At 73.4% G+C, this 114,201-nt stretch carries 103 protein-coding genes, 1 tRNA gene and 1 pseudogene (2 of these 105 cut by a window edge); 73 read left to right on the top strand and 32 right to left on the bottom strand.

What is annotated here, in order from left to right; all coding sequences use genetic code 11:
- A protein-coding gene (gene ligD, locus ACPZVR_RS06195; protein ID WP_436698695.1) for a non-homologous end-joining DNA ligase crosses the window boundary here: on the top strand, positions 1-303 show its final stretch. The gene continues 618 nt to the left of window position 1, outside the view; the window shows 303 of its 921 coding nt (coding positions 619-921); its start codon lies beyond the left edge, outside the window; its stop codon occupies positions 301-303.
- Positions 304-323: 20 nt separating this feature from the next.
- On the opposite strand, the gene ACPZVR_RS06190 is transcribed toward ligD, so the two are convergent.
- From ACPZVR_RS06190 to ACPZVR_RS06175, 4 genes are all read right to left on the bottom strand, one after another.
- Positions 324-695 carry a hypothetical protein gene (locus ACPZVR_RS06190; RefSeq protein ID WP_436698694.1) on the bottom strand — a complete coding sequence of 124 codons (372 nt, stop codon included), beginning with the start codon at positions 693-695 and terminating at the stop codon, positions 324-326.
- Between the two features lie 25 nt (positions 696-720).
- Entirely contained in the window at positions 721-1,530 is an 810-nt protein-coding gene (locus tag ACPZVR_RS06185) for a PP2C family protein-serine/threonine phosphatase (RefSeq protein WP_436698693.1), read from the bottom strand.
- Positions 1,531-1,606: 76 nt separating this feature from the next.
- The gene (locus ACPZVR_RS06180) at positions 1,607-1,837 is read right to left on the bottom strand and encodes a DUF3107 domain-containing protein (protein WP_436698692.1); all 231 of its coding nucleotides are present in this window, start codon (positions 1,835-1,837) and stop codon (positions 1,607-1,609) included.
- A 49-nt stretch (positions 1,838-1,886) separates the two neighbouring features.
- Positions 1,887-2,546, bottom strand: coding sequence for a TetR/AcrR family transcriptional regulator (locus ACPZVR_RS06175; RefSeq protein WP_282400406.1), 660 nt, complete (start codon positions 2,544-2,546; stop codon positions 1,887-1,889).
- A 164-nt stretch (positions 2,547-2,710) separates the two neighbouring features.
- On the opposite strand from ACPZVR_RS06175, the gene moeZ reads away from it, so the two are divergent.
- Together moeZ and ACPZVR_RS06165 are read left to right on the top strand one after the other, a co-directional pair.
- Complete coding sequence (gene moeZ / locus ACPZVR_RS06170) at positions 2,711-3,919, top strand: adenylyltransferase/sulfurtransferase MoeZ (protein ID WP_436698691.1); 1,209 nt, start codon at positions 2,711-2,713, stop codon at positions 3,917-3,919.
- Between the two features lie 207 nt (positions 3,920-4,126).
- Positions 4,127-4,429, top strand: coding sequence for an MGMT family protein (locus tag ACPZVR_RS06165; RefSeq protein ID WP_436698690.1), 303 nt, complete (start codon positions 4,127-4,129; stop codon positions 4,427-4,429).
- A gap of 11 nt (positions 4,430-4,440) precedes the next feature.
- Here ACPZVR_RS06165 and tpx read toward each other — a convergent pair whose 3' ends face one another.
- Together tpx and ACPZVR_RS06155 are read right to left on the bottom strand one after the other, a co-directional pair.
- On the bottom strand, positions 4,441-4,932 hold the full coding sequence (gene tpx / locus ACPZVR_RS06160) for a thiol peroxidase (RefSeq protein ID WP_436698689.1): 492 nt from the start codon (positions 4,930-4,932) through the stop codon (positions 4,441-4,443).
- A gap of 34 nt (positions 4,933-4,966) precedes the next feature.
- Positions 4,967-7,528, bottom strand: coding sequence for an SCO7613 C-terminal domain-containing membrane protein (locus ACPZVR_RS06155; protein WP_436698688.1), 2,562 nt, complete (start codon positions 7,526-7,528; stop codon positions 4,967-4,969).
- Between the two features lie 520 nt (positions 7,529-8,048).
- On the opposite strand from ACPZVR_RS06155, the gene ACPZVR_RS06150 reads away from it, so the two are divergent.
- Together ACPZVR_RS06150 and ACPZVR_RS06145 are read left to right on the top strand one after the other, a co-directional pair.
- Positions 8,049-11,309, top strand: coding sequence for an ATP-dependent helicase (locus ACPZVR_RS06150; RefSeq protein ID WP_436698687.1), 3,261 nt, complete (start codon positions 8,049-8,051; stop codon positions 11,307-11,309).
- A 23-nt stretch (positions 11,310-11,332) separates the two neighbouring features.
- Positions 11,333-14,548, top strand: coding sequence for an ATP-dependent helicase (locus tag ACPZVR_RS06145; protein WP_436698686.1), 3,216 nt, complete (start codon positions 11,333-11,335; stop codon positions 14,546-14,548).
- A gap of 10 nt (positions 14,549-14,558) precedes the next feature.
- On the opposite strand, the gene ACPZVR_RS06140 is transcribed toward ACPZVR_RS06145, so the two are convergent.
- Positions 14,559-15,062, bottom strand: coding sequence for an OsmC family protein (locus tag ACPZVR_RS06140; protein WP_436698685.1), 504 nt, complete (start codon positions 15,060-15,062; stop codon positions 14,559-14,561).
- Positions 15,063-15,093: 31 nt separating this feature from the next.
- On the opposite strand from ACPZVR_RS06140, the gene nudC reads away from it, so the two are divergent.
- On the top strand, positions 15,094-16,014 hold the full coding sequence (gene nudC / locus ACPZVR_RS06135; protein ID WP_436698684.1) for an NAD(+) diphosphatase: 921 nt from the start codon (positions 15,094-15,096) through the stop codon (positions 16,012-16,014).
- A gap of 2 nt (positions 16,015-16,016) precedes the next feature.
- Here nudC and ACPZVR_RS06130 read toward each other — a convergent pair whose 3' ends face one another.
- Complete coding sequence (locus tag ACPZVR_RS06130) at positions 16,017-16,274, bottom strand: mycoredoxin (protein WP_436698683.1); 258 nt, start codon at positions 16,272-16,274, stop codon at positions 16,017-16,019.
- 73 nt (positions 16,275-16,347) lie between these two features.
- On the opposite strand from ACPZVR_RS06130, the gene ACPZVR_RS06125 reads away from it, so the two are divergent.
- From ACPZVR_RS06125 to ACPZVR_RS06105, 5 genes are all read left to right on the top strand, one after another.
- On the top strand, positions 16,348-18,423 hold the full coding sequence (locus tag ACPZVR_RS06125; RefSeq protein ID WP_436698682.1) for an ATP-dependent helicase: 2,076 nt from the start codon (positions 16,348-16,350) through the stop codon (positions 18,421-18,423).
- A 158-nt stretch (positions 18,424-18,581) separates the two neighbouring features.
- Positions 18,582-18,869: a hypothetical protein gene (locus ACPZVR_RS06120; RefSeq protein WP_436698681.1), complete on the top strand. Its 288-nt coding sequence runs from the start codon at positions 18,582-18,584 to the stop codon at positions 18,867-18,869.
- A 154-nt stretch (positions 18,870-19,023) separates the two neighbouring features.
- Positions 19,024-19,290, top strand: a complete 267-nt coding sequence (locus tag ACPZVR_RS06115; protein WP_436698738.1) for a WhiB family transcriptional regulator — start codon at positions 19,024-19,026, stop codon at positions 19,288-19,290.
- A 37-nt stretch (positions 19,291-19,327) separates the two neighbouring features.
- Positions 19,328-19,507 (top strand): putative WhiB-interacting protein, encoded by a 180-nt coding sequence (locus ACPZVR_RS06110; protein ID WP_495542739.1) that lies wholly within the window; start codon positions 19,328-19,330, stop codon positions 19,505-19,507.
- Between the two features lie 146 nt (positions 19,508-19,653).
- Positions 19,654-19,818 carry a hypothetical protein gene (locus tag ACPZVR_RS06105; RefSeq protein WP_436698680.1) on the top strand — a complete coding sequence of 55 codons (165 nt, stop codon included), beginning with the start codon at positions 19,654-19,656 and terminating at the stop codon, positions 19,816-19,818.
- 39 nt (positions 19,819-19,857) lie between these two features.
- Here ACPZVR_RS06105 and ACPZVR_RS06100 read toward each other — a convergent pair whose 3' ends face one another.
- Both ACPZVR_RS06100 and ACPZVR_RS06095 read right to left on the bottom strand, forming a co-directional pair.
- Positions 19,858-20,733 (bottom strand): hypothetical protein, encoded by an 876-nt coding sequence (locus tag ACPZVR_RS06100; protein ID WP_436698679.1) that lies wholly within the window; start codon positions 20,731-20,733, stop codon positions 19,858-19,860.
- 204 nt (positions 20,734-20,937) lie between these two features.
- Positions 20,938-21,096, bottom strand: coding sequence for a DUF5679 domain-containing protein (locus ACPZVR_RS06095; protein ID WP_238408271.1), 159 nt, complete (start codon positions 21,094-21,096; stop codon positions 20,938-20,940).
- Between the two features lie 138 nt (positions 21,097-21,234).
- Here ACPZVR_RS06095 and ACPZVR_RS06090 point away from each other — a divergent pair, with 138 nt between their 5' ends.
- The 3 genes from ACPZVR_RS06090 to ACPZVR_RS06080 all read left to right on the top strand — a co-directional run bounded on the left by ACPZVR_RS06090 (position 21,235) and on the right by ACPZVR_RS06080 (position 24,054).
- Complete coding sequence (locus ACPZVR_RS06090; RefSeq protein ID WP_436698678.1) at positions 21,235-22,056, top strand: enoyl-CoA hydratase/isomerase family protein; 822 nt, start codon at positions 21,235-21,237, stop codon at positions 22,054-22,056.
- A 349-nt stretch (positions 22,057-22,405) separates the two neighbouring features.
- Positions 22,406-23,449, top strand: coding sequence for a PHP domain-containing protein (locus ACPZVR_RS06085; protein ID WP_436698677.1), 1,044 nt, complete (start codon positions 22,406-22,408; stop codon positions 23,447-23,449).
- Positions 23,450-23,496: 47 nt separating this feature from the next.
- Positions 23,497-24,054, top strand: a complete 558-nt coding sequence (locus tag ACPZVR_RS06080) for a M48 metallopeptidase family protein (protein ID WP_436698676.1) — start codon at positions 23,497-23,499, stop codon at positions 24,052-24,054.
- 75 nt (positions 24,055-24,129) lie between these two features.
- Here the strand turns inward: ACPZVR_RS06080 and ACPZVR_RS06075 are convergent, their stop codons facing one another.
- Both ACPZVR_RS06075 and ACPZVR_RS06070 read right to left on the bottom strand, forming a co-directional pair.
- Positions 24,130-24,672 (bottom strand): NUDIX hydrolase, encoded by a 543-nt coding sequence (locus tag ACPZVR_RS06075; protein ID WP_436698675.1) that lies wholly within the window; start codon positions 24,670-24,672, stop codon positions 24,130-24,132.
- Positions 24,669-26,078 (bottom strand): zinc-dependent metalloprotease, encoded by a 1,410-nt coding sequence (locus tag ACPZVR_RS06070; RefSeq protein ID WP_436698674.1) that lies wholly within the window; start codon positions 26,076-26,078, stop codon positions 24,669-24,671. The genes ACPZVR_RS06075 and ACPZVR_RS06070 overlap by 4 nt, the downstream gene beginning before the upstream one ends.
- Positions 26,079-26,161: 83 nt before the next feature.
- Here ACPZVR_RS06070 and ACPZVR_RS06065 point away from each other — a divergent pair, with 83 nt between their 5' ends.
- From ACPZVR_RS06065 to ACPZVR_RS06030, 8 genes are all read left to right on the top strand, one after another.
- Positions 26,162-26,590 (top strand): molybdenum cofactor biosynthesis protein MoaE, encoded by a 429-nt coding sequence (locus ACPZVR_RS06065; RefSeq protein ID WP_436698673.1) that lies wholly within the window; start codon positions 26,162-26,164, stop codon positions 26,588-26,590.
- 68 nt (positions 26,591-26,658) lie between these two features.
- Entirely contained in the window at positions 26,659-26,967 is a 309-nt protein-coding gene (locus ACPZVR_RS06060) for a hypothetical protein (protein WP_436698672.1), read from the top strand.
- 96 nt (positions 26,968-27,063) lie between these two features.
- On the top strand, positions 27,064-28,101 hold the full coding sequence (locus ACPZVR_RS06055; protein ID WP_436698671.1) for a YlbL family protein: 1,038 nt from the start codon (positions 27,064-27,066) through the stop codon (positions 28,099-28,101).
- A gap of 16 nt (positions 28,102-28,117) precedes the next feature.
- The gene (locus tag ACPZVR_RS06050) at positions 28,118-28,669 is read left to right on the top strand and encodes a PPA1309 family protein (RefSeq protein WP_436698670.1); all 552 of its coding nucleotides are present in this window, start codon (positions 28,118-28,120) and stop codon (positions 28,667-28,669) included.
- Entirely contained in the window at positions 28,662-31,625 is a 2,964-nt protein-coding gene (locus ACPZVR_RS06045; RefSeq protein ID WP_436698669.1) for a UPF0182 family membrane protein, read from the top strand. Before ACPZVR_RS06050 ends, ACPZVR_RS06045 begins: the two co-directional genes overlap by 8 nt.
- A gap of 45 nt (positions 31,626-31,670) precedes the next feature.
- A complete protein-coding gene (locus tag ACPZVR_RS06040) occupies positions 31,671-32,294 on the top strand; it encodes a trimeric intracellular cation channel family protein (RefSeq protein ID WP_436698668.1) in 624 nt (207 codons plus the stop codon).
- 52 nt (positions 32,295-32,346) lie between these two features.
- Positions 32,347-32,423, top strand: a tRNA-Met gene (locus ACPZVR_RS06035).
- A gap of 207 nt (positions 32,424-32,630) precedes the next feature.
- Entirely contained in the window at positions 32,631-33,623 is a 993-nt protein-coding gene (locus tag ACPZVR_RS06030; protein WP_436698667.1) for an AbrB family transcriptional regulator, read from the top strand.
- Here ACPZVR_RS06030 and ACPZVR_RS06025 read toward each other — a convergent pair.
- From ACPZVR_RS06025 to ACPZVR_RS06015, 3 genes are all read right to left on the bottom strand, one after another.
- Positions 33,620-33,847 (bottom strand): hypothetical protein, encoded by a 228-nt coding sequence (locus ACPZVR_RS06025; RefSeq protein ID WP_436698666.1) that lies wholly within the window; start codon positions 33,845-33,847, stop codon positions 33,620-33,622. The two genes, ACPZVR_RS06030 and ACPZVR_RS06025, sit on opposite strands and share 4 nt — an antisense overlap.
- Before the next feature lie 124 nt (positions 33,848-33,971).
- Positions 33,972-34,310: a ferredoxin family protein gene (locus tag ACPZVR_RS06020; protein ID WP_436698665.1), complete on the bottom strand. Its 339-nt coding sequence runs from the start codon at positions 34,308-34,310 to the stop codon at positions 33,972-33,974.
- 15 nt (positions 34,311-34,325) lie between these two features.
- Positions 34,326-35,318: an NAD(P)/FAD-dependent oxidoreductase gene (locus tag ACPZVR_RS06015; RefSeq protein WP_436698664.1), complete on the bottom strand. Its 993-nt coding sequence runs from the start codon at positions 35,316-35,318 to the stop codon at positions 34,326-34,328.
- A gap of 131 nt (positions 35,319-35,449) precedes the next feature.
- Between ACPZVR_RS06015 and ACPZVR_RS06010 the strand changes: the two genes are divergently transcribed.
- From ACPZVR_RS06010 to ACPZVR_RS05975, 8 genes are all read left to right on the top strand, one after another.
- Positions 35,450-36,691 carry a Rieske 2Fe-2S domain-containing protein gene (locus tag ACPZVR_RS06010; protein WP_436698663.1) on the top strand — a complete coding sequence of 414 codons (1,242 nt, stop codon included), beginning with the start codon at positions 35,450-35,452 and terminating at the stop codon, positions 36,689-36,691.
- Entirely contained in the window at positions 36,691-37,629 is a 939-nt protein-coding gene (locus tag ACPZVR_RS06005) for a DODA-type extradiol aromatic ring-opening family dioxygenase (RefSeq protein ID WP_436698662.1), read from the top strand. The genes ACPZVR_RS06010 and ACPZVR_RS06005 overlap by 1 nt, the downstream gene beginning before the upstream one ends.
- On the top strand, positions 37,626-38,504 hold the full coding sequence (locus ACPZVR_RS06000) for an alpha/beta fold hydrolase (RefSeq protein ID WP_436698661.1): 879 nt from the start codon (positions 37,626-37,628) through the stop codon (positions 38,502-38,504). The genes ACPZVR_RS06005 and ACPZVR_RS06000 overlap by 4 nt, the downstream gene beginning before the upstream one ends.
- Positions 38,505-38,520: 16 nt before the next feature.
- Entirely contained in the window at positions 38,521-38,667 is a 147-nt protein-coding gene (locus ACPZVR_RS05995) for a hypothetical protein (RefSeq protein WP_436698660.1), read from the top strand.
- Positions 38,668-38,689: 22 nt separating this feature from the next.
- Complete coding sequence (locus ACPZVR_RS05990; RefSeq protein WP_436698659.1) at positions 38,690-39,565, top strand: alpha/beta fold hydrolase; 876 nt, start codon at positions 38,690-38,692, stop codon at positions 39,563-39,565.
- Complete coding sequence (locus tag ACPZVR_RS05985; RefSeq protein WP_436698658.1) at positions 39,562-40,848, top strand: hypothetical protein; 1,287 nt, start codon at positions 39,562-39,564, stop codon at positions 40,846-40,848. The genes ACPZVR_RS05990 and ACPZVR_RS05985 overlap by 4 nt, the downstream gene beginning before the upstream one ends.
- A gap of 4 nt (positions 40,849-40,852) precedes the next feature.
- Positions 40,853-41,599, top strand: coding sequence for an IclR family transcriptional regulator (locus ACPZVR_RS05980; RefSeq protein ID WP_436698657.1), 747 nt, complete (start codon positions 40,853-40,855; stop codon positions 41,597-41,599).
- A 192-nt stretch (positions 41,600-41,791) separates the two neighbouring features.
- Positions 41,792-42,991 carry an acyl-CoA dehydrogenase family protein gene (locus ACPZVR_RS05975; protein WP_436698656.1) on the top strand — a complete coding sequence of 400 codons (1,200 nt, stop codon included), beginning with the start codon at positions 41,792-41,794 and terminating at the stop codon, positions 42,989-42,991.
- On the opposite strand, the gene ACPZVR_RS05970 is transcribed toward ACPZVR_RS05975, so the two are convergent.
- A complete protein-coding gene (locus ACPZVR_RS05970) occupies positions 42,915-44,183 on the bottom strand; it encodes a benzoate/H(+) symporter BenE family transporter (protein WP_436698655.1) in 1,269 nt (422 codons plus the stop codon). The two genes, ACPZVR_RS05975 and ACPZVR_RS05970, sit on opposite strands and share 77 nt — an antisense overlap.
- Before the next feature lie 49 nt (positions 44,184-44,232).
- On the opposite strand from ACPZVR_RS05970, the gene ACPZVR_RS05965 reads away from it, so the two are divergent.
- Positions 44,233-45,633: an aminotransferase-like domain-containing protein gene (locus tag ACPZVR_RS05965; protein WP_436698654.1), complete on the top strand. Its 1,401-nt coding sequence runs from the start codon at positions 44,233-44,235 to the stop codon at positions 45,631-45,633.
- On the opposite strand, the gene ACPZVR_RS05960 is transcribed toward ACPZVR_RS05965, so the two are convergent.
- The gene (locus tag ACPZVR_RS05960; RefSeq protein WP_436698653.1) at positions 45,546-47,039 is read right to left on the bottom strand and encodes an aminotransferase-like domain-containing protein; all 1,494 of its coding nucleotides are present in this window, start codon (positions 47,037-47,039) and stop codon (positions 45,546-45,548) included. The genes ACPZVR_RS05965 and ACPZVR_RS05960 overlap by 88 nt on opposite strands.
- A gap of 99 nt (positions 47,040-47,138) precedes the next feature.
- Here ACPZVR_RS05960 and ACPZVR_RS05955 point away from each other — a divergent pair, with 99 nt between their 5' ends.
- From ACPZVR_RS05955 to ACPZVR_RS05915, 9 genes are all read left to right on the top strand, one after another.
- Positions 47,139-47,888: a type 1 glutamine amidotransferase gene (locus ACPZVR_RS05955; protein ID WP_436698652.1), complete on the top strand. Its 750-nt coding sequence runs from the start codon at positions 47,139-47,141 to the stop codon at positions 47,886-47,888.
- A complete protein-coding gene (locus tag ACPZVR_RS05950; RefSeq protein ID WP_436698651.1) occupies positions 47,885-48,511 on the top strand; it encodes an AmiS/UreI family transporter in 627 nt (208 codons plus the stop codon). Before ACPZVR_RS05955 ends, ACPZVR_RS05950 begins: the two co-directional genes overlap by 4 nt.
- Positions 48,508-49,971: an amidase gene (locus tag ACPZVR_RS05945; RefSeq protein ID WP_436698650.1), complete on the top strand. Its 1,464-nt coding sequence runs from the start codon at positions 48,508-48,510 to the stop codon at positions 49,969-49,971. Before ACPZVR_RS05950 ends, ACPZVR_RS05945 begins: the two co-directional genes overlap by 4 nt.
- The gene (locus ACPZVR_RS05940) at positions 49,968-51,500 is read left to right on the top strand and encodes a glutamine synthetase family protein (protein ID WP_436698649.1); all 1,533 of its coding nucleotides are present in this window, start codon (positions 49,968-49,970) and stop codon (positions 51,498-51,500) included. The genes ACPZVR_RS05945 and ACPZVR_RS05940 overlap by 4 nt, the downstream gene beginning before the upstream one ends.
- A 164-nt stretch (positions 51,501-51,664) precedes the next feature.
- A complete protein-coding gene (locus ACPZVR_RS05935; protein WP_436698648.1) occupies positions 51,665-52,399 on the top strand; it encodes a type 1 glutamine amidotransferase in 735 nt (244 codons plus the stop codon).
- A 108-nt stretch (positions 52,400-52,507) separates the two neighbouring features.
- Positions 52,508-52,834, top strand: coding sequence for an ArsR/SmtB family transcription factor (locus tag ACPZVR_RS05930; RefSeq protein WP_436698647.1), 327 nt, complete (start codon positions 52,508-52,510; stop codon positions 52,832-52,834).
- Entirely contained in the window at positions 52,831-53,313 is a 483-nt protein-coding gene (locus ACPZVR_RS05925) for an SRPBCC family protein (protein WP_436698646.1), read from the top strand. The genes ACPZVR_RS05930 and ACPZVR_RS05925 overlap by 4 nt, the downstream gene beginning before the upstream one ends.
- 62 nt (positions 53,314-53,375) lie before the next feature.
- Positions 53,376-54,791, top strand: a complete 1,416-nt coding sequence (locus tag ACPZVR_RS05920; RefSeq protein ID WP_436698645.1) for a 3' terminal RNA ribose 2'-O-methyltransferase Hen1 — start codon at positions 53,376-53,378, stop codon at positions 54,789-54,791.
- Complete coding sequence (locus ACPZVR_RS05915) at positions 54,784-57,318, top strand: polynucleotide kinase-phosphatase (protein ID WP_436698644.1); 2,535 nt, start codon at positions 54,784-54,786, stop codon at positions 57,316-57,318. The genes ACPZVR_RS05920 and ACPZVR_RS05915 overlap by 8 nt, the downstream gene beginning before the upstream one ends.
- A 21-nt stretch (positions 57,319-57,339) precedes the next feature.
- Here the strand turns inward: ACPZVR_RS05915 and ACPZVR_RS05910 are convergent, their stop codons facing one another.
- The 6 genes and pseudogenes from ACPZVR_RS05910 to ACPZVR_RS05885 all read right to left on the bottom strand — a co-directional run bounded on the left by ACPZVR_RS05910 (position 57,340) and on the right by ACPZVR_RS05885 (position 63,893).
- Positions 57,340-58,905, bottom strand: a complete 1,566-nt coding sequence (locus ACPZVR_RS05910; RefSeq protein WP_436698643.1) for a DNA polymerase domain-containing protein — start codon at positions 58,903-58,905, stop codon at positions 57,340-57,342.
- 128 nt (positions 58,906-59,033) lie between these two features.
- Positions 59,034-60,656 (bottom strand): GMC oxidoreductase, encoded by a 1,623-nt coding sequence (locus tag ACPZVR_RS05905; RefSeq protein ID WP_436698642.1) that lies wholly within the window; start codon positions 60,654-60,656, stop codon positions 59,034-59,036.
- Between the two features lie 67 nt (positions 60,657-60,723).
- Positions 60,724-61,326: pseudogene (locus tag ACPZVR_RS05900) on the bottom strand (HutD/Ves family protein).
- A 95-nt stretch (positions 61,327-61,421) separates the two neighbouring features.
- Positions 61,422-62,111: a lysoplasmalogenase gene (locus tag ACPZVR_RS05895; RefSeq protein WP_436698641.1), complete on the bottom strand. Its 690-nt coding sequence runs from the start codon at positions 62,109-62,111 to the stop codon at positions 61,422-61,424.
- A gap of 17 nt (positions 62,112-62,128) precedes the next feature.
- Complete coding sequence (locus ACPZVR_RS05890; protein WP_436698640.1) at positions 62,129-62,569, bottom strand: HNH endonuclease; 441 nt, start codon at positions 62,567-62,569, stop codon at positions 62,129-62,131.
- Between the two features lie 172 nt (positions 62,570-62,741).
- A complete protein-coding gene (locus ACPZVR_RS05885) occupies positions 62,742-63,893 on the bottom strand; it encodes a PucR family transcriptional regulator (protein ID WP_436698639.1) in 1,152 nt (383 codons plus the stop codon).
- 83 nt (positions 63,894-63,976) lie between these two features.
- On the opposite strand from ACPZVR_RS05885, the gene ACPZVR_RS05880 reads away from it, so the two are divergent.
- The 9 genes from ACPZVR_RS05880 to ACPZVR_RS05840 all read left to right on the top strand — a co-directional run bounded on the left by ACPZVR_RS05880 (position 63,977) and on the right by ACPZVR_RS05840 (position 78,212).
- On the top strand, positions 63,977-64,912 hold the full coding sequence (locus tag ACPZVR_RS05880) for a proline dehydrogenase family protein (RefSeq protein WP_436698638.1): 936 nt from the start codon (positions 63,977-63,979) through the stop codon (positions 64,910-64,912).
- A 39-nt stretch (positions 64,913-64,951) separates the two neighbouring features.
- Complete coding sequence (pruA, locus tag ACPZVR_RS05875; RefSeq protein ID WP_436698637.1) at positions 64,952-66,589, top strand: L-glutamate gamma-semialdehyde dehydrogenase; 1,638 nt, start codon at positions 64,952-64,954, stop codon at positions 66,587-66,589.
- 150 nt (positions 66,590-66,739) lie between these two features.
- Entirely contained in the window at positions 66,740-68,077 is a 1,338-nt protein-coding gene (locus ACPZVR_RS05870) for a serine hydrolase domain-containing protein (RefSeq protein ID WP_436698636.1), read from the top strand.
- Positions 68,074-69,111: a dipeptidase gene (locus ACPZVR_RS05865; RefSeq protein ID WP_436698635.1), complete on the top strand. Its 1,038-nt coding sequence runs from the start codon at positions 68,074-68,076 to the stop codon at positions 69,109-69,111. The genes ACPZVR_RS05870 and ACPZVR_RS05865 overlap by 4 nt, the downstream gene beginning before the upstream one ends.
- A 100-nt stretch (positions 69,112-69,211) precedes the next feature.
- The gene (locus ACPZVR_RS05860) at positions 69,212-71,359 is read left to right on the top strand and encodes a dipeptide ABC transporter ATP-binding protein (RefSeq protein WP_436698634.1); all 2,148 of its coding nucleotides are present in this window, start codon (positions 69,212-69,214) and stop codon (positions 71,357-71,359) included.
- Position 71,360: 1 nt separating this feature from the next.
- Positions 71,361-72,311 (top strand): ABC transporter permease, encoded by a 951-nt coding sequence (locus tag ACPZVR_RS05855; RefSeq protein WP_436698633.1) that lies wholly within the window; start codon positions 71,361-71,363, stop codon positions 72,309-72,311.
- Positions 72,308-73,195 (top strand): ABC transporter permease, encoded by an 888-nt coding sequence (locus ACPZVR_RS05850; RefSeq protein WP_436698632.1) that lies wholly within the window; start codon positions 72,308-72,310, stop codon positions 73,193-73,195. The genes ACPZVR_RS05855 and ACPZVR_RS05850 overlap by 4 nt, the downstream gene beginning before the upstream one ends.
- A gap of 159 nt (positions 73,196-73,354) precedes the next feature.
- Positions 73,355-75,217: an ABC transporter substrate-binding protein gene (locus ACPZVR_RS05845; RefSeq protein WP_436698631.1), complete on the top strand. Its 1,863-nt coding sequence runs from the start codon at positions 73,355-73,357 to the stop codon at positions 75,215-75,217.
- A gap of 31 nt (positions 75,218-75,248) precedes the next feature.
- Positions 75,249-78,212: a prolyl oligopeptidase family serine peptidase gene (locus ACPZVR_RS05840; protein WP_436698630.1), complete on the top strand. Its 2,964-nt coding sequence runs from the start codon at positions 75,249-75,251 to the stop codon at positions 78,210-78,212.
- On the opposite strand, the gene ACPZVR_RS05835 is transcribed toward ACPZVR_RS05840, so the two are convergent.
- The 4 genes from ACPZVR_RS05835 to ACPZVR_RS05820 form a co-directional block, all read right to left on the bottom strand.
- Complete coding sequence (locus tag ACPZVR_RS05835; RefSeq protein ID WP_436698629.1) at positions 78,190-79,896, bottom strand: PucR family transcriptional regulator; 1,707 nt, start codon at positions 79,894-79,896, stop codon at positions 78,190-78,192. The two genes, ACPZVR_RS05840 and ACPZVR_RS05835, sit on opposite strands and share 23 nt — an antisense overlap.
- An 88-nt stretch (positions 79,897-79,984) precedes the next feature.
- Positions 79,985-81,088, bottom strand: coding sequence for an o-succinylbenzoate synthase (menC, locus tag ACPZVR_RS05830; RefSeq protein WP_436698628.1), 1,104 nt, complete (start codon positions 81,086-81,088; stop codon positions 79,985-79,987).
- A complete protein-coding gene (locus tag ACPZVR_RS05825) occupies positions 81,085-82,017 on the bottom strand; it encodes a GNAT family N-acetyltransferase (RefSeq protein ID WP_436698627.1) in 933 nt (310 codons plus the stop codon). Before ACPZVR_RS05825 ends, menC begins: the two co-directional genes overlap by 4 nt.
- Positions 82,014-83,159, bottom strand: coding sequence for a M20 family metallopeptidase (locus ACPZVR_RS05820; RefSeq protein WP_436698626.1), 1,146 nt, complete (start codon positions 83,157-83,159; stop codon positions 82,014-82,016). The genes ACPZVR_RS05825 and ACPZVR_RS05820 overlap by 4 nt, the downstream gene beginning before the upstream one ends.
- 177 nt (positions 83,160-83,336) lie before the next feature.
- Between ACPZVR_RS05820 and ACPZVR_RS05815 the strand changes: the two genes are divergently transcribed.
- On the top strand, positions 83,337-84,380 hold the full coding sequence (locus tag ACPZVR_RS05815; RefSeq protein ID WP_436698625.1) for an alpha/beta fold hydrolase: 1,044 nt from the start codon (positions 83,337-83,339) through the stop codon (positions 84,378-84,380).
- 154 nt (positions 84,381-84,534) lie between these two features.
- Complete coding sequence (locus ACPZVR_RS05810; protein ID WP_436698624.1) at positions 84,535-84,900, top strand: DsrE family protein; 366 nt, start codon at positions 84,535-84,537, stop codon at positions 84,898-84,900.
- 9 nt (positions 84,901-84,909) lie between these two features.
- Here ACPZVR_RS05810 and ACPZVR_RS05805 read toward each other — a convergent pair whose 3' ends face one another.
- Genes ACPZVR_RS05805 through ACPZVR_RS05795 form a run of 3 tightly spaced genes read right to left on the bottom strand, consistent with a single transcriptional unit; the run spans position 84,910 to position 87,984 of the window.
- Entirely contained in the window at positions 84,910-85,653 is a 744-nt protein-coding gene (locus tag ACPZVR_RS05805; RefSeq protein WP_436698623.1) for an SDR family NAD(P)-dependent oxidoreductase, read from the bottom strand.
- Positions 85,653-86,618, bottom strand: coding sequence for a 2-hydroxyacid dehydrogenase (locus ACPZVR_RS05800; RefSeq protein ID WP_436698622.1), 966 nt, complete (start codon positions 86,616-86,618; stop codon positions 85,653-85,655). The genes ACPZVR_RS05805 and ACPZVR_RS05800 overlap by 1 nt, the downstream gene beginning before the upstream one ends.
- 31 nt (positions 86,619-86,649) lie before the next feature.
- The gene (locus ACPZVR_RS05795; RefSeq protein WP_436698621.1) at positions 86,650-87,984 is read right to left on the bottom strand and encodes an FAD-dependent oxidoreductase; all 1,335 of its coding nucleotides are present in this window, start codon (positions 87,982-87,984) and stop codon (positions 86,650-86,652) included.
- A gap of 114 nt (positions 87,985-88,098) precedes the next feature.
- Between ACPZVR_RS05795 and ACPZVR_RS05790 the strand changes: the two genes are divergently transcribed.
- Entirely contained in the window at positions 88,099-89,022 is a 924-nt protein-coding gene (locus ACPZVR_RS05790) for a LysR family transcriptional regulator (RefSeq protein ID WP_436698620.1), read from the top strand.
- A gap of 39 nt (positions 89,023-89,061) precedes the next feature.
- On the opposite strand, the gene ACPZVR_RS05785 is transcribed toward ACPZVR_RS05790, so the two are convergent.
- Both ACPZVR_RS05785 and ACPZVR_RS05780 read right to left on the bottom strand, forming a co-directional pair.
- A complete protein-coding gene (locus ACPZVR_RS05785; RefSeq protein ID WP_436698619.1) occupies positions 89,062-90,084 on the bottom strand; it encodes a hypothetical protein in 1,023 nt (340 codons plus the stop codon).
- Between the two features lie 128 nt (positions 90,085-90,212).
- The gene (locus tag ACPZVR_RS05780; RefSeq protein WP_436698618.1) at positions 90,213-91,109 is read right to left on the bottom strand and encodes a phenylalanine 4-monooxygenase; all 897 of its coding nucleotides are present in this window, start codon (positions 91,107-91,109) and stop codon (positions 90,213-90,215) included.
- A gap of 90 nt (positions 91,110-91,199) precedes the next feature.
- Here ACPZVR_RS05780 and ACPZVR_RS05775 point away from each other — a divergent pair, with 90 nt between their 5' ends.
- From ACPZVR_RS05775 to ACPZVR_RS05675, 21 genes are all read left to right on the top strand, one after another.
- Complete coding sequence (locus tag ACPZVR_RS05775; RefSeq protein WP_436698617.1) at positions 91,200-91,631, top strand: Lrp/AsnC family transcriptional regulator; 432 nt, start codon at positions 91,200-91,202, stop codon at positions 91,629-91,631.
- A gap of 122 nt (positions 91,632-91,753) precedes the next feature.
- Positions 91,754-92,515: an SDR family NAD(P)-dependent oxidoreductase gene (locus tag ACPZVR_RS05770; RefSeq protein ID WP_436698616.1), complete on the top strand. Its 762-nt coding sequence runs from the start codon at positions 91,754-91,756 to the stop codon at positions 92,513-92,515.
- Complete coding sequence (locus ACPZVR_RS05765) at positions 92,431-93,333, top strand: SDR family oxidoreductase (RefSeq protein WP_436698615.1); 903 nt, start codon at positions 92,431-92,433, stop codon at positions 93,331-93,333. The genes ACPZVR_RS05770 and ACPZVR_RS05765 overlap by 85 nt, the downstream gene beginning before the upstream one ends.
- Positions 93,334-93,525: 192 nt before the next feature.
- On the top strand, positions 93,526-93,786 hold the full coding sequence (locus ACPZVR_RS05760; protein ID WP_436698614.1) for a hypothetical protein: 261 nt from the start codon (positions 93,526-93,528) through the stop codon (positions 93,784-93,786).
- Positions 93,783-94,280, top strand: coding sequence for a flavin reductase family protein (locus ACPZVR_RS05755; protein WP_436698613.1), 498 nt, complete (start codon positions 93,783-93,785; stop codon positions 94,278-94,280). Before ACPZVR_RS05760 ends, ACPZVR_RS05755 begins: the two co-directional genes overlap by 4 nt.
- Positions 94,280-97,810, top strand: coding sequence for an indolepyruvate ferredoxin oxidoreductase family protein (locus tag ACPZVR_RS05750; protein WP_436698737.1), 3,531 nt, complete (start codon positions 94,280-94,282; stop codon positions 97,808-97,810). Before ACPZVR_RS05755 ends, ACPZVR_RS05750 begins: the two co-directional genes overlap by 1 nt.
- Positions 97,811-98,056: 246 nt before the next feature.
- A complete protein-coding gene (locus ACPZVR_RS05745; protein ID WP_436698612.1) occupies positions 98,057-99,292 on the top strand; it encodes an LLM class flavin-dependent oxidoreductase in 1,236 nt (411 codons plus the stop codon).
- On the top strand, positions 99,289-100,455 hold the full coding sequence (locus tag ACPZVR_RS05740; RefSeq protein WP_436698611.1) for a sugar ABC transporter substrate-binding protein: 1,167 nt from the start codon (positions 99,289-99,291) through the stop codon (positions 100,453-100,455). The genes ACPZVR_RS05745 and ACPZVR_RS05740 overlap by 4 nt, the downstream gene beginning before the upstream one ends.
- A gap of 1 nt (position 100,456) precedes the next feature.
- Entirely contained in the window at positions 100,457-101,953 is a 1,497-nt protein-coding gene (locus tag ACPZVR_RS05735) for a sugar ABC transporter ATP-binding protein (RefSeq protein WP_436698610.1), read from the top strand.
- Positions 101,954-101,979: 26 nt separating this feature from the next.
- Positions 101,980-103,008: an ABC transporter permease gene (locus ACPZVR_RS05730; protein ID WP_436698609.1), complete on the top strand. Its 1,029-nt coding sequence runs from the start codon at positions 101,980-101,982 to the stop codon at positions 103,006-103,008.
- Between the two features lie 74 nt (positions 103,009-103,082).
- The gene (locus tag ACPZVR_RS05725) at positions 103,083-104,294 is read left to right on the top strand and encodes an LLM class flavin-dependent oxidoreductase (protein ID WP_436698608.1); all 1,212 of its coding nucleotides are present in this window, start codon (positions 103,083-103,085) and stop codon (positions 104,292-104,294) included.
- Positions 104,294-105,934: an amidohydrolase gene (locus ACPZVR_RS05720; protein ID WP_436698607.1), complete on the top strand. Its 1,641-nt coding sequence runs from the start codon at positions 104,294-104,296 to the stop codon at positions 105,932-105,934. The genes ACPZVR_RS05725 and ACPZVR_RS05720 overlap by 1 nt, the downstream gene beginning before the upstream one ends.
- 54 nt (positions 105,935-105,988) lie before the next feature.
- A complete protein-coding gene (locus ACPZVR_RS05715; RefSeq protein ID WP_436698606.1) occupies positions 105,989-107,191 on the top strand; it encodes a hypothetical protein in 1,203 nt (400 codons plus the stop codon).
- Positions 107,192-107,195: 4 nt separating this feature from the next.
- Complete coding sequence (locus ACPZVR_RS05710) at positions 107,196-107,663, top strand: Lrp/AsnC family transcriptional regulator (protein WP_436698605.1); 468 nt, start codon at positions 107,196-107,198, stop codon at positions 107,661-107,663.
- Between the two features lie 224 nt (positions 107,664-107,887).
- Positions 107,888-108,241 carry a prepilin-type N-terminal cleavage/methylation domain-containing protein gene (locus ACPZVR_RS05705; RefSeq protein ID WP_436698604.1) on the top strand — a complete coding sequence of 118 codons (354 nt, stop codon included), beginning with the start codon at positions 107,888-107,890 and terminating at the stop codon, positions 108,239-108,241.
- Between the two features lie 78 nt (positions 108,242-108,319).
- Positions 108,320-109,426: a type IV pilus twitching motility protein PilT gene (locus ACPZVR_RS05700; protein ID WP_436698603.1), complete on the top strand. Its 1,107-nt coding sequence runs from the start codon at positions 108,320-108,322 to the stop codon at positions 109,424-109,426.
- 14 nt (positions 109,427-109,440) lie between these two features.
- Positions 109,441-111,186: a GspE/PulE family protein gene (locus ACPZVR_RS05695; protein WP_436698602.1), complete on the top strand. Its 1,746-nt coding sequence runs from the start codon at positions 109,441-109,443 to the stop codon at positions 111,184-111,186.
- Between the two features lies 1 nt (position 111,187).
- Positions 111,188-112,393 carry a type II secretion system F family protein gene (locus ACPZVR_RS05690; protein ID WP_436698601.1) on the top strand — a complete coding sequence of 402 codons (1,206 nt, stop codon included), beginning with the start codon at positions 111,188-111,190 and terminating at the stop codon, positions 112,391-112,393.
- Positions 112,393-112,869 (top strand): type II secretion system protein, encoded by a 477-nt coding sequence (locus ACPZVR_RS05685; protein WP_436698600.1) that lies wholly within the window; start codon positions 112,393-112,395, stop codon positions 112,867-112,869. Before ACPZVR_RS05690 ends, ACPZVR_RS05685 begins: the two co-directional genes overlap by 1 nt.
- Positions 112,863-113,528, top strand: a complete 666-nt coding sequence (locus tag ACPZVR_RS05680) for a PulJ/GspJ family protein (RefSeq protein WP_436698599.1) — start codon at positions 112,863-112,865, stop codon at positions 113,526-113,528. Before ACPZVR_RS05685 ends, ACPZVR_RS05680 begins: the two co-directional genes overlap by 7 nt.
- Positions 113,529-113,539: 11 nt before the next feature.
- A protein-coding gene (locus tag ACPZVR_RS05675; protein ID WP_436698598.1) for a hypothetical protein crosses the window boundary here: on the top strand, positions 113,540-114,201 show its 5' end (the start). 1,552 nt of this gene lie beyond the right edge of the window; only the first 662 of its 2,214 coding nucleotides appear in the window; its start codon is at positions 113,540-113,542; the stop codon falls past the right edge of the window.

Genomic DNA, 114,201 nt, shown 5'->3' with positions numbered 1-114,201 from the left:
ACCAGCGAGCTCGCCAAGGAGATCGCCGAGGAGCTCCAGGCCGCCCATCCCCAGCTGGTCACGGCCACGATGACCAAGGCCCGGCGGCGAGGCAAGGTCTTCCTCGACTGGTCGCAGAACGCCGGCTCGAAGACCACCGTCGCGCCGTACTCCCTGCGCGGCACGCCGCGGCCGCAGGTCGCCGCCCCCGTCGGCTGGGACGAGGTGGCCGAGGGCGCCGAGGACCCCCTCGGCCTCGACCAGTTCACGCCCACCCAGGTCCTCGAGCGCGTCGACGAGTACGGAGACCTGTTTGGCGTTTGAGGCGAGCGCGTCGCGGACCGTCAGTCCACGCGCCGCCGCATGGCGTAGACGTCGAACTGCGTCACGGCCCCGGCCGGGTCGCCGCCGGAGCCCACCGCGTGGGCCACCTCGGCGGGGGAGACGGCGTGGTCGGCCTCGTCGAGCGTGGCGTCGATGAGCATCTGGAACTCCGGCGCCGGGTGCTCCACTCGCTGCGCGGTCATCTCGATGCGCCAGCCGGCGCGGCCGAGCTCGTTGAACAGCCCCATCAGCGTCGTGTTCTTCTCCGCCGCGATGCCCTCGAACCCGTCGGCCGCCTCGACCAGGTAGACCGGCCGGGTGACGGCGAGCGCTGCGGCGTCGTACAGCGGCACCCACAGGCGCGCGTACTCGTAGGACCGCTTCGCGCTCACTCGCCCAGTGTAGGCCGGACGGGACTCAGGCCGAGCGCAACGGCCGAACGGCGGCCGGGTCGACCACGTTGGCCAGGGCGGAGGCGGCGCCCAGGACCATGCCGTCGGCGGCGATGGCCGGCGCGTCGACCACGTCGGCGACGATCGCCGTCACGTTGTCGCGGCTGCCGCCGTCGAGCGCCGCGAGCACCAGGCGGTCGACGGCCATCGTGCGGCTGTCCGGCGCGAGCCCGCGGGCGATCATGGCGGGGGAGAGGACGTCGCTGAGTCCGTCGCTGCACAGCAGCAGCCGGTCGCCGGGGCGCAGGGCGAGCAGCAGGACGTCCGGGTCGGGCGGGTGCTCGCCGTCGACGGCGTGCAGCACTACGTTGCGGTACGGCGACGCGGCGGCCTCCTCGGCGCTCAGCTGACCGCTGTCGACCATCGACTGCACCAGGGTCTGGTCGTGGGAGAGCTGGCTCAGCTCGCCGTCGCGCAGCAGGTAGGCCCGGGAGTCGCCCACCTGGGCGAGCGCGGCGTGGATGCCGTCGGTGAGGACCGCGGTGAGGGTCGTCGCCATCCCGGTGCGGCGCGGATCCGCCGCGATCCCGGCCGCGAGCTGCGCGTGCGCCTCGCGGGCCGCCGCGTCGAGCAGGCGGGCCGGCTCGTGGCCGGGATGCGCGAGCGCGCGGGCGCTGACGACGTAGGCCGTCGTCGCGGCGGCCACCTCACCTGCCTCGGCACCGCCGACGCCGTCGGCGACGCAGAGGAGGTACGGCCCGGCGAACCCGGCGTCCTCGTTGTCGGTGCGCACCCGACCGGTCTCGCTGCGCGCGGCGAAGCGGAACTGCAGCATCGCGCTCACCTCCCGGGTCGTACCTGGTCAACGCCCGGGCGGCCTGCCGGAGTTCCCGGCGGGGCTCAGCCCGCATTCAGCTCCGGAAGCCGACCTGTCCGGCGGTGCTGCGGCCGATCTCGACGTAGGCGAGCTTGGCGGTCGGGACGACGGTGACCTTGCCCTTGGTGTCGGTCAGCACGATCACGCCCTCGGCGGACTCGATCGCGTCGGCGACCTGCTTCGCGACGGCGTCGTGGGACTCGTCGGTCTCGATGACGAGCTCACGGGCGGTGTTCTGGACACCGATCTTGACCTCGACGGTCATGGTCACACTCCTCGTTCGTGGGGTTGGCGCAAGCCTAGTCAGGCCCGCCTCAGGCCTCGGGGTGGTCCTCCGTGAGCGGGTAGCCCCGGATGCCCCGCCAGGCCAGGCCCGCCACCAGGGCGGTGGCGTCGTCGCGACTCAGGCCCGCCATGGCGCCGTCGGTCTCGGTGAGCCAGAACCGGGCGCTGACCTGTGCCATTCCCACCAGCGAGACGGCGAGCAGCTGCGAGGCCGCGGCCGGCAGGGCGGTGTCGTCCTCGATGACGGCGGCGATCATCGCCGCGCACTCGGTCGTGACCCGGTCGACGTGGCCACGCACGGCCGGCTCGTTGGTGAGATCGGACTCGAAGACGAGCCGGAACGCGCCCGTGTCGTGGCCGACGTACGCGTAGAACGCGTCGATCGCCGCGGCGACCCGCTGCTTGTTGTCCTGCGTCGACTCCAGCGCGCGGCGGCAGTTGGCGATGATGGAGTCGCAGGCGACGTCGAGGATCGCCAGGTAGAGCTCGAGCTTGCCGGGGAAGTGCTGGTAGAGCACGGGCTTGGACACCCCGGCGCGCTCGGCGATGTCGTCCATCGCGGCCGCGTGATAGCCCTGCGCGACGAAGACCTCCAGGGCGGCGGCGAGCAGCTGCGCGCGTCGCTCGCGCCGCGGGAGGCGTACGCCGCGCGGTCGGGGCTCGTCGAGGTTGAACTGCTCGGTCACCACAGCACGGAGCCTACTCGTTGGTAGCCGGGGTCCGGATGCCGGGACGTGGCGCGGAGCCCTTGGTGGCGGCAGGGACCATGGAAGGACCGAGGGAACAGTCGGGGCCACCGCCGCGTTGGCCCCAGACAGCCCCCCTTCCATCTGCAGTACCCGAGGAGTACGCCGTGAGCTTTCCCGCGCTGGTCGAGCCGGCCGCCGAGCTGACCATCGACGAGGTCCGCCGCTACAGCCGCCACCTGATCATCCCCGACGTCGCGATGGACGGGCAGAAGCGCCTCAAGAACGCCAAGGTCCTCGTGATCGGCGCGGGCGGTCTGGGCAGCCCGGCGCTGCTCTACCTGGCCGCGGCCGGCGTCGGCACCCTGGGCATCGCCGAGTTCGACGAGGTCGACGAGTCCAACCTGCAGCGCCAGGTCATCCACGGCATGTCCGACCTCGGCAAGTCCAAGGGCCTCTCGGCCAAGGAGTCGATCCTCGAGATCAACCCGCTGGTCAACGTGGTCCTCCACGAGACGCGCCTCGACAACGACAACGTCATGGACGTCTTCAAGGGCTACGACCTGATCGTCGACGGCACCGACAACTTCGCCACGCGCTACATGGTCAACGACGCGGCGTACTTCCTCGGGATCCCCTACGTGTGGGGCTCCATCTACCGCTTCGACGGCCAGGCCTCGGTCTTCGCGCCGACCATGGCCGACGACGCGCCCTGCTACCGCTGCCTCTACCCGGAGCCCCCGCCGCCGGGCATGGTCCCCTCCTGCGCCGAGGGCGGCGTGCTGGGCGTGCTGTGCGCCTCCATCGGCTCGATCCAGGTCAACGAGGCCATCAAGCTGCTCATCGGTGCCGGCGAGCCGGCCATCGGCAAGCTCGTCATCTACGACGCCCTCGAGCTGGAGTGGCGCAAGCTCAAGGTCCGCAAGGACCCCAACTGCGCGCTGTGCGGCGAGAACCCCACCGTCACCGGCCTGATCGACTACGACGCCTTCTGCGGCGCGATCTCCGAGGAGGCCGCCGACGCCGCCGTCGACGCGACCATCTCGGTCACCCAGCTCGCCTCGATGATCAAGGAGAAGGAGGAGGGCAGCCGCGACTTCGTCCTGATCGACGTCCGCGAGCCCGCCGAGGCCGAGATCAACCACATCCCGGGCGCGGTGCTGATCCCCAAGGGCGACTTCCTCAACGGCACCGCCCTAGCGCAGCTGCCGCCCGTCGACTCCGGGAAGCAGGTCGTCCTGCACTGCAAGAGCGGCGTCCGCTCCGCCGAGTGCCTGGCGATCGTCAAGGGTGCCGGGTACGACGACGCGGTGCACGTGGGCGGCGGCGTGGTGGCCTGGGTCAACCAGATCGACCCGAGCCAGCCGTCGTACTGACCTCGACGGCGCCTGCCGGGGGTTCGTAACCGCGACGTGGTGTCGTCGTTGGTCCTGACGTAGCGGCTCCGGCCGCCCGCACCGATCGGATCCATGCGTTCACCGCACCGAGGGAGCACCTGGGAGCCCCGTCCAGCCGGACGGGGCTCTCGGCGTCTGTCCGAGGCACCCGGCATCATCGGTGCGGGACCTACGGATCGAGGGTGAGTGGACGAGGGATACGTCGAGCGAGTGCTCGACCTGGTCGAGCAGGTGCCGGCGGGGCGCGTCACGACGTACGGCGCCGTGGCGGCGGTCGCGGGTGGAGGACCCCGTCAGGTGGGGTCGGTGATGGCGAGGTACGGCGGCCCGGTGCCGTGGTGGCGGGTCGTGCGTGCCGACGGCACGCTGCCCCCGAGCCACGACGACCGGGCCCGCGCGGCGTACCTCGCCGAGGGCACCCCGCTGCGCGACGGCAGCGGGGTCCTCGACATGCGCCGGGCCTTCTGGGACCCGGCGACCGGCGACTAGGGGGATCGCGGTCAGGACAGGGCCGCGATCGCGGCGTCGTAGTCCGGCTCGGTCGCGATCTCGGGAACCAGTTGGGAGTGCAGCACGGAGCCGTCGGCGTCGACCACGACGACCGAGCGGGCGAACAGGCCGGCGAGCTTGCCGTCGGTCATCCTCACGCCGTAGTCGTCGCCGAAGGACGAGCGGAAGCCGGAGCCGACCTGGACGTTGTCGATGCCCTCGGCGCCGCAGAAGCGGCCCAGGGCCGGCGGCAGGTCCTGCGAGACGTTGATGACCGTGGTGTTGTCGAGGCCCGCGGCGAGCTCGTTGAACTTCCGCACGCTGGCCGCGCAGACACCGGTGTCGATGCTCGGGAAGATGTTGAGGACGGCGCGCTGGCCCTCCGGGAGGGTGATGCTGCCGAAGTCCGCGCCGGCGAGCTCGAAGGACGGGGCGGAGGAGCCGACGGCGGGCAGCTCGCCGACGGTCTGGACGGGGTTCCCCCCGAGTGCAGTGGTAGCCATGGCCCCTGTCTAGCAGGTGGTCGCACGGCGCCCGTCACCGGAGGCGGCCCAGGAGGCCGACGGCTCGGCGCACGTCGAGCAGCCGCCGCTCCCAGGTGATGCCGACGACGGTCAGCAGGGCGCCGGCCAGGCCGATCCAGACCCACTTCGGGAACTCGCCGGCGTAGGGACCGAGCTCCCGCAGCACCACCACCGCGCCGACGCCGGCGCCGACGACCAGCGGAGCACTCCAGCGCATCGCCGCGCCGGCCACGGTCAGCGCCAGGCAGACGCCGCCGAGGATCAGCGCCCGCAGTGACACGGGGTCGCCGAGCACCCAGATCAGGGACGGGACGGTCGCGAGCAGCAGGCCCGGCAGCAGCGCCTCGAGGGTCCCGACCTGGGCGGAGCGCCGGAGCCGCCACAGGCCGAAGGCGAGGAGCGCGGCCGCGAGGGGCACCGTGTAGGGCTCCGGCTCGGTGACGTTGAGATCGGCCAACCGGACCCAGCTGGCCAGCAGCAGGAGGGCACCGCCCACGAACACGCAGCCGCGACGCGACGCGTGCAGCAGGGCCGTCCCCGACGCAAGGAAGCCCGCCACCGTCAGCCACAGCGCCGTGAAGCCGCCGGGGTCCGTCGTGGTGGACAGGGACACGGGCAGGGCGAGGAGGCCGACCGTGATCGCGGACAGCTCGACGTCGACACGCGGCAGGGCGAGGGCGAGAACGCCCACGACGAGCAGGACCGGGATCGACACCCAGGCGGCGTCGTCGCCGACCACGATGACGGCGGCGGCCGTGGCCAGACCCAGCGCGGCCGGGGCGCCGAGGCCTCCGACGACCCGGGTCGGCTGCTGCCGGCCGAGGACCGCGACGGCGACCAGCGCGACCGCGAGGGGCGCGACGGTGACCAGCACCAGGGCCTCGCTCGGCAGCGCGGCCATCGCGACGGCGGCGGTGAGGATCGTGGCGACGAGTGCCCACACCGTGGTCTCGGAGCCGGTCGTCGTCAGCGCGAGCACCGCGGCGCCGAGTGCCACGAGGGCGAGGACGCCGAGCGGGGCGGCCAGGGCCAGGTCGTACGACGCGAGGGTGGCGGCGAGTCCGACGCCCGCGACGAGGCCGGCGAACCGGCTCCAGGCGGGCAGCGCGCGGCGGGCGCGCTCCCGGTCGACGAGGGCGACGCAGGCCAGCACGATCAGCAGGGAGGGCACCAGCAGTGCCGGCTCCGTGGCGGGCTCGGGCGTCGTGAGCCGCACCGCCCACGGCCGCTCGAAGACGCCGGCGACCTGCGACCACCGGTCGAGCACATCGGCGACGGCCCGCAGGACGAGGCCCACGAGGACCAGGCACCCGGTGCCGGCGGGGGCGATGGCGACGATGCGGGCCCGGCGCGGCAGCACGCCGAGGGCGAGCACCCAGGCGGCGGTCGTCCCGAGGGCGACGAGGCCGACCGTGCGGGCGTCGGTGTCGACCGACGGCAGGGTCACGACGACCGTGACCAGCATCGCGGCACCGCTCGCGCCGGCGAGCAGGAGGTCGCGGTGCCGGACGAGGGCACCGGGGAGCAGGAGTGCGGCCGCGCTGACGAGGAGCGACCAGCCGGTGCCCTCGACCCAGAGCTGGCGCAGGTCCGGCGTTGCGACCGACTCGGCGAACGCGGCACCGGCGGTGCACAGCCAGGTGACCCCCGCGGCGGCGGCCGCGCTCCACAGGAGGACCGACGCGCCGGCACGCCGACCGAGCACGACCAGGCCGAGCCCGACGGCGGTGACGGCGTGGCCGGCGATCAACCAGTGGTCGGTGGCGGCGGCCGCGCCGACGTACCCGATGAACAGGCCGATGCCGGCGATCACCTGCGGTGCCGCGAGGCGCGGCTGACCGCCGACCCGGACGAGGCCGAGCCCTGCGCCCGCGAGCGCGACGACCAGACCCGCGGCGCAGACGATCGCGCTGTCGGGACCCTCGCCGAACCAGCCGGCGGCACCGGCCCCGACGACGTCGAGGGCGAGCAGGCCGAGGGCCACGACGACGAGTGACTCGCCGGCGATGCGGAGGCCGATCCGGTGCAGCAGCAGGGCCGAGGCCCCGGCGGTCAGGGTGAGACCCGCGAGGACCGCCGTGCGGCCGCCCACGCCGAGCGCCGACCAGGACACGGCCAGGAAGATCACCGCGGCCACCAGCAGGCAGAACGCCCCGAGCCCGAGCAGGATCTTCGGGACCGAGGCGGACGAGATGCCGGCGGGGGAAGGGGCGGCGGGAGCGAACGGGGCTCCTGGGCGACCCGGCGCCGCGGGCGGTGCGGGCGGCGGCGGGACCGGACCGGGGTACGCCGGCAGGCCGGTGGTCGCGCGCTTCGGCGGCACGGGCGCCGCCGGAGGAGCGAGCGGCCCGCCCAGTCCGCTGCCGCTCGACGCGGGGACCGGGGCGGGGCGCGCGGGGACGGTGTCGCTGGCGGTGCGCAGCCGGGCCAGCAGGCCGTCGGCGCGCTGGAGGGTCCCGAACAGGTCGACGGCCAGGGGATGGCGCACGAGCAGGTCGCAGGCCGGACAGACGGACACCCCGGTCGGGAGGGGGGAGCGGCAGTCGGGACAGAGCGACGGGTCGGCGTAGCGCATGGGTACATTCCCCCATCTGTCGTCCTCAGATCGCCAGCGGCACGCCACTCAGACCCGGCTGAGCATCGGTACTCAGTCCCGCCTTCTCCACAGGCTGGACGACGACCTGGGGACGGGCTGGGGATGACGTGCTCGGGTTTGTGGAGAATTACGCCCGTTCCTGTGGAGGACACGCCGAACGCCGGTGGACGACGAAAACCCCCGAAAAACCTGGCGGAAACCCCTTGCGAGCGGCGGGTGCACGGGCGTAGAACTTCTCCCACGCACTCCTCCGGGAGAGCGGGATCAGCCGGAAGGCGACGATCCAGCCGGCCGGCCGAGACCTTCGGGTCGAGGCGAGGCGGCCCCTCACGGGGACGCTGGCCGCGTGAGCCGGGTGACGAGGCTCGCGGGATCGCAGCAGCCGGGTGGTCGACCGGGAGCGTCACCAGTACCGGTCACCAGAAGGGCCCCTTGCGACTCATACTCGCGAGGGGCCCTTCGTCCATTTGTGTCGGGCGGGGGTGGTTAGGTGGCGCCCGTGGACTCCTCGACCCCGGCGACCGCCTACCGCCTCGCCCCGCCCGCGGCGGGCGCGGCGGTCCCGGTGCTCGACGAGCATCAGCGCCAGGTCGTCGACCACCCGGGCGGGCCGCTGCTGGTGCTGGCGGGCCCCGGCACCGGCAAGACCACCACCCTGGTCGAGGCGATCGTCGACCGGATCGAGCGGCGCGGCGCCCGACCCGACCAGGTGCTGGCGCTGACCTTCTCGCGCAAGGCCGCCGACCAGCTCCGCGACCGGGTGACCGCGCGTCTGGGCCGCACGACCGGCACCCAGCTCAGCTCGACCTTCCACTCCTTCGCCTACGCCCTGGTCCGGCGCTATGCGCCCGCCGGGCTCTACGAGGCGCCGCTGCGCCTGCTGTCCGCGCCCGAGCAGGACGTCATCCTCCGCGAGCTGCTCGCCGACCATCCCGAGTCGGTGCGCTGGCCGGAGCGCTTCCGACAGGCGACGGCCACCCGAGGCTTCGCGCGCGAGGTGCACGCGGTGCTCGGCCGCGCGCGGGAGAAGGGCCTCGACGGCGAGGCGCTGCGCCGGCTGGGCGAGGCGGAGGGCATCGAGGAGTACGTCGCCGCCGGCCTCTTCCTCGAGCAGTACCTCGACTCCCTCGACTCGCTCGGCGCGACCGACTACGCCGATCTGATCCGCCGCGCGCGCATCGAGGCGGAGGACCACCGCACCGAGCTGCGCCAGCAGTTCCGGCACGTGTTCGTCGACGAGTACCAGGACACCGACCCCGGTCAGGTGGCGCTGCTGCGGGCGATCGCCGGTGACGGGCGCGACCTGGTGGCGGTGGGCGACCCGCACCAGTCGATCTACGGCTTCCGGGGCGCGGAGGTGCGCGGCATCTTGGAGTTCCCCACCGAGTTCCCGCGCGCCGACGGCGCGTCCGCCGACGTCGTGGCGCTGCGGACGGTGCGCCGCTTCGGCCCCGGCATCCTGGCTCCCGCCCAGCGGGTGGCGGGCCGGATCGGGCTGCGGGGCACCATCCCCGCGGCGGCGCGTGAGCGGTTCCTCGCCCCGCGGGCCGACGGGGCGGCCTACGGTCCGGGGCGGGTCCAGGTCCGCACCTTCGACACCGAGCGGGCCGAGGCCGAGCATCTCGCCGACCTGCTCCGGCGTGCCCACCTGGAGGGCGGCATCCCCTGGGACGAGATGGCGGTGCTGGTGCGCTCGGGCCGGGCGAGCATCGCGCCGCTGCGCCGGGCGCTCGGGGCGGCCGGGGTGCCGGTGGAGGTCGCTCGCGACGAGGTGCCGCTGGTCCGCGATCCCGCGGTGCTGCCGCTGCTCGACGCGTTGCGGGCCGTGGTCAACCTCGACAACGACGATCCCGAGCACGTCGAGCACGTCGACGCCGCCCGGGCCGAGGCGCTGCTGACGGGGCCGCTCGGCGGACTCGACGCCGGCGACGTCCGCCGGCTGGCGCGGCTGCTGCGCGGTCGGGAGAAGGACCGGTGCCAGCAGACCGGCGACACGCCGCGCAGCTCGCGTGAGCTGGTCCGGCTCGCGGTCCTCGACGCCTCCCATCTCGCCGGGATCGACGCGCCGGAGGCGGAGCGGGCGCGGGCGCTCGCCACCCTCCTGGGCCGCGCCCGCACCGAGCTCGACACGGGCGCGAGCGCCGAGGAGCTGCTGTGGACGCTGTGGTCCGGGACGTCCTGGCCGCAGCGACTGCGGCGCTCGGTCGAGGCGGGCGGCGGCGCCGCGCGCCGGGCCCACCGCGACCTCGACTCGATCTGCGCGCTCTTCGACGTCGCCGTCCGGGCCGGCGAGCGCCGGGAGCATCTCGCCGTCGCGCCCTTCCTGGAGGGGCTGGTCCAACAGGAGATCCCGGCCGACACCCTGGCCGACCGGGGAGCGCGCGGCGCGGCCGTGCGGCTGCTGACCGCGCACCGGAGCAAGGGTCTCGAGTGGCGACTCGTGGTCCTCGCCCACGTCCAGGCCGAGGGCTGGCCCGACCTGCGGCGTCGCTCGACCCTGCTCCAGGCGGACCGGATCGGCCCGGCGACGGCCGGTGGCCTGGTCGGCTCGGTCGTCCCGCCGCTCACGACGCGGGAGCTGCTGATGGAGGAGCGGCGGCTCTTCTACGTCGGATGCACCCGCGCCCGCGAGCGCCTCGTCGTGACCGCGGTGCGGTCGAGCGAGGACGAGGGGGAGCAGCCGTCGCGCTTCCTCGAGGAGCTGGGCTCGACCGTGGAGCACATCGTGGGCCGTCCGCCGCGTCCGCTGTCCCTCGACGGACTCGTCGCCGAGCTGCGCCGCACGGTCGCCGACCCCGGTGCCGACCCGGCCCTGCGCGACGCCGCCGCCCGACGCCTGGCCCGACTCGCCCGCGAACGGGTAGGCCGGCGCGCCGCGGTGCCCGCGGCCGACCCGGCGACCTGGTGGGGCACCCGGGCGCCGAGTCGGTCCCCGGAGCCGATCCGCGACGAGGAGCGCCCCGTGCCGGTGTCGGCGAGCATGCTCGACGCCCTGGCCGTCTGCCCGACCCAGTGGTTCCTCACCCGCGAGGCGGGCGGCGTGGGGCGCGCGCACCAGTCGGCCAACCTCGGTGAGCTGGTGCACGCCCTCGCCGAGCGGGTGGCCGCGGGTGACGCCCCGCCCGATCCCGACGCGCTCATGGCGCACGTCGACGAGGTGTGGGACCGTCTCGACTTCCGCACCCCCTGGTCCAAGCAGCGCGAGCACGACCGGGTCCGCGCGGCGCTGGAGCGCTTCGTCGAGTGGCACGAGGCCAATCCGCGCGAGCTGATCGGGCGCGAGGAGCGGTTCGCGACGGTCGTCGAGATCGGCGGCGAGCGGGTCCAGGTGACCGGCTACGCCGACCGGGTCGAGCTCGACGCCGACGGTCGGGTCGTCGTCGTCGACCTCAAGACCGGTCGCGCGAAGCCGAGCGACACCTCGGTCAGGACCCACGTCCAGCTGGCGCTCTACCAGTACGCCGTCGACCACGGCGCGCTCGACCCGCCCCCCGGGGACGAGGGGCCGGCGCGGCAGGCGGGTGGCGCTGAGCTGGTGCAGCTCGGCCTGACCGACGGTGGTCCCGACGCGACCGTGCAGCGCCAGCCCGTCCACGCCGACGACGGGCCCGAGCGCGACGAGCTGCGCGCCCGGCTGGCGCACGCGGCCGGCCTGATCCGGGAGGAGCGGTTCCCGGCGGTCGCGGGTCAGCAGTGCCGGAGCTGCGCCTTCGTCCCGCTGTGCCCGGCGAAGAGCGCGGGTGCGGTGGTGGCCCAGTGACCGCGACACCAGCCTCGATCCCGATGGCGATCGAGACCCCGGCCGATCTGCAACGGGCGATGAAGGCACCGTTCCCGCCCAGCGAGGAGCAGTGGGCCGCGATCAGCGCGCCCCTGCGGCCCGCGGTCGTCATCGCGGGAGCCGGATCGGGCAAGACGACGCTGATGGCGGCCCGCGTGGTCTACCTCGTGCTGACCGGTCAGGTCCGGCCCGAGGAGGTCCTCGGTCTGACCTTCACGACCAAGGCCGCCGCCGAGCTCCGCCAGCGCATCCGCGTGGCACTGCGCGACGCCGGCGCCCTGGAGCCGGCCGGGCCGGTCGACGCCGACGGCGAGGTCGACGAGGTGCTGGAGCCCACCGTCGCGACCTACAACGCCTACGCGGCGGGACTGCTCACCGACCACGGCCTGCGGATCGGGCACGAGCCCGACACCCGGGTGATCACCGACGCCGCGCGCTACCAGCTCGGCGCCCGCGCCGTCGACAGGTTCACCGGCGAGATCGAGCTGCTCACCGACCATCCCGAGACCGCGATCCAGAACCTGCTGGCCCTCGACTCGGCGATGAGCGAGCACCTGGTGGCGCCCCAGCAGGTGCTCGAGCACGACGCCGTCGCCCGGCGCGGCTTCGAGCGGGCGCGCGACGAGGAGCTGGCCGGCAAGGCGCGCAAGACCTACGTCGACGCCGTCGCCAAGGCGATCAACGCGATCGACCGCCGCGCCGAGCTGCTGCAGCTCGTGGCGGCGTACCGACGGCTCAAGCACGACCTCGGGCTCATGGACTTCTCCGACCAGATCGAGCTGGGCGCCCGGCTCGCGGACGAGCGGCCCGAGGTGGGGGCCGTCGAGCGCGGACGGTTCAAGGTGGTCCTGCTCGACGAGTACCAGGACACCTCGGTCGCGCAGGCGACCATGCTCTCCCGGCTGTTCTCCGGGCCCGATCCGGGCTCCGGGCTCGGGCACGCCGTCACGGCGGTCGGCGATCCCAACCAGGCGATCTACGGCTGGCGCGGGGCGTCGGTCGCCAACATCCTCAACTTCGCACGGACCTTCCCGGCGGCCGACGGCACGCCCACGACCTACGCCCTCACCGTCAACCGGCGCTCCGATCGCCGGATCCTGGCGGTCGCGAGCCATCTCGCCGAGCCGCTCTACGACGCCCTCGAGCTCGGTGGCGCCGGCGTCGCCCGGCTGCGGGCGCCCGACGGCGCCGCCGACGGCGTCGTGGAGGCGCACACCTTCGAGACCCAGCGCGACGAGCTGGCCTGGCTGGCCGAGGCGGTGCGGGGCGCGCACGGGGGAGAGCCGGGCGACTGGGCCCGCATCGGCGTGCTCACCCGCGACAACGCACATGCCGAGCTGGTCTTCGACACGCTGACGAGCGCGGGCATCCCCGTGGAGATCGTGGGCCTGTCCGGCCTGCTGCGGCTGCCGGAGATCGCCGAGATCGTGGCCGTGCTGCGCCTGCTGCACGACGTGACCGACAACGCCGCCCTGCTGACCCTGCTCGCCGGCCCGCGCTGGGCCATCGGCCCGCGCGACCTGCGCCTGCTCGGCCAGCGGGCCGGTGAGCTCGCCGGCCGACGGGGTCGGTCCGACGGCCCGGTGTCGGTGACCGAGCAGCTCGTGGCGATCGCCGACGGCATCGACCCGGCCGAGGTCCCGTGCCTGGACGACGCGCTCGCCGATCCGGGCGAGGCGGCCTACTCCGACGAGGCCCGAGCGCGGTTCGGGTTGCTCCGCGACGAGCTGCGGCTGCTGCGCGCCGCCGTGGGGGAGCCGCTGCTGGACCTGGTCCGCCGGATCATCGACGTCACCGGCGCCGACGTGGAGCTCGCCTCGGCCGTGAGCCCGGCCGCGGCCGCACGCCGCGACAACCTCGACCTGTTCGTCAAGGCGGTCGCCGACTTCCAGGCCGTCGACGGCGACGTGTCCCTGCCGGCGCTGCTCGCCTATCTCACCGCCGAGGACGACCAGGGCAACGGCCTCGACGTCGCGACGCCCACGGAGGCCGACTCGGTCAAGCTGCTCACGGTCCATCGCTCCAAGGGACTGGAGTGGAGCACGGTGTTCTGCGTCGGCGTCTGCGAGTCCCGGTTCCCGTCGGCCCAGGGCCGCACGCTGTGGGTGTCGTCGCCGGCGGTGCTCCCGGCCCGCCTGCGCGGTGACGCGGACGACCTGCCGCAGCTCGAGGGGTTCGACAAGGCCGCACTCGACGACTACCGGCGGCGGGCCAAGGCGCACGAGGCGGACGAGGAGCTCCGCCTCGGCTACGTCGCCTTCACCCGTGCCGCCCACCGGCTGGCGGTGTCGTCCTACCAGTGGGGACCGCGCAAGACGCCCTACGGCCCGTCCGCCTTCCAGGAGTCGGTCCGCGAAGCGCTCACGTCCTGGGACCTGCCCCCCGAGCCCTGGCTCACGCGCCCCGAGAAGGGCGCCGCGAACCCCTACGACGCCGAGGACCCGTCGCGGCCGTGGCCGGTCGACGGCAGGGGCGAGGAGGCGCGCCTGCGGCTCGACGCCGCCGCCCGGGTGGCAGCGGCCGACCCGGCGGCGGCCGACCCCGGCCTCGACATCGTCACCGCGGCCCGGGTGGCCGAGTGGGATGCCGAGATCGAGCAGTTGCTCGCCGAGGCGCGGCTGGCGTCGGGTGCCTCCGGCGAGGTCGTCGTCCCGCTGCCCTCGTCGCTCTCGGCCACCTCCCTCGCCCGACTGCGCGACGACCCGGAGTCCTTCGCGCGCGACCTGGCGCGTCCGATGCCACGGCCGCCGGCGCCCGCCGCGCGGTTCGGGACCCGCTTCCATGCCTGGGTCGAGGCGCGGTTCGGGCAGCAGGGCCTCTTCGACCCCGACGAGCTCGCGGGTCGCGCCGACGCCGGGATCGACGACGAGGCGGACCTCAAGGAGCTGGTGGCCCGCTTCGAGGAGGGTCCGTTCGGCAGCCGCGAGCCCCACGCGGTCGAGGCGCCGTTCGCCCTGGTGCTCGCCGGACAGGTCGTGCGGGGCCGGATCGACGCGGTCTACCAGGACGGCGACGGCTGGCTGCTGGTCGACTGGAAGACCAGCCGGTCGCAGATCGCCGACCCCCTGCAGCTGGCGCTCTACCGGCTGGCGTGGGCCGAGCTCCAGGACATCGACCCCGATCGGGTGCGCGCCGGGTTCTTCTACGTCCGCACCGGCACGCTCGTCGAGCCCGACGCGCTGCCGGGCCGGGAGCAGGTGGAGGCACTCCTGCGCTGAGGCGGGCGGATCAGGCGCGGACGACCCGGATCCGCGGTGGCTCGGCGAGGCTGCGCCCGACCACGCAGTAGCGCTCGGTCGCGGTCGCGAGACGGGCCAGCGCGGCGTCGTCCGCGTCGGTGTCCACCACGAGCGTCACCACGATGTCCTGGACGCCGACCGGGGCCTCCCGGTCGATGCCGAGGGTGCCCCGGGCGTCCCACCAGCCGTCGGCGCGCAGCCGGGCGCCTCGGATCTCGACCCCCATGGCGGTCGCGACTGCGCGCAGGGTCACGCCGGCGCACGCCAGGACGGCCTGGAGCAGGAGGTCGGCCGAGCAGGCGTCGGTGCCGGCGCCGCCCGTGGCGGGATGGAGCCCGGCTCGGACCGGGCCGGCGAAGCCGTCGATCGTGGCGGTGACGTCCGGTGCCCGGTAGTCGCCGGTGGCGGCGGTGGTCGTGCGTGCCGTCGCGGGGTCGGCGCGGTAGCGCTCCTTCAACGGTGCCTGCGCGGCTCGGAGGGTGCTGGCGTCCATGACCCAGGTTAGCCCCGACTAGTGTCGTGTCGTGACGTTCCCGCACCTGTCCCTGGTCGCCGATCCGCACGACCGACTCGGGCTGCTCCGCACCGACGACAGGTGGCTGGAGGAGCGCTGGGCGGACCCGACCGGCCAGGTGCTCGTCATCGCCGGCACCCGGGTGCGCCCCGGTCCGGACGGGCTCGAGTGGGTCTCGACGGCGGACGCGCCCGACGGCGTACGCGTGCTCCTGGGGGTGCGTGGCGAGGTGACCTGGTGGGCGGTGATCGTGCCGGGCGAGGTCGCGAAGGAGGAGCCCGACCGGTGGCTGCCGCTGCGCGGGCTGCTGCCGTTCCTTGGCAGCGCGAAGGGCGGCGGGCCGGGGGTCGCGCCGTTGGTGTTCCACGCGATCGGGCTCGCCGAGTGGCACTGGGCGCACCGGTTCTGTCCCCGCTGCGGCGGTGCGCTGGTCCCGCGTGCGGCCGGACACGAGCTGGTGTGCGCGGACTGCGGGAAGCCGCAGTTCCCCCGCTCCGACCCCGCCGTGATCATGCTGATCGCGGCGGGGGAGCCGGGGGCACCCGACGAGCGCTGTCTGCTCGGGCGCAACCGGACCTGGCCCGCGGGCCGGTTCTCGACGCTGGCCGGGTTCTGTGAGCCCGGGGAGTCGCTCGAGGACGCCGTTCGCCGCGAGGTGCTGGAGGAGACCGGGGTCGCGGTCGGCGAGGTGACCTACTTCGGCAACCAGCCGTGGCCGCTGCCGTCGAGCCTGATGCTGGGCTTCCACGGGCGCGCGCTGTCCGAGCAGATCCGGCTCGACGACGACGAGGTCGAGGACGCGCGGTGGTTCACCCGCGAGGAGATGCGGCAGCAGGCCGCCGACGGCAGCCTGGTCCTGCCGGGCGGGGTGTCGATCAGTCGTTCGCTGGTCGAGGACTGGTACGGCGGGCCGCTGCCGGGCAGCTGGTGACCTCAGCCGCCGATCTGCGCGAGCTCCTCGAGCTTGGCCTTGACCTGGGCGACGCTGGGGTTGGTCTGCGCGGTGCCGTCGGTGTAGACGAGCGTCGGCACGGTCTGGTTGCCGTCGTTGGCCGACTCGACGATGGCCGCGGCCTCCGGCTGCTGCTCGATGTCGACGATGTCGTAGGCGATGCCCTCCCGGTCCAGCTGGCTCTTGAGCCGCTTGCAGTAGCCGCACCAGGGAGTGGTGTACATCGTGAACGAGCTCATCGTTGTGTCGCCTCCGCCGTCTAGGGTCTGTGCGTCCACCCAACCACGCCCGTGAAGGAGATGTTCCCCCGCCATGTCCGAGTCCATCGAACGGCTCCTCTCCGCGCTCGACCCGGAGCAGCGCCGGGTGGCGGAGACGCTGCGCGGCCCGGTCCGCGTGCTGGCCGGCGCGGGGACGGGCAAGACCCGGGCGATCACCCACCGGATCGCGCACGGGGTGATGGCGGGGGTCTACGCGCCGACCGAGGTGCTGGCGGTCACCTTCACCACCCGGGCCGCCGGCGAGCTGCGGCAGCGACTGCGCCAGCTCGGCGCACCGGGCGTGCAGGCGCGGACCTTCCACAGCGCGGCCCTGCGCCAGCTGCGCTACTTCTGGCCCCACGTCCACGGCACCGAGCTGCCGACGCTCACCGAGTCCAAGATCCCGATGCTGGCCGCGGCCTGCCGCACCCTGGGCCTGCGCGCGGAGCAGGCGCTGCTGCGCGACCTGGCCTCCGAGATCGAGTGGGCCAAGGTCAGCAACGTCGGCGCCGACGACTACCCGCGGATCGCGCCGGCCAAGGGCCGCTCGGTCGCCGACCAGACGCCGGAGACGATCGGCCGGGTGATCGCGGCCTACGAGCAGGTCAAGCGCGACCAGGGCCGGATGGACATGGAGGACGTCCTGCTGCTCACCGCGGGCGTGCTGGCCTCCGACGAGCGGGTCGCCGCGCAGGTGCGCCGACAGTACAAATGGTTCGTCGTCGACGAGTTCCAAGACGTCTCGCCGCTGCAGTCGGCGCTGCTCGACCTGTGGCTCGGCGGTCGCGACGAGCTGTGCGTGGTCGGTGACCCGGCCCAGACGATCTACAGCTTCGCCGGCGCCGACGCGACCTATCTGCGCGACTTCCCGAAGCGCTATCCCGGCACCACCTCGATCGAGCTGGTGCGCAACTACCGCTCGACGCCGGAGGTGGTCGCCGCGGCCAACACCCTGCTGTCGGGGACGTCGAGTGCGGGCGTGGACCTGCGCTCCCAGCAGAAGTCCGGCTCGGCGGTCCGGTTCGTGGGCGAGCCCGACGAGGTCGCCGAGGCCCGCGCCGTGGCCGACCGGATCCTGCGCCTGCAGCGGGCGGGGACGGCGTACGGCGAGATGGCGGTCCTGTTCCGGATCAACGCCCAGTCCGAGACCTTCGAGGACGCCCTGGCCGACCGCGGGATCCCCTACGTCGTCCGCGGCGCGGCGCGCTTCTTCGAGCGCCGTGAGGTGCTGGAGGCCGTCACCCGGCTGCGGGGCGCGGCCCGGTCGGGGGAGGGCGACGGCAGTCCGTGGCTGGAGGTCGTCAAGGGCGTCCTGGGCGGCATGGGCTGGACTGCCGAGCCGCCGACCTCCCGGGGCCAGGTCCGCGACCGGTGGGAGTCCTTCCAGGCGCTGGCCGACCAGGCCGAGGAGTTCGCGACCGAGCGCGGCATCGAGGCCTCGGTCGCCGCCTTCGTCGAGGAGCTCGACCGGCGCGCGACCGAGCAGCACGCGCCGAGCGCCGACGGCGTCACCCTGGCCACCTTCCACGCCGCGAAGGGCCTGGAATGGGATGCCGTCTTCTGCTGCGGTGTCCAGGACGGCACCGTTCCGATCGTCTACGCCGAGCAGGGCGGCGCCCGCCCCGACGCGGTCGAGGAGGAGCGTCGCCTGCTCTACGTCGGCGTGACCCGGGCCCGTCGCGAGCTCACCGTCTCCTGGTCGGCCGCGCGCAACCCCGGGCAGGCGCCGCGGCGCCAGCCCTCGCGGTTCATCGTGCCGATGCTCCCCGCGAGCCAGCAGCCGCAGCAGACCCGCGCCCGGACCAAGGTCGCCCGATGCCGTGACTGCCTGCAACCCCTGTCCACCGCCGCGGAGAAGAAGCGGGGACGCTGCGCCCACCATCCGGTGCGCTACGACGAGGCCCTGTTCGAGCGGCTCAAGGCCTGGCGCCTGGAGACCGCACGCGACGGCGGCGAGGACGGCAAGCCGCTGCCGGCGTACGTCGTCTTCACCGACGCGACCCTCGAGCTCATCGCCGAGCACAAGCCGGCCACGATGGCCGCCCTGGCGAAGGTCAACGGAGTGGGACCGAACAAGATCGAGCGCTACGGCGAGGCGGTGCTCGCACTCGTCGCCGAGGACGGCTGACCGGGCCCCCTTGCGACGGGGTTCGAAAAAACTTCGAAAACCTCGATAAATGATTTGCGCGTCCTGATGACGGGCCATTACGGTCGTCAGGCAAGTTCCACCGCGCATCACAGCCCTGGCACGGCTGGCGCCCGTACGCACCGAAGGAGGTGGCCCTGATGGAGAACATGACGATGAACCCGGTCTTCCCGGTGATGACGTCCGCTTGGCAGCCCACGCTGTCCGCGACCCTCGGCTGTGCCACCGCTGCCCTCGCGACCCTCGAGGTCCAGGGCACCGTCGCGCGTCCGGCCACGGCTCCGACCGCCGTTGCGCCGTTCGCCGGCGCGCCGTTTGCCGTCGTGGCCATCGATGCCAAGCGGGAGCGCGCCATCGCCGGCACGGACCACCGTGGCAGCAACGCCGCCTACGTCCCGGGTCCCCTCGCCTGGAGCCCACCGATCTGACCCACTGATCAGCTCGGCAGCCTCCAGGCCGCGGAACCCGAATGAGACCGGGATCCGCGGCCTTCGTACTTCTCCGACCGAGAACCGCGAAGTCCCCCGGATCCCACGGAAATGACAACGCGATCAGGTCAGAGTGGAGGAGGTGAGAAAGCAGATGACGACCAGTGTTCTCGAGCCGACGCTGGACGAGCTGCTCCCGTGCCGGCTGAACGACGCGGAGCTGTGGTTCGCAGAGTCCCCGTCGGACGTCGAGGCCGCGAAGGCGCTGTGCCTGGACTGCCCGGTCCAGCGGATGTGCCTCGCGGGCGCCCTGGAGCGGCGTGAGCCGTGGGGTGTCTGGGGCGGCGAGCTGTTCCTGGCCGGCGTGGTGATCCCGCGCAAGCGGCCCCGGGGACGTCCGCGCAAGGACGCGGCGGCGTAGTCCACCCGCATCCCGAACGTACTTTCCGAAACAACCATTGGAGCTTGAGATGTCCCACCTGATGAACGAAGAGTTGGCGCGTGCGCAGATGGCCATGCGCCTGGGAGAGGCGCAGCAGCTGCGCGCGGCCAGCAGGATGGCCCGCGCCCGCCGCTTGAGCCGCAAGGCCGAGCGTGCAGCGCAGCAGGCTCGTCTCGCCCTCGCTCGCGCACTCTGAGTCCGCACCGCGGACCAGCGAGACCGGATTTCTTCGAGGCCTCCTCGGAGGGCACCTGATCGCGGGTGAGTAGGAAGGGCCGGACCGACCGACCGTCGGGCCGGCCCTTCCGGCATTTCCGCAGGACCGCGACCTACCCTGGGTGCGTGGCGGTGATCTGCGACTTCTGTGGCCGGGCGGCCGAGGGCGACGAGCTCCCGCTGACCTGGAGCACGGCGGTGGAGCGCGGCCGGGTGCGGCGCTACTGCGACGAGTGCTCGCGCGCGCACCTGCGGGCCATGGAGGCGAAGCTCGACAGTGACTGGTGGTGAGCCGTCGCCCGGCCGCCGACGCCGACTCCGGGTCGCGGCTCAGGGCAGGTCCACGAATCCGTCCCAGGCGCAGCCGCAGTCGGGATGGCGGCCCCAGCGGGTGACCACGGGCGCACCCACCGGACCGAGGTCGACCGTCGAGGACCAGGTGCTGGGCTCGTCGCCCTCCACGAAGCGCGCGAGATCGCGCACCGCCCAGGCGAGAGCAAGCTGGTCGAGGACGACGTCGCGAGGCGGTGGTCGCTCGGCACACTGGGCAGCCGCCTGGGCCATGAGCAGCGGCAGGCGCGGGTCGCGCAGCGACTCGTGCGCGTCCACGCAGCGCAGGCAGGCGGTCCGACCCGGCTGCACGAACGGGCCGACCCGCACCGACCCGGCGTCGCCGGCGACGAGCAGGTGGGGCCGCGAGGCGCGCACCAGGGGGTCGAGCCGGTCGCGGGCGACGGGGCCGTCGGCGACGACGAGCACGACCTCGGCCTCCTCCGGCGGGGTCGGGCGCAGCCCCGCCGCCGTCAGCAGCGCGTCGAGGGCGGCACGCAGGCGGGCGGGACCGTCGAGGGCCACGCCCGTCGCGGCCCGCGCCGCCCGCCGGCGTACACCGTCGGGACCGGTCTGCGCGATCAGCGCGGCGAGCTCGGGGTCCGGCCGGTCCGCCGTGGCGACCACGAGCCCGGCGGCGCGCAGGCGGTCGAGCGCGTCGGCGGCGTCCGGCGCCAGAGCGGCCGGATCGACGGGAGCGGGGCCCGTGGACGCTGGCGCGGCGGGGCCGCCGAGGTCGGTCAGCAGGCGGCGGATCTCCGGGACGTCGGGCAGTCGCAGGCTCGGCGTGCCGAGCCCGACCTGGAGGACACCGGGCGAGCGGGAGAGGACGGGAGTGCCCGGCCGCAGGAGCAGGGGCGGGTGCCGGGACGCCATGGCGGCAGCGTCGCACGGGCGCCCCGCATCGCGCGTCCGTTCTCCACAGGGACGTCGACACGCACGTCGCGGCGCTGGTCGATCTCTCGGGTGCACCGATCCCGCCCGCTCCTCGCGGGGGCGGGTGAAATGAGCCACGGGCGGCTCCGCCGCAGCGGAGCCGCCCGTGACAGTCGGCTCAATGCCGGCTGAGCGTAGGGGTGCTCAGGCCTTGCCGAGGATGCGGTTGAGGTTCGTGCCGCAGACCGGGCAGACGGCCTTGGCCATCCGGGTGCCCTTCTCGTTGACCTTGACCTCGCCCTCGGCCTCGCGCTTCTCCTTGCACTTGACGCAGTAGAACTCGCCGCTCCAGGTCTCCGCCATGACGGCCTCCTTGCTCATCTTGTTCGTTCGGTCGTCGCGACGGGGACAGAGGGGGAAGCCCGTCGGGGTCCGGAGAAGCACTCCGAACCTCCCCGACCCTACGGCACACGACCGCGGAGTCGCAGTAGCGTGCCCCGCATGTCTGAAACAGCCGTCAACCCAGTCCCGCCGCCGTCGCTGACGCATCTGCGCCTCGAACGGCCCTCCGCGGGGGTCGCGCTGCTGGTCTTGGACCTCCCGGAGCTGCGCAACGCGATGAGCGACGAGATGACCGCGTCCTGGGTGCGGGCCGTCGACCACCTCGCCGGCGACCCCACCGTGCGGGTCGTGGTGGTGACCGGCGAGGGCGCCGGGTTCTGCTCGGGGGGCAACCTCTCGTGGCTGGCCTCCGAGCCGGACGCGACGGTCGACGACCTGCGCGCGCGGATGCTGCCGTTCTACCGCGCGTGGCTCTCGATCCGGCGCCTGGAGGTGCCCACCGTCGCCGCGATCAACGGTGCCGCGATCGGCGCCGGCCTGTGCCTGGCGCTGGCCTGCGACCTGCGGTACGCCGCCCGGGGGGCGCGGATGGGGGTGCCCTTCACCAAGCTGGGGATCCACCCGGGAATGGCCGGCACCCACCTGCTGCCCGGAGTGGTCGGCGCGGCCGCGGCCCGCGACCTGTTCCTGACCGGTCGGCTCGTGGACGCCGACGAGGCGCTCGGGCTCGGTCTCGTCTCGCGGGTCTGGGAGCCCGAGGACTTCCGCGCGGGGGTGCTGGACACGGCCGCGGAGATCGCGGCGGCGGCCCCCATCGCCACCCGGCTCACCAAGCGGGCCCTGCAGCACGGGCATGCCAGCATCGAGACCGCGCTGGAGTGGGAGGGACTGGCGCAGCCGGTCACGCTCGCGACCGCCGACCTGCTGGAGGGGATCCGGGCCGCCCAGGAGAAGCGGCCACCGGTGTTCACCGGCCGCTGAGGCGGAGCACGGGACGAGAGGAGACCCCCGGTGCCGCGGCGCCTCGCTTGCCTTCCCCTTGCGAGCGAGGAGCTGCGGCCCCAGGGGCCTCGTCGGTGACGACGCTAGGCACCCGGACCGGCGCGGTCAATCCAGGCGGACCGACGGCTGTGGACAGAGTTGTGGAGAAAGCTGTGGAGGAGAGGCGCGGTCCGTGGATGGCCGGGGGAGAACCGGCCTCCGCCTGTGGAGGAACTCGCACCGCGACCGACCCCGCAGGCGTCGTACCGTCGGGTGACCAGCGAGGATGTCGCCCACAGGCTCATCCACGGGCTGTGGACAGACATTTTCCGGAGGAGGACGTCAGGACGTGAGCGAGCAGGGGTACGACGGCACGCCGGTCGCGGCACTGCGCCGGATCGCGTTCCTCCTGGAGCGCGGCCGCGCCGACAGCTACAAGGTCAAGGCCTACCGCGGTGCCGCGTCGGCGGTGCTGTCGCTGGCACCGGAGGAGGTCGCCGCGCGGGCCGCGGCCGGCACGCTGACCGAGCTGCCCGGCGTCGGCGCCAGCACCGCCCGGGTGATCGCCGCGGCCGTGGCCGGCCGGATGCCGGAGAAGCTGGCCGAGGTCGAGGAGCAGTACGGCGCGCCGCTGACCACCGGCGGTGCCGGCACGGCGCTGCGGGCGCGGCTGCGCGGCGACCTGCACTCCCACTCCGACTGGTCCGACGGCGGCTCGCCCATCGAGGAGATGGCGATGACGGCGATGGAGCTGGGCCACGAGTACCTCGTGCTCACCGACCACTCGCCCCGCCTGAAGGTGGCGCGCGGGCTGTCGGCCGAGCGGCTCACCCGGCAGCTCGCGGTGGTCGAGGCCGTCAACGCCCATCTCGACGGCGGCTTCCGGCTGCTCAAGGGGATCGAGGTCGACATCCTCGATGACGGCTCGCTCGACCAGAGCGAGGAGATGCTGGGTCGCCTCGAGGTGCGGGTCGCCAGCGTGCACTCGAAGCTCGCGATGGACCCGGAGCCGCTCACCCGCCGGATGGTGGCCGCCGTGCGCAACCCCTTCACCAACGTCCTCGGGCACTGCACCGGGCGGCTGGTCACCGGCAACCGCGGGACGCGCGCCGAGTCGCGCTTCGACGCCCGGACGGTCTTCGAGGCGTGTGCCGAGGAGGGCGTCGCGGTCGAGATCAACTCCCGTCCCGAGCGGCGCGACCCGCCGACCCGACTGCTGGAGCTGGCCCGCGACGTCGGCTGTCTCTTCTCGATCGACAGCGACGCCCACGCGCCCGGTCAGCTCGACTATCCGCTGCTCGGGTGCGAGCGCGCCGAGGCGGCCGGCATCGAGGCCGACCGGATCGTCAACACGTGGCCGGTGGAGCGGCTGCTGGAGTGGGCCACCCCCTGAGCGGCGACGTCCCACCACGTGGGCCGGGGGAGCCGTAGGGTCGGGCCATGCCCACGCCCCGTGTGGAGGTACGACGCTCGCAGCGGCGCCGTCGTACGGTCACGGCCTACCGGGAGGGCGAGACGATCGTCGTGCTCGTGCCGGACAACCTGTCGGTGACCGAGGAGCGCGCCTGGGTGTCGAAGATGGTCGCCCGGGTCGAGCGCAAGGAGCGTCGGGCCGCGGCGCCGCGGCGCTGGGACGACGGCGACCTCCTGCAGCGCGCCCGCGAGCTGAGCGACGAGTACCTCGGGGGCCTCGCGGTGCCGGAGTCGATCCGGTGGGTCGGCAACCAGCGGGCGCGGTGGGGGTCGTGCACGCCCAAGGACCGTTCGATCCGGCTCTCGGAGCGGCTGCAGCGGATGCCGGAATGGGTCATCGACTACGTGATCGTGCACGAGCTGGCCCACCTGATCGAGCCGCACCACGACGAGAGGTTCTGGGGCTGGGTGGCGCACTACCCGGCTGCGGAGAAGGCGAAGGGCTACCTCGCGGGCTGGTCCGACGCCGCCCGGATCGACCGACCGCCGTCCGAGCAGGTCTTCCCCGGCGAGGACGTCGACTGACGGGTTCTGGACGGTTCAACTACCGAATTTGTCGTTTCCGGACCGTCTTGACGACGAATTCGGTAGTTGAACCTCTCAGACCAGGACCGCGCGGGCCCGGGCGATGAGCACGTGCATCGCCGGCTCGAGCTCGGGCAGGGCGTCGAGCGGCCACCAGCGCAGGGCGAGCGACTCGTCGCTGACCGCCTCCTGCGCACCCGGGCGGGCCAGGGCGGCGTACCGCACGTCGAGGTGGCTCACCCCACCCCGCGGGTCGCAGAACGGGACGACGTGGACGTCGAGCTGCAGCGGCTCGGGATGGAAGTCCAACTCGACCAGCCCGCTCTCCTCGTGCGCCTCCCGCAGTGCGACCGAGGCGAGACTCGGGTCGCCCTCCTCGGCGTGGCCGCCGAAGTGGAACCAGCGGCCGGCCTTGCGGTGCAGGTTGAGCAGCACCTGCTCGCCGGTCGCGTCGAGGACGAGGGTCCCGGCGGTCAGGTGGTCGGGGTACGACGAGCGCCACATGCCGTCCGGCGTCGACTCCAGGTGCGCGACATAGCGCCGCCGCAGGGCGTCCTCGGCCGCGTCGGGCGCGCGCCAGCCCGTCAGGACGCCCAGCGCGTCCGCGTGGAGCGTCACTCGGCGTCGGGACGGCGCTCGCCGTCGGGACCGCTGGGGTCACCGGGGCCCTCGGGGCCATCGGAGTCGTCGGCGCCCGGCGCGTCGGGGGAGTCCGGTCCGGCGAGCAGCTTGCGCAGCTCGGCGTCGAACTCGTCCTCGCTCAGCGCCTCCGGCTGGGTGGCCTCGGCGCGGAAGGACAGCGGGTCGTCGAGGTCGGCGGCGGTGGGCAGCAGGTCGGGGTGCATCCACACACCGTCGCGCGCCTCCTGGCCGGAGCGGGTGCGCAGGCCGCCCCACAGGGTGGAGGCGTCGCGCAGCCGCCGCGGGCGCAGCTCGAGGCCGACCAGTGCCGCGAAGGTCTGCTCGGCGGGTCCGCCCGCCGCCCGGCGCCGGCGCACCGCCTCGCGCAGCTTGGTCGCCGCCGGCATCCGCTCGGCCGTGGCCTGCCCGACCACCTCGTCCACCCAGCCCTCGACCAGCGCGAGCGCGATCTCCAGCCGGGAGAGGGCAGCCGTCTGCGCCTCGGTCTGCGGCGGGTCGAACAGCCCGCCCTCGAGGAGGCCCTGCATCGCCTCCAGGTTGGTCGGGTCGATGCCGCGCAACTGCTCCTGGACCCGGTCCTGGATCTGCTGGGCGTTGACCTCCAGCCCGCGGGCGTAGTCGGTCACGGCGCCGATGAGGTGCTCGCGCAGCCACGGCACGTGGGCGAACAGCCGCTGATGGGCGGCCTCGCGCAGCGCCAGGTAGAGGACAACGTCGTCCTCGGTGACGTCGAGGCCGTCGGCGAAGGCGCGCACGTTGCTCATCACCAGCGCCGCCTTGCCGGGGGCGCCCAGGGGCAGGCCGATGTCGGAGGCGGTCAGCACCTCGCCGGCCAGCGCGCCCAGGCCCTGGCCGATCTGCATCGCCATCATCCCGCCGACGGCCTGGCCGATGATGCCGACCAGCGGCCCGGCCGCCGCCCTCATCTCCTCGGGCAGGCCGCTCGACAGGCCGGTCACGGAGCGCGCCGCGACGGGCTCGACGAGCACCTGCCACACCGGCTGGGTCTCGACCAGCCACTCGGCGCGGCTCCAGGCGGCCGTCGTACCGACGCCGGAGGGGAAGCCGGTGGCCGTGTCGAGCCAGTGGTCGGCCAGGCGCACGGCGTCGGCGACACGGTCGTGGTCGCGCTGGGTCGGGGACGGGTCGGGCTCCTGCGCGACGGCCTGCCGGGCCATGTCGGTGGCCGCGGTCCAGTTGAGCGGCCCGTCGTGGGGCTGCATGAGCGACTGCAGCTGCTGGAAGAATGCCATGCCGCCGCCCGGCCCACCGGGGAGGCCGCCGGGGAAGGCGCCACCGAGCGCGCCGAAGATCTGCTCGAACGGCGTGCCCTTGAACGGGTTCGGCTGGTCGTCGCCCGGGTTGCCCGGATCGTTGCTCATGACCCAAAACTACGCCCGATCGCCAACCGGCGGTGTCGGGGACAGCCCTGAGCGGACCCCGGTCTCCTCCTAGAGTGAGCAGCATGACGAACCCCGCCGTGCGCCTCGTCGCCATCTCCGATCAACCGCTCTCGGTCAGCGACGTGCTCGAGCGGCTCGACGACGCCGGATCGGGCGGGCTGGTGCTGTTCGTCGGCCGGGTCCGCGACCACGACCACGGCCAGGGCGTCACCGGGCTCTCCTACTCGGCGCACCCTTCGGCGCTCGACCGGCTGCGGGAGGTATGCGAGCGGATCGCCGAGGAGTACGACGTCACGGCGGTCGCCGCCGTGCACCGGGTCGGCGACCTCGACATCGGCGACCTGGCCGTCGTGGTCGCCACGACGGCCGGCCACCGCGGCTCGTCCTTCGAGGCCAGCCGGGCGCTGATCGACACGCTCAAGGCCGAGGTGCCGATCTGGAAGCACCAGCGGTTCGCCGACGGCTCCGACGAGTGGGTCGGATCGCCCTAGATGTCCTAGATGTCACGGTCGCGCGTGTCCTGACCGGACCAGGTGCGGCGCGGACCTACCCTCGGGGAGTGGAGATCCTGTTCTGGCTGCTGCCGGCCGCCGTGCTCACCCTCGCCTCGATGGCCTGGGTCGCGTGGTGGGGCCGCGAGGGCCGGGGTCAGGTCGACCGCGAGACCGCCGCTCGGCGCCTCGGCGAGGCGTTGACCCGCGAGCAGCGCTCCCGACCCGGCTATGCCGCGCCCGCGCGGGAGCCCGACCGCCGCACCGGCGTCGCCCTGCGGACCTCGCCGAGCCGGCCGGTGGCGCTGCCCGACCGCGACGAGCAGCGCCCGCCGGCCGAGGACGAGACCGTCAGGGACGACCGGCGCGCGTCCTGAGGCCGTCGCCACCGGGTCGCCGCCGGGTGGCCACCCGCCGCGCGACACCCACCGGCGGGTGCGGACCGATTGGACGCATCTGACAAGGTAGGCGCCATGAGCCAGCGCCTGATCGCCGCGTGCATCGCGGCGCCCCTGGTGCTGATCCTGGGCGGGATCGCGCTCGTGGTGCCGCTCCCGTACGCGTCGTACAGCCCCGGCCCGACCTACGACATTCTGGGCAAGGACGGCGACGAGGCCGAGGTCATCCAGGTCGACGGCCACGACGCCTACTACGACGACGGCCAGATCCGGTTCACCACGGTGGTGGCCTCGTCGTACGGCCAGAAGCTCTCGCTGGGCGAGGCGCTGTCGCGCTGGCTGGACCCGGACAAGGCGATCCTGCCCTACGACGTGGTGCACCCGCCGGACACGACCCAGGCCGACGAGAAGGCCGAGGGGGCCGTGCAGATGACGACGTCGCAGGACGTCGCGAAGGCGGTCGCGCTGACCGAGCTCGGCTACGAGGTGCCGACCGCGGTCCAGGTCGCGATGGTCGACGAGGAGGGGCCGGCCAAGGACAAGCTCCTCGTGCGCGACGTCTTCAAGGAGGTCGACGGCGAGCCGGTCACCGACGCCGACCAGATCGTCGAGGCGGTCCGCAAGCACGACGACGGCTCGCTGGTGGAGTTCCGGATCGTGCGTGAGCAGCGCGAGCTCACCGTCCGGCTCAAGCCCGAGGAGATCGACGGCAAGCCGCGCGTCGGCGTCACCCTGGGCCTGGGCTACGAGTTCCCGTTCGCCATCAACCTGCGCGTGGACCCGACCGTCGGCGGCCCCAGCGCCGGCCTGATGTTCTCGCTGGCCATCTACGACACGCTCACCCCCGGATCGCTGACCGGGGGCGCGACGGTCGCCGGCACCGGTGAGCTGGCCGGTGACGGCAAGGTCGGGCCGATCGGCGGCATCGAGCAGAAGATCGCCGGCGCCCAGGCCGCGGGCGCGAAGCTGTTCTTCGTGCCGAAGGACAATTGCTCCGACGTGAAGGGCCTCGACCCCGACCTGCGCCTGGTGAAGGCCACCACGATGCACGAGGCGCGCCTCGCGCTGGAGACGTGGGTCGACGACCCCGACGCCACCCTTCCGACCTGCTGACCGAGCAAGGACCCCGATGGACTACGAACTGGACGTCGACCCGGCCCTCGCCGCCGCGGTGCTGGAGCTCGAGGGGCACCACGCCCGCGCGGGCTGGGACCACCCGGCGCGGCTCTACGCGCTGGTCGACACCGCGCACCTGGTGGCCCAGGAGCCCGCGCTCGCCGCGCAGCTGGGCCTCGACGCGCCGACCGAGCGCGGCTCGCTGACGCCGGTCGAGCAGGAGGACCTGCCGGCCGGCCAGGAGCTGGAGGAGGTGCTCCCCGGCATCCAGTGGCCTGACGTGGTCGCGGGCTGCGCCGCCGTGGTCGAGCGCCTGGTGCTGCCGCCCGCCGCCGACGGCCAGGTTCCCGAGGACCCGGTCGCCGCCGCGGAGTTCGCGCGCGAGCACCCCGATGCCGAGGAGGTCCGCATCGTCGCCGGCGTGACCCGCCACGGTGCGAGCTACTGCGCCTTGCGGATGCGCAGCCACGACGAGGACAGTGCCGTCATGGGCGGCAACGACCTGGTACCGGGGCTCATCGAGCTGCTCCGGGCCACCCTGCTGGAGGACGAGACAGATGAGTGAGCTGTTCGACGAGGAGCCCGAGCGCCCCGCACCCGAGCGGCCCGGGCGCCGTACCCGGGCCCTAGTGATCACCGGCGTGGTGCTGATCGTCGGCTTCTTCCTGCTCAGCGCCTTCGCCGGCATCTACACCGACCGCCTGTGGTACGCCGAGGTCGGCTTCGGCGACGTGTTCAGCACGATGCTGTGGACCCGGGTCGGGCTGTTCGTGGCCTTCGGGGCGCTGATGGGCGGGATCGTCGCGCTCAACATGTACCTCGCGTTCCGGGCGCGGCCGATGTTCCTCATGGCCGGCCCGGACGGGGTCGACCGCTACCGCGACGCGGTCACCCCGATCCGCGGGTGGCTGCTCGCCGGCGTCGGCGTCGTGGTCGGCATCTTCGCCGGCACCTCGGCCATCGGGCAGTGGCGCACGTTCCTGCTGTGGCGCAACGCCGAGGACTGGGGCAGCAAGGACGCCTACTTCAAGAAGGACATCGGCTTCTACGTCTTCGACCTGCCGTGGTGGAACTTCGTCGTCGACTTCGTGATGGCGGTCGCCATCGTGTCGCTGATCGCCACGGCCGTCGTCCACTACCTGTACGGCGGCATCCGGCTGCAGGTCTCCCACGACCGGTTCTCCGCGGCCGCCCAGATCCAGATCTCGGTGCTGCTCGGCGTGTTCGTGCTGGCGAAGTCGGTCGACTACTTCCTCGACCGCTACGACCTCGTCACCGACGACCACCGGCTCTTCACCGGCATGAACTACACCGCCGAGAACGCGATGCTGCCCGCGCGCAACATCCTCGTCGGCGTCGCGCTGATCTGCGCCGTGCTGTTCTTCCTCAACGTCTGGCGCAAGACCTGGCAGCTGCCGTCCGTCGGCCTCGCCCTGCTGGCCCTCTCGGCGGTGCTGCTCGGCATGATCTGGCCGGCCATCGTGCAGAACTTCCAGGTGAAGCCGTCCGAGGCCGACAAGGAGAACCCCTACATCAAGGCCAATATCGACGCCACGCGCGAGGCCTACGGCCTCAGCGGCGTCGAGACCGAGCGGTTCGAGGGCACTCCCCCCTCCGACAACCCCGGTACCGCCGCGGCGCAGACGGTGCTGCAGCAGCTGTCGACCACGCCGGTGGTCGACCCGCAGCAGGTGCGCGACACCTTCCAGCAGCGCCAGCAGGTCCGCGCCTACTACTCGGTGGCCTCGGTCCTCGACGTCGACCGCTACACCATCGACGGCCAGGAGGTGCCGCTGGTCCTCGGCGTGCGCGAGCTCGACCAGTCCGGCATCAACTCCTCGGACCAGAACTGGTCCAACCTGCACACGGTCTACACCCACGGCGAGGGTCTGATCGCCGCCTACGGCAACCGGATCTCCGACAGCGAGGTCAACGGCCGGATCGTGTGGGCCGAGGGCATCAGCGGCGCGGGCGCGAGCGGCGCCAGCGACCTCACCGAGACCGAGGAGTTCGAGCAGCGGATCTACTTCGGCGAGCAGAGCCCGACGTACTCCGTGGTCGGCAAGGCCAGCAAGGACGCCTCGAGCGTGGAGCTCGGCCTCGCCGACACCGACAACGACGAGGGCGACAAGCGCACGACGTACGACGGCAAGGGCGGGGTCCCGGTCGGCAGCACCTTCAACCAGCTCATGTACGCCATCAAGTTCGGCGAGCCGAACTTCCTGCTCTCCGGGCGGGTCAACGGCAACTCGAAGGTGCTCTACAACCGCACGCCCGCCGAGCGGGTCGAGAAGGTCGCGCCCTGGCTGACCGTCGACGGAGACCCCTATCCGGCGGTCGTGGACGGCAAGATCGTGTGGATCCTCGACGGCTACACCACCACCGACCGCTACCCGAACGCGCAGCGTGAGTCGTTCGACGCGATGATCGACGACTCGCAGCAGCAGGACACCGGGCTGCAGACGATCCCCACGGACGAGATCAACTACATGCGCTCGGCGGTCAAGGCGACGGTCGACGCGTACGACGGCACCGTGACGCTCTACCAGTGGGACACCAGCGACCCCATCCTCAAGACGTGGATGAAGGTGTTCCCGGACTCGGTCACCCCCAACGGCGAGATCCCGGCCGAGCTGAAGAGCCACCTGCGCTACCCCGAGGACCTCTTCAAGGTGCAGCGCTACCAGCTCGCGAAGTATCACGTCACCGATGCCGGCGAGTTCTACAATGCCAACAACCGGTGGGATGTCCCCGAGGACCCGAACGCGCAGCGCCAGGTCTACCAGCCGCCGTACCGGCTGTTCTCGACGGGCGTCGACGGCACCAACGACTGGTCGCTCACCTCGGTGTTCGTGCCCTATCGCAAGACCACCCTGGCGTCGTACCTCCAGGTGAACTCGGACGCGAACTCGCCGAACTTCGGCAAGCTCCGGCTCCTCGAGATGGCCGACGCCAACACGCCGGGGCCGGGCCAGGTCGCCAACCAGATGCAGCAGGAGAAGAAGGTCGCGGACGCCCTCCAGCAGTACCGCGTCCAGGGCGCGACGCCACCGCGCTTCGGCAACCTGCTGACCCTGCCGGTCGAAGGTGGGCTCATCTACATCCAGCCGGTCTACGCCCAGCGGACCGGAGGGACCTCCAGCTTCCCGATCCTCCAGTTCGTCGTCGTCAAGTACGGCGAGAACGTCGGGATCGCCGAGAACCTCCCGGGCGCGCTCGCCGACGCTCTCGGGGTCGACCTCGGCGACGGGGCGCCCACGCCGCCGCCGACGCCGGGAGGCACCCCGGGCGGACCGGAGGAGCCGGGGGAGCCGGGGGCCGAGACCCCGCCCGAGGAGCCGCCGACGGGGACGCTCGACGAGCAGATCGCGGAGGCGCTGCGGGAGGCCGACGAGGCGTTCAAGGCGGCGGCCGAGGCGCAGGCCGACAACGACACGGCCACGTGGGCCGAGCAGCTCGAGATCGCGCAGGAGGCGGTCGAGAAGGCGGTCGAGCTGGCCAACCAGCGCGACAACCAGTAGCGGCTCGGTTCCCGCCGGATCAGCGGCATGCGGCATCATCGCCGCATGCTGCTGACGCTCGACCTGGTCGGGATCTTCGTCTTCGCGATCTCCGGCGGCCTGGTGGCCGTGCGCAACCAGCTCGACATCGTCGGGGTCGTCGTGCTGGCGATGGCGACCGGGCTCGGCGGCGGTGTCATCCGCGACGTGGTGATCGGCGCCGTCCCGCCGCCGGCGGTCGCGGACTGGAGGTACCTGCTCGTGCCGGTCGTCGGGGGCCTGGTCACCTTCTGGCTGCACCCCGCCGTCGGCCGGCTGGAGCGGGTGATCACCGTCTTCGACGCGGCGGGCCTGGGGCTCTTCTGTGTCGCCGGCGCCCTCAAGGCCCAGGAGTACGGCCTCGGCCCCGCCCCCTCCGCGGCACTGGGCATGGTGACCGGCGTCGGCGGCGGCATCATCCGCGACCTGCTGGCGGGCCGGATCCCGGTGATCTTCCGGCACGGTGAGCTCTACGCCATCCCCGCGCTCGCCGGCGCCGCCATCGCGGCCACCGGCGCCGAGCTCGGGGTCGCCCACGGCGTCATCGCCGCCCCGGCCGCCGTCGTCATCATCGGGTGGCGGCTGATGGCCGTCCACCGCGGCTGGCAGGCCCCCGTGCCCCGGCTGGGACCCCCGCCGCCAACAGCGTGAACGCGCCGATTTGGTGCGGTTTGGGGCCATGCCGTAACGTTGGGTTCACCGACGCGGGGTGGAGCAGCTCGGTAGCTCGCTGGGCTCATAACCCAGAGGTCGCAGGTTCAAATCCTGCCCCCGCTACCAATCTGATGTCTCAGGACATCAGCGACAACGGACCTACAGAGATGTAGGTCCGTTGTGGTTTTCTTGGGTGTGGGCCGGGTGGTCGGCCCACCGGCTCGGGGACTCCCGACCGGGGCCGAGGAGCTCGCTGCTGCCTGTCTCGGGGCGCCGCTCCAGCGCCGGGCACGGCTCGTCGGGCGCTGACGGCACGACCGGTACGGTGACGGCGTGAGGCCGTCGGTGGGGCGCATCGCGCTCGCGGCGGCCGTCAGTGTCGGCGCGACCGCGCTGATGATCGCCGTCGCCGCGCCGTCGCCCGCGCTCTCGGTGGCGGTGCCGAAGGCGGTGAGCCGCTGTGCGCAGGCGGTGCTCGGGGGCACCGTGGCGACCCAGGTGGACGTCGACGGATGGGGGAGCGTGCGTGCGCAGCTGCCGGCCGTCGTCGTGGTGGCGACGTTGACCATCGTCGTGGCGGTCGCGATGGGGCAGCTGCTGCGCCGGCACGGGGTCTCGCGGACCACGGCCGTCCTCGCCTCGGTGCCGGGAGGCGCGTCGACGGTGACGGCGATCGCGGCGGACCTCGGGGCCGACCAGCGGGTCGTCGTGGTGGTGCAGTACCTGCGCGTCGTGGTCGTGATCGTCACCCTGCCGGTGCTGCTCGCCACCGTCTTCGGCGTCTCGGGGGAGCACGTGTCGGTCCGTCCGGACGTCGGGCTGTCGGACTGGGCGTTCGTCGCGGCGGCGGTCCCGGCGGGGCTGCTGGTCGGCCGGTTGCTCCGGCTGCCCGCGCCCGCGGTGGTCGGCGCGCTCCTGGCGGGCACGGTGCTGATGCTGACGCCCGCCTTCGAGGCCGCCGCGACCCCGCCGCTCGTCCAGTCCGCGGCGCTGCTGGCGATCGGGCTGCAGTCGGGCAGCGGGTTCAGCCGCCGCACGATGGCGGACCTGCGGGCCCTCCTCCCGGTCGCGCTGCTGACGAGCGTCGGCCTGGTCGCGCTCTGCGTCGCGCTCGCCGTGCCGTTCGCGGCCTGGACCGGCGTCTCGAACCTCGACGGCTACCTCGCGACCTCGCCCGGCGGGCTCCCCGTGGTGCTCGCCGCGTCCCTCGACTCCAGCGGGGACGCCGCCTTGGTGTCGGTCACCCAGATCGTGCGCCTGCTCGCGGTCCTGCTGGTGATGCCGTTGGTGCTGTCGATCGCGCGACGGCGCCGCGGGAGGTCCTAGTCCGCCGCGGAGGGAGCCGGGCGGTCTCGGTTCGAGGAGCGGGCGACGAGCACCGCCGCGCCGAGGGCGCCGAGCACGCCAAGGGCGCCGAGCACGCCGAGGGCCAGGTCGCCCAGCGTGTCCTCATAGGGCGGGTCGTCGTTGGTGCCGTGCCGGATGAAGGTGTGCCACTCCGCCAGCTCGTAGCCGATGGCCAGCAGCTGCGCCGTGGTCAGCAGCCGCACCGCGGCCGGGAGCCACGCGCGCCGCGTCGTCGCACCACCTCGCCGTTTCGCCCGTCTCACTGGGTGAGGGGTACCCGGCGGAACAGCCGGCATCCGCGGCGGGCCGACCCTCGCGGCGTACGGCTCAGTCGTGGGCGGTCACGAGGGGGGTGTCGACGCCGATCCGGCCGTACCGTCCGGCACCGCCGGGAGCGCCCACCGGCTCGGCGCGGCCGGGCAGCACGGTGTCGAAGAAGTCGCGGGCGTCCTCGAGGTGGACCGCCTGCTCCGGGACGGTGCGCGCGAGGCGGTCGACCGAGATGGCGGCGACCGGGCACTCCACCTCGCAGGCGCCGCAGTCGATGCACTCGCCCGGGTGGATGTAGCTCTTGCGCTCGCCCTCGTAGATGCAGTCGACGGGGCACACGTCGATGCAGGAGCGGTCGAGCTCGTCGATGCAGTCGGCGCCGATCACGTAGGTCATGGCGGGGCTCCTTTCTCAGTGGCCGTCGGTCGAGTGACCGGGGAAGAGGGTGAGGCCGGGGTCGAGATCCACGGCGGCGTGGTTGACGGCGGTCGCGACCTCGCCGAAGCCCACCGACATGAGCCTGACCTTGCCCGGATGGTCGGCCAGGTCGCCGGCGGCGAAGACGCGTGGCAGGTTGGTGCGCTGGGAGCGGTCGACGACGACCGAGCGTCCGGCGAGCTGCAGCCCCCAGTCGCGCAGCGGCCCCAGGTCGCTGACGAAGCCGAGTGCCGCGACCACGTGGTCCGCAGGTACGACGGTCTCGGCGCCGTCCCGGGCCCGCAGCGTGACCTTCTCCAGCCGCCCCGCCGCGAGGTCGCCGTCGAGCGCGACCACCTCGGTGTCGGTGTGCAGCGTCGCGGGCCCGGCCTGCACCTGCCGAAGCGTCCCGGCGTGCCCGCGGAACGCGGAGCGCCGGTGCACGAGCGTGACCGAGCGGGCGACCGGCTCCAGGGCGAGCGCCCAGTCGAGGGCGCTGTCCCCGCCGCCGACGACCACGATGTCCTGTCCCGCATGGGCGGCCGGGTCGAGGACGACATACGACAGCCCGGTCCCGAGCCATGCGTCGCCGCACGGCAGCAGCCGCGGGGTGGGGGTGCCGATGCCCGCGGTCAGGACGACGGCACCGGCCGCGACGACCCGCCCGTCGTCGAGGGTGACCAGCGCCCGCTCGGCGTCGTACCCGAGGGCGACGGCCTGGCGTCCCAGCAGGTACGTCGGCCGGTAGGCGTCCGCCTGGGCGACGAGCGCGGCGACGAGGTCGCGGCCGCGGATCGACGGGATGCCGGCGATGTCGCGGATCTGCTTCTCCGGGTAGAGCGTGCTGATCTGGCCGCCGGGTTGCGGCAGCACGTCGACCACGACGGTCGTCAGGCCGCGGAACCCCGCGTAGTAGGCGCCGTACAAACCGGTCGGGCCGGCGCCGACGATGAGCACGTCGGCGGTGATCGGCGGCGGTGCGTCCATGGGTGATCTCTCCTCGGTCGGGTGAACGCCGTCGAGGATGGCCCGCGGACGAGGCGTTGTCGCGGCGAGTGGACCGCTGAGCGGACCACTTCGCTTGTCGCGGGCCGGCGCCCGCTGGTGGTCTGCGCCCCATGACCGAGACCGTCACCCCGACACCCACCTCCGCGGCGGCGCGCGTCCGCCGCCCGCGCCCCGCACGCCACCGCGAGGGGCGGCTGCCCGGGCGCCAGGACTGGTCGACGTGGCCGCACTACCGCGCGGCGAGCGCCGGCTTCCGCGGCTACTGGTATCCCGTGTGCTTCGCCGACCAGGTCGGCAGCCGGCCGCACCGGGTCACCCTCCTCGGCGAGGACCTGTTCGTGATCCGCGACCGGGGGCGGCTCCACGGGATGAGGAACCGGTGCCCCCATCGCGGAGTGCCGCTGAGCAACGGCAACCAGCAGTTCCCCGGCTCGATCTCCTGCGTCTACCACGGCTGGACGTTCGACCTGGAGACCGGCGACCTGGTCGCGGCGATCACCGACGGTCCGCAGTCGCCGATCTGCGGCAAGGTCACCCAGCCGACGTACGACGTCGAGGAGCGACTCGGCATGGTGTGGGTGTACGTCGGCGACGGCGAGCGGCCGCACCCCATCGACGAGCAGCTGCCCGAGGAGCTGGTGTCGAACCCGGCGGTGCTGGGGCAGCGGATCCAGGCGCGGGAGGGGAACTGGCGCTTCGCCGTCGAGAACGGGTACGACGAGGGGCACGCCAAGTACCTCCACCGCACGGCACTGTGGCGGATGTTCAAGCCGATGCCGGTGTGGAACGCCACCCGGATCGTCAAGCGGGGCCGGTGGATCTACCGCGTCCAGGACGAGCAGCACTGGACGGCGGACTTCCCGGGCCTCGGGCGCTGGACGGGCCTGGCCTGGTACAAGGCGAGGCCGCCCCAGCAGGCCAGCAACATCGGCAACACCAGCAGCCACCGGGAGGTCGACCCGGTCATCGGCGCACAGGAGTTCCCGGGCTTCGCCTCCGTGAGCATGCCCGGAGTGCTGCGGATCGCCTACCCGACCTTCATCCACTACGAGTTCTACGTGCCGGTCGACGCCGACCACCACCTGTACGTCGGGGTGCTGGCCGAGTTCCGGAAGGGGCTGCGCACGCTGCCCTTCTACGCGAAGTATCTCGGTGCCGTGCGCTGGCTCTTCCACGGCCAGTTCTCCGGCCAGGACAAGTGGATGGTCGAGATCACCGACGCGCCGCCGGAGAAGCTCTACCGACCCGACGACTCCCTCCTGCAGTGGCGCCGGCTCGCGGAAGACGTCACCGAGGAGCGGCTGGCCGCCCTGCGCGAGCAGGGTCTCGTGCCCACGGGGGAGGAGGGCTGATGTCGTCCATCGTGCTGGGCGTGGGCGCGTCCCACTCGACCCTGATGAACACCCACGCGGACCAGGTGGTCCACGTCGAGCGGGCCCGGGCCTTCCGCTCGGGCCTGGCCGCCGCCCGGGACCGGATCGCCGCCGCGCGTCCGGACGTCGTGATCCTGGTCGGCTCCAACCACTTCCGCGGGTTCTGGCTCGATCTCATCCCGTCCTTCACCCTCGGCGTGGGCGAGGTGATCGCGGCCGGTGAGGCGGGCACCCCGAAGGGCCCCCAGCGGGTGGATCCCGCGTTCGCCCAGGAGCTCGCCGCGGCCCTCGTCGGTGAGGGCATCGACGTCGCGATCTCGGCGCGGCTGCAGATCGACCACGGCCAGTCGCACGCGATCCAGTACCTGTTGGACGGGATCGACGTGCCCGTCGTACCCCTGGTGGTGAACGTGTTCGCCACCCCGCTGCCGACGACGGCGCGATGCGCGGAGGTGGGGGCTGCGATCGCCGGCGCCGTGGGGCGCGTCGGCGGCGGGCGCCGGGTGGCGGTGGTCGCGTCCGGCGGGCTCTCCCACCAGCTGCCCTGGCCGTCGGACTGGTCGGCTCCCGAGGGCGCGGACGAGGAGTTCCTGGTGGACGCCTGGCTCAACGGGCGTGGTGAGTGGGAGCGCTTCGACCAGCGGCGCCGGGAGATCATCGTCGCGGCGCAGCCGTGCATCTTCCGCGACTTCGACGAGCGCTTCCTCGCCGACCTCGAGCGCGGCGACCTGCGCGCCTACACCGAGCTGACGTCCGACGAGATCGCGGAGCGGGCCGGCAACGGAGGCCAGGAGCTCCGCACCTGGCTGGTCATGGCCGCCGCCCTGGGCTTCGTCCCCGGCAAGGCGCTCGCCTACGCGGAGATGCCCGAGTGGCTCACCGGCATGGGCGTCGCGGTCCTGGAGGGAGCGGCATGAGCGCGCTGACCTCGCCCGCCGCCGGGCCCCGCCCCGAGAGCCGGTACGCCGACGCCGCCGGAGTGCGGTTCCACTACCTGGAGCTCGGCTCCGGACCGGACACGCTGCTCCTCCACGGCGGCGGACCGGGCTGCACCGGCTGGAGCGACTTCGGCCCCGTGGCCCCGCTCCTCGCCGCGGACCGCCGCTGCGTGATCCCCGACCTGCTGCAGTACGGCCGGTCCGAGAAGTGCCGGATCTCCGGGCCGATGTGGGACTTCCATGCCGCCAAGACGGTCGCCTTCATGGACGAGGTGGGCATCGAGCGCGCCGACATCGTGTGCAACTCCTGGGGCGGCACGATCGCGCTCTGCCTGGCGGCGACCTTCCCCGAGCGGGTCCGCGCCCTCGTCGTCACCGGCAGCATGCCCGTCTTCCACGGACCGCTCGCGCCCTTGCCGGAGAACGGCCATCGAGGACGCAACGCCCGCGACGTCTACTACGGAGGCGAGGGCCCGACGCGGGAGAAGATGCGCTCCCTGCTCACCCGTCTCGAGTGGTACGACGCCGACCGGCTCCCCGAGGAGACGCTGGAGCTGCGCTGGCGACAGAGCCTCGACCCGGGGGAGCGTGCGCTCGCCGCGATGTCGGACTCGCCGCGCGGGGACTGGCAGGACCTGACCGAGCAGCTCGGCCGGGTCGAGGCACCGACCCTCTTCCTCTGGGGGCGGGAGGACGCCTTCCTCACGCCCGACTACCCGATGATGCTCGCCCGCATGGTGCGGCGCGGGAGCCTCCACGTGATGGACCACGTCTCCCACCACCTGCAGGAGGAGCGGCCGGGCGCCTATCACGCCGTCGTCGACGGCTTCCTGCGCTCCGTCGACCACCCGTGACCAGGAAGGACCACCGATGAAGCAGATCCTCGCCCTGGGCGCCGTCCTCGGCACGCTCGCCGCGCTGCGTGCGGTGAGCCGGCGGCTCGCCACGCACCGGACGCCGCTGCCCTCCGTGACCACCAGGGTCCACACCCGGGTCACCCGGATCAACCAGCCCTGACCCCCGAGCAGAGAGAGCACCCATGACCAACGACCTGGCCGCCACCATCTGGACCGAGCTCGCCGGCACCGACTTCGCGATGACCACCGTCGACGCCGGCGGCGTGCCGACCCGCTCGCTGCAGGCGGGCACCGGCGAGGAGCACGTGATCTTCCTGCACGGCACCTCCGGCCACCTCGAGGCGTTCGCCCGCAACCTCCCGGCACACGCCGAGCGCTATCGCTGTCACGCGATCGACATGCTCGGTCACGGCTTCACCGGCAAGCCCGACCTGCCCTACGAGATCCCGCGCTATCGCGACCACCTGCTGGCCTACCTGGACGCGCAGGGGATCGAGCGGGCCCACCTGGTGGGCGAGTCGCTGGGCGGGTGGGTGTCGGCTCGGCTGGCGATCGACGACCCGAGCCGGGTGGCGTCGATCCAGCTGCTGTGCGCCGGCGGCACGGTCGCCAACCCCGAGGTCATGGAGCGGATCCGCACCAGCACCCGGAGGGCCGTCGAGTCGGACGACCCGGAGCCGACCCGCCGCCGGATGCGTCTCCTCATGGCCGACCCGGCCGACGCGACCGAGGAGCTGGTCGCGGTGCGCCACCTGATCTACCACCGGCCCGACTTCGTCGCGAACCTCCACAACCTGCTGTGCCTGCAGGACCTCGAGACCCGGCTGCGCAACATCCTGCGGCCCGAGGACCTGGCCGAGATCACGGTGCCGACGCTCATCGTGTGGGGGCGCGACAATCCGTTCGGGGAGGTGCCCGAGGCGACCGCGATGCATGCTCACATCCCGGGCTCCGAGCTGGTCCTCCTCGACCACTGCGGGCACTGGCCGCAGCACGAGGCGGCCGACCGCTACAACCCGCTGAGCCTGGCGTTCCTGGCCAAGCACCCGGTCGGATGAGCCCCGAGGACCGGGTCGCCGCGGTGCTGGGCCACGTCACCCGGGACCGACTGCTCGGGGCCGTCACGGGCGTGGTCGACATCGCCAGTCCGACCGGCGCGGAGGGTGAGCTCGCCCGCTGGCTCGTGGACCGGATGGCGGCCGGCGGCCTGCGGGCCGTCGAGCAGCGCATCGACGCACGCCAGTCCAACGCCATCGGCGTCCTGCCGGGCGGCACCGGGCCGTCGGTGCTCCTCTACGCGCCGCTCGACACGTTCACGACCGGCGACCCGGCGTACGACGTTCCGGGGGCCGCTGCGGCGCTCACCCCCGACATGCTGCCGCGGGCGACCGTCCACGGCGATCTCGTCGAAGGCCTCGGCGCCGGCAATCCCAAGGGCCACGCGGCCTGCGTGCTCGTGGCCCTCGAGGCGCTCGCCGCCGCGGGGGTCGAGCCGTCCGGGGACGTGGTCGCGGGCTTCGGTGCCGGCGGCATGCCCGCGTTCGCCCACGACGGCGGCGACCGCGCGAACACCGGGCACGGGGTGGGCGCGACCCACCTGCTGGAGCGCGGCTTCAGCACCGACCACGCGGTGATCGCCAAGCCGGGCTGGCGCGTGTCGTACGAGGAGGTCGGCCTGGTCTGGCTCGACGTCGTCGTCCCGGGGACGCACACCTACGTCGGCAGCCGGCACCGCCTGCCCTACCGCAACGCGGTGGCGCTCGCCGGCGAGGTAGCGGTCCGGCTGGAGCGCTGGTTCGAGGAGTACGCCGCCCGGCACGCGTCCGGCACCCTGCGTCCCCAGGGCATCGTGGCGTCGGTGCGCGGGGGGCTCGACCACCTGGCCGCGGCGACGCCGGACACGGTGCGGCTGCGCCTCGACGTGCGGCTGACCCCGGACCAGTCTCCGGCGTCGGTGACCCGCGAGGTGCGGGCCTTCCTGGCGACGGTGGGGTCCGAGCTCGGCGCGGCCCTCGCCGTGACCCAGGTGGCCGCCGTCCCCGGCAGCCGGACCGCGCCGGAGTCCGAAGTCGTGCGGGCGACGGTCGCGGCGTGGGAGGCTGTCGCGGGTGAGGCGCACACCCCGGTCAGCGGCAACAGCGGCGCGACGGACGCCAACATCCTGCGTGGGCGCGGGGTGCCGACGGCCCGGGTCGGGATGCCGAAGGTCGCGGCCGGTCCCGACGGCCGCGTCCCCGACTTCACCCGCGGCATGAACCTGCTCGACCTCGCCGAGGCACGCCGGCTCGTGGAGGTGCTGGTCCGCACGGTGCTCCTCCTCCAGCGGCCGGCGGCGGAGTGATCGCGTGACCGGGCCGGACCCCACCAGCGTCGTGAGCAAGGTCCGCATGATCCTCGAGGCGTTCACGATCGAGGACGACCAGCTCTCGCTGTCGGAGCTGGCCCGCCGCACCGGCGTGGCCAAGGCGTCGGTGCACCGGCTCGCGCAGGAGCTGCTGGACTGGGGGATGCTCGAGCGGGCGGGGCTCGAGTACCGGCTCGGCATGCGTGCCTTCGAGCTGGGCAGCAGGGTGCCGCGCTTCCGGGTGCTTCGCGACTGCGTGCGTCCCCACATGGAGCAGCTGCATCGGGCGACGGGGGAGGTCGTCCACCTCGCGGTGCTCGACGGTGCGGAGGTGCTCTATCTCGAGAAGGTCAGCTCCAGCGCGGAGTCCGCGAAGCCGTCCCGGATCGCGGGGCGGATGCCGCTGCACTCCACGGCCAGCGGCAAGGTCCTGCTCGCCCATGCCCCGTCCGCGCTCTTCGACGAGCTGGTCGAGCAGGGCCTCCCACGGGTGTCGGCCGCGACCCTGGTCGCGCCGGGGATGCTGGCCGACCAGCTCGGCCAGGTGCGGGAGCGCGGCTACGCCGTGGAGCACGAGGAGACCACGGTCGGCTACAGCTCCGTCGCCGTTCCGCTGTACGGCGGCAGCGGCCTGGTCCTCGGCGCGCTCTCGCTCACCGTCCCGTCCCTCCGCGCCGACGTCGCCCGGCTCTCCGGACTGCTGCTCACGGCCTCCCGGCGGATCCGGGCGTCGGGCCGGCTCAACTGAGTGTCGTCGGGTGCCGACCGGTGCCGACGGGTGCCGTCACCCGCCCTCGGCCCCGTCCGCGGGCAGTGACACCCTGGGCCGGGTGAGCGATGCGACGATCCGGGCGCACCATCGGTCCGGGAGGACGCGCCCACGACGTCGCCGAGCACGACGACGTACGACCGATGTGCCGAGCAACCAGGAGTTCCCGCGATGAGCACCCCCACGTCCCTGCCCCCGTTCGTCCCGCTCGACCCGGTGGGCATCGACGACCTGCTTACCGACGACGAGCTGACGGTGCGCGCGTCGGTCCGCCGGCTGTGCGCCGAGCGGATCGACCCGTACGTCGCCGAGTGGTTCGAGCAGGGCGCGCTGCCCGACGTCCGGGGGCTCGCCCGGGAGCTCGGCTCGCTCGGGCTGCTCGGCATGCATCTGGAGGGATACGGCTGCGCGGGGATGTCCGCGACCGACTACGGCCTCGCGTGCCTGGAGCTCGAGGCCTCCGACTCGGGCATCCGGTCGCTGGTGTCGGTGCAGGGCTCGCTGGCGATGTTCGCGATCTGGCGCTGGGGCTCGGAGGAGCAGAAGACCGCATGGCTGCCGCGGATGGCCGCCGGCGACGCGATCGGCTGCTTCGGCCTGACCGAGCCGGACCACGGCTCCGACCCGGGAGACATGCGCACCCGAGCGCGGAGGGTCGCCGGCGCCGGCAGCGACTGGGTCCTCGACGGCCGCAAGATGTGGATCACCAACGGCACCGTCGCCGACGTCGCCGTCGTCTGGGCCCAGACCGACGAGGGCATCCGTGGCTTCGTCGTACCGACGGACACGCCGGGCTTCTCGGCACCCGAGATCAAGCACAAGCAGTCGCTGCGCGCGTCGGTCACGAGCGAGCTGGTGCTCGACGGCGTCCGCCTCCCCGACGCGGCCGCCTTCCCGGACGTGCGCGGTCTCAAGGGCCCGCTGTCGTGCCTCAACGAGGCGCGCTACGGCATCGTCTGGGGCGCGATGGGCGCCGCCCGCTCGGCGCTGGAGACCGCACTCGAGTACGCCACCGGCCGGATCCAGTTCGGCCGGCCGATCGCGGGTTTCCAGCTCACCCAGCAGAAGCTCGTCGACATGAACGTGGAGTACACCAAGGGCCTCCTGCTCGCGCTCCACCTCGGCCGCCGCAAGGATGCCGGCCGGCTGCGCCCCGAGCAGGTCAGCCTCGGCAAGCTCAACAACGTCCGCGAGGCGCTGGAGATCTGCCGCACGGCGCGCACCGTCCTCGGTGCGAACGGGATCTCGCTGGAATACCCGGTCATCCGGCACATGAACAACCTGGAGTCCGTGCTCACCTACGAGGGGACCGTCGAGATGCACACGCTGGTCCTGGGGGAGGCGATGACGGGACAGGCCGCGTTCCGCTGAGCGCGGCGAGCTCCGGCCGGGGCGACCTCGGCCGCAGGGCCAGGTAGACCGCGGAGCCCGCGAGCACCCCCCAGAAGGCGCTGCCGACGTTGAGCAGGACGACGCCGCTCATCGTCACGGCCAGGGTGGTGAGTGCGGCGACCGCGCTGTGCGGCGCGCCGCTCGTCGCGCCGCTCATGGCACCGCTCAGCGCCGTGAGGGTCGAGGCGAGCAGGGCGACCGCGGCCAGCGCGGTGATGGTCTCGGCCGGGATCGAGCGGAAGCCCGCGACCAGGAAGCCGCCGAAGACCCCGACCAGCAGGTAGACCGTGCCGGCGGAGAGCCCGGCGATCCAGCGCCGGTGCCGGTCCGGGTGCGACTCGGGGCCGGTGGCGATGGCCGCGGTGATCGCGGCGATGTTGATGCCGTGGTTGCCGAAGGGGGTCAGCACCGCCGAGGCCGTGGAGATCGAGCCGACGAGCAGTCGGTCGTCGGGGCGGTAGCCCTCCGAGCGGAGGAGAGCGAGGCCGGGAGCGTTCTGCGAGGCCATCGTGACGATGAAGAGGGGCAGCCCGATGCTGACCAGGGCGGCCGGGTCGAAGGTCGGCACGGTGAGCACCGGGACCGTGACCGAGAAGCCGCCCGTCACCGGCTCGAAGGCGCCGGCGAGGGCCGCCACGACGATGCCGACGACCAGGGCGACGGGGACGGCGTATCGGTCGATGAGGCGCTTGCCCACGAAGAAGGCGACGATCACGCTGCCGGCCAGCAGCGGGGCCGAGGCGAAGGCGTCGGTCGCGGTCACGACGAAGGGCAGGAGAACGCCGGCCAGCAGGGCCTGCAGCACGGGCGCGGGCACGTGGTCCAGCAGCCAGCCGAACCACCCGGTCCAGCCGGCGATCGCCGCGGCGACCGACGCGACCAGGAAGGCGCCCACCGCGTCGGAGAAGGCGAAGCCGCCGAGCGAGGCGATGAGCAGGGCCGCGCCGGGTGTCGACCACGCGACGATGACCGGGATCCGGGTGAGCGCACTGAGCGCGATGCTGCACACCCCGTTGCCGATCGACACCGCCCACACCCAGGAGGCGGTGTGCGCCTCGTCCAGTCCGGCGGCACGGGTCGCGGCGAGCACGATCAGGAAGGGGCCGGAGTAGTTCACCAGCGCCGAGATGATGCCCGCGACGACGGCGGAGAGGGATGCATCCCGCGCCACGGCCTGTAACGCCTTGCGGAGAGAGTGAGTAACGTTATCTACTGCTTTCATGAATGACGATAACAGAGCTGCTGCTCTCGCGGAGATCCTGCGTCATCGCACCGAGACCATGGCGGTCGGCGACCGGCTGCCCGGTGTCCGGCAGCTGTCCCGGGAGTTCGCGGCCAGCGCCGCGACCGTCTCCGCCGCCCTCGCCCGGCTCGCCGCGCTCGGCCTGATCCGTGCCGAGCCGGGCCGGGGCACCTTCGTCGCGGGCCGCCGGGCCCGGCCCGATCCGGACTACAGCTGGCAGTCCCCGGCCCTCGGGCGCGCCCGGATCGACCCCCGGCGCGCGGCCCGGCTGGGTGCCCACGGCGATGCGGAGGACATCCAGCTCTCCTGGGGCTACACCGCGGCCGAGCTGCAGCCGGCCGAGGCGCTGCGGGCCCAGGCGGCGCGGGCCGCCCGCGGGACCCGCGCCTGGTCGATGGTGCCCGTCGTCGGCCTGCCCGACCTGCGCCGCGTGCTCGCCGCGGAGTACGGCGCCGAGCCCGGCGACGTCCTCGTCGTGCCAGGCGGCCAGCAGGCGCTGGTGTTCGTGCTGCGGACCCTGGCCGAGCCGGGCGACACCGTGATCACGGAGAGCCCGACCTACCCGGGCATGGTCCTCGCCGCCCAGGCCGCCGGACTCGAGCTCGCCGCGGTGCCGGCCGACCTCGACGGGATCCGTCCCGACCTGCTCGCCGACGCGCTGGAGCGGACCCGGGCCCGGGTCGTCTACCTCCAGCCCGGCTGCGCGAACCCCACGGGCGCGGTGCTCGGTGCGGAGCGGCGGGCACAGGTGCTGGCCCTCGCCGCCGAGCACGGCGCCTTCGTCGTCGAGGACGACTGGGCCCGGCATCTCGGGCTCGACGGCCCGCCTCCGCCGCCGCTGCTCACCGAGGACGCGCACGGGCACGTCGTCGCGATCGCCACGCTCACCAAGGTCGTCGCCCCCGGCCTGCGGGTCGCCGCCGTCGTGGCTCGCGGCCCGGCGGGGGAGCGGTTGCGGACCGCCCGGATCGCGGAGGACATGTGCGTGCCGGCGCTCCTCCAGGAGACCGCGCTCGGCCTGCTCACCTCGCCCGCCTGGCCGCGCCACCTCAAGCTGCTGCGCTCCCGGCTGGCCGAGCGCCGCGACGCGATGGTCGCCCACCTGCACGCCCACGGCGCGCACCTGCGTCCGACCCGGCCGCCGCGCAGCGGCATCCACCTGTGGGTGCGGCTCCCGGAGGGCATCGACACCGGCGGCCTCGCGACCGCGGCCCAGGCGGCCGGGGTGCTCGTCGGCGACGGCGCGCACTACTTCGTCGACGAGCCGCCAGCGCCGTACGTCCGGCTGTCCTACAGTGCGGCGTCCGAGCCCCAGATCGCCGAAGGGGTACGCCGACTGGCCGGCCTGGTCGCGGACCGTTCGACGTTGTCCCCATAGGCCGCCCAGGTCGCGGCGAGCCGGGCGAGCCCCTCGGTCAGCGCGGGAGCCGGCTGCACGAAGCCGATCCGCAGGTGGTCGCGGTGCGACCCGTTGCCGGTGAAGGTCTCGCCGGTCGCCACCGCGACGCCGCCGCCGACCGCCTGGGCGGCGAAGCGCGCGGCATCGCTGCCCGCCGGCAGCTCCACCCACAGTGAGCGGCCGCCGTGCGGCTGCTGCCAGGTCCACTCCGGCATCCGCTCGCGGAGCAGCGAGGTGGTGAGCTCGAGCTTCGTCCGCGCCTCCTCCACCCGGCGGGCGGCGATCTCGTCGGCCCGCTGGAGCAGCTCGAGGGCGACCAGCTGGGAGATGACCGAGGTGCCGAGGTCGTAGGCGCTCTTCATCCGGACCAGGCTCTGGATCAGGGACTGCGGCGCGCGCAGCCAGCCGACCCGCAGCCCGTCCCAGAGCAGCTTGCTGGTGCCGCCGACCGTGATCACCCGCCGCTCGTCGAGGAAGGCGGCCAGGGGCGGCGCGGTCTCGGGCTCGAAGAGCTGGTCGGCCAGGATGTCGTCGTCGACCACGAGGCCGCCGCTGTCCTGCACCAGCCGGGCCAGCAGCTCGCGGTCGCCGGCGGGCATCGAGTGCCCGGTCACGGTGTGGCAGGTCGTCATCACGTAGAACAGCGGCTGGGCCTGGCCGGCGACGTGTTCGGCGGCGGCCGCGATGCGCTGGGGGTCGGTCAGGGCGGGCACGCTGAGCAGCCGCGCGCGGCGCATCCGGGCCAGGTCGAGCAGGCCGAGGTAGGTCGGCGCCTCGACCACGAACGGCGCGGTCCGGCGACGCAGCAGCTGGGTGCTCATCGCGAGCCCCTGCTGGGCGCCGGCGGTGATCAGGACCTGCGAGGGGTCGGTCGGCAGGCCGCGCCGGGTGTACCAGGCGGCGACCCAGGCGCGCAGCTCCGGCTCGCCCTCGGTGTGCTGGGTCGCGAGCATGGCGCGGGCGAAGACCTCGTCGGCGGTCGCGCGGATCGCCTCGCGCATCTCGCCCAGCACGGCCGGCGTGCTGATCGAGAGGTTGATCAGGCCCCGGCTGTGCGCCGGCTCCCGGTCGGCGGTGCCGTCGGTGAGGTCCATCATCCGCGGCAGCGTGGCGGCGCCGGGCGTCGAGGTCACGTAGCTGCCGCTGCCGACCCGGCGATCGAGGACGGCGATCGCCTCCAGGCTCGCGTAGGCGCGGACCACGGTCGTGCGCGAGACGCCCAGCGCGGTGGCGAGCCGCCGCTCGGCGGGGAGCCGCTGCCCGGCCGCGATCCGGCCGTCGCGGATCAGCTCGAGCAGCGTGTCGCTGACGATCCGGTGCCGCTCCCCGTCCTGGCGCAGCCGGGTGCTCAGCTCGGCGGTCAGCGCCGCGGACAGATCCATCATGTGACGTCCATTACCTCGAATTGGCCTCTTGCATGACCCCTGTCACATCGCAACGATACCGACACCTCGGCCAATCGGACAGGTGATGGAGGTGCCAAAATGGACTGGTCTGGCCGGATCCTCGTGATCCACCACGACCCCGCGGTGCCGGCGGGTGCGTACGGCGACGTGCTGGCCACGTGCGGTGCGCCGGTCGAGCACGTCGCGCTGCACACGGGCGCCCCGCTGCCGGCGCTCGCCGGCTGCCGGGCGATCGTGACGCTGGGTGGGCCGATGGGCGCGCTCGACGACCACGTGCTGCCGGCGCTGGCGCAGGAGCGACGGCTGCTCGCCGCGGCGGTCGCGGCCGGCGTACCCGTGTGGGGGGTGTGCCTGGGCGCCCAACTGCTCGCCGCCGCGCTCGGCGGCGACGTCCGGCGCGGCGAGCGGCCCGAGCTCGGCATGCACGACCTGGTCCGGGCCGCGGGCGCCGAGGACGACCCGGTCGGTGCGATGCTGCCCGTGCGGATGCCGGTCCTGCAGTGGCACCGGGACACGTTCACGCTCCCGGAGGGGGCGCGCCGGCTGGCCGGCTCCGACCTCTACGAGAACCAGGCCTTCGCCGTCGGCTCGGCCTACGGCGTCCAGTTCCACGCCGAGGTCGGGCTCGACGCGGTGCGCACCTGGGCCGAGCACCCCTCCTTCGCGGCCGAGCTGCGGGCCCGGCACGGCGCCGGCTTCGTCGACGCCGTCCTGGCCCCGACCGCCGCCCACGCGCCCGCCGGCCACCTGCTGGCGCGCGCCCTCATCACGACGTGGCTCGGCACGTTCGTCCTCCCTCAGCACGATCATCAAGGAGTTTCGCTATGAGTAGCCTGGCCCTCTTCTTCGTGGGTTCCGTCCTGCTGTGCAACGGCCTCGGGTTGTTGGGGCGGCTCAGCCCCAAGGACACCGCGCCGATCAACCTCTTCATCGGCCTCACCCTGGTCGCGACCGTCGGCGTCACCGCCCTGCCCGTCGCAGGCGGCAGCGAGGCGGAGCTGTCGACCGTCCTGGGCAGCGCGGGCTTCCTGCTGTTCGCCTTCACCTACCTCTACGTCGCCCTCAACAGCTTCCGCGATCTGCCCGGCCAGGGCCTGGGGTGGTACTGCGGCTGGGCGGTGCTGGTCTCGCTGATGCTGGCCTGGGTCAACTTCGACAGGTTCGACGACCCGAAGTTCGGAGCCATCTGGCTGTCGTGGGCCGTGCTCTTCTCCGCGTTCTTCCTGGTCCTGGCCGCCGGTCTCGACAGCCTGACCGTGGCGACCGGCTGGCTCACCGTGCTCCAGGCCTTCACGACCACGACCCTCCCCGGCGCGCTGATGCTGACCGGCCGCTGGGACGACGTGCCGACGGGCGTGGTCGTGGCCGCCCAGGTCGCGGTGGTCGTGGTCTTCGTCGCCGTGGCGACCGTTCGCCGGCCGGTCGCGACGCTGGAGGTCGCGAGCGCATGAGCCGTCTCGCACCCGCGGAGCGGGCGACGGGAGCCGAGCTGGCCTTCCGCTCGGTCGACGAGCTCCTCGCCGGCTTCCGCTCGCGGGAGTTCTCGCCCTCGGAGGTCCTCGAGGAGGTGCTCGCCCGGGCCGAGCGCTTCGCGGACCTCAAGCCCTTCCTCACCGTCGACCCGGACGGCGCCCGGGCCGCCGCGCGGGTCGCCGACGACGGCTACGCACGCGGCGCGCAGGAGCCGGCCCGGCCGCTGCTCGGGGTGCCGGTGACGATCAAGGACCTGCTGCGGACCGCGGGGCTGCGCACCACCCGCGGCTCCCTGCTGACCGCCGGCCAGGTGCCCGACGAGGACGCGCCGGCCGTCGCCCGGCTGCGCGCCGCCGGCGCCGTGGTGGTCGGCAAGACCAACACGAGCGAGGGCGGCTGGAAGGGCGACGCCGGCAACCGGCTGATCGGTCCGAGCGCCAACCCCTGGGACCCACGGTTCACCTCGGGCGGCTCCAGCGGCGGGGCCGGGGTGGCGGCAGCGCTCGGGCTCGGCCCGATCGCCGTGGGCACCGACGGCGGCGGCAGCGTCCGGATCCCGGCGGCCTACTGCGGTGTCGTCGGCTACAAGCCGACCTTCGGCCGGATCCCGTACCACCCGCCGTCGCCGGAGGGGCTCTCGCACGTCGGCCCGCTGACCCGCACCGTCGCCGACGCGGCGACCGCGGCGCGCCACATGGCCGGCTACGACCCGCGGGACCCGACGAGCGTGCCGGGCAGCGGCGCCGACGTACCGACGCCGCGGCGGCCGCTGCGGATCCGGATGGCGACCTCGCTCGGCTTCGCGAGCGCGGGCCCCGAGGCCTGCGCGGCGACCCGCTCCGCGGCCGCCGTACTCGCGCGGGCCGGCCACGACGTCGTCGAGCTCGACCTCGACCTCCCCGACCAGCTGGGCACGATGATGACCCTCTGGGCCGGCCACGAGTCGGTGTCCTACGGCGCCGACCTCGAGCGGGTCGCGGACCGCCTCGATCCCGGGCTGCTCGCGCTGATCCGGTACGGCCGCACCCTCTCGGCCTACGACCTGGCCGCCGCCCACGCCGGCCGCGCCGAGCTCCGCCAGCGGATGCGGTCGGAGATGGCGGCCTTCGACGTCCTGCTCACCCCGACCATGCCGAGCACGGCGTTCGCGCTGGGGCTCGACGCCCCGCCGGAGGAGGCGGCGGCCGACGTGGTGGGACTCGGCTGGACGCCGTTCACCTACCTCTTCAACCTGACCGGGCAGCCCGCCGTCTCGGTCCCGGCCGGACTCAGCCGCGCGGGCCTCCCGCTCGGCGTCCAGCTGGTGGGGCTGCTGCACCGGGACGGCGACGTGCTCGCCACGGCCTCCGACTTCGAGGCCAACCGGCCGTGGCGTCCCGACTATCCCGGCCTCGACCCGCACATCGACCACCCAACCGAAGGAGACGAAGGCCGATGAACCAACGAACCAACCCCCGCCTGGAGGACCTGGCCACCGGCCGCGTGGGCTTCATCGCCGACCACGGGCTGTGGTCGGCGGACCAGCAGCGCAGGGCCGACGAGGTGCTGGCCGCCGTCGACGAGCAGGGCCTCGACGTGATCCGGGTCGTGTACGTCGACCCGCATGGGCTGACCCGCAGCAAGTCGCTGTCGCCGGCGGCCTTCCGGTCCACGATGCGCAACGGCATCGACACCAGCCCCGGCGGCGTCATCTTCGACACCGGCCTGGACCTGGTGTTCAACCCGTTCGAGGAGGGCGGCGGCCTCGGCAACGAGGGGATGACCGGCGCGGCCGACTTCCTGCTCGTGCCGGATCCAGACACCTTCCAGGTGCTGCCGTGGTGCGCGGGCACCGGCTGGATCCTGGCCGACGAGTACCTGAAGTCCGCCACCCCACTGCCGTACTCCTCGCGGCTGCTGCTCAAGCAGGCACTCGCCCGGCTGGCCGAGCGCGGCCTGCAGATGGTCGTCGGGCTGGAGGTCGAGTGGTACCTCACCCACCTCGTCGACCGCCGCTACGAGGTCGACGCCATCGGCGGCTTCGGCAGCCCGGGGGAGGCGCCGGTCGTCGCACCGCTCAACCTCGGCTACCAGTTCATGAGCGAGAACCTCTGCGACGAGGCCGAGGAGCACATCCGCGAGCTGCGCCGCGCGATCACGGCCTTCGGCCTCCCGCTGCGCACCACCGAGCACGAGTCGGGGCCGGGGCAGATGGAGTTCACCTTCGCCCCGATGGACGCGCTCGCTGCCGCCGACGCGATGGTCCTCTTCCGGACGGCGGCCAAGCAGATCAGCGCGCGGCAGGGCCTGCACGCGAGCTTCATGTGCGCGCCCAAGCTGTCCGGCTTCGACGCCAGCGGCTGGCACCTGCACCAGTCGATCTTCGACACCGCGAGCGCGACCAACGCGTTCATGGCGACCAGCGGCGACACGATCGTCTCGGACCTCGCCCGCGCCTACGCCGGCGGGCTGCTCGCGCACGCACCGGCGACGACGATCTTCGCCGCGCCCACCGTCAACGGCTACAAGCGGCTGAGCGAGCGGTTCTCGCTCTCGCCGGACCGGGCCACATGGTCGGCCGACAACCGCGGCACCTACCTGCGGGTGTTGGGCGACGTCGACGACCCGGCGTCCCACTTCGAGAACCGGGTCGGGGAGCCGGCGGCCAACCCCTACCTCTACATCGCCTCGCAGCTGGTGGCCGGCCTCAACGGCATCGACGAGGGCATCGACCCGGGCCCGATGTCGGTCGACCCGCACGACACTAGCCTGCCGCGCCTGCCCGGCAGCCTGGCCGAGGCGGCCGACGAGCTCGACCAGAGCGCGCTGTTCCGCAAGGAGTTCGGTGACGAGTTCGTCGACTACTACCTGCGGCTCAAGCGCAACGAGTGGCGCCGCTACACCGAGGCGCTCGCCGCCGACGGCCTCGCGGACGACCAGGACGAGGTCACCGACTGGGAGCAGCGCGAGTACTTCCGGATGTACTGACCCCCGCCGGCCGGTAGAAGCGGCCGGAGTGACCCGAACCGCCCGGGAGCACACGGGTGGCTCACGAACGGTAGAAGCATTCGTGAGCCACCCGCCCGGACTCTAACAACCCCGCCCGGCCCGCTCGCAGGAGCAGGCCGGCGCCCCTTGAGAAGACGGAGAAGATGAACCCGACCGAGCGCTCCACCGTCCTCGTGCTGCAGCACATCAGCTGTGAGCCGCCCGCCACCTACGAGGAGATCCTCGACGCGCACGGGTACCGGGTGCACCGCGTCGAGCTCGACGAGGGCGAGCCGCTGCCGGACCACCACGACTTCGCGGCGGTGATCGTCATGGGCGGCCCGATGGGCGCCCTGGACGACGTCGCACATCCGTGGCTGGCCGCGGAGCGCGCCTATATCGCGCGTGCGGTCGCCGCCGGCGTGCCGTACTGGGGGGTGTGCCTCGGCGCCCAGCTGCTCGCGGCCGCCCTCGGCGCCCGCGTCTACACCGGCCCGGCCCCGGAGGTCGGCACCTACGACGTCGAGCTGACCGAGGACGCGGCCGGCGACCCGGTGTTCGGCCTGCTGCCCGACCGCTTCTCGGTCTTCCAGTGGCACAGTGACACCTTCGACCTGCCGGCCGGGGCGCGGCGCTTGGCGGCCTCCGCGGTGTACGACAACCAGGTGTTCGCGCTCGGCTCGGCCTACGGCGTGCAGTTCCACGTCGAGGTCGGCGCCGGGCTCGCCGCGGAGTGGGCCGTCGTCGACTCGTACCGCAGTGCGCTCGAGCGGCTCTACGGCGCGGCGGGCACGCAGCGGGTCCTCGACGAGCTGGCCGAGACCGCCGAGGCGAATCGGAAGGTGGCCGGCACGGTCTTCGAGGCATGGCTCGCAACCTTCGTGCTGCCGGGCCGCTGACCGGCGCGTCAGCCGACCCGCGGAATCACCGCGGCGCGACGGGTGCGACCGGATGGTGGCGGTCCGCGCGCCTGGCGGGACTGATGCGTAAGTGGTAACTTACGTTGCGTGACCACCGACACCGTCGACGCGTGGACGGCGCTGGCCGACCCGACCCGGCGCGACATCTTCGCGCGGGTTGCCCGGCGACCGCGCTCGGTCACCGACCTGGCCGGCGAGCTGCCGGTCAGCCGGCCGGCGGTGTCCCAGCACCTGCGGGTGCTCAAGGACGCCGCCCTGGTCCGGGTGCGACCCGAGGGGACGCGGCGGATCTACTCCGCCGATCCCGCGGGCCTGCAGGCGCTGCGGGCAGAGCTCGAGGGCTTCTGGAGCGCGACGCTGGCCAACTTCAAGGAGCTCGTCGAGGGCGAGCCGGAGGATCGGAGCACGACATGACAGAGACGACGCAGGGCACGGCGGTGCGCTTCGAGGTGACGGTGGCGGCGCCCGCCGAGCGCGCCTTCCGGGTGTTCACCGAGCAGTTCGACCGGATCAAGCCGCGTGAGCACAACCTGCTCGCGCCCGAGGCGATCGCGGAGACCGTCTTCGAGACCCGGGTGGGCGGGCATGTCTACGACCGTGGCGAGAACGGCTCGGTCTGCCGGTGGGCACGGGTGCTCGCCTTCGACCCGCCGCACCGCTTCGTGATCAGCTGGGACATCTCGCCCACCTGGCAGGTCGTCACCGACCCGGCCGAGGCGAGCGAGGTCGAGGTCCGCTTCGTCGCGGAGGGTCCCGACCGGACCCGGGTCGAGCTCGAGCACCGGCACCTCGATCGGCACGGCGCCGGCTGGGAGTCCGTGCGCGACGGGGTGGACGACCCGCGCGGCTGGCCGCTCTACCTGGAGCGGTACGTCGCGGCGCTCGCCGGCTGACGCACGCTGCCCGCTCTCCCGGCCGGGCGTAAACCCGTTGCGGCGCCGGGCAGGATGACGACGTGCTGCTGACCATCTCGACGACCCACCGACCGGCGACGGACCTGGGCTACCTGCTGCACAAGCACCCCGACCGGGTCCAGGAGTTCGAACAGTCCTTCGGGACCGCGACCGTGCTCTACCCGGAGGCGGGGGAGGAGCGGTGCACGGCTGCGCTGATGTTGGAGGTCGACCCGGTGCGGCTGGCCCGGCGAGTGGGGCGGAACGCACCCGACTTCAGCCTGGCGCAGTACGTCAACGACCGGTCGTACGCCGCCTCCTCCCTGCTCGGCGTCGCGCTGGCCGACGTGTTCGGCACCGCCCGCAGCGGGATCTGCAAGGCCCGGCCGGAGCTGGCCGGTCGGGCGATCCCGCTGGAGCTCTCGATCCCGGTGCTGCCGTGCCGCGGTGGCGCGGAGATCGCGCGCCGCCTGTTCGAGCCGCTCGGCTGGCAGGTCGACGCCGAGCCGATCCCGCTCGACGAGGGCTTCCCGGAGTGGGGTGACTCCCGCTACCTGCGGCTGACGCTCACGGGGGAGGTGCGGCTGGCCGACGCACTCGGCCAGCTGCACGTGCTGCTGCCGGTCCTCGACGAGTCCAAGCACTACTGGCAGGGACTCGACGAGGTCGACAAGCTGCTGCGCTCCGGCGGCGAGTGGCTGGCCACCCACCCGGACCGGACGCTGATCACGCGGCGCTATCTGGGTCGCCGCGGCGGTCTCACCCGCATCGCGCTTGCCCGCCTGGCCGAGCTCGACGGTGCCGCGGAGGAGGGCTCGGATCCGGAGGCCGCCGAGGAGGAGGCGCGCCAGCCCGAGGAGCGACGCGTGCCGCTCAACCGGCAGCGCCACGACGCCGTGCTGCGCGCGATCGCGGACCTCGGCGCCCGCTCCGTCATCGACCTCGGCTGCGGGCCCGGCCAGCTGCTGGACCGCCTGCTGAGGACGCCCGGCATCGAGCGGGTCGCGGGCTGCGACGTCTCCGCGCGGTCGCTGCAGTACGCCGCCCGGCGGCTGCGTGTCGACCGGATGACCGAGCGCCAGGCCGGCCGGCTGGAGCTGTTCCAGGGCGCCCTGACCTACGAGGACCCGCGCTTCGCCGGCTACGACGTCGCGGTGCTGATGGAGGTCGTCGAGCACGTCGACCCGCCGCGGCTCGCCGCCCTGGAGCGCGTCGTTTTCGGTGCCGCCCGCCCGGGAGCGGTCGTGGTCACCACGCCGAACCGGGAGTACAACGTGCTCTACGAGGGCCTCGACGGCCTGCGGCATCCCGACCACCGGTTCGAGTGGGACCGCGCGGAGTTCGCCGCGTGGTGCGAGCGGATCGCGGCGGCGTACGGATACGCCGTCGAGCGGCACGGTGTCGGCGAGGTGGACCAGACCTACGGAGCCCCCACCCAGCTGGCGATCTTCACCCGAGAGGAGCGTGCCGATGACTGAGCCCGCCGCCGGAGCGATCGAGCTCCGCGTCCCCGCGACGGGCCTCGTGCTGCTGGTCGGCGTCTCCGGGAGCGGCAAGTCGACCTTCGCACGGGAGCACTTCAAGGCGACCGAGGTGGTGTCCAGCGACTTCTGCCGCGGACTGGTCGCGGACGACGAGAACGACCAGTCGGCGACGGCGGACGCCTTCGACGTCTTGAACTACATCGTCGGCACCCGGCTGCGCCGCGGCCTGCTCGCGGTGGTCGACGCGACCAACGTCCAACAGGCCGCGCGGGCCGAGCTGGTGCGGCTCGCCAAGAGCCACGACGTGCTGGTCGACGCGATCGTGCTCGACGTACCCGAGGCGGTGGCGGTGGCGCGCAACGCGAGCCGGCCGGACCGCGACTTCGGCAGGCACGTGATCACCCGGCAGCACCGCGACCTCCGGCGCTCGCTCGGCCGGATCCGCAAGGAGGGCTTCCGGCGCGTGCACGTGCTGCGCGGGCCCGACGAGATCGCCGCCGCGTCGGTGGTCCGGGAGCGGTCGTGGAACGACCGGCGCGAGGTGACCGGTCCGTTCGACGTCATCGGGGACGTGCACGGCTGCGCGTCCGAGCTGCGCACGCTCCTCGCCGAGCTCGGCTGGCTGCTGACGTACGACGACAGCGGCGCCGCCGTCGGTGCGACCCATCCCGACGGCCGGCTGGCCGTGTTCGTGGGCGACCTGGTCGACCGTGGGCCCGACACGCCCGGCGTGCTGCGGCTGGTCATGGGGATGGTGGCCGCCGGCACTGCGCTGTGCGTCTCCGGCAACCACGAGGCCAAGCTGGTGCGCGCCCTGAAGGGCGCGAAGGTCACGGTCGCGCACGGACTGGCGGAGTCGCTCGACCAGCTCGCCGCCGAGCCCGAGGACTTCCGTGCGCGGGCACTGACCTTCATGGACGGCCTGATCAGTCACTACGTCCTCGACGGCGGCCGCCTGGTCGTCGCGCACGCCGGGCTCAAGGAGGCCTACCACGGGCGCTCCTCGGGCCGGGTCCGGGCGTTCGCGCTGTACGGCGACACGACCGGCGAGACCGACGAGTACGGCCTGCCCGTGCGCTACCCGTGGGCGCGGGACTACCGCGGCGAGGCGATGGTCGTCTACGGACACACCCCGGTGCCCGACGCCGAGTGGGTCAACAACACGATCTGCCTCGACACCGGCGTCGTGTTCGGCGGAGCCCTCACCGCGCTGCGCTACCCGGAGCGGCGGCTGGTCTCGGTGCCCGCCGAGCAGGAGTGGTACGAGCCGGTCCGCCCGCTGGCGCCCGCGGCGGGCGACCGGGATCCCTCGGTGCTCGCGATCGACGACGTCGCCGGCGCCCGCTGGATCGACTCGCCGCATGCCGGCAAGGTCAAGGTGCCCGAGGAGAACGCCGCCGCGGCGCTGGAGGTGATGAGCCGGTTCGCGGTCGATCCGCGCTGGCTGGTCCACCTGCCGCCGACGATGTCGCCGGTCGCGACGGCGACGGAGGACGGCTTCCTGGAGCACCCGGCCCAGGCGTTCGACGAGTACGCCGGCTGGGGCGTCACCGAGGTCGTGTGCGAGGAGAAGCACATGGGCTCCCGCGCGATCGCCGTGATCGCGGGCGATGCCGGCGTGGCCGAGCGTCGCTTCGGCATCGCCGACGGATCGACCGGGACGGTGTTCACCCGCACGGGCCGGCCGTTCTTCGCCGATGCCGCCGTCACGGGCGCGCTGGTCGACCGGCTGCGGGTCGCCGCGGCCCCGCTGTTCGCGTCGCTCGACACCGACTGGCTGGTGCTCGACTGCGAGCTGCTGCCCTGGTCCGCCAAGGCGCTGGGCCTGATCAAGGACCAGTACGCCGCGGTGGGCGCCGCCGCCCGCGAGGCGCTGCCGGCGGCGGCGGACGTCCTCGCCCGGGCCGCGGCCCGCGGGCTCGACGTCGCGGCGGCGGCCGATCGCATGGCTCGCCGACAGGCCGATGCGGCGGCGTTCCGCGAGGTGTACGCGGCGTACTGCCGGCCCACCGACGGCCTCGACGGCGTCACGGTGGCGCCCTTCCAGGTGCTGGCGGCCGAGGGCCGGGTGCTCGCCCACACCGAGCCGCACCCGTGGCATCTCGAGCAGCTCGCCGCGCTCGAGGGTGATCTGATCACGCCGACCCGACACCGACGGGTCGACCTGACGTCAGCGGCGGATCGCGACGCGGCGACCCGCTGGTGGCTCGATCTCACCGCGGCCGGCGGCGAGGGCATGGTCGTCAAGCCGGCCCACCTCGTCGACACGCGGGTGCAGCCGGGGCTGAAGGTGCGCGGCCGGGAGTACCTGCGCCTGGTCTACGGGCCCGACTACACCGGCGCCCTCGACGTCCTGCGTCAGCGGCACCTGGGCAGGAAGCGCCAGCTGGCACTGCGCGAGCACGGACTGGGCCTCGACGCCCTCACCGCGTTCGTGGGCCGCGAGCCGCTGTGGAAGGTGCACCAGGCGGTGTTCGCCGTCCTGGCGCTCGAGTCCGAACCGGTCGACCCGCGGCTGTGAGCGGATCGCGCCGGGCCCCGGTCAGCTGATCTCCGGCAGCTCCTGGGCAGCACCCAGGAGGGCCTGGAACGGGTCGCCGCGTTCGGCCAGCCGGTCCAGCACGGAGCGGATGGTCCAGCGATCCGGGCGCAGGTCCGGATCGTCCAGCTCGCCCCAGCCGATCGGCACCGAGACCGGGGCACCGGCCGCGGGCCGAGGGGAGTACGGCGCGACGAGGGTCTTGTTGATCGCGTTCTGGGTGTAGTCGAGCCGCGCCCGGCCGCGGCGCGCCTTCACCTCCCACTTCCAGCTGACCAGGTCCGGGAGGACCTTGCCGACCGTGCGCGAGAGCCGCTCGACCCAGGCGCGGGTGTCGTCGAAGGTGTAGCCCGCCACGACGGGGATCCAGATCTGGACTCCGCGCCGACCGGTCACCTTCGCCCGGGCGGTCACCCCGAGATGGTCGAGCGCGGTGCGGTGCAGCCGGGCGAGGGCGAGCACCTCCTCCCAGGTCGTGTGCTCGCCGGGGTCGATGTCAACGAGCGCGTAGGTCGGCTCGTGGGGAGCCTCGACCCGCGAGGTCCACGGGTGCCACTCGAGGGCGCCGAAGTTGGCGGCCCAGACGAGGGCGGCCGGCTCGTCGGCGACGACATAGGTGGTCGTCTCGCCGGGATCGGCGTCGGGGTTGTCCCAGGCGCCCAGCCAGTCGGGCGCGTGGTCGGGGCGCTGCTTGTGCCAGAACCCCGACCCCCCGACGCCGTCGGGATAGCGGTGCAGGTTGAGCGCGCGCCCCCGGACGTAGGGCGTCACGACCGGCGCGATCCGCGCGGTGTAGGCGAGAAGCTCGCGCTTGGTGACGGGCGGGTCGCCGGGGAAGAGCACCTTGTCGAGGTTGGTCACCTTCAGCCGCCGGCCGAACACCTCCCACGTGCCCTGCTTCCCGAGGGAGGCGAGCTCGTCGACCGCGGCATCGGGAAGCGGCTCGGGCAGCAGGGTCTCCGCCGCGTCGGCGGCCGGCGCGTCCGAGCGCCAGCGCCGATCGGGGTCCGCGGCGACGTCGTCGTTGGTGCGCCCGCTGAGGACGGACCGCGGATGGTCCTCGGGGTCCCAGCCGTCGACGGCCCGCTCGTCGCGCTTGTGCAGCAGCATCCAGTCCTCGCGGTCGCCCGCGGCGCCGGTGCGGACGAGGACCAGTCGGCCGCGCAGCTTCTGCCCGTGCATCTCGGCATGCAGCTCGCCGTCGCGGACCGCGGCACCCGGGTCGTCGGTCTTCACCGGCTCCCAGGTCCCGGTGTCCCACACGATCACGTCCCCGCCGCCGTACTCGCCGGCCGGGATGACGCCCTCGAAGTGGAGGTACTCGATCGGGTGGTCCTCGACGTGCACCGCCAGGCGGCGCGCGCCGGGATCGAGCGTGGGCCCCTTGGGCACCGCCCAGCTGACCAGGACGCCGTCGATCTCGAACCTCAGGTCGTAGTGCAGGCGACTCGCCCGGTGCCGCTGCACGACGAACCGGGCGCCGCCGTCCGGGGACGGCGGCGCACCGGCCGGCTCCGAGGTGCGGGTGAAGTCGCGCTTGCGTCGGTAGGTCGCCAACTGGTCGCCCATGGAGCAACGGTGCCCACGGCGCGGCGCGCCATGCTGGGCGGCTGTAACTACCTATCCGTGTCACTCCCTGACCCGTCTACCGGTCCGGTAGAGGCTCGAACAGGTAGTTACAGCCCTCCGGGGGCGGCTCAGATGTCGTGGGCGACGATGTGGTCGATGTTCCGCTCCGCCAGCGCGGTGATCGTGACGAACGGGTTGACCGTCGTGTTGCCCGGGATCAGCGCGCCGTCGATGACGTAGAGGCCGTCGTACCCGTGCAGGCGGCCGTGGTTGTCGGTGGCCCGGTCGAGCACTGCGCCGCCCAGCGGGTGGTAGGTCAGGCCGTCCTGCCAGACCTTGTAGACGCCGAAGAGGTCGGTGCGATAGATCGTGCCCTCCTTCTGGTTGATCCTGTCGAAGATCGACTTGGCCATGGTGATCGAGTCCTGCTTCCAGGCGGTCTGCCAGGACAGGTCGACCCGGCCGGCCGCGGCGTTCCAGGTGAACTCCGCGCGGCGGGTGGTGTTGGTGATCGACAGGTAGAGCGAGGCGTAGGTCTCGATCCCGGTCGGGAGCGGCGCCACCTCCGCGAAGGCGCCGCCGGCGTCCCAGTTGTCGATGCCGGAGCAGGGGATCGTCGACTGCAGCGTGCCGGTCGGGTCCCACATGTGGTTGGCCCGGCCGCACATGACGTTGCCGTTGTCGCCCCAGCCCTTGCCGATCTCGTTGTTGAGCGCGGGCAGGACGCCGGTCGCCTTGAGCTTGGTCAGCAGCTTGCTGGTGCCGACGCTGCCCGCCGCGAAGAACACCTTCGCGGCGGTGACGCTCTTGGTCGCCACGACGGTGCCGGAGGTGTCGATCTGCTCGATCGCGACGGTGTAGCCACCGCCGCCCGCCGGAGCGACGGAGGTCACCCGGTGCAGCGGGGACACGCGGACCCGGCCGGTCGCGAGGGCCTGCGCGAGATAGGTCTGCACGAGCGACCTCTTGCCGTGGTCGTTGCCGTACATGACCTGACCGTCGAGCGCCGAGCGGGTGACCGTGCCGGCCTGCTCGGCCTTCATGTAGTCCCAGTCGTAGACATCGGGCACGAACGTCCACGCGAAGCCGGAGCGCTGGGCGTGCTTGCGGCCGACGCGGGCGTACTGGTAGCACGCGGCCGTCTCGAACCACGCCGGGTCGATCGAGCCCACGCCCAGCGCCGCGTTCGCCCGCGGGTAGTAGACGTCGTACATCTCGTCCGGGTCGACCGACGGGAGGATCCCGCCGAACCGCTCCCGCTTCGGCGTGACGGCCATGCCTCCGTTGACCAGGGAGCCGCCGCCGACGCCACGGCCCTGGTAGACGGTGATGCCCGCGAACTCCTCGGCGTCGAGGATGCCGGTGTAGCGGGGGATGGTGGCGTCGATCGGGAAGCCGAAGAAGTTGCTCACCGGCGCCTTGGTCTTCGTGCGCAGCCAGTAGGCGCGCTTGTCGGGGGAGGTCACCTTCGGGAAGATCCTGCCGTCGGGGCCGGGGGTGTCCCACGACATGCCCATCTCCACCATCTCGACCGCGACGCCGGCCTGCGCCAGCCGGAGCGCGGCGACCGCGCCGCCGTAGCCGGTGCCGATGACGAGCACGGGGACCTGGGCGCCGTTGCCGATGGCGGCGGAGGCGGGGCTCGCCAGCGCCGGCAGGCCGAGGGACGCGGCGCCGAGTGCCGCTCCGGTGCCGGTGATGAACCCGCGTCGGGTGAGCCGAGACGACGTGGGGTGGGGGCTGCGTGACATGTGACCTCCATCACAGTAGGAAGAATCAGAACGTGTTCTACCTGTTGTGGCGAGGGTTCGTCACTACCTACCGGCGAGTAGTTCCGTGCCGGCGCGTCCGCCCGGGCTCGATCTCGATCCGCGCGACGGCCACGCGGGCGGTGCCGCCGAGCACGAGCGGCTCGTCCCCGATCGCGACGTCGCCGGCCCCGAGGGTCGCGCCGCCGGTCGCGAGCGTCACGCTCCCGTCGAGCACGACGAGCACGACCGGATCCGCGGCCGGTACGGCGAGCGGCTCCTCGTCCGCGATGAGCCGGTGCGCGTCCAGCCGGGCCCGGGCGGCGCCCCGGCGGGTCATCACGTTGAGGTCGCGGGTGGGCCGGTCGACCTCGCAGTGCACCGGCACCCCGCCGTCGAAGCCGAACGGCTCGTCCGGGCGCAGGACGTGGGCCCGGCCGGGCAGGTGCAGGGTCATCGAGCCGCCCTAGACCAGCATGATGATCCGGTCGACGCCGGGGAACGGGGAGAAGTCGCTGTCGCGCGCCACCTCCGCGAGACTCACCCGCCAGGCGAAGTCGTCCGGCCGGCCCGCGAGGGCGATCTCGGTGGTCTGGCCCTGCCCGTTGCGCCAGGGGGTCGACGGCAGCTCGGCGGCGCGCGTGATCGTCGTGGTCGTCGCGGTCCAGTCCACCGGACGCCGGCCCCCGCCGTGGCTCGGGCGCCCGGTTCGCCGTCTGGGATCCGAGACCTTCGCGTACGTACCTCGACCGCCAGGCAGGTCCCGGCTCAGCGACCGGCGCGGGCGGCGCCCTCGGCGAGCAGCAGCTGCGCGCCGGTGTAGGTCGCCATCACGACCGACTCCAGCCGCTGCGGCGCGCCGGGCAGCAGGAAGGTCCGGGCGCCGAGGACCGCGTCGGAGGTGAGGAAGAGCGCGCCGCCGGCTGCCGTCAGCAGGCGCGCATCGCGCGGCAGTGCCGGGTCGAGGTGCGCGGCACCCGCCGCCATCGTGGCGAGCAGGGCGGAGTAGCCGAGCAGCACTCCGCCCAGGCGCCGGTCCTGGCGGGCGGCCGCCGCGGCCACGACCGGGCCGCTCGTCGCCCACAGGCCGGCGATCAGCCGGGCGGTGCGCGCCCGGCTGATCGGCGTACGCCGGTCGCGGTGGCGACGGAACCCCGCCAGGTAGGCCAGGTGGCCCAGGCCGAAGGAGCCCGCCCCGGCCGCGAGCATCCGCTCGCCGTGCCCCAGCAGGAGGATGTCGCCGCCCCAGCCGCCGGCCTGCGCGACCAGCGTCGTCGTCCGCAGCGGCGATCCGCTGGCCCGGGCGTCACCGGCCAGGGCAGCGCCCAGGGTGGGCAGCAGCAGCGGCTTGGTGAGGAAGCGGACCCGATGCGCCCACGGACGCGGCGATCCGGCCAGCGCGGTGTCGACGGCGGCGAGGGCGCCGTAGGCGACCTTGAGCTTCGTGGACCTGCGCACGCCCGAACTGTAGGGAATCAGGCGGCGGCGAGCTGCGCGCGGGTCGGGACGAAGGGCGCCACCAGCAGGCGCATGCCGGCCTCGCGCGGCGTCCGGTTGGCCTTGCGGCCGTTGCACGCGCCGCACGCCGCCACCGTGTTGAGCCAGGTCCATCCGCCGCCGCGGCTCTGCGGGAGCAGGTGGTCGATGGTCGAGGCGTGCCGACCGCAGTAGGCGCAGCGGTGGCGGTCCCGCTTGAGCACGTTGGTCCGGGAGTACGCCGCCGGGCGGTACATCCACTTCGCGGCGACGTAGCGCACCAGTCGGATCACCCGCGGCCACGGATGCGGCCCGATCATCCGGTCCTCGTGCGCCTCCTCGACGGTGGCGACCTCGCGGAACAGCATGCGCACGGCGTGCTGGAAGGTCACCGTCCCGAGGGGCTCGTAGGAGGCGTTGAGCAGCGTCACGGTGGTCATGGCCGCCTCACCTCCTTCGGTCGACTCGGCGCGCGGCACCTGTCGGATTCCTACAAGGTCCGCATTTCCGTCCGGCCACGAAGGCATGAAGGGCAGAAGACCTCTGCGAGAGGTCCGACGATCGAATGTACGTCGGCGCGGGTCGCGGTCTCCACCGAATTGGAGACTCCGCTCAGCCGGAGGCCGTGAGGTACGGCGCGAGCTCCAGGGCGAGGTGCAGGCGGAGCCGGTCGGCGCCGCGGGCGAGGTCGTAGCCGGTCGCGTGCTCGACCTGGCCGATCCGGTGGTAGACGGTCTGCCGGTGCACGGCGAGCCGGGTCGCCGTACGCCCGGCGCTGCCGGCCTCGTCGAGCCACACCCGCACCGTGCGGAGGATGTCGGGAGCGGCCGTCGCGAGGAAGGTGCGGACCACCGGGTCGATGACGGCGGCCGCGAGGTCGTCGTCGCGGCTCACGCCGAGGAGGGCGAGCGGGCCGAGCGACTCCCAGCGCACCACCGTGCCCGGCTCGGCCGTCCGGGCCACGCGCAGGCCGACCCGGGCACCGCGGTGGGAGGCGGCGATCGCGTCGACACCCGGCACCGTCGGGCCGGTCGCGGCGCGGGTCACCCGGTCGAGGCTGTCGACCCGCCGGCCGAGGCCGAGGGCGCCGAGCAGCTCGGTCAGGTCGCCGGCGGCGTCGACCAGGTCCGCGCGGGTCACGGCACACGCCACGCCCGGGCTGGACCGCACCCACACCACGCCGGGGCGCGACGGGCGGCTGGCGACCTGGTCGAGCAGCTCGGGACGCTCGAGGAGGACGCAGGAGACGGGCTCCTGGAGGTCGAGGCCCGCGGCCTGGGCGAGGTCCACCGCCGACTCGCGGGCCGCGAGGCGGCCGCCCTCGACGAGCTCACGGAAGAGGGCGTCGCGGTGGGCCTGCCGGCGCTCGGCCACGTTGAGCAGCCGGGCGGCCGACTCCGCGATCCTGACCGCCTCCGGCCAGGTCGACGCGGGGATCCGGCCGTCGGGGTCGATCAGCCAGAAGTACCCGTGCACCCGGTCGAGGTGGCGGGCCGGGACGCAGAGCCGGGCGACGATGCCGAGATCGCGGTCGGCCGGCGTCCGCAGCGGTCCGGGGGAGCTCTCGATGCCCTGGCCGCGGAACCAGGACCGCACGTCGTCGGTCGAGCGCCGCTGCAGGATCGAGCGCTGCCGGATCGAGTCGACGACGTCGTCGCCACGGTGGTCGGAGAAGCCGATCAGCCGGAAGTCGGGGTCCTCCAGCGTGCACGGAGCGTCGGTCAGCCGGGCCATGTCCTCCACGAGGTCGTCGAGCGAGCTCACCGGACAAGTGTCGCACCCAGCGCGGAAAATCCTGTGACAGATGTCCGTTCCGTGTGACCGGTGACGCTCCTACCGTGAGAGACATGCTCGACCAGGCACTCAGCCACACCCTGAACCGCGCGTCCCGCAGCGCCCGCGCCCGGCGCGCCGTCGAGTCCTTCCCCCTGACCCGCAAGGTCGTCGACCGCTTCGTGCCCGGAGAGACCACCGCCGACGCCGTCGCGGCGGCCCGCGGGCTGGTCGCCTCCGGCCGCACGATCACCCTCGACGTGCTCGGGGAGGACGTGCTCGACCCGGCGGGTGCCCGCGCCATGCGCGACGCCTACCTGGGCCTGCTCCGTGCCCTGGCCGACGCGGGTGTCGGCACCGGTGCCGACGTCTCCCTCAAGCTCTCCGCGATGGGCCAGGCCCTGCCCGACGGCACGACGCTCGCCACCGACCACGCCGCCGAGATCGCCGACGCGGCGGCCGCCGTCGGCTGCACGGTCACCCTCGACATGGAGGACCACACCACGGTCGACTCCACCCTCGCCATCGGCGGCGCCCTGCGCGCGTCGTACCCCTTCGTCGGGAACGTCCTGCAGACCAACCTGCGGCGGACCCCCGGCGACATCGCGGAGCTCGCGGGCACCGGTGCCCGGATCCGACTGGTCAAGGGTGCCTATCGCGAGCCGGAGTCGGTCGCGCTACAGCGCAAGGCGGAGGTCGACCACGCCTACGAGCGGGCGATCGACGCGCTGATGGACTCCGCCTGCTACCCGATGATCGCGACCCACGACCCGGCGATGCTCGATCGCGCGGTGGCGCGCGCCCACTCCGCCGGACGAGGACCGGACCGCTGGGAGGCGCAGATGCTCTACGGCGTGCGGCCCGAGCTCGAGCAGCGGATGGTCGACGCCGGTCACCGCATGCGCGTCTACGTCCCGTTCGGCACCGACTGGTACGGGTACTTCATGCGACGGCTGGCCGAGCGCCCCGCCAACGTCGCCTTCTTCCTGCGCGCCCTGGCGCACCGCTGACCCTCCGCATCCCGCCGCTTCCCCCAGAGAGGACCTGAGATGGACGCCATCACCACCCCGCCGGCCCCGGTCAACGAGCCGAACCTGACCTACGCCCCGGGCAGCGCGGAGCGCGAGGCGCTCGTGGCGCAGCTCGATGCCCTCGGCGGCACGACGCGCCAGCTCGACGCGCGCATCGGCGGTGAGAAGGTCGTCGGTGGCGGCGAGGAGATCGCCGTCGTGCAGCCGCACGCGCACCAGAAGGTCCTCGGCGTGCTGCGCAACAGCACCGCCGACGACGCGAAGGCGGCCATCGCGGCGGCCCGCGAGGCCGCGCCCGACTGGCAGGCACTGCCCTTCGACGAGCGCGCCGCGGTCATCCTGCGCGCCGCCGAGCTGCTCGCCGGCCCCTGGCGTCAGCGGCTCAACGCCGCCACCGTGCTCGGCCAGTCCAAGACCTCCTTCCAGGCCGAGATCGACGCTGCCTGCGAGCTCATCGACTTCTGGCGGTTCAACGTCCACTTCGCCCGGCAGATCCTCGGTGAGCAGCCGATCGCCAACGCGCCGGGCATCTGGAACCGCACCGACCACCGCCCGCTCGAGGGCTTCGTCTACGCGATCACGCCGTTCAACTTCACCGCCATCGCCGGCAACCTGCCGACCGCGCCGGCGCTGATGGGCAACACCGTCATCTGGAAGCCCTCGCCGACCCAGCAGCTCGCGGCGTCGCTGACCATGGAGCTGCTCGAGGAGGCCGGCCTGCCGCCGGGCGTCATCAACATGCTGCCCGGCGACGGGCTCGCGGTCTCCGAGGTCGCCCTCGCGCACCCCGACCTGGCCGGCATCCACTTCACCGGCTCCACGGCGACCTTCCAGAGGCTGTGGGCGAGCGTCGGCACCAACCTGGCGTCGTACCGGACCTATCCGCGGCTGGTCGGCGAGACCGGCGGCAAGGACTTCGTCATCGCGCACCCCTCCGCCGACCCCGACGTCCTGCGCACCGCGCTGATCCGCGGCGCGTTCGAGTTCTCCGGACAGAAGTGCTCGGCCGCCTCGCGCGCCTACGTCCCCGCGTCGCTGTGGGCCCGGATGGGCGCCGACCTGGCCTCCCAGACCGACGCGCTGCCCGTCGGCGACCCGACCGACTTCGCCAACTTCACCGGTGCCGTCATCGACGCCCGCGCCTTCGCCAAGCACAAGGCGGCGATCGAGCGCGCCCGCGCCACCGCGGGTCTGCAGATCGTCGCCGGCGGCGAGGTCGACGACAGCGTCGGCTACTTCGTCCGCCCGACGGTCGTCGTCGCCGAGGACCCGGCCGACGAGATGTTCTCCACCGAGTACTTCGGCCCGATCCTCGTCGTGCACGTGTACGACGACAGCCGGCCCGGCGCCTTCGAGGAGGTCGTGGCGCAGGCGGAGTCCGCGGCGCCGTACGCCCTCACGGGGTCGGTGCTCGCCACCGACCGCGCCGCCGTCGACTGGGCCAGCGACCGCCTGCGCTTCGCGGCCGGCAACTTCTACGTCAACGACAAGCCCACCGGCGCCGTCGTCGGCCAGCAGCCCTTCGGTGGCGGTCGCGCCTCCGGCACCAACGACAAGGCCGGCTCGGCCCTCAACCTGCTGCGCTGGACCTCGCCCCGCTCGATCAAGGAGACCCTGGTCCCGCCGACCGACCACCGCTACCCGCACATGGGCTGATCGCGCGAGCGCGGCGTCGCTTCACGCCGCGCTGGTGCGCCCGCAGTCGTCCCGCGCCGACCGGCTGGTTGGCGAACGCGACGAACGGCCGCCGCTGAGCCGGTCCTGCTCGACGAAGGACCGGGCGTCCGCCCCGCCTAGGCTGCGCCCATGCAGGGGATCGGGGACTGGCTGGAGGCGCGGCTGCCGGGGCTGCTGGAGGAGACGGGGGTCCCCGCGGCGGCGGTGGCGGTCGTCCGGGGGGACGAGATCGTCGACGCCGCGGCCGGCACGCTGAGCGCCGCCACCGGCGTGGCCGCCACCACCGACGCGATCTTCCAGGTCGGCTCGATCACGAAGGTGCTCACCGCGACGCTGGTCCAGCAGCTCGTCGGCGAGGGGCTCGTGGAGCTCGACCGCCCGGTGCGCACGTGGCTGCCTGACCTCCGACTCGGCGACGAGGCGGCCGCGGCGGCGATCACCGTGCGCCAGCTGCTGACCCACACCGCCGGCTTCGAGGGCGACGTCTTCACCGACACCGGCAAGGGCGACGACTGCGTCGAGAGGTACGTCGACCTGCTCGCCGACGTGCCCCAGCTGTTCGCGCCGGGGGAGCTGTGGTCCTACAACAATGCCGGCTTCTGCGTGCTGGGCCGGCTGGTGGAGGTGGTCCGCGGCGCGCCGTACGACGCCTGCCTGCGCACCCACCTGCTCGACCCGCTCGGCATGACCGGAGCCGCGACCGATCCCTACGAGGCGGTGCTCCACCGGGTCGCGGTGGGTCACGTCGAGACGGCGTCGGGTGCCGGCCTGCACCCCACCGCCACGTGGGCGCTCGCCCGCTCGAACGCACCGGCGGGCTCGATGCTGGCGATGCGGGCCCGCGACCTGGTCGCCTTCGCCCGGCACCACCTGGCCGCCCCGGCGCTGGCGGCGATGCGCGAGCCGCAGGTGGGGCTGCCTGACCTCGGCCAGGGAGAGGCCTGGGGCCTGGGCTGGGAGCTCTTCCGGCTCGCCCCGACGCCGATCGTCGGCCACGACGGCAACACCATCGGCCAGTCCGCCTTCCTCCGCCTGGTGCCCGAGCACGACCTCGCGGTCGCCGTGCTCACCAACGGCGGTCCGGCGAAGCTGCTGCACCGCGCCGTGACCGGCCAGGTGCTCCGCGAGCTCGCCGGGGTCGACCTCCCGGCACCGCCCGTGGCCCCCGCGACCCCGAAGCCGCCCGACCCCGCGCGGTACGTCGGCACCTACGCCTCCGGCGTCGGCGAGACCGTCGTCAGCCGGGACGAGCAGGGCCGCCTGTGGCTGGACCGCACGCCGCTCGGGGTGCTGGCCGAGATCGACGAGCCGCCGTACCGCACCGAGCTGGTCGCCTGGCGCGGCGACACGCTCTGGCCGGTGGAGCCGGAGGGCGGGGTGCACCAGCCGGTGGCCTTCCTGGGCGACGACGGCACCGGGCGGGCGGCGTACCTGCACACCGGCCGGGCCGACCGGCGGATCCGATGAGCGCGCCGCACGAGCTGCACCGGCGGGCGGTCGTCGCCGACACCCACAACGACCTGCTCTGCGCGGTGGTGGCCCGTCCCGTCGAGCGGTGGGCCGCCTTCTTCCGCGAGCAGTGGCTGCCGCAGCTGCGGGCCGGGGGTGTGGACCTGCAGACGCTGCCGGTCTTCATCGAGGACCCGTACCGGCCCGAGGGCGCGCTGCGCCGCACGCTGCGGATGGTCGAGGCGGCGCACCGGCTCGCGGAGGGCAACGCCGACGCGGTCGCCCTGTGTCGCGACGGTGCCGAGATCGACGCGGCGCTCGGCGCCGGGCGGATCGCGCTGGTCCTCGCGCTGGAGAGCGCTCCCGGGGTGGGGGAGGACGTGGAGCTGCTGCACACCCTGTTCCGGCTCGGCGTCCGGGTCGCCTCCCTCGCGCACTTCGGACGCACGGCCCTCGCCGACGGCAGTGGCGAGGACCGGACCGGCGGCCGACTGACCGGCCCGGGGGTCGCCGCGCTCGCCGAGATGGAGCGGCTCGGCATGCTCTTCGACGTCAGTCACCTCGGCGTCGCCGGCGTCGAGCACGTCCTGGACCTCGCGACCCGCCCGGTCATCGCCACCCACTCGTCGGCCCGCGCCCTCTTCGACCACCACCGCAACCTCTCCGACGAGCAGATCCGCGGGATCGCCGGCGGAGGAGGCGTGGTGTGCGTGAACTTCTTCGCGCCGTACCTCCATGCCACGGACTACTCGATCGACCGGCTGGTCGACCATCTCGAGCACGTCGTCTCCGTCGCCGGCATCGAGCACGTCGGCATCGGGCCGGACTTCATCAAGGAGGTCCTGGCGGACACGACGCCGCCGTGCTGCGAGGTCGCGTTCGTCGAGGGCGTGCCCGCCGACGCGTATCTGCCCGGGCTCGAGGGGCCGGCCGGCCTGCCCCTGCTCACGGAGGCCCTGCTGCGTCGCGGATGGGCGGCGGAGGAGGTCGTCGCCGTGCTCGGCGCGAACGTGCGCCGCCTCTACGCCGCCCAGCTCGGCCGCCCCGCATGAGCCGCCCGGCGCACGCCTTGGTGCATCCGGACGAACCGCGCCCCCGAGCTCGGGTGGGGCGCACCAACATCGCGGGTGACCCGCGTCGCACCATCGTGACGTGGCACCGGAGAGCACAGCAGAAGGCACCGTCGTGAGCACCGCGCCCGCACCCACACCGGCCTCCGCGCACGCCGCCCGCGACCGGGTGCTCGCCGTGCGCGACCTGTCGGTGGAGATCCGCCGCGGTGACCGCGTGGTCCGGCCCGTCTCGGGCGTGAGCCTCGACCTCCACCGCGGCGAGACGCTCGGCATCGTCGGCGAGACCGGCTCCGGCAAGTCGATGACCGGGCTGGCGATCATGGGCATGCTGCCCTCCGGCGGGCGGGTGACCGCCGGGTCGATCGACTTCGGAGGCACCGAGCTCGTCGGGCTGCCCGCGCCGCGCTACCGCGGCATCCGCGGCAACGAGATCGCCATGGTCTTCCAGGACTCGCTCACCTCGCTCAACCCGACCCGCCGCATCGGCGACCAGGTGGCCGAGCCCGCCCGGCTGCACCAGGGCCTGTCGCGACGCGCCGCCCGGCAGCGCGCGGAGGAGATGCTCGCGCTGGTCGGCATCCCCCGCCCCGCCGAGCGGTTGGACGACCACCCGCACCAGCTCTCCGGGGGCATGCGGCAGCGGGTGATGATCGCCATGGCGCTGGTCTGCGAGCCCACCGTGATCATCGCCGACGAGCCGACCACCGCCCTCGACGTCACGATCCAGGCTGAGATCCTCGAACTGCTCGACGACCTGCGCGCCCGGCTCGGGATGGCGATGATCCTGGTGACCCACGACATGGGCGTGATCGCCCGGCACACCGACCGGGTCGGCGTCATGTACGCCGGCCGGCTGGCCGAGACCGGACCGACGGCCGATCTCTTCGAGCGCACCCGGCACCGCTACACGCAGGCACTGCTCGCCTCGATCCCCTCGCTCACGCACGACCGCGGCCAGGAGCTCTTCAGCATCGGCGGCGCGCCGCCGGACCTCTCGGCCGCCCCGGTCGGCTGCGGCTTCGCTGCCCGCTGCGCGGCCGCGACGGACCGGTGCCGGACCGAGCTGCCGCCCGTCGTCGCCGAGGGAGCGCATGCCTTCGCCTGCTGGCACCCGGCCTCCGGCCCCGTCGAGCACGTCGAGCCCACCCAGCGCGCCGAGCCCGTCGAGCATCTCCCGGGCCCGGTCCCGGCGACCGCGCGCCCGGCGACGGAGGCGCCGCGGCTGCAGGTCGTGGACCTGCACCGGGAGTACCCCGCCGGCCACGCCGGCTGGCTCGGAGCGAGGCGCACGGTCAAGGCGGTGTCCGGGGTCAGCTTCGAGGTGGCGCCCGGGGAGACCTTCGGCCTGGTGGGGGAGTCCGGCTGCGGGAAGTCCTCGCTGGGCCGGATGCTCGTCGCCCTGGACGCCCCGACGTCGGGCGAGGTGGTCTTCGAGGGCCGCTCGGTCACCACGATGGGCCGGCGCGAGCTCGGCGCGCACCGGGCCCGGCTGCAGATGATGTTCCAGGACTCGAGCGCCGCCCTCGACCCGCGGATGCGGATCGGGGCGGTCCTCCGCGAGCCGCTGGCCATCCAGGGGATCGGCACCCGGGCCGAGCGGACCGCGACCGCCCGGGACCTGCTCGCCGACGTCGGCCTGCCCGCGGCCGTCCTCGAGCGCTTCCCCCACGAGCTCTCCGGCGGCCAGCGCCAGCGGGTCGCGCTCGCGCGGGCACTGGCCCTCGACCCGACCGTGCTCGTCGCCGACGAGCCGGTCAGTGCCCTCGACGTCTCCATCCGCTCCCAGGTCCTCAACCTGATGCGCCGGATCCAGCGTGAGCGCGGGCTGAGCAGCGTCGTGATCTCCCACGATCTCGCCGTGGTCCGCTATCTCGCCGACCGGGTCGGCGTGATGTACCTCGGCAAGCTCGTCGAGACCGGCGCCGCCGAGGAGGTGTACGCCGCACCGGCGCATCCCTACACGGCCGGCCTGCTGGCCGCCGTACCGGAGCCGGTGCCGGGCGCACCGACCGCGCCGTCGGCACCGTCGGGCCGGGCCGACCGGGTGCGCGGTGAGCTGCCCAGCCCGCTCGACCCGCCGAGCGGCTGCCGGTTCCGGACCCGCTGCCCGCTCGCCACCGAGCTGTGTGCCGAGGTCGAGCCGGTGCTCGAGGACGTCTCGGGCACCCACCAGGTGGCCTGCCACTTCCCGTTGCAGCCGAAGGTCCCGCAGACAGGAGTCGCCTGACATGGCCTGGTACGTCGCCAAGAGGCTCGCCGTCTCCGCCGTGGTGCTGCTCGGCATCTCCGCCGTCGTGTTCTTCCTGCTGCACCTGGTCTCGGACAGCCCGGGTCGGGTGGTCCTCGGGCAGCGCGCGAGCCCCGAGGCGGTCGCGGACTTCAACCACCAGCACGGCTTCGACCGTCCGGTCGTGATGCAGTACTTCAGCTATCTCGGCCAGTTGCTGCAGGGGGACCTCGGCCGCTCCTACAAGCTCAACCAGGACGTCGGCACCCTGCTCCAGCAGAACGCCGGCCGCAGCGCGATGCTGTCGCTGGCGGGGCTGCTGCTCGCCCTGGCCATCGCGGTCCCCCTGGGCATCCTGCAGGCGGTCAAGCGCAACAGCGTCGTCGACCGGGTCGCCACCGGCGTGGCCTACGTCCTCTACGCGACGCCGGCGTTCCTGCTCGGTCTGGTCCTCATCGCCGTGTTCAGCCAGCAGCTCGACCTGTTCCCGGCCGAGGCCTCGCAGTCCCACTCGCCGTGGGTGGTGTTCACCGACCCGAGGTCCATGGCGCTGCCCGTGGTCACGATCGCGGTCACCAGCATCGCGATCTTCAGCCAGTACCAGCGCTCGTCCGCGCTGGACCAGCTCGGCCAGGACTACATCCGGGTCGCCCGCGCCAAGGGCCTGCCGGAGCGGCTGGTCCTCACCCGGCACCTGCTGCGCAACGCCTGCCTGCCGCTGATCACCCTCGTCGGCACGATGATCCCGCTGCTGTTGGCGGGCAACCTGATCGTCGAGTCGCTCTTCAACTACTCCGGGCTCGGGCTGCTGTTCCTCAACAGCCTGCACCGCGAGGACTACCCCGTCCTCCTCGCCTACACCCTCATCGGCGGCCTGCTCACCGTCGTGGGCAACCTCATCGCCGACATCGCGGTGGCCCTGGCCGACCGCAGGATCGAGCTGGCCTCATGACCGCCGTCGACGCGACTCCCGGGACACCGCAGCTCCCACCGGCGCCGGCCGGCCTCCGGACCGTCGTACGCCGCATGCGGCACCACCCGCTCGGCCTCGCCGGCGGCGGCTTGCTCCTGCTCGTCGTCGCCTTCTGCTACCTCGGGCCGCTGTTCTGGCGCACCGAGCAGACCGACGTGAACCTGCTCGACGCGGCGCTGCCGCCCGGCCCGGGACATCCGCTCGGCACCGACACCAACGGCTTCGACGTCCTCGGCCGGCTGATGGAGGGCGGCCAGGTCTCGCTCCAGATCGGCCTGCTGGCGGCGCTCTTCGCCACCACCTTCGGCACCGTGTACGGCGCCGTGGCCGGTCTCGCCGGTGGCATCGTCGACGGCTTCATGATGCGCCTGGTCGACGTCCTCCTGTCCGTGCCGTTCCTGTTCTTCGTGCTCATCCTCTCCGCGCGGTTCCACGCCAACGCCTGGACGCTCGCGCTCGTCATCGGCGCCTTCTCCTGGCTCATCTCGGCGCGGCTGGTGCGCGGTGAGGTGCTGACCCTGCGGGTCCGCGAGTACGTGCTGGCCGCGAAGGTCATGGGCGCCTCCCGCCGGCGGATCATCTTCACCCACCTGATCCCCAACGCGATGGGGGTGATCATCGTCAACGTCACCTTCCAGGTGGCCGACGCGGTCCTCGTGGTCGCGGCGCTCGGCTTCCTCGGCTTCGGGCTGAGCTATCCGACCACCGACTGGGGCAGCCAGCTGGCCAGCGGCGTCACCTACATCTCGGCCGACTACTGGTGGCTCATCTACCCCGTGGGCGGCTTCATCGTGCTCACCGTGCTCGCCCTCAACCTGCTCGCCGACGCCCTGCGGGACGCGATCGGGCGCAAGGCGGACTGAGTGCCGGGCCCCTCCGGACCGCCGCCGGAAACCCCAGCGGACCGGGCTGTCCGGGCCCACCGACCTGCCGACGAGGAATCGTCGGCACGGACGAACCGGGCTCCGCGCGGCTGGTGCATCTTCATCCGAACAACCCGACCCACACTGCGGAGAACAGACATGAAGCACCTGCGTGGACAGCGAAGCGGCCGCCTGGGCGTGGTCGCCGTCGCGGTGGTCGCCCTCCTCGTCTCGGGATGCTCCAGCGAGGGAGCATCGACGAAGGACGTCGCGAAGAAGTACCAGGACATCCCCGCCGAGACGGGCACGCCGCAGGACGGGGGCACGATCACCGTCGCGCTCACGCCGGGCCTGAGCCCCAACTACATCTATCCGTACCCGCCGGCCTCGGCCAACGGCACCGTCATCGCGCGCGGGCTGATGTGGCGCGCGCTCTACCGCCCGAGTGGCACGGGCGAGCAGGTGGTCGACACCGAGCAGAGCCTCGCGGAGCTGCCCGAGACCGACGCGGATCGCACGAAGGTCACCATCAGGCTGAAGGACTACCAGTGGTCGAACGGCCGGAAGGTCACGGCCGACGACGTGGTGTTCTCCCTGGACCTGCTCAAGGCCGCGCTCGAGAAGAGCCCCGGCAACTGGAGCTTCTACACGCCGGGGCAGTTCCCCGACGGCGTCACCGCCGAGGCGACGGCCGAGGACACCGTCACGCTCGACCTCGAGACGGCGTACAACGAGTCCTACCTGCTCTCGATGCTCGCGCTGCTCTACGTGATGCCGTCGGAGGAGTGGAGCATCGCCGAGACCGGCGGCCCGCGGCTGGACTTCCGGGACCCGAAGAACGCGAAGGCGATCTACACCTACCTGACCCAGCAGTCCGAGGACCAGGCGAGCTTCGCCACCAACCCGCTGTGGCAGGTGGTCAACGGCCCGTTCCGGCTGAAGAGCTTCGACTCGACCACCGGCTCGTTCTCGCTGGTGCCCAACGAGCGGTTCAGCGGACCGGGCGAGCAGCATCTCGACCAGGTCGACTTCAAGGCGTTCACCTCGGCCTCGGCCGTCCTCAACCAGTACAAGGCCGGCACGCTCACCGTCGGGACCCTCGACTCCAGCTACGTCACCGAGATCGACGCCCTGAAGAAGGACGGGTACCACGTCTACGGCGCGCCGGCGCCGGCCCGCTTCGACGCCTTGACCATCAACTTCGAGAACACCGTCGACGACTTCGACAAGATCATCGCCCAGCCGTACGTGCGCCAGGCGCTCCAGCACCTGATCGACCAGGAGGGCTACGTCGAGAGCCGGGGCATCTACAACGGCGCCGCCTCGGAGAACTACAGCACCGCCGGCGCCGACTCGCCGTACCCCCCGGACTTCGGTGACGACGCGCCCTACCCCTACGACCCGGCGGCGGCCGAGAGGCTGCTCACCGACCACGGCTGGAAGGTCGTGCCCGACGGCACCACGACCTGCGAGCGTCCCGGCACCGGCGAGGGCCAGTGCGGCGCGGACATCCCCCAGGGCGCGAAGATCAGCTTCACCCTCGCCTCCGCGAACACCCCGGCGTACGTCGGTGCCCGCGACGTCGCCTTCGTGTCCGAGGCGAAGAAGCTCGGCATCGAGGTCGAGGTCGTGACGAAGTCGCTGAACTACATGTACGCCAACTACGGCAACAGCTTCGCGCCGGCCACCACGAACGAGTGGGCCATGCAGGACTACGGCCCGCTCTACCTGGCGGCGGGCTACCCGAGCAGCAACACGGTCTTCAACACCGAAGGGAGCTTCAACCTCGGCACCTACTCCAACGAGGAGGTCGACGACCTGATCGAGGCGTCGACCTTCGGGGCCGACCCGGCGGTGCTGTCGAAGGAGATCACCACGATCTCCGAGGACCTGCCGGTGCTCTTCTTCCCGACGCCGCACACGCTGGTGGTCTGGAAGGACACGCTGTCCGGCCCGCCGGAGACGTTCCACTCCCTGCTGAGCTACCTCTACAGCCCGGAGCAGTGGTACCTCACGAAGTGACACCCTGACGACCGACACGAAAGGAACCTCCGTGGTCGACCTCGCCGGCGTGCGCGCAGCGATCGGTGACGCCCGGGTGGTGGCGCTGGGCGAGGCCGGCCACAACATCGCCGAGCTCCACGAGCTCCGGGACGAGCTGTTCCGGATGCTCGCGGAGCTCGGCTTCACCGCGCTGGTGCTGGAGTCCGGGTTCGCCGAGGGTCTCGCGCTCGACCGTTGGGTGGCCGGGGGACCGGGGGCGGTCGAGGACGTCGCCCGGGAGGCGATCTCCTACGGCTTCGGCAATGCCGACCAGGTGCACCGCCAGCTGGCCTGGATGCGCTCCCACGGCGGGCTGCGGGTCTACGGCATGGACGTGGCCGGCGGAGCCACCTCACCGGGGCCCGCGGTGCGGGAGCTGCTCGACCGGATCCCCGCCCGCGCGGACGACCCCGACCTGGCGCGGCGCAGCGACCTCGGCGGCCGCGTCGAGGCCGCGATCCGGTGGGCCGCACGCGACGACGCCGAGCGGGACCGCCTGCGCGCCGACCTGCGCGCCCTGGCCGCGCGGGGCCTCACCACGGGCGACCCGGTGGACGCGCGACTGGCCGCCTCGCTCCTCGCGTTCGCCGACGAGCAGGACCGCGACGCGTTCATGGCCGACACCGTGCGCTGGGTCCTCGGGCGTGAGCACCGGATCCTGGTGAGTGCCCACAACGGGCATGTCCAGCGGGTGCCGTACGACGGTCTGCCGACGGTCGGCAGCCTGCTCGCCGACGAGCTGGGCGACGACCTCCTCGTCGTCGGGACGACCTTCGCCACGGGACCGGCGGTGCGGATCGCCGACCGCTCCGCCCGCCCCTTCGACTGGGAGGTCGCCCTGGAGGAGGGGGTCGCGGGACCGGAGCCGGCCGACGGCGCCTTCGACCTCGTGCTCCGCCTGGGCGAGGTGCACCGCGTCCCGGGGGCCTTCGAACGGCTCCGTCGCGAGCTCGGCGCGCCCTTCCCACCGGCGCGGACCGGCGACGACGTCACCACGCGCGCCGGCGTCCGGGTGCCGGACCCCTATCGCTGGCTGGAGGCCGAGGACGACGAGGTGCAGGCCTGGCAACGCCGGCAGGCCGAGATCGCCACCGGCTCGATCCTCGGCGGTCAGGACCGCGCGTCCCTGCGCGCCCTCGTCGAGGAGTACGACGCCGGGGCCCGTCCGGTGCTGCCCCGCCCCGCGGCGGGGCGGTGGTTCCGGCCCGTCGGCAGCGCGGTCGTCGTGGCCGACGAGCCGTACGCGCCGGGCCGGCCGGTCGTCGTCCTGGAGGAGGGGGCGGTGCTGTCGTGGCTCGCTCCCTCGCCCGACGGGCGGGTGCTGGCGGTCGGGGTGTGCACCGACGGGAGCGAGCACAACACGATCCGGCTGGTCGAGGTCGCGTCCGGGGTGCGGCTGCCCGCGCCACCGCACGTGCTGCACAGCGCCTGGGCGGGGGGCGTCTCCTGGGCCGCGGACAGCAGCGGCTTCTGGTTCCTCGCCCTCACCGGCGCGCCGGAGGAGTTCGTCCAGGCGACCTTCCACCACGACCTCGGCTCGGGCCGGACGGTGGTCGAGCCGGTGCCCGTCCCCGCGGGTTCGCGGGAGTACACGCTGGTCCAGCCGTCGCCCGACGGGCGTTGGCTGGTCGCCGCGCACCGGGTGGGGAGCCCGATCCCGATCGCGGTCCGCGACCTGGCCGCGGGTGACGGCCGATGGCGTCCGTTCGTCACCTCCTGTCCGGGGACGGTGGCGGGGCATGTCGTCGGCGACCGGTACGTCGCCGTCACCGACGTCGGCGCCGCGCGGGGCCGGCTGGTCGCGATCCCCCTCGACGCCGCCACTCCCGACGACGCCGGCACCTGGGAGGAGCTCCTCCCCGAAGGGGCGACCGTGCTGCGCTCGGTGACCCCGGTCGGCGACCACCTCTACCTCGCCGAGCTCGACCGGACCTTCGCGCGGATCCGGGTCCTCGACCGCTCCGGCGCGGTCACCGGCGAGGTGCCGCTGCCCGGCCGGGGCGCCGTCGCCGCGCCCTTCTTCGCGCTCACCGGGCTCGCCGTGGGTGCCCCCGCCGCGGAGCTCGTGTTCGCCTTCTCCACGCTCACGACCTCGTGGAGCGTGCACCGGCACCGGCCGGGCAGCGACGGGCTGGAGACGCTGGTCGGGCCGGCCGTCACCCTCGACGCGGTGGTCGAGGAGGGCGCGGCGCCCACGACCGACGGGACACGCGTGCCGTTCCACGTCGTGCGGCCGACCTCGGCGCCGTCCGGCCCGGCACCGACCCTGATCACGGCGTACGGCGCGGCGAACGTGCCCACCCTGCCGTCCTACCAGCCCGACCTCGCGGCCTTCGTCGCCGCGGGCGGGACGGTCGTCCAGGCGTACCTGCGCGGCGGTGGCGAGCTCGGCCGCGACTGGTACCTCGCCGCCCACCGGGCGACCAAGCACGTGCGTGACGACGACCTCGTCGCCGTCGCCGAGCACCTCCTGGCCACCGGGCGCACGACGACCGACCGGCTCGCGCTCACCGGCGGCTCCGACGGCGGGCTGATGTGCGGCGTCGCGGTGACCACGCGCCCCGACCTGTGGCGGGCGGTGCTGCCGCGGGCGCCCCTGCTCGACCTCGTCGCCGGCATGCGCGACCCGTACCTCGACTTCGTGATCCGCAAGGCCTGGGGCGACCCCGACGACCCGGCCGACGTACGCCGGATGATCGGCCGCTCGCCGTACGAGCTGGTGCGGCCCGGCGTCTTCCCGGCCGTCTACGTCCAGGCCGGCGCCGCCGACCCGCGCTGCCGGCCCTGGCACGCCCGCAAGTTCGTCGCCCGGCTCCAGGCGGCCCAGCGGGGCGACGCCCCGATCCTCCTGCACGTGTTCGAGGACGCCGGCCACGGCGCCGCCACGGACCCCGAGGTGATCGTCGCCCAGGACGTCGAGTGGCTGGGATTCCTGGTGCGGGAGCTGGGGCTCAGTCCTCCGACGTCGCGGTGAGGTCCATCAGGCGCAGCTGCAGCATGGCGGCGAGCCGGGCGTTCGGGTCGGCGAGGTCGAGACGCCCCACCTCGGCGGCGCGGCGCAGCCGGTAGCGGAACGTGTTGGCGTGGACGTACATCGCGGCCGAGGCGACCGCGACGTCCCCGAAGGCGTCCAACCAGGCGCGCAGGGTGTCGACGAGGCTGCTCTGGTGCTCCTGGTCGTAGGCGACGATCCGGGCGACGGCGCCACTGGGGATGTCGCCGCGGGGGACGCGATCGGCGAGCTCGAGCAGGAGCGCCTCGAGGTGGACGTCGTCGAGACGGGCGACCTGCGCGGAGACCCCGGCCCGGGCCGGGGCCGGTCCGGTCGACGGCCGCGAGCGCAGCACCCGGAGCGCGCGGTCGGCGCCGGTGCGGGAGCGCTGGAGGGAGGCGCTGCCGGGGGCGAGCGGGCCGACACCGACGAGGGGGCGGAGGCGGGAGTCGACGCGGGAGAGGAAGTCGGCGGCGATCTCGGCGGCGCGCTCCTCGCTGTCCTTGCGCCCGCGCGCAACCGGGAGGATCCCGTAGGCGACGTCGCCGACGAGGCCGGCGGCGCTGCGCGGGTGGACGGCGGTGAGGTGCAGGGCGAACGCGTCGGCGACCCGCTTGCGCTCCACCGCCAGCTGCGCGGGCAGCGGATGCTCGGAGCCGGCGCCGACGACGGTCAGGGCGAGGACGACCGCCGGCTCGTCCTTGAGGCCGAGGCGGCGCAGCGTCTCCAGGGTGCGCGGGCCGCTCTCCAGCGCGGTGCTGAGCAGGTCGGCGCGCAGCCGGCGCTCGACGTCGGCGTCGGCCCGGGCCCACACCATGTGCATCGCGACCAGCTTCGAGGCGTCGTAGAGGGCCTGGCCACGCGTCTCGTCGAGCGGCTCGTTGACGACGGCCCAGATCGTGCCGAGGATCTCGTCGCCGGCGCGCACGGCGATCGCGGCCCGGCCGCTGCCCGCCGGCTCGTCGTCGGACAAGGGCGGCACCCAGACCGGACGGGTGCTGCGGTAGATCTCCTGGAAGACGCCCTCCTCCTCGAGCTGCCGGGTGTAGTGCTCGGGCACCTGGCGGCGCAGGATCGTCTGGACGCGCCAGGTGTCGGCTTCCTCCTGGCGGCTGGAGAACGCGAGCAGCCGCGAGCTGCGGTCCTCGATCGTGACGGGAGCGTCGACCAGCGCGGCGATCGCGTTGGCGACGGCGAAGAGGTCGTCGAGACCGGACTGGTAGCCGACCACCTGGCGCAGGCCCGCGCCGGTCCGGCCGAGCGGCTCGGGGTCGAGCTGCGGCCCGGCACTGGTCAGGGTGCGGATCATGCCGGCCAGGTGCGTCCAGGCCGCGCCGCGCGCGAGCGCCAGCACGGTCACGCCGGCGCGACGCGCCGCGGCGGCGAGCTCCTCGGTGACCTCCACCGGAGCCCGCACGACCAGGCCGATCGCGCCCTGCGCCCCGAGGCGCGCGGCGGCGGCCGCGATCTCGTCGGGCTCGTGCAGACCGACGCCCAGCACGAGGGCGTGCTCGGGCAGTTCGGGCTCGTCCAGCGGATCGTGGATGACCACGCCGCCGATCTCCTCGGGCCGCTGCACCTCGCCGCAGACGACGTCGAGCAGCGTGCTGCCGAGCTCCTCGACGACACGCGCGAGCCCGGCGCGGGGAAGGTCGGCCACGGTCACCCGCCCGACGCTAGCCGGGGGCCCCGGGGGCTTCGTTCGTCGTGCACGACGAAATCGTGCCAGACGTTGGTGGGGACCGACAGGTGGGTCAGACCGGCAGCCAGCGTCGCTCGACGGTCACCTCGTCGAGGACGTCGGGCAGGGGACTCACGCCCAGTCCCGGCCCGGTCGGCACGGTCAGGTGGCCCGCGTCGAGCACGAACGGCTCGGTGAGGTCGGTGCGGTAGTAGCGCTCCGAGGCGGAGGTGTCGCCGGGGAGGGTGAAGCCCGGGAGGGCCGCGAGCGCGAGGTTCGCGGCCCGGCCGAGACCGGTCTCCAGCATCCCGCCGCACCAGACCGGGATGCCGTTCGCCGCGCAGACGTCGTGGATCCGGCGCGCCTCCAGGTAGCCGCCGACCCGGCCGGGCTTGATGTTGACGATGCTGCACGCGCCGAGCGCGATCGCGTCGGCCGCCGTCGCCGCCGAGACGATCGACTCGTCGAGGCAGATCGGCGTCTGGACGACGCCGGCGAGCTCCGCGTGGCCGAGCAGGTCGTCCTCGGGCAGCGGCTGCTCGAGCAGCAGCAGGTCGAAGGGGTCCAGCTGCGCGAGATGGCGGGCGTCGCTACGGCGGTAGGCCGTGTTGGCGTCGACCTGGAGCAGGATGTCGCCGAAGCGCTCACGCACGGCGCGCACCGGCTCGACGTCCCACCCGGGCTCGATCTTGAGCTTGATCCGCAGGTAGCCGTCGGCGAGGTATCCCGCGACCGCGTCGAGCAGTGCCGGGATCGACGCGGTGATGCCCACCGACACCCCGCAGGCCACCGAGTCGCGGATCGCGCCGAGCGCGTAGCCGAAGGAGATGCCCCGGGCGCGCAGGTCGGCGTCGAGGACCGCGGTCTCCAACGCGGCCTTCGCCATCCGGTGCCCGCGGACCGACTCGAGGGCGGGCGCGACCCGGTGGGCGTCGAGGTCGTCGACGGCGGCGACCATCGGCACCAGGAACCGCTCGAGCACGTCGGTCGCGGCATCGGCGTACTCCGCGGAGTAGAACGGACCGGTCCCGGCGCCGCACTCGCCCCAGCCCTCGCTGTCGTCGGTGACGGCGCGGACCAGCACGGCCCGGCGTACGGTCTCGGTCCCGAAGGACGTCCGGAACGGCGCCACCAGCGGCACCTCGATGGTCCGGATCTCCACTCCGGTGAGCTTCACTGCGCTTCCTGCCTCTCCACGACGTACCAGCCCGATCGGTCGAATCCCGTCACCCGCGCCCCGCCGGCGACCAGCCCGCCGAGCACCTCGCGCAGCGCCGCGCGCCACGCGACGGCACACGCGGGGTCCTGCTCGCGCAGTGCCTCCACGTCGTCGGGTACGCCGACCAGCACGACCCGCCCGTACGCCGGCCGCACGAGAGGTCCGCCGGCGGCCGAGGCCTCCAGCGCGACGACCGCGCCGTCCGCGCGCAGCCGCGCCACGTCGGTCGCGCGCGGCGTCCCGGAGCAGGCCGCGACGACGTCGGGGGCCGTCAGCGGCCACCGGACGAGCACCCGGTCGGTGGGACCGGTGCGGTTGATGTCGTCGTCCATCGGCCCGTAGAAGTCGGGGAGGTACTCGGTCACGTCGGCGGCCAGCTTGCCGAGGTTGAACCAGGCGTTGCGGCGGATCAGCGGGTCGTAGGTCCAGGTGATCGCGCCGGCACCCTCGTCGAGCGTCCACGCGCGCTGGTGCAGCTTGAGGGCGAGTCCGACATGGCGCCCGGCCATCCGTGCGGCGACACCGGCGATGTGGCTGTGCAGCGCATCGCGGGTCGGGGCGGAGAAGAAGCCGAAGCAGGCGCCGACCAGCTCGCCTCCGTCGAAGGCGCCGCTGACGTAGCTGCCCGCCTTCGCCATCGCGCGGAGCAGGTCGGCGGTCACCGGGGGATTGCTCGCGCCGGTGCGCCAGATCCGCTCGTAGAGCCGGCGGACCCCCTCGAGGTCGGCGATGTCGTCGAGCGCGCGGATGGTGACGCCCGCGCTCGCGGCGGCTCGACCGGCCGCTGTCCAGGCAGGGGTCGCGAGGGCCGGCCCGTCGGGACGGGCGTCGGGACGGGCGTCGGGTCGGGCGTCGGGTCGGGCGTCGGGGCCGGCGGTGCCCGTCATGCGCGTGCCCCGTCCGTGGCGGCACCGGCCAGCAGGTCGGCGATCAGCGCGGTCAGCAGCCGGGTGCGACCGGACAGCTCGGCGACCAGCACGTGCTCGTCGTCGGCGTGCGCGCCGCCTCCGACCGCGCCGAGTCCGTCGAGGGTCGGGGTGCCGACCCCGGCGGTGTAGTTGCCGTCCGACGCGCCGCCGACGGAGACCGAGGTGACCCGCCCGAGACCCAGGTCGCCGGCCAGATGCTCGGCGCGTGCGTAGAGCGCGTGCGTCGCGCCCGGCGTCAGCGGTGGCCGGTTCGGGCCGCCGACCACCTCGACGTCGGCGCCGGGGAGCACCGGCCGCAGGCCGAGCATCGCGGCGTGGACGCGCTCCTGCTCGCCCTCGTCCCGGACCCGCACGTCGACGCCGAAGCCAGCCGCGGCAGGGACGGTGTTGATCGTGGTGCCCGCGTCGAGACGGGTCGGGGTGACCGTCGTACCCCGCTCCGGGGCGGCGAGGGCGGCGACCGCGTGCACCTGATGGGCCACCTCGATGGTGGCGTTGACCCCGCGCTCCGGCTCCAGGCCGGCGTGCGCCGCGCGACCGGTGACGAGCACGTCGTAGCGCGAGACGCCCTTGCGCTCGGTCTTCAGGGCTCCGCCGGGACCCGCCGCCTCCAGCACCAGCGCACCGGCGCAGCCGCGGGCCTCCTGCTCGATCAGCGCCCGGGAGGACGGGGAGCCGATCTCCTCGTCGCCGGTGACGAGCAGGGTCACGCCGTCGCGGTCGTCGAGTGTGGCGAGTGCGTGCAGCGCCATCACGATGCCGGCCTTCATGTCGAAGCAGCCCGGTCCGCGCAGCACGCCGTCAGCGACCCCGAAGGGGTGGGTCGCCAGCGAGCCCACCGGCCACACCGTGTCATGGTGGCCGAGCAGGAGCACGCGCCGCCCGGAGCCGAAGCGCCAGCGCAGGTGTGTCCAGCCGTCGAGGACGATGCGCTCCGGCTCGGCGCCCAGCAGCCGGGCGCCGAGCCCGGCGACGACCTCGGCGCTGCGCGCGACGGCCGCCCGGTCCTCCGACGGCGACTCGCACGCCACGAGCGTCCCGATGTCGGCGACCATCGCGTCGAGAGCCGGGAGCGCGCGGCCGGGTGCCTGCTGGTGCATGCCGCCCAGCATCGGGAACCAGGCCCCGTTCCGGGCTGTCGTCCCGGCCAAGAATCGGGGGGTCGGTTCGTCGAGTAGTCCGAGCCCCGGGCCGGCGCCCTGCTCGACCTCCTCGGCTGATCCGCACGACGAGAGCGGGCTCGGGTACTGCGGGCCGATGAGGCGTACGCTGCGGTTGTGGCGGGCGCCGTGACCCAGCAGGTGCGCTTCTGCCGCACGGACGACGGGGTGCGGCTCGCGTGGGCGCGCCACGGCTCCGGCCCGCCGCTGCTCATCGTGTCGTGCTGGCTCAGCCACCTGCAGCACGACTGGCAGAGCCCGGTGTGGCGGCACTTCCTCGACGACCTCGGCGAGATCGCGACCGTGCTCCGGTACGACGAGCGGGGATTCGGCCTCTCGGAGTGGGAGGTCGCCGACTTCTCCCTGGAGCGGCGACTGGCCGACCTGGAGACGCTGGTGGAGGCTGCCGGGCTGGGGCGCTTCGCGGTGCTCGGGATGTCCGGCGGGGCGCCGGTGGCGGTCGCCTACGCGCACGCCCACCCCGAGCGGGTGACCCGCCTGGTGCTCTACGGCGGCATGGCCGGCGGCGGGATCCAGCAGGAGGACGAGGCGGCCGAGGAGGCGTTCCGGGCGATGATCCGCGCCGGTTGGGCGCGGCCCGATCCGATCTTCCGGCGGGTCTTCACCAACGCGTTCATCCCCGACGCCACCGAGGAGCAGATGGCCTGGATGGACGAGCTGCAGCGGACCTCGACCAACACCGAGAACGCCGTGTGCAGCCGGATCGCCCGCCACGCGGTCGACGTCCGCCCGCTGCTGCCCCAGATCCCCGCCCCGACGCTGGTGCTCCACGCCGAGGGCGACCGGGTCGCCCCCGGGTGGGGTCCCCGTCTCGCCGCCGCGATCCCCGACGCCCGGCTGGTCATGCTCGACTCGCGCAACCACGTGCTGCTGGCGGACGAGCCGGCCTGGCCGGTGTTCCGCGCCGAGGTCGCCGCGTTCCTGGGAGCCGACCGGGTCGTCGTCCCGGTCGACCACCTGTCGTCCCGCGAGCGCGAGATCCTGCTCCTGGCCGCCGAGGGCCTCGACAACGCCGCCATCGCCGGCCGGTTGACGCTGAGCGTGCGCACCGTCGAGCGACACTTCCAGAACGTCTACCTCAAGCTCGGGCTGACCGGGCGCACGGCGCGTGCGGCCGCCGTCGCGCGGGTCCTCGCCTGACCTCGCCTGACCTCGGGCCTCGGCACAGCGCGCCGGAGCCGCTACGCGCCGGCCGCCAGCGCCGTCCCCGACCGGCCCGACGACTGCGCGTCAGCGCCGATGCCGGCGGCGCCGAGGCTGCCTAGCGTCGGACTCCCGACGAGAGGAGACGATGATGTCGAACAAGGCAGTGGTCAGCCTGACCACCGGTCTTGAGGACCCGGAGCGGGTGACGGTGGCGTTCCTGGTCGCGCTCGGCGCGGCCGAGCAGGGACGCCCGACGCTGATGTTCCTGACCAAGGAGGCGGTCCGGCTCGCGGTGCCCGGCGTCGCGGTGGGGACCGCCTGCGAGGGCTGCCCGTCGCTCCCTGAGCTGCTGGCGCGCTACGAGGCCGCCGGCGGGACCTACCTGGTCTGCCCGATCTGCTTCAACGCCAAGGCGCTCGACCCCGAGGACCTGGTCGCCGGCGCCGAGCTCGGCGGGACCATCCCGATGTGGCAGTGGATCGGCGACGAGGGCGCGACGTCCTTCAGTTACTGAGGGGAGCCGTCAGGTCCAGACGCCTCCGGGGCGACCGCCGTCGGCGGTCACCACGGCTCCGTTGGCCACCCGGCCGCGCGGCGACGCCAGGAAGGCGACGACGTCGGCGACCTCCGCGGCGGTGACCGGGCGGCCGAGGGAGTTGCGGGCCGCCGTCGCGGCGTAGTCCGCGTCGCCCTCGGTGCGCTCGGTGACGGTGAGGCCGGGATGGATGCAGCTCACCGCGATGCCGGCGGGGCCGAGCTCGTCGGCGAGGTTCTTGCTGAGCGCGACGACCGCGATATTGCGCACCGAGCCCGCGATGTTGCCGGTGGAGCGGGCGTTCATGCCACTGATGTTGACGATGGCGCCGCCCCGCTGCCGGAGGTACGGCACCGCCGCGCGGGCGGTCCTCAGATAGCCCAGCGCCTTGGTGTCGAGATGGCGCAGGAAGTCGGCGTCGTCGAGGCCGGCCAGGCCGGAGGGCGCCGACCGGTCGGCGCGGGGCGCGGCGCAGTTGACCAGGACGTCGAGCCCGCCGAGCAGCCGGGCCGCCTCGTCCACGGCGCCTACCACGGCCACGTCGTCGGTCGTGTCGGCCACGACGTGCCCCGCCGCGCCGATCTCGGCGGCGGTGGCGGCGAGGCTGGCGGCGTCGCGGGCGAGCAGGACCACGCGGGCGCCCTCGCGGACCAGTGCCGCCGCCGTGGCGCGGCCGATACCGCGGTTGCCGCCCGTGACCAGCGCCGCGGCGCCGGCGAGGCCGAGGTCCATCAGGCGTCCCCGTCCCTCGTGGCCAGCTCGGGGATCGGCGTGCGCAGGGTGCCGTCGGCCAGCCAGGAGGCGAGGTTGTCGAGCGTGAGCCGGCGCATGGCGGCCCGGGTCACGTGCGTGCCGGAGCCGACGTGGGGGAGCAGGACCACCGTGTCGAGGGCCGTCAGCTCGGCGGGCACGCGCGGCTCGTCGGCGTAGACGTCGAGACCGGCACCGCCCAGGCGGCCCTCCTGGAGCGCGGCGACGAGGGCGGCCTCGTCGACGACCGAGCCGCGGGCGATGTTGACCAGCACGCCGTCGGGCCCGAGCGCGTCGAGCACCGCGCCGTCGACCAGGGCGGCCGTGCCCGCTCCTCCCGGCACGACCACGACGAGGCTGTCGACGCCCGCCGCCAGCTCGACGGGCGAGGCGGCATAGGAGTACGGGACATCGGGGAGCCGGTGGCGGTTGTGGTAGCTCACCGTGCAGCCGCAGGCCTCCAGCCGGGTGGCGAGGGCCCGCCCGATCCGCCCCAGCCCGAGGATGCCCACGCGGCTGCCGGCGACCTGGCCGGTGAGCGGGAAGCCGCCCTCCAGCCACCTCCCCTCGCGGACGAAGCGATCGGCGGCGACCACCTGGCGTCGTACGGCGAGCAGCAGGGCCAGGGCGGTCTCGGCGACGGCGTCGTCGAGCACGTCGGGCGTGTTGCTGACCGCGATGCCGCGCTCCAGCGCCGCGGGGACGTCGATGTTGTCGTAGCCGACGCCATGGTTGGCGATCACGCCGAGGCGGGGGAGCGAGGCGATCAGGTCGGCGTCCACGCTGCCGACGTTGCTGCACACGATCCCCACGACGTCGGCGCCGTGCTCGGCCAGGAACCGATCGCGTCCCTCGTCGGGCAGGTCGAGGGCGTCGTACCTCTCGCCGACGGCGTCGTGGAGCTGCGGGCTGATCGGGGGCACACGGAGGATGGTCGGTCGGCTCACCCGACCAACCTACGCGTGGACCACGTCCGGGTCAGGAGCGGCCGGCGGCCACCATCTCCGCGCGGGTCGCGACCTTCACGCGGACGCGGCCCTCGGCCTCGCCGAGCGCGATCTCGTGGGCGTCGAGGCGCTCCCAGTCGGTGTGGGTGACGACGTCCACCTCCCGCTCCGCGAAGTACGCGTCGACGTCCTCGGGACGGCGCGCGGTGGCGGTGCGGCGCGTGTCGGCCAGCAGGTGGCCCACCGTCTCGGCGGCGTCGCTCTTCGTGTGGCCGATGAGGCCGACCGGGCCGCGCTTGATCCAGCCGGTGACGTAGGTGCCGGGGATCGGCGTGCCCTCCAGGTCGAGGACCCGGCCGCCTTCGTTGGGGATGACCGCGGCGCGGTCGTCGAAGGGCAGGCCGGGCAGCGCGCTGCTGCGGTAGCCGATGGCGCGGTAGACCTGCTGCACCTCCCAGTCGGTGAACTCGCCGGTGCCCTCGACCCGGCCGTCGGCGTTCGGGGAGTGGGTGCGCTCGGTGCGCAGGGTCGTCACCCGCCCGGCGGCGTCGGCGACGATCTCGGCGGGCGCCTCGGCGAAGTGCAGGTGGATCCGGTGCGGCTTGCCGACCGGGTCCGCCCCGACCCAGCTGGTGAGGGTGTTGAGCACCATCTTCTGTGCCTTGTGCTCGGCGATGTGCGCCATCCCGTGCTCGTCGACGTCGAAGCCCTCGGGGTGCACGATCACCTCGACGTTGGGCGAGTGGTTGAGCTCGCGCAGCTCGAGCGGGGAGAACTTGGCGTACGCCGGGCCGCGGCGGGCGAAGACGTGCACGTCGGTGACGGTCTTGGCCTTCAGGCCCGCGTGGACGTGGGGCGGGATGTCGGTCACGAGCATCTCGTCGCCCGTCTTGGCGAGCACCCGCGCCACGTCCAGGGCGACATTGCCGACGCCGAGGACGGCCACGCTCGTGGCGTCGAGCGGCCACTCCTGCGGGACGTCGGGGTGCGCGTCGTACCAGGAGACGAAGTCGGCCGCGCCGAGCGAGTGCTCCTCCCCGGGGATGCCGAGGTCGCGGTCGGCCATGGCGCCGGTGGCGATGACGACCGCGTCGTAGAACTCGCGCAGGTCCTCGAGCTTCACGTCGACGCCGTACTCGACGTTGCCGAGGAAGCGCACCTCGGGCTTGGCGATGACCCGCTGCAGCGCCTTGATGATCTCCTTGATCCGGGGGTGGTCGGGAGCGACGCCGTAGCGGACCAGGCCGAAGGGCGCGGGCAGGCGCTCGAGGATGTCGACGGAGACGTCGGCGTCGGACTTGGTGAGGATGTCGGCGGCGTAGATGCCGGCCGGGCCGCCACCCACGATCGCTACCCGGAGAGTCATGTTGGTCAGTCTGGTCGGCCCGAGGCGGTCACAGAACGAGATTGTGGTTGGGTGCTCACAAGGTAGGCTTGTGAGCATGCCAGGGACTCGCGCTCGCGACCGAGGGGCGGCCGCATGACGCTGGGTTCCCACGTCCCCGACCTGCGCGCGCTGGAGCTGCTCGTCGTGGTCGCCCGGACGGGCAGTCTCGGCGCCGCCGCGACCGAGCTCGGCATCAGCCAGCAGGCCGCCTCCTCGCGGGTGCGGACCATGGAGGCGCTCGTCGGTGAGCCGTTGGTCGCCCGCAGCAGGAGGGGCTCCGACCTCACGCCGACCGGCGAGCTGGTCGTGCAGTGGGCCGACCGCGTCCTCGACGCGGCCCAGGAGCTCGACGCCGGCATCGCGGCGCTGCGGGCGGACCGGCGCGGTCATCTCGACATCGCGGCCAGCCTCACGATCGCCGAGCACCTGCTGCCCGGTTGGCTGGTCGGCCTGCGGACCCAGCAGGTGCAGCGTGGCCAGCAGCCGACCGAGGTCACGATGACGGCCACCAACACCGCGCGGGTCGCCGAGCTGGTGGAGGCGGGGGACGTCGCCCTCGGCTTCGTGGAGGGTCCGGAGGCTCCCCGCGGGCTGCGGCGGCGCCTGGTGGGTACCGACGAGCTCGTGGTGGTGGTCGGTCCCCAGCACCCGTGGGCCCTGCGCTCCCGCCGCCGGGTGAGCGCCGAGACGCTCGCGGCCACGCCCCTCGTCGTCCGCGAGGCGGGGTCGGGGACGCGCACCGTGCTGGAGCGGGCCCTGGCCGACCGGCCACGCGCGACGCCGGCCCTGGAGCTGTCGAGCACGGCGGCGGTGCGGGCCGCGGTCGCCGCGGGGGCGGGGCCGGCCGCCGTCGGCGCGCACGCGGTGCGTGACGACCTGGCGACCGGCCGACTCGTCCGGGTCACCGTGACCGGGCTCGACCTCACCCGCCGTCTGCACGCGGTGTGGAAGGGCGGCCCGCACCCGCCGGAGGGACCGGCCCGCGAGCTGGTCGCCTGGGCGGCCCGCCGCCCCTGACGGATCTGTCCTGATCTGCGTCCCAGACGAGCAGATCCGTCAGGTGCGACGGTGACGGAGCCAGATCGCGCGCTGCTCCGGGGTGAGCGCGCGGCGCCGGGCGACCGTCGAGGTGTCGACCCACCAGCTCGGCTGGGTGAGCGTCCAGAGGCGCGGGCCGCGGCGATCCCCGGCCCGGGCCAGCGCTCCGTCGAGCCGGTAGCGGAACCGGGCCGCCTCGCCCCGGCCCGCCATCATCGTCACCACCTCGATTCCGGCGCGCCGGGTGAGCTCCTCGCGCATCAGGTCCCGACTCCGGCGCGTCCCCTCATCGTGGACGTCGCCGTCGTAGTCGCCGGCCAGGCCCGCCACCGGGTCGAACAGGTCGGGCGTGAAGAGATGGCGTCCCTGGCGGTCGAAGATCGGCGGGTTGCACAGCAGCGTCGCGCAGCGGTGGAGCTGCCAGATCCGCCGCATCACGACCTCTATCGGCGACCACGCGTTCTCGTCTGCGACGGCGAGGGCTCGGTCGAGACGGCGCTTGCCCCGCCGGCCGACCAGCCGCGCCGCATAGGCGCGGAGGGACGCGAGATCCACCAGGTCGTCGTACGCCGTCATGTCGATCGCCCGGACCGCGGCGATGTCGTCGGGCGCCGTCCGGGCGGCGTAGGTCACCGCGCGGAGCGGAACGGTGACGGGAAGCCCGTCGACGGCGATGACGTCGTCGGCGAAGAGCCAGTCCTCGGACAGGATCACGCCGGGCCGCGGGCGGGCCGCGCGCCGGTCGCCGAGCGCCACGGGGACCGGGAGCTCGGCGCCGTCTGCGGCGAACCCGCCGAACCAGCGCGCCCCCATCCAGTGCAGCGCGGCCCAGCCGGTCGCCGCCGACCCCGGTGGCAGGCACGCGACCGCCTCCACGATCCGCTGCTCGGTCGTGCGCGGAGCGTCGGCCGGCACGTAGCCTCCCGGGCCGGCGCCGCGCCACCGCCGGCCGCGGGCCTCGCCGGGGGTGGGGCCGCGGCGCCCGGCGGGGTCGATGCGCACCGGCACGACCACCTCGGGCCGCGTGATGTCGAGTCCCATGCCGGCGAGCATGCGCGAGTCGACGCGAGCCGGTGAGCGTCATCCACAGGCCCCGGCGTCGTACCTGACGGATCTGTCCTGATCAGCGTCCCAGACGAGCAGATCCGTCAGGTGCGACGGGCCAGGAGTCAGGCGTGGGCGGGTGTGCGCGCGAGGATCGCGGCGATCGAGTCGTCGGTGCACTCCGCCCAGAAGCCACCGACGACGTCCTCGAGCTGGGCGAACGAGTCCGCGACGTACAGCACGTCCTGGTAGTCGGTGATGTCGTAGAGCTGGGTGCCCATCGTGGCGATCTCGAGCGGGCGGATGGTCATCCCGCGGAACGCCTCGATCTCGCCGGGGGAGGACAGGATGCCGGCGCCGTAGGCCTTGAGCTCCCCGGCCTCCCACAGCACGCCGAACTCGAGGGTGAACCAGAAGACCTTGCTCACGAACTCCAGGGCCTCGGTGGTGCGCACCCGTCGCGAGGCCTGGCCGGCGAGCTCGTAGAGCGCCGTGAAGCGCGGGTTGGCCAGGGTGTTGCCGTGACCGACGACCTCGTGCAGGACGTCGGGCTCGGGCGTGTAGAGCGGCACCGAGTGATGGCGGACGTACTGGGTCGACCAGAAGGCCTTGTCGGCGAGGGAGCCGTAGAACTCGCGCAGCGGGACCAGGCCGGCAGCCGGGCGGTAGCTGAAGCCGGTCAGGGGCGCGAGCCACTCGCTGACCTCGGCGAGCTGGGGGATGTGGTCGATGGGCAGGCCGAGGGACTCCTTGCCGTCGAGGAACTCGCGGCAGCCGTACGCACGGTGCTTGGTCACCAGTGCCTCGCTGACCACCCGCCACACCTCGTGCTCCTCGTCGGTGTACTCCGCGGTCGGGCACGGCTCGCCGGGGCGCCAGCTGCTGGCGAGCGTGGCCAGGGCGTCGCGCCGGGCGCGATAGTCCGGGTCGGCGAAGCCGGGGTGGTCGGCGCCGAGATGGACCTTGAGCGAACCGTCCTCGTCGGCGGTCACCGGTGCGAAGTACTGGGCTTCCTCGAACATGCCTGCAGTCTGTGACGCGGTCCACGAGAATGCGAGCAGGGCCGGACGTTTTGCTGCTAATTGCCGCTGACTGGTGGCAATCTGTCCGACATGGACCGCATCGACCGTGGAATCCTGGACATCTTGCGCGCCGACTCCCGGACCTCGATCCGGGAGGTCGCCGACCGGCTCGGGATCAGCCGGGCGAGCGCCTACGCACGGGTCAAGCGGCTCGTGGACACCCGGGTCATCCGCGGCTTCACCATCGACGTCGACCACGCCGCGCTGGGCCTCGGCCTGCCGGCCTACATCCACGTCCGGATCAAGCAGAACACCTGGAAGTCCTTCCGGAAGAAGGCGTGGGCGCTGGAGGAGGCCGCCCACGTCGCCCTGGTCGCCGGCGACTTCGACTGCGTGATCCTGGTCCGGGCCCGCGACGCCGAGCACCTGCGCGAGCTGGTGCTGGAGCGCATCCAGGCCCTGCCCGAGGTGGTCGCGACTCAGACGGTGCTGGTCTTCGAGGAGCACGTCGGGCACGTCTGACCCGGCGCGTCCTGCGCAAGATTCCTGCGTCCGGGGCCGGCGTGCGTTCACTTCCCTGTCCGTCGTCATGAAACTGCGTCCTCTCGACGACGTCCGCGAGGACACCACGGAAGGGAAGTGCGATGACGGGGCGACTGGAGGGCAAGCGGGCCTTCATCACGGGGACCGGGAGCGGGCAGGGGCGGGCGGCGGCGCTGCTCTTCGCGGCGGAGGGAGCGGTCGTCGCGGGCTGCGACCTGGACCCGGAGGGCGCGGCGCAGACCGTCGCGCTGGTGGAGGCCGCGGGCGGGACCATGGTGTCGAGCACCGTCGACCTCGCCGACGGCGATCAGGTGGAGGGCTGGATCGAGGCCGGCGTGCGTGACCTCGGCGGGATCGACGTGCTCTACAACAACGCCTCGGCGCCCCGGTTCGCGGCCATCGAGGACCTGACGGGGGAGGACTGGCACTTCACGCTGCGCAACGAGCTCGACCTGGTGTTCTGGGCCTGCGTCAAGGCCTGGCCTCGGCTCCGGGCGGCCGGAGGCGGTGTCATCCTCAACACGGCGTCGATCTCGGCGCACATCGCGGCGCCCGGTCCCGGGGCGCTCGCGCACGCGGCGGCCAAGGCCGGGGTCGTCGGCATGACCCGGCAGCTCGCGGTCGAGGGAGCCCCGCACGGCATCCGCGCGAACTCGATCTCGCCGGGGACCATCGACACCCCCGCGAACGACGCGCTCAAGGGGGATCCCGCCGTCTGGGAGGCACTCATGGCCGGCTACCTGATCAAGCGGATGGGCACACCCGAGGAGGTCGCGCAGTGCGCGCTCTACCTCTGCTCCGACGAGGCGGCCTGGGTGACCGGCGCCGACTTCGCCGTCGACGGCGGGGTGCGGGCGTGGTGAGCGCGGGTCGGCTGGCCGGCCGGCGTGTGGCCGTGACGGGGGCGGCGCGCGGCATGGGGCGCAGCCATGCGGTCGCGGCGGCGGCACAGGGGGCGGCACTCGCGCTGCTCGACGTGGAGGCGGCGGGGGCCGAGCTCGCCGAGACGGCCCGGCTCGCCGGGGAGTACGGCGGCGCCGTCGCGACCGGTACGGCGGACGTCCGCGACGCCCCCGCTCTCACCGCGGCGGTGGATGCCTGTGCCGGGGCGCTGGGCGGGCTGGACGGCCTGGTGGCGAACGCCGGGGTCGCGACGTCGGCCGCGCCGACCTGGCTGACGTCCGCCGAGGAGTGGGACCGGGTCCTGGCGGTCAACCTGACCGGCACCTTCCACACCGTGCGGACCGTCGTGCCCCACCTGGTCGCGGCGGGTGCCGGGGGCTCGGTCGTGTTGGTGGCCTCGACCGCCGCCGCGCGGCCGCTGCCCCTCGCGGCGTCGTACAACGCGTCGAAGGCGGGGGTCGTCGCGCTCGGGCGCACCCTCGCCCAGGAGCTCGGCCCGCTCGGCATCCGGTGCAACACCGTGCTGCCCGGTTCGGTGGAGACCCCGATGACCGACGAGCTGGCGGCGGCCGCGGGGCTGACCCGCCAGCAGGTCCTGGACGGGCTCCTCCCGCAGCAGCTGCTGCGCAGGGTGATCCAGCCCGCCGAGGTGACCGACGCGGTCCTCTACCTCCTCGGCGACGGCGCCGCGAGCGTCACCGGCACCGAGCTGCGCGTGGACGCCGGCCTGACCCAGCGCAACGCGGCGATCCCGGACGGGCTCCTCGAGGGCGCCTGACGCCTCGGGATGGGCCCGCGCGCAGACTTCTCGCCCTCGGCGACGTGACGCAGAGCACGATTCTTGCGACCTCGGCGAGGCCTTCGGAGGTGCTCTGGCGCGGGTCCCGTCCCCTCCCTGGAATGGGCGCACACACCGGCCCTCTCGACCGGCGGTCGCCCCGCCGTCGAGCCCGTCCCAGAGGAGGACCCCTTGCTGATCGACGTCGACCTCGGCTCGCTGCCACCGCGGATGGTGCTGCGGGAGCCCGACGCCCTCACATCCCTCGCCGTGCGCGTCGACCGCCCCACCCACACCGTCATCGACCGCGCCGAGCTGGTCGCGCTGGCCGGCCCGCGTGGCCGCGACGCCGCCTGGCTCGCCGAGCTCGACGCCGTCCTCGCCGCGGCCGAGCGGCACGGCTGGACGACGCCCGACGGTCGCGTCCGGGCGCACGTGGAGTGGTCGGCATGACGGCGATGACGGTGGATCTCAGCGCGGCCCGCTTCCGCGAGACCCTCGGCCACCTGGCCACCGGCGTGACCGTCGTGACCGCCCACGGCACCGACGGTCCGGTGGGCATGGCGGCCAACTCGGTGACCTCGGTGTCGCTCGACCCGCCGCTGGTGCTGCTCTGCGCCGCGCACTCCTCGAGCACCTGGCCACTCATCCGCGCCACGGGCGGCTTCTGCATCAACGTGATGGCCGAGCATCACGCCGATCTGTGCCGCCGCTTCGCGGCCAAGGGCACCGACCGGTTCGCCGGCGTGTCCTGGGAGCAGCGGCCCTCTGGCCCGGCGTTCACCGACGCGGTGGCGTGGGTCGAGTGCCGGATCCGGCAGGAGCACGAGGCGGGCGACCACGTGATCGTGGTCGGCGAGGTGACCGATCTCGCCGTCGGCGGATCCGCCGACCCGCTGATCTTCTTCAAGGGCGGCTTCGGCCGCCACCGCGGACTGGGGGCGTGATGCGGACCGTCGACACCCCGCGCGAGTTCCGGCCGGGCAAGCGCTACGAGCTCCCTGCCGGCGAGACGCTGCTCACCGGGCTGCAGGCCCTGGTGCGCCTCGTGCTCGACGTACGTCGTGAGGACGCCCGCGCCGGCCTGGACACCGCCGCGTTCGTCGCCGGCTACGAGGGCTCGCCCCTCGCCGGGTTCGACCTCGAGCTGCAGCGGCAGAGCGCGCTCCTCGACGAGCACCGGGTCGTGTTCAAGCCCGCGGTGAACGAGGAGCTCGCGGCCACCGCCGTCCAGGGGTCCCAGCTCGCCTCGGTCGCCGACGACCGGCTGCACGACGGCGTGCTCGGCGTCTGGTACGGCAAGGCACCGGGCCTGGACCGCGCCACGGACGCCGTACGGCACGCGGTGCTCGGCGGCACCGCCCCCACCGGTGGCGTCCTGGCGCTCGTGGGCGACGACGCGACCGCCAAGTCGTCGACCGTCCCGAGCAGCTCCGAGGCGGCCATGGCGGAGACCGGGATGGTCGTCCTGGCGCCCTGCGACGCCGAGGACATCCTGTTCCTGGGCCGCCACGGCGTCGCGCTCTCGCGGTTCTCGGGGCTGTGGGTCGGGCTCAAACTCGCCACGAACGTCGTCGACGGCGGCAGCACGGCCACGGTCCACGACGACGCCCAGCCGGTCGTGCTGCCGAGCCGGAGCATCGACGGCGAGGAGTACGTCCACGCCGTCTCCGCGGACTACGTCCAGCCGACGCTCGGCACGCTCGAGCGCAGCCTGACCCACCAGCGGCCCGAGCTCGCCCGCCGCTACGCCCGCGCGAACGGGCTGAACCGCGTCGTCGGCGACACCGACGCGCGCGTGGGGATCGTCGCCGCCGGTGGTACCTACCTCGACGTCCTCCAGGCCCTGTCCCGGCTCGGCATCGATCCCGAGCGGCTCGATGACTCCGGCGTGCGGCTGCTCCGCCTCGGCATGGTGGCGCCGCTGGACCCGGTCGTCGTCACCGAGTTCGCCGAGGGCCTGGACGAGATCGTCGTGGTCGAGGAGAAGCGTGCCTTCATCGAGCTCGCCGTCAAGGACGTGCTGTACGGCCGGGCGGGTGCCCCCGCCGTGCACGGCCGTCGCGGTCCGGACGGAGGCGTCCTGCTCCGCGCCGACGCCGATCTGCCGCCGGCCCTGATCGCCGCGGCTCTCGCACCCCGGATCGGCGCCCGCCTCCCGGCCGGGCATCCGACCGCCGGCGCGGTCACCGCGCACGTCGCCGGAGAGGAGAAGCGGGCCGCCCGGATCCGTCCCCGGCTGCCGGTGCTGCCGCTGGTGAACCGGACGCCCTTCTTCTGCTCCGGGTGCCCCCACAACCGCTCGACCGAGGTGCCCGACGGCAGTCTGGTGGCCGCGGGAATCGGCTGCCACGGCCTGGCCACGATGCTGCCGGCGGAGCGGGTGGGCCAGGTGATCGGCCTGTGCCAGATGGGTGGTGAGGGGTCCACGTGGATCGGCATGGAGCCGTTCGTCGGCACCGAGCACCTCCTGCAGAACCTCGGCGACGGCACCTTCCACCACTCCGGCAGCCTCGCGGTGCGCAACGCCGTCGCCGCCGGCAGCAACATCACCTTCAAGCTCCTCTACAACGGGACCGTGGCGATGACCGGTGGACAGGACGCCGTCGGCGGGATGAGCGTCCCGCGGATCGCGGCATCGCTGCTCGCCGAAGGAGCCCGCCGGGTGGTGGTGACGTCCGACCAACCCCGCCGCTACCGCCGGATCCGGCTGCCCCGCGGCGTGGACGTCCGGCACCGCGACGACCTCGTCGCCGTCCAGGAGGAGCTCGCGGTGGTGCCCGGGGTGACCGTGCTGATCCACGAGCAGGAGTGCGCGACCGAGCTGCGTCGCAAGCGCAAGCGGGGGCTGGTGGAGAAGCCGAAGGTGCGCGCCTTCATCAACACCCGCGTGTGCGAGGGGTGCGGTGACTGCGGCGCGAAGTCGAACTGCCTGTCGGTGCAGCCGATCGAGACCGAGTTCGGCCGCAAGACGCAGATCCACCAGGCCTCGTGCAATATCGACCTCTCCTGCCTCGACGGCGACTGCCCGTCGTTCCTGACGGTCGTGCCCGGGCGCGGCGCGGAGCGGGAACAGGTCGCTCCGCTCGACGCCGCCGACCTGCCGGCTCCCGTGCCGTGCGTGGACCCGGCGGACTTCGGCATGCGGATCACCGGCATCGGCGGCACCGGGGTGGTCACGACCGCCCAGGTGCTGGCGACGGCCGCGGCCATGGCCGGCTTCCACGTGCGCAATCTCGACCAGCTCGGCATGGCGCAGAAGGGGGGCGCGGTCGTGTCCGACCTGCGCCTGTCGACCCGGCCGATCCTCGGCACCAACAAGCTCGCGCCGGGGGAGTGCGACCTCTACCTCGGCTGCGACCTCGTGGTCGCCGCGAGCCCGGTCAACCTCGAGGTGGCCGATCCTTCGCGGACCGTCGCCGTCGTGTCGACCTCGCAGGTGCCGACCGGTGCCATGGTGCGCGACGTGGGCACGACCTTCCCCGACCCCGATGCGCTGGCCGCGCCGATCCGCGCCGTCACGCGCGGCGACCAGGGCGCCTATGTCGACGTGCGCGGCACGGTGCTGGCGCTGTGCGGCGACGACCAGTTCGCCAACATCTTCCAGGTCGGCATGGCCGTCCAGTGCGGCGCCCTGCCCGTGCCCGCGGACGTCATCGAGGAGGCGATCGGCGTCAACGGCGTCGCGGTCGAGGCCAACCTGCAGGCGTTCCGTCGTGGTCGCCAGATCGTCGCCGACCCGGACGCCTTCCGTCGGGCGATCCCCGCGGCACCGCTGCCGGAGGCGGCGTCGGCGCGGGCCGAGCGGCTCGTCGCCGACACGGCACTCGACCTGCCCGACTCCCTCCGTCCCGCGCTCCTGCGCCGGGTCGACGAGCTGATCCGCTACCAGGACGCCGGCTACGCCCGGCGCTACCTGACCGAGCTGGCCGATCTGACCCAGCTGGTCGCCGTCGTACCGCCGGGGGAGGAGCGCGAGGCCGTGCAGCGGCTCGTCGTGGAGAACCTCTTCAAGCTGATGGCCTACAAGGACGAGTACGAGGTCGCGCGGCTGAGCATCGATCCGCAGCTGCGCCGCGAGCTCGCCGCGGAGTTCGGTACGGGCGCGCGCTTCGCGATCCGGCTACAGCCGCCGCTGCTGCGGGCGCTGGGCATGCGCCGCAAGATCGCGCTCGGCGCCTGGGTGCTGCCGATCCTGCGGCTGCTCTACGGGCTGCGGCGACTGCGCGGGACGCCGTTCGACGTCTTCGGCTACGCCCGGGTCCGCCGCACGGAGCGGGCTCTCGTGGGCGAGTACGTCGCCGCGCTGAGGCTGGTGCTCCCCGCGGCCACCGCGGACGACAGCGCCCTGGTGCGCGAGCTGGCCGGACTGCCCGACGTCGTCCGCGGCTACGAGGAGATCAAGCTCGCCAACGTCGAGCGGTTCCGCGCCCGCCGGCTCGAGATCGAGCGCGCCGTCTGCGGCTCCCGCGCGTGAGCGCCCGGCGGCCGCGCGACGCAAGGATCGCGCGGCCGCCGGGGTGATCTGACGCACATTCCTTGCTGCGCGGGCAGGAGACCTTCGATGTCCCGCGCACCTCCTTCTCGCCGTGATCCGGAGGTCACAGGATCGGGTCCGCGTGACCCAGGCAACACCGAGCGAACGCCTTCGCGCAGCACCGCCGGTCATCGCCCGGCGACACCGAGACAGGTCGACAGACACCGACAGAAGGGCCGAACAACCGTGACTGATCCCGACATCGCGAGCTCCGGGCTCGCCCTGCCCGGCACCGTGGACTCGATGCAGTTCGGCGCGTTCTTCGCGCCGCACCATGCCCCCGGAGGGAGCGTGACCCGCGACCTGGCCCGCGACCTGGAGCTCGTCGAGTGGCTCGACGAGCTCGGGTACGACGAGGCGTGCTTCGGCGAGCACTACACCTCCGGCTACGAGATCTACGCCTCGCCGGAGCTGATGATCATGGCCGCGGCCGGCCGCACCCGGCGGATCACTCTCGGCACCGGCGTCTCGTCGCTGGCCTACCACCACCCGCTCGTCGTCGCGAGCCGGATCGCCCAGCTGGACCACCTCACCAACGGCCGGATCTTCTTCGGCGTCGGTCCCGGCTCGCTGCCCTCCGACGCGCAGATGATGGGCATCCCCTACACCGAGAACCGCCGCCGGATGGAGGAGTCGATGGATGCGATCTTCCATCTCTTCACCTCTGACGAGCCGCTGACCGTCGACCGCGGCTGGTTCAAGCTCGAGGACGCGCTGCTCAACTACAAGACCCTCCAGCGGCCGCACCCGCCGATCGCCGTCGCGTCGGTCGCCTCGCCGAACGCCCCGCGGATCGCGGGGAAGTACGGCCTCCCGATGCTGTCGCTGACCGCGAACAACCCGGTCAACTTCGAGATCTTCCGCGAGCAGTTCGCGATCCTCCACCAGCGCTCGGAGGAGTTCGGCGTGGCGCCGGCGCCGCGCTCCGCCTGGCGCCTGGTCGGGCCGATGCACATCGCCGAGACCCGGGAGCAGGCCGAGCGCGAGGTCGCGCACGGCCTGGACCGCTGGATGGACTTCTTCTTCCGGATCCCCGTCGACTACATGGTGCTCAAGGACGAGCACGGCGACCCGGTCAAGGACCCGCGCAACGTCGACGTCATCCGCGGCACCGGCTTCGGCGTCATCGGCACCCCCGACGACGCGATCGCCCACATCGAGCGCCTGCAGGAGGCGACCGGCGGGTTCGGGAAGTTCCTCTTCATGACCCACAACTGGGCCGACCGCACCGCCACGCTGCGCTCGCACGAGCTGATCGCGGAGTACGTCATGCCGCACTTCCAGGACGGGGTGCGGAGGCGCGAGGAGCGCTGGACGGACCTGCAGAAGACCGTCGGGCGTGCGATGTCGGACATGCAGGCCGGCATGACCGAGGCCGTCGAGCGCCATCAGCGCGAGTACCAGGGAGGGGCGGGCCGATGAACAGGCGCATCACGAGGACGGCCGCGACGGTGGCCGCGACGACGCTGCTCGTCCTCACCCTGGCCGCGTGCGGCGCGACCGAGGAGGGCGGTGGAGAGGGCGGCGCCGGCCTGAGCGACGCGACGCGGGCGCGTCTGGAGGAGACGGTCACCGCGGCGACGAGAGCCCCCGAGTTCGCCCACCCCGGACCGCCCATCGACGTCGCCGCGCTGCGCGGCAAGGTCTTCTACGTCATCCCCCTCGCGTCGAACTCCGAGTTCAACAAGGTGAAGTCCGAGGCGACGGTCGAGGCCGGCGAGGCCGCCGGCGTCGAGGTCAAGGTCTACACGACCACGGGCGTACCGAGTCAGTTCCAGCAGGGCATGGAGCAGGCCATCGCCGAGGGCGCGGCCGCGATCCTGCTCGACGGCCCGGACCCGGCGCTGCTGCGCCCGCAGATCGAGCAGGCCCGCAAGGCCGGGATCCCGGTCGTGGTCAACCACGCCCTCGACACGACGCTGGAGGAGCAGACGGTCGCCGAGATCCCCGGCATCGCGATCGGCGTCCCCGGCCCGTTCAGCGCCGCGCAACGGCTGCTCGCCGACTACGTCGCGCTCGAGTCCGGTGGCGGGGCGGAGACCCTCTTCCTCGGCCTCGACGACCTGGGCGAGCGGGCCAAGGTGATGGAGGAGGGCTACCGCGACGAGCTCGAGGACGTCTGCCCGGACTGCGAGGTGACGGTCGCGAGCACGACCTTCGCCGACGCCGCTGCCAGCACGACGAACGCCGTGCAGACCGCGCTGCGCAAGAACCCCGATCTCGACTACGTGGTCGCCCCGCTCGACTTCGTGGTGCCCTACGTCGAGACGGCCCTCAAGGCGGTCGCCAACACCACCACCCGGATCGTCACCTTCAACGGGACGAGCGCCGTGCTCACGTCGCTGTCGGAGAGCGGGCCGCAGGTCGCCAACCTCGGCGAGCCGATCACGCTGATGGGCTACACGAGCCTCGACCAGGCGATGCGCCTGGCTCTCGGGCAGCCCGCCGTCGAGGAGCCCGCGTTCACGCGGCTCTTCACCGCCGACAACATCGACGAGGCGGGCGACCCGCCGGCCGTCGACGGTGGGTACGGCGACCTCGACGCCTTCGTGGACGGCTACCGCGAGCTGTGGGGCGTGAGCTGAGATGGCCGCGGCTCTGGCGCTGCGGGGCGTGACGATGAGCTTCGGCGCGAGCCGCGTCCTCGACGGCGTCGACCTCGACATCGGCGGTGGCGAGATCCTCGGCCTGCTCGGTGCCAACGGGTCCGGCAAGTCGACGCTGATCAAGGTGCTCGCCGGATTCCACGCCGCGAGCGCCGGCGAGGTCGTCGCGGGTGAGCGACGGGAGCACCTGGACGGGCGGCCCGACCTCGGCGAGGCGCTGGGAGTCCGCTTCATCCACCAGGACCTCGGTCTGGTGCCCAGCCTGACCGTGCTCGAGAACCTCTTCGGGCCGGACCTGGCGCGTCGGCGCGGGGCGGGCATCCGGTGGGCCGCCTGGCGCGCCCGGGCGCGGGAGCTGCTGGCGTCGTACGGCCTGGACGTGGCACCGGAGGCCGTGGTCGCGACCCTGCCCATCGGCACCCGCGCACGGCTCGCCATCGTGCGGGCCGTCAGCGGAGGCCGGCCGGCCGTCCTGGTCCTCGACGAGCCGACCGTCTTCCTGAGCGCGCCGGAGCGGGACGACCTGTTCGCGCTGCTCCGCCGGCTCGCCGCGCTCGGCACCGCGATCGTCCTGGTCTCCCACGACCTCGAGGAGGTGCTGGCGCTGTGCGACCGGCTCGCCGTGCTGCGCGACGGACGACTCGTGGCCGCCGTCCCCGTCGTCGGGCTGACGCAACAGGACGTGGTCGACCTGATGGTCGGCACGGACGTCGGGGTGCCACCGGTCAAGCCGGGCGTCGCCCCGGGCGAGCCGGTGGTCGCGGTGCGCGCCGTCTCCGGCCGGCAGCTGCGGGAGGTGAGCCTGACCGCGGCGGGCGGCGAGATCGTCGGGCTCACCGGTCTCGCCGGCTCCGGGTACGAGGAGCTGCCCTACCTGCTGTACGGCGCCGCGCCGGCCCGTTCCGGCACGGCGCTCCTGCCGGGCGGGGAGGTCGCGCTCGCCCGGATGTCGCCCAGCCGGGCGGTGCGCAGCGGGCTGGTGCTCATCCCGGCGGATCGGCAGGCCGACGCCGTGGTCGGCGACCTCAGCCTCGAGGACAACATCGGCCTCCCCGTGCTGCGGCGTCACACCCGGCGCGGCAGCCTGCGCCGGTACTCGCTGCGCGCGGTCTGCGGTGAGCTGCTCGACCGCTTCCGGGTCCGGCCCGCGCAGCCGACGGCCGCGGCGATGGCGCTCAGCGGGGGCAACCAGCAACGCGCGGTGCTGGCCAAGTGGCTGCAGACCGACCCGCGGGTGATCCTGCTCGACGAGCCGACCCAGGGCGTGGACGTGGCCGCGCGGATGGACATCTTCCGCATCCTGCGTGCCGCCGCGGCCGGCGGCGCCACGATCCTGTGCGCCAGCTCCGACCACGACCAGCTCGCCGACCTGTGCGACCGGGTCGTGATCTTCCGCGACGGTCGGGCTGTCAGCGAGCTCACCGGCGCCGACCTCGACGCCCGACGACTCCACGAGGCCTGCGCGCTCGCCGGCTAGGCGACCCGGCCCGGAAAGGAACCACCATGACCGAGACCTCGGCCTTGACCGCGACCGACGCCTCCGCCGGCGGCGACAGGCCCGCCGCGCGCCGCTCGCTGCCGCGCCCGGGCACGCTGCTGCAGGGCTACGCGCTGGTCCTGTGCTGGCTGTTGATGATCGCCGGCTTCTCCCTGGCGCTCGGCGAGTCCTTCCTCAGCTGGCAGACGCTCGGCACGATGTTCAGCTCGCAGACCGTGCTGCTGCTGCTCGCCCTGGCGACCTTGCTGCCCCTGACCGCCGGCGACTTCGACCTGTCGGTGGCCGCGACCCTGACGGTCAGCGGGATGACCCTGGCCGTCCTCGACGTGCAGCACGGCTGGCCGATCGCCGCTGCCGCTGCCGTCGCGCTCCTGGTCGCGGTCGGCACCGGCCTGGTCAACGGGCTGCTGGTCGTCGGCTTCGACCTCGACTCCTTCATCGTCACCCTGGCGACCTCGACGGTGCTCTCGGGGCTGGTCCTGCTGATCAGCGACACCAGCACCGTGACCGGCGTGGAGCCGCAGATGAGTCGCTGGATCATCGGCGAGCGGCTGTTCGGCGTCTCCCTGCAGTTCTACTACGGCCTGGCCGTCGTCCTCGTCCTGTGGTGGGTGCTGACCCGGACGCCGGCCGGCGTCCGGCTGCTGTTCGTCGGGCGCAACCGCTCGGTGTCGCGGCTCAGCGGTGTCCGGGTCGGCCGGGTGCGGGTCACCGCGTTCGCGGCCAGCGCGGCGCTCGCCGGCCTGGCCGGGATCGTCCTCGCCGGCGGGCAGGGCGGCATCGACCCGACGTCGGGCACCAGCTTCCTGCTGCCGGCGTACGCCGCGGCCTTCCTCGGCGCGACCGCGATCCGGCCCGGCCGGTTCAACCCGGTGGGCACCCTCATCGCCGTCTACTTCCTCGTCACCGGCATCACCGGGCTGCAGCTGCTCGGCGCCGACGCCTACGTCCAGCAGCTCTTCTACGGCGGCGCGCTGCTGCTCGCCGTCATCGGCTCCCGGATCGCCAGCCGGCGCGAGACCCGCGCCGCCTGAGGCGCCACCCGCCTGTCCCGTCGTACCCCACCCCACCGAGCCGACCGGCTCCCACCCGAAGGAGAGAGATCCCCATGCGAATGCGCTTCGGCGTCTTCATCGCCCCGTTCCACAACCGGATGAAGAGCCCGACGGTGGCGCTGCACCGCGACCTCGACCTGGTCCAGCACCTCGACGCACTCGGCTTCGACGAGGCCTGGATCGGCGAGCACCACTCCGGGGGCGTCGAGCTGGTGCCCAGCCCCGAGATCATGCTGGCCACGCTCGCCGAGCGGACCCGGCGGATCCGGCTGGGCACCGGGGTCACCTCGCTGAGCTACCACCACCCGATGACGGTCGCCGAGCGGATGGTCCTCCTCGACCACCTGACGATGGGCCGGGTCATGCTCGGCGTGGGCCCCGGCGCGTTGGCCGTGGACGCCTACCAGCGCGGCATCGACCCGCGTGACCAGCGCCGGCGGATGGAGGAGTCCCTGGAGGTGATCCTCGACCTGTTCCGGGGCGAGGGCCTGGTGACGCGCTCGACCGACTGGTTCGACCTGGTCGACGGGCATCTCCACCTGCGGCCCTTCCAGGAGCGGATGGACGTCGCGGTCTCCGCGATGGTGTCGCCCACCGGGCCTGCCCTGGCCGGCCGGACCGGCTCGGGGCTGCTCTCGATGGGGGCGACGCTGATCGAGTCGGCGCGCGACGCCCTCGCCGCCCACTGGGACGTCTACGCGGCCGAGTGCGAGAAGGCCGGACACGTGGCCGACCGCGGCCGCTGGCGCCTGGTCGCGCCCTTCCACGTGGCCGAGACCCGCGAGCAGGCGATGAAGGAGGTCGAGTACGGCATCAAGCAGTGGGCCGACTACGAGCTCGACGTCGCGAACCTCCCGCTGGTCGGTGAGGCGCGCTCGCCACGCGAGGCGGCCGAGCACATGGTCGAGGTCGGCGCCGCGGCGATCGGCACCCCGGCCGACCTGATCGAGATGATCGAGAAGCTGCAGGCGGAGTCGGGTGGCTTCGGCACGCTGCTCAACATGGCGTGCAACTGGGCGGACGACGCCGCGACGAAGCGTTCCTTCGCGTTGGTGGCCGACGAGGTCATGCCGCACTTCCAGGGCCAGCTCGACTCCCTGCGCGGCTCCTACGACTGGGGCACCGAGGCCAAGGCGGTCGTCGGGGGCAAGGCCGGCGAGGCCTTCCTCAAGGCCACCAGCGGCTACTTCGGTGCCGACCACGCGCGGACCCGCCGGCTGGCGGACATGCTCGGCGCGATGGCCGGCGAGGGGAAGGCCGAGTGATGCGGACCGACGCGGCCACGCCGGTGGACGTCCTGCTCCGGGTCGGGGCGGGTCACACCTTCGACGGCGACGGGCCGGCCGTCCGTGCCGTCGCCCTGGGCAACGGCCGGATCCGGGCGACGTCGACGGAGCCGGACGGTCTCGACGCGCTCACCGGCCCGGGCACGCGGGTGGTCGACGACCCGGACCTGGTCGTCCTGCCGGCGTTCAGCGACACGCACATGCACCTCGAGTGGGCCGCGGCCGACGCGCTGGCGGTGCCGCTCGCCGACGTGACCTCCCTCGAGCAGATGGTGGGCCGGCTCGCCGAGCGGGCGGTCGCGACACCGCCCGGCGACTGGGTGATCGGCTCGGCCGACTGGCACGAGTCGGGGTTGGCCGAGGGGCGGATGCCGACGGTCGACGAGCTCGACCGGGCAGCGCCGAGCCACCCGGTCGTCGTACGTCGCGGCGGCCACAACCTGGTCGCCAACTCGGTCGCTCTCGCCCGGGCGGGGATCGTCGCGGCCACGCCCGATCCTCCCGGCGGGCGGATCATGCGCTTCGAAGACGGCCGCCCGACTGGCTGGCTGATGGGGCCCGCGGCGATGGACCCGGTGACCCGGCTGCTGCCGGAGCCGACGCTCGCGCAGCGGGCCGACTCCCTCGCCGCCTTCGCCCGTCGCCTCAACAGCCACGGCATCGCCGCGATCCGCGACGCCGGCGGCAGCGCGGACGCGCTCGACGTCTACCAGGCGGTCCGCGACCGCGACGAGCTGAGCATCCGCACCCGGATGCTCGCCCTGCTCCCGCCGGCCGGCGACCTGCAGGCCAAGCTGGCCGAGATGGAGCGGTGGCCCGTGCGCAGCGGGTTCGGCGACGACTGGCTGCGGATCGAGGGGCTCAAGGTGCTCCTCGACGGTGGGGTGGAGGGCGGCGCGCTGGAGGAGCCGTACGCCCACGATCCCGGATTCACCGGGCACCTGCTGATGGACCCCGCCGACCTGGAGACCCTGCTCGCGGCGGGTCTCGGTCGGGGCTGGCGCTTCGCGGTGCACACGGTCGGCGACCGGGCGCTGCGGCTGCTCCTCGATGCCTACGAGCGGGTGAGCGATCCCGGAGCACGCCGGCCCGGTGCGCTCACGGTCGAGCACGCGATGCTCGCGCCGGGTCCGCTGCGGCACCGGGTCCGCGAGCTGGGCGTCCACGTCACGGTCCAGTACATGCTCCTGCACCGCCTCGGGGCCAACGCCGTCCGGTTCTGGGGACGGGAGCGGGCCGAGCAGGCCTTCCCGATCCGATCCTGGGTCGAGGAGGGGGTCGTCGTCGCGAGCGGCAGCGACGCCGTCGTGGCGAGCTGGGACGTGCTTGCGGCGATCGCCGGCATGGAGACCCGCGCGACGGCCGCGGCCGGTCCGCTCGGGCTCGATCAGGCGATCGACCGGCGCACCGCGCTGGAGCTGGCGACGTCCCGCGCCGCGGACCTGGTGGGCGACGGGCACGTGCGCGGCAGGATCCGGCCGGGGCTGGCCGCCGACCTGGTTCTCTTCCGCGGCGCCGACCCACTGTCCTGCCCGGTCGAGGAGCTGCCCGCACTGCGGCCCGCGCTCACCCTCGTCGGCGGCCGGCCGGTCCACGACCCCGAGGGACTGCTGCCGTGACCCTGGTCGGTCCGCGGTCGCGCCGCGGGCCGGCCGGGTGGAGGATCTGATCGCATGGAGCACCCGATCCCCGACCCCGCCCGGCCCGCCGGCTCGCCCGGCAGCGTGCGGCACGTCGTCAGCCACCTGCCGCGCGGCCTGTGCGTCATCACCCTCAGCCGGGCGGGTGCCGACCTCGCGGTGCCGGTGCAGACGATGGTCGCGCTCGGCGAGGACCCGCCGCAGGCGGCGCTCGTCCTCGCTCCCGGCGACCTCGGCGACCTCGTGCTCGGGGAGGGGGAGGGGATCGGGATCAGCGTGGTGTCCTCCGAGGACGAGCGGCTGTCCCGTCAGCTGCTCCCCGGGGCGCCGCTGCCGCTGGACCCCGGGGCCTGTCGGCGCGGGCCGCACGACGTACCGGTCCTGAGCCGGTCGGTCGCGTGGATCGAGGCCGCGGTGCACGCGGTGGAGGAGGCGGGGGGACTGCTGGTCGTGCTCGCCGACGTGCGGTCGCACGGTGAGAGCAGCCTGACGCCCATGGTGGAGTACCTCGGCGGGTACGGCGACCTGACCGTCTCCATGCTCGCCGCGCCCGACGAGAACCTGCGCCACCAGCTGGCCCTCGTCGACCGGATCCGCGAGGAGATGGAGTCGGTCGCGTTCGAGCTCGGCTGCCGGGTCGTCGCGCAGACACTGGTCGACGACCAGCTCGTGTTCCTCGCCAGCGCGGGACACATCTCCCACTACGTCAGCCCGGTCATGACGGTCGGCAACCGGGCCGCCGTCGTGCCACCGCTGGGCGCGCTCTTCCTGGCCTGGGCGCCCGAGCCCGAGGTCGAGCGCTGGCTCGGGCCGCTCCAGGAGCCGGACGAGCGGGCCCGGGCCCGCGCGGTGCTCGCCCGGGTGCGGGACAGCGGCTACACGGTCTACCTGCGCAGCGAGGCCGACACCGAGGTGTGGGCGCTGTCCGCCCGGGGGCAGCTCCCGGTCGTCGTCGACGAGCTCAGCGACGAGCAGCGGCGCATGGTGCACGGGATCCGCCAGGACCCGGCGGGCTTCGGTCCCGACGACGTTACCGAGGTGGAGTGGCTGGCGGTGCCGGTCTTCGGCGAGGACAGCAGGGTCGCGCTGATCCTCGGGGTGGAGGGGTTGGACTATCCCCGCGACTGGGAGGAGTTCGAGGCCCGGCTGGCCCGGTTGGAGCAGGCGGCGAGCATGGCGACCCGCGCCATCGGCGGGAAGGTTCCGCTGCCCGGTGCGGCCGACAGGAGCGCTTGAGGAGATGGTGAGCGACAGCAACCAGGCACACCTGGACCAGATCGACCTGGCGATCCTCGACCTCCTGCGCGAGGACGCCCGGCGTACCGTCACCGACATCGCCGCGCGCGTGAACCTGTCCCTCGCGCCCGTCAAGCGACGCATCGACCGGCTGGAGCGATCAGGGATCATCCGCGGCTACACGGTGCTGCTCGACCCTCGCGCGACCCGGCCGCGGGTCGAGGCCCACGTCGAGGTGAAGCTGGTCGCCGACGACCCAGAGGACTTCGTCGCCTGGCTCCGGGGCATCGACGCGGTCGTCGAGATCCTCTCCGTGGCCGGCGACCACGACCTGATCGTGCGGCTCCTGGTGGACGACGTCCAGCAGCTGCACCGGGTCGTCACCGCCTTCCGCAAGGACCCGCGGGTGGCCGGCACCCGGACCACCGTGGTCCTCGGCGCCTGGGTCCGGGAGGCGCGCCCCGGCGCGTGAGCCGGCCGCCGGCCGCCGAGGTGGGCGTCCCGGGTCCCAGCACATAGTCGACCTCCGCGAGGGGGCGATTGGCGAGAATTCCCCAATATTTGGGGTGTTTCGGCCGCCCCGGTAAAGAAAACCGGATTGTCGTGACGCGGGGTCCGGGCGGGCGTTTCCTAGACACAGCGCTCGGGGGCTGCTCCTCACCTTCCATCACCCCTTCTCCTTCCGGAGGCTTTGGCATGCGCCGAATCACTGACCGCCTCACCGAGGCGCGCCGCGACGACCGCGGCTTCACGCTCATCGAGCTGTTGATCGTCATCATCATCCTCGGCGTCCTCGCCGCCATCGTCGTGTTCTCCGTGCGGGGCATCACGAACAACAGCGAGCAAGCCGCCTGCAAGACGGAGTACCGGATCGTCAACACCGCGATCGAGGCCTATGTCGCCGAGAACAACGGTGCCGAGCCAGCGAATATCGCCGCACTCGTGCCCGGCTTCCTGAAGGAGGCTCCGAACGAGTACGTCACCAAGATCGGCGGAACCCCGCCGGAGGCCTTGAACGCGGCAGACGAGGACGCCGCAGCGGCCTGCTGACGTCCGATCGGCGCGGGGGCGGCCGTCGTTCCGACGTCGGCCCTCCCACGTCGCCGGCTCCACCACCGAGGGGGTTTCGTGCACCACCACCCGCAGCGCATCGGCGACCGCGTCGACCGGCTCCTGGGCATCCTCTGGGACGCCCACGGCACCGACCTCATGCTGACCGCCGGACTGCCGCCGATGATCCGGGTCGACGGCACCTTGGCACCGGTCCCCGGTCAGCCGGCGCTCGCCGCCGACGACACCGACGCGCTGCTGTCCGAGGTGCTGACGCCCGAGCAGCGCGGCGCCTGGGAGTCGCGCCACGAGTACGACTTCTCGTTCTCCTGGCGCGAGCATGCGCGGATCCGCGGCAACGCGTTCACCCAGCGGGGGCTGACGGCCGTCGCCCTGCGGATGATCCCGCGCACCGTGCCGACACCCGACGACCTCGCCCTGCCTCCCGTCCTGCGGGAGCTGTCGATGCGACACCAGGGGCTGATCCTGATGACCGGGCCGACCGGGTCCGGCAAGTCGACCACCCTCGCATCGCTCGTCGACCTGATCAACAGCAACCGGGGCTGCCACATCATCACCGTCGAGGACCCGATCGAGTACGTGCACGACCACAAACGTGCCGCGGTCAACCAGCGCGAGGTCGGCACCGACACCGCGACCTTCGCCGACGCGCTCCGCTCGGTGCTGCGCGAGGACCCGGACGTGCTGCTCGTCGGGGAGATGCGCGACCTCGAGTCGATCCAGTTCGCACTCACGGTCGCCGAGACCGGGCACCTGGTCTTCGCGACCCTGCACACCAACGACACCGCCCAGTCGCTCGGCCGGATGATCGATGTCTTCCCTGCCGAGCAGCAGGCCCAGATCCGGGTCCAGCTCGCGGCAGCGCTGTCGTGTGTCGTCTACCAGCGGTTGGTACCACGGGTGGGCGGCGGCATGGTCGCGGCCTACGAGGTGCTCGTCGCGACGCCGGCCGTGCGCAACCTGATCAAGGAGGGCAAGACCCACCAGCTGCGCAACTCCCTCGTCACGGGTGCTCAGGACGGCATGCTCACCTTGGAGCAGTCGCTCTCGCACCTGATCCGGCACGGCATCGTCACCGAGGAGGAGGCGGCCGCGCGCAGCCTCTATCCCAAGGACATCGACGCCCGCCCGCGGTACGCCGCGGCCGCGGGCGCGCGGCAGTAGGGCGGGTCGGTCCCATGAGGGTGAGGGGCAAGCACACCAAGGTCGAGGCGCCCGTCGCCGTCCCGCGCGGCGACGAGGACGACGCGCGGCTCGGCCGCATCCTGGTGGCCGCGGGGCGGGTCCAGCCCTACCAGCTGGACGCCCTCGACGGCAGGGAGGACGACGACGGCGCGGACCTTGCGCAGCGACTGGTGGCCAGCGGGGCCATCACCGACGAGGAGCTCGCGCGCACGCTCGCCGACCACCACGGCGTCGGCCTCGCCGACTTCCGCGACCTGACGCCTGCCGCCGACGCGGTCGCTCTGCTCACCCGGGACCAGGCGGTCACGCTCGACGCGCTGCCGATCGTCCTGGAGGACGACGGGGTGGTCGTCGCCGTGCTCGACCCCGCCCCGGAGCGGACGGAGGCGCTGGTCGCCGTGCTCGGCCGACCGGTCCGCCCCCTGGTCGCCACGCGGCGGGACCTGGACCGCGGCCTCGCCCGCTCCTACCGAGCCACCCAGGACGTCGGCGGACAGGTCCAGGCGTTCGAGGCGCGCGACGTGCTGCGCAGGGAGGCGGCGGGACTCGACGACGTCACCGTCAACGAGGAGGCGCCCGTCGTCCGGGTGGTGCACGCGGTCATCACGCAGGCGCTGCGCGACCGGGCGTCCGACATCCACGTCGAGCCGACGGGGGAGCGGGTCCGCGTGCGCTTCCGCATCGACGGCGCGCTGAGCGAGGTGCTGGACCTGCCGGCGTCGATCGGTCCCGCGATCGTCAGCCGCGTGAAGATCCTCGGCGGCATGAACATCGTCGAGCGACGCCGTCCTCAGGACGGCCAGATCTCCATGGTGGTCGACGGCCGCGAGGTCGACATCCGGGTGTCGACCACGGCGGTCGTCGGAGGGGAGAAGCTCGTGATGCGGGTCCTCGACAAGAGCCGCCCGCTCTTCGCGCTCGAGCAGCTGGGCATGCCCCCCGACACGGCCGCCCGCTACACGCGGCTGATCCACTCGCCGTTCGGGATGGTCATCTGCGCCGGCCCCACCGGTGGCGGCAAGACCACGACGCTCTACGCGTCCCTCGGCGAGCTCAACAGCCCCGAGAAGAACCTGATGACGATCGAGGACCCGGTCGAGTACACCTTCGACTCGATCAACCAGATCCAGATCAACGAGCAGGCCGGCATCACCTTCGCCGGGGGCCTGAAGTCCATCCTGCGCCAGGACCCCGACGTGATCCTCGTCGGCGAGATCCGGGACGTGGACACCGCCCGGATCGCCGTCCAGTCGGCGCTGACCGGGCACTTCGTGCTGTCGTCGCTCCACGCCACGGAGGCCGTCTCCGCGCTCTACCGCCTGCTCGACATGGGCATCGAGGCGTTCCTCATCGCGTCGTCGGTGACCGCGGTCGTCGCCCAGCGCCTGGTCCGCCGCAGCTGCACGTCCTGCCTCGCGCCGTACCGACCCGCGCCGGACGAGCTGGCCTTCGTCCAGCAGTTCGGCGGCGCGGAGCCGATCGGCGGCTGGCAGCACGGCACGGGGTGCCACTTCTGCGCGCACACCGGCTATCTGGAGCGGATCGGCGTCTACGAGATGCTCGTGGTGACCGACGAGGTGCGCGAGCTGATCGTCGACCGGGCGCCGCACGACCAGATGCGCAAGCTCGCCCGGAGCCAGGGGATGCGCACTCTCCAGGAGCAGGCGGTCCGCCTGGTCGGCGACGGCACGACCACGGCCGCCGAGGTCATGCGCTCGATCTACGTCGCGGGGGTGTGAGATGCCGAAGTACGCGTTCGCCGGAGTCGACCTGGAGGGCAGGCGGGTCACGGGCACGCAGAAGGCGCCGAGTCGCGGCGACGCGGAGGTCGCGCTCTACCAGCGGGACCTGCGCGACCTGCGGGTCACCGAGAAGCGCAGCATCCTCCAGTACGAGATCTCCGGGCCGCGGATCAAGAAGGAAGAGGTCATGCACCTCTCCCGGCAGATCGCGGCCTTCCTGCGCGCCGGACTGCCGATCCTCGACGCGGTCCACTCGATCGGTGCCGAGAGCGAGAACTCGTCGGTACGCCGGATGATGCACGACATCGAGGACGGCCTGCGCGTGGGCGAGCGGTTCTCCGAGACGCTGGAGCGCTACCCGAAGGTGTTCCCCGAGTTCTACCGCGGCATCGTGCGCTCCGCCGAGCTCACCGGCGAGCTCGACACCGTCCTGTCGCGCCTCGCGGTCTACCTGGAGCGGGACATCGAGGCCCGCCGCAAGATCAAGTCGGCGCTGATGTACCCGATCGCCGTCGCGGCGATGTCCGTCGTCACCGTGCTGGTTCTCGCCGTCTACGTACTGCCGAAGTTCGAGGACTTCTTCGTCAGTCTGGATGCGGAGCTGCCGCTGCCGACGCGGATCCTGCTCGGGACCACGCGCTTCCTCGGCAACTGGTGGTGGGCGATCGCCGGAGGCCTGGCCGCGGCGACGCTGGCGTTCCTCGTCTCACAGCGCTTCGAGCGGGGGAAGTACGCCTGGCACGCGTTCCTGATGAAGGTGCCGGTGCTGGGCGAGACCATCCAGTACGCACTGGTCGAGCGGTTCTGCCGGGTGATGGCGTCGATGGTCGCCGCCGGCGTGAACCTGCCCGAGGCGATCCGGGTCGCCACCGACTCCCTGCGCAACCGCGTGTTCGTCAAGCGCCTCAACGGCGTCACCGAGCAGATGCTGGAGGGCCAGGGGCTGGCCGGGCCCCTCGCGCGCACGCGGCTCTTCCCGGGGACGGCGACCGCGATGCTCCGCGTCGGCGAGGAGACCGGCTCGATGGACACCCAGCTCGAGGTCACGGCCGAGTACTACGAGGACGAGCTGGACTACAAGATCAACAAGCTGACCGCGCTCTTCGAGCCGATCGTGATCATCGTGATGGGCGGCATCGTCGGCTTCGTCGCCGTCGCCCTGGTGTCGGCGATGTACGGCATCTTCCAGCAGGTGGAGATCTGATGGCTCCGGCCCGGCGTCCCCGCGACCTCGGGTCGGACCATGGGGCGACCCTGGTCGAGGTGCTGGTCGCCCTGTCGATCCTCAGCATCGCCGGCGTGGCGATCCTGGCCGGCATCGAGACGACCATCCGCACCTCGGACATGCATCGCAAGCAGAGCGTCGGGGGAGCGAACGTCCGCAACTACGCCGAGGCCGTCCAGGACTACGTGGCCGCGGGCAACTACGACCCCTGCGCCGGGGGCGTCGACTACGCACCCGGCACGGTCGGCTACGAGGACGACCCGGGCGACCCGTACGTCCCGGGCTACGACAGCGTGGTGCCACTGGCCGGGGACGGCACCGAGCTCGGCTGCGACGCGGACGACGGCGTCCAGCGGATCCGCTTCACCATGGAGACGACCGACGGACGGGTGTCCGAGGAGCTGGTCGTGATCCTGCGTGACCCGTGCGCGAGCGGCGGCGACCCCGGATGCTAGGGCGTGCGGGTCCCGACCGTGCCCCGCGGCGCGACGACGACCGCGGGTTCACGCTGATCGAGGTCCTCACCACGGTGGCCATCCTGGGCGTCATCTCGTCGGCTCTGGTCGGCATCGTGATCAGCTATCTCAAGCACACCGTCGACACGCAGTCGCGGATGACGGAGTCGCTGGAGCTGCAGTTCGTCACGGCGTACTGGCAGCGGGACGTGTCGAGTGTCGGCGTGCGCAGCACGACCTACGACGACGACGACCACGCCTTCCCGCTGGTGCGCTCGGTCAACGTCGGACCGTGTCCCGCCGCGGCCGCCCTGGACGAGGTGATCACCCTCGCCTGGAGCCAGTACGTCGACCCGGACCTGGAGTCCGACGACCCCGCGGGCGTCGTGGAGGTCAAGGTGACCTACGGGACGCGCGGCACCGCGGGCGACCTGGAGCTGGTCCGGGTCCGCTGTGGGACCGCGCCGAGTGAGCTCGTGGTGGCCGAGCACCTGACCGCGGTGATGCCGGAGTGCTCCGGCGGTGTGAGTGGCTGTGACGACGACACGGGGGCGGTGCCGACCCGGATCAGCCTGACCCTCGGCGTGCGCGACCCCGAGGGCCACGGCGCGACCGACATCGAGGACCAGACCATCGCTGGCGAGCGGAGACAGTCATGAGGTGCTGGCGGGTGCGTCGTCGACGCGGTGACGAGGGAGCGGTGCTGATCATCGCGCTGATCATCGTCACCGTGGTCGCGCTGGTGACCGGACTGGTGCTGACCCGGGGGGACGGCAGTCTGCGGGCCACGGTCGCCCTGCGCAACGTCGCCGCGTCGTCGTACGCCGCGGACGGGGCGGCCCAGATCGTCCTCAACGACCTGCGCACGGGATTCTGGGACACCTCCGACGACCAGGCCGGCAACGACGTTCCCCCCGACTGGGTCTTCACCAACGCCGTCGGCGACAGCTGCTTCGGCGACGACGTCACCGACGACGACGACATCACCTCGGCCGACGACGACCTCGTGCTCAGCAGCTTCTTCCCGGCCGGGAAGTCGAGCGGCGACGCCCCTGCCTCGGCGTACGTCCACTGCCGGCCCGAGAAGGCCACCGGCGAGCAGGGCACCGTGCGCGTCGTGTCCGACGCCAACAGCCCGGGCGACGCGATCATCACCCTGGGCAGCGGCGGCGAGGACGGGCTCTACAACTTCAACAAGGTGCTCAAGGTCCGCGGCGGCATCCGGTCGAACTCGACGATCAACGCCAACAAGGACATCCAGGTCGATGACGCCGACGTGCGGTCCAGGAACGGCAGCTGCACCAACGTCGCGGTCAGTGTCGGCTACACCTG

This window comes from Nocardioides segetis (assembly GCF_051390595.1).
Lineage (GTDB): Bacteria > Actinomycetota > Actinomycetes > Propionibacteriales > Nocardioidaceae > Nocardioides.
Note: the sequence above shows the minus strand (reverse complement) of the source record. Positions and strands in the feature narration are given on the sequence as shown.

Coding starts and splice junctions, on each gene's coding strand:
- ACPZVR_RS05825 (WP_436698627.1), bottom strand. CDS start 82,017: ATGACGGGCACCGCCGGCCCCGACGCCCGACCCGACGCCCGACCCGAC.
- ACPZVR_RS05940 (WP_436698649.1), top strand. CDS start 49,968: ATGAACCAACGAACCAACCCCCGCCTGGAGGACCTGGCCACCGGCCGC.
- ACPZVR_RS05735 (WP_436698610.1), top strand. CDS start 100,457: ATGGCCGCGGCTCTGGCGCTGCGGGGCGTGACGATGAGCTTCGGCGCG.
- ACPZVR_RS05710 (WP_436698605.1), top strand. CDS start 107,196: ATGGTGAGCGACAGCAACCAGGCACACCTGGACCAGATCGACCTGGCG.
- ACPZVR_RS06115 (WP_436698738.1), top strand. CDS start 19,024: ATGACGACCAGTGTTCTCGAGCCGACGCTGGACGAGCTGCTCCCGTGC.
- ACPZVR_RS06140 (WP_436698685.1), bottom strand. CDS start 15,062: ATGGACGCCAGCACCCTCCGAGCCGCGCAGGCACCGTTGAAGGAGCGC.
- ACPZVR_RS05755 (WP_436698613.1), top strand. CDS start 93,783: ATGACGGCGATGACGGTGGATCTCAGCGCGGCCCGCTTCCGCGAGACC.
- ACPZVR_RS05905 (WP_436698642.1), bottom strand. CDS start 60,656: ATGTCACGCAGCCCCCACCCCACGTCGTCTCGGCTCACCCGACGCGGG.
- ACPZVR_RS06070 (WP_436698674.1), bottom strand. CDS start 26,078: ATGAGCAACGATCCGGGCAACCCGGGCGACGACCAGCCGAACCCGTTC.
- ACPZVR_RS05775 (WP_436698617.1), top strand. CDS start 91,200: ATGGACCGCATCGACCGTGGAATCCTGGACATCTTGCGCGCCGACTCC.
- ACPZVR_RS05690 (WP_436698601.1), top strand. CDS start 111,188: ATGCCGAAGTACGCGTTCGCCGGAGTCGACCTGGAGGGCAGGCGGGTC.
- ACPZVR_RS06120 (WP_436698681.1), top strand. CDS start 18,582: ATGGAGAACATGACGATGAACCCGGTCTTCCCGGTGATGACGTCCGCT.
- ACPZVR_RS05870 (WP_436698636.1), top strand. CDS start 66,740: ATGCAGGGGATCGGGGACTGGCTGGAGGCGCGGCTGCCGGGGCTGCTG.
- ACPZVR_RS05880 (WP_436698638.1), top strand. CDS start 63,977: ATGCTCGACCAGGCACTCAGCCACACCCTGAACCGCGCGTCCCGCAGC.
- ACPZVR_RS05855 (WP_436698633.1), top strand. CDS start 71,361: ATGGCCTGGTACGTCGCCAAGAGGCTCGCCGTCTCCGCCGTGGTGCTG.
- ACPZVR_RS05810 (WP_436698624.1), top strand. CDS start 84,535: ATGTCGAACAAGGCAGTGGTCAGCCTGACCACCGGTCTTGAGGACCCG.
- ACPZVR_RS05820 (WP_436698626.1), bottom strand. CDS start 83,159: ATGCACCAGCAGGCACCCGGCCGCGCGCTCCCGGCTCTCGACGCGATG.
- ACPZVR_RS05850 (WP_436698632.1), top strand. CDS start 72,308: ATGACCGCCGTCGACGCGACTCCCGGGACACCGCAGCTCCCACCGGCG.
- ACPZVR_RS06095 (WP_238408271.1), bottom strand. CDS start 21,096: ATGGCGGAGACCTGGAGCGGCGAGTTCTACTGCGTCAAGTGCAAGGAG.
- ACPZVR_RS05680 (WP_436698599.1), top strand. CDS start 112,863: ATGCTAGGGCGTGCGGGTCCCGACCGTGCCCCGCGGCGCGACGACGAC.
- ACPZVR_RS05795 (WP_436698621.1), bottom strand. CDS start 87,984: ATGACTCTCCGGGTAGCGATCGTGGGTGGCGGCCCGGCCGGCATCTAC.
- ACPZVR_RS05915 (WP_436698644.1), top strand. CDS start 54,784: ATGACTGAGCCCGCCGCCGGAGCGATCGAGCTCCGCGTCCCCGCGACG.
- ACPZVR_RS05790 (WP_436698620.1), top strand. CDS start 88,099: ATGACGCTGGGTTCCCACGTCCCCGACCTGCGCGCGCTGGAGCTGCTC.
- ACPZVR_RS05730 (WP_436698609.1), top strand. CDS start 101,980: ATGACCGAGACCTCGGCCTTGACCGCGACCGACGCCTCCGCCGGCGGC.
- ACPZVR_RS06145 (WP_436698686.1), top strand. CDS start 11,333: ATGGCGATCGAGACCCCGGCCGATCTGCAACGGGCGATGAAGGCACCG.
- ACPZVR_RS05990 (WP_436698659.1), top strand. CDS start 38,690: ATGACCAACGACCTGGCCGCCACCATCTGGACCGAGCTCGCCGGCACC.
- ACPZVR_RS06090 (WP_436698678.1), top strand. CDS start 21,235: ATGTCTGAAACAGCCGTCAACCCAGTCCCGCCGCCGTCGCTGACGCAT.
- tpx (WP_436698689.1), bottom strand. CDS start 4,932: ATGGCTACCACTGCACTCGGGGGGAACCCCGTCCAGACCGTCGGCGAG.
- ACPZVR_RS05805 (WP_436698623.1), bottom strand. CDS start 85,653: ATGGACCTCGGCCTCGCCGGCGCCGCGGCGCTGGTCACGGGCGGCAAC.
- ACPZVR_RS06010 (WP_436698663.1), top strand. CDS start 35,450: ATGACCGAGACCGTCACCCCGACACCCACCTCCGCGGCGGCGCGCGTC.
- ACPZVR_RS06065 (WP_436698673.1), top strand. CDS start 26,162: ATGACGAACCCCGCCGTGCGCCTCGTCGCCATCTCCGATCAACCGCTC.
- ACPZVR_RS06005 (WP_436698662.1), top strand. CDS start 36,691: ATGTCGTCCATCGTGCTGGGCGTGGGCGCGTCCCACTCGACCCTGATG.
- ACPZVR_RS05945 (WP_436698650.1), top strand. CDS start 48,508: ATGAGCCGTCTCGCACCCGCGGAGCGGGCGACGGGAGCCGAGCTGGCC.
- ACPZVR_RS05910 (WP_436698643.1), bottom strand. CDS start 58,905: ATGGGCGACCAGTTGGCGACCTACCGACGCAAGCGCGACTTCACCCGC.
- ACPZVR_RS06080 (WP_436698676.1), top strand. CDS start 23,497: ATGCCCACGCCCCGTGTGGAGGTACGACGCTCGCAGCGGCGCCGTCGT.
- ACPZVR_RS05995 (WP_436698660.1), top strand. CDS start 38,521: ATGAAGCAGATCCTCGCCCTGGGCGCCGTCCTCGGCACGCTCGCCGCG.
- ACPZVR_RS06040 (WP_436698668.1), top strand. CDS start 31,671: ATGCTGCTGACGCTCGACCTGGTCGGGATCTTCGTCTTCGCGATCTCC.
- pruA (WP_436698637.1), top strand. CDS start 64,952: ATGGACGCCATCACCACCCCGCCGGCCCCGGTCAACGAGCCGAACCTG.
- ACPZVR_RS06155 (WP_436698688.1), bottom strand. CDS start 7,528: ATGCGCTACGCCGACCCGTCGCTCTGTCCCGACTGCCGCTCCCCCCTC.
- ACPZVR_RS06050 (WP_436698670.1), top strand. CDS start 28,118: ATGGACTACGAACTGGACGTCGACCCGGCCCTCGCCGCCGCGGTGCTG.
- ACPZVR_RS05950 (WP_436698651.1), top strand. CDS start 47,885: ATGAGTAGCCTGGCCCTCTTCTTCGTGGGTTCCGTCCTGCTGTGCAAC.
- ACPZVR_RS06130 (WP_436698683.1), bottom strand. CDS start 16,274: ATGAGCTCGTTCACGATGTACACCACTCCCTGGTGCGGCTACTGCAAG.
- ACPZVR_RS05935 (WP_436698648.1), top strand. CDS start 51,665: ATGAACCCGACCGAGCGCTCCACCGTCCTCGTGCTGCAGCACATCAGC.
- ACPZVR_RS06045 (WP_436698669.1), top strand. CDS start 28,662: ATGAGTGAGCTGTTCGACGAGGAGCCCGAGCGCCCCGCACCCGAGCGG.
- ACPZVR_RS06055 (WP_436698671.1), top strand. CDS start 27,064: ATGAGCCAGCGCCTGATCGCCGCGTGCATCGCGGCGCCCCTGGTGCTG.
- ACPZVR_RS06185 (WP_436698693.1), bottom strand. CDS start 1,530: ATGCTGCAGTTCCGCTTCGCCGCGCGCAGCGAGACCGGTCGGGTGCGC.
- ACPZVR_RS06000 (WP_436698661.1), top strand. CDS start 37,626: ATGAGCGCGCTGACCTCGCCCGCCGCCGGGCCCCGCCCCGAGAGCCGG.
- ACPZVR_RS05960 (WP_436698653.1), bottom strand. CDS start 47,039: ATGATGGATCTGTCCGCGGCGCTGACCGCCGAGCTGAGCACCCGGCTG.
- ACPZVR_RS06020 (WP_436698665.1), bottom strand. CDS start 34,310: ATGACCTACGTGATCGGCGCCGACTGCATCGACGAGCTCGACCGCTCC.
- ACPZVR_RS05965 (WP_436698654.1), top strand. CDS start 44,233: ATGAATGACGATAACAGAGCTGCTGCTCTCGCGGAGATCCTGCGTCAT.
- ACPZVR_RS05780 (WP_436698618.1), bottom strand. CDS start 91,109: ATGTTCGAGGAAGCCCAGTACTTCGCACCGGTGACCGCCGACGAGGAC.
- ACPZVR_RS05955 (WP_436698652.1), top strand. CDS start 47,139: ATGGACTGGTCTGGCCGGATCCTCGTGATCCACCACGACCCCGCGGTG.
- ACPZVR_RS05705 (WP_436698604.1), top strand. CDS start 107,888: ATGCGCCGAATCACTGACCGCCTCACCGAGGCGCGCCGCGACGACCGC.
- ACPZVR_RS05720 (WP_436698607.1), top strand. CDS start 104,294: ATGCGGACCGACGCGGCCACGCCGGTGGACGTCCTGCTCCGGGTCGGG.
- ACPZVR_RS05695 (WP_436698602.1), top strand. CDS start 109,441: ATGAGGGTGAGGGGCAAGCACACCAAGGTCGAGGCGCCCGTCGCCGTC.
- ACPZVR_RS05975 (WP_436698656.1), top strand. CDS start 41,792: ATGAGCACCCCCACGTCCCTGCCCCCGTTCGTCCCGCTCGACCCGGTG.
- ACPZVR_RS05740 (WP_436698611.1), top strand. CDS start 99,289: ATGAACAGGCGCATCACGAGGACGGCCGCGACGGTGGCCGCGACGACG.
- ACPZVR_RS06125 (WP_436698682.1), top strand. CDS start 16,348: ATGTCCGAGTCCATCGAACGGCTCCTCTCCGCGCTCGACCCGGAGCAG.
- ACPZVR_RS05725 (WP_436698608.1), top strand. CDS start 103,083: ATGCGAATGCGCTTCGGCGTCTTCATCGCCCCGTTCCACAACCGGATG.
- ACPZVR_RS05865 (WP_436698635.1), top strand. CDS start 68,074: ATGAGCGCGCCGCACGAGCTGCACCGGCGGGCGGTCGTCGCCGACACC.
- ACPZVR_RS05685 (WP_436698600.1), top strand. CDS start 112,393: ATGGCTCCGGCCCGGCGTCCCCGCGACCTCGGGTCGGACCATGGGGCG.
- ACPZVR_RS05770 (WP_436698616.1), top strand. CDS start 91,754: ATGACGGGGCGACTGGAGGGCAAGCGGGCCTTCATCACGGGGACCGGG.
- ACPZVR_RS05715 (WP_436698606.1), top strand. CDS start 105,989: ATGGAGCACCCGATCCCCGACCCCGCCCGGCCCGCCGGCTCGCCCGGC.
- ACPZVR_RS05985 (WP_436698658.1), top strand. CDS start 39,562: ATGAGCCCCGAGGACCGGGTCGCCGCGGTGCTGGGCCACGTCACCCGG.
- ACPZVR_RS05750 (WP_436698737.1), top strand. CDS start 94,280: ATGCGGACCGTCGACACCCCGCGCGAGTTCCGGCCGGGCAAGCGCTAC.
- ACPZVR_RS06015 (WP_436698664.1), bottom strand. CDS start 35,318: ATGGACGCACCGCCGCCGATCACCGCCGACGTGCTCATCGTCGGCGCC.
- ACPZVR_RS05845 (WP_436698631.1), top strand. CDS start 73,355: ATGAAGCACCTGCGTGGACAGCGAAGCGGCCGCCTGGGCGTGGTCGCC.
- ACPZVR_RS05925 (WP_436698646.1), top strand. CDS start 52,831: ATGACAGAGACGACGCAGGGCACGGCGGTGCGCTTCGAGGTGACGGTG.
- ACPZVR_RS05890 (WP_436698640.1), bottom strand. CDS start 62,569: ATGACCACCGTGACGCTGCTCAACGCCTCCTACGAGCCCCTCGGGACG.
- ACPZVR_RS06180 (WP_436698692.1), bottom strand. CDS start 1,837: ATGACCGTCGAGGTCAAGATCGGTGTCCAGAACACCGCCCGTGAGCTC.
- ACPZVR_RS05785 (WP_436698619.1), bottom strand. CDS start 90,084: ATGGGACTCGACATCACGCGGCCCGAGGTGGTCGTGCCGGTGCGCATC.
- ACPZVR_RS06100 (WP_436698679.1), bottom strand. CDS start 20,733: ATGGCGTCCCGGCACCCGCCCCTGCTCCTGCGGCCGGGCACTCCCGTC.